General features: G+C 42.8%; 78 protein-coding genes, 8 tRNA genes and 1 rRNA gene. 47 read left to right on the forward strand and 40 right to left on the reverse strand.

Annotation, left to right across the window (positions count from 1 at the left end):
* The first annotated feature begins 91 nt into the window (after positions 1-91).
* Both rrf and L4C32_RS04070 read left to right on the forward strand, forming a co-directional pair.
* Positions 92-207, forward strand: a 5S ribosomal RNA gene (gene rrf, locus L4C32_RS04065).
* A 31-nt stretch (positions 208-238) separates the two neighbouring features.
* Positions 239-315, forward strand: a tRNA-Asp gene (locus L4C32_RS04070).
* Positions 316-865: 550 nt separating this feature from the next.
* Here the strand turns inward: L4C32_RS04070 and L4C32_RS04075 are convergent.
* The 3 genes from L4C32_RS04075 to L4C32_RS04085 form a co-directional block, all read right to left on the reverse strand.
* The gene (locus tag L4C32_RS04075) at positions 866-1,186 is read right to left on the reverse strand and encodes a phage tail protein (protein ID WP_428195584.1); all 321 of its coding nucleotides are present in this window, start codon (positions 1,184-1,186) and stop codon (positions 866-868) included.
* Positions 1,187-1,303: 117 nt separating this feature from the next.
* On the reverse strand, positions 1,304-2,656 hold the full coding sequence (pssA, locus tag L4C32_RS04080) for a CDP-diacylglycerol--serine O-phosphatidyltransferase (RefSeq protein WP_428195660.1): 1,353 nt from the start codon (positions 2,654-2,656) through the stop codon (positions 1,304-1,306).
* Positions 2,657-2,763: 107 nt separating this feature from the next.
* A complete protein-coding gene (locus L4C32_RS04085; RefSeq protein WP_428195585.1) occupies positions 2,764-3,198 on the reverse strand; it encodes a GNAT family N-acetyltransferase in 435 nt (144 codons plus the stop codon).
* A gap of 64 nt (positions 3,199-3,262) precedes the next feature.
* On the opposite strand from L4C32_RS04085, the gene murB reads away from it, so the two are divergent.
* A complete protein-coding gene (gene murB / locus L4C32_RS04090) occupies positions 3,263-4,300 on the forward strand; it encodes a UDP-N-acetylmuramate dehydrogenase (protein ID WP_428195586.1) in 1,038 nt (345 codons plus the stop codon).
* Positions 4,297-5,262 carry a bifunctional biotin--[acetyl-CoA-carboxylase] ligase/biotin operon repressor BirA gene (gene birA / locus L4C32_RS04095; RefSeq protein ID WP_428195587.1) on the forward strand — a complete coding sequence of 322 codons (966 nt, stop codon included), beginning with the start codon at positions 4,297-4,299 and terminating at the stop codon, positions 5,260-5,262. The genes murB and birA overlap by 4 nt, the downstream gene beginning before the upstream one ends.
* Here the strand turns inward: birA and coaA are convergent, their stop codons facing one another.
* Positions 5,263-6,198, reverse strand: coding sequence for a type I pantothenate kinase (gene coaA / locus L4C32_RS04100; RefSeq protein ID WP_428195588.1), 936 nt, complete (start codon positions 6,196-6,198; stop codon positions 5,263-5,265).
* A gap of 198 nt (positions 6,199-6,396) precedes the next feature.
* Between coaA and L4C32_RS04105 the strand changes: the two genes are divergently transcribed.
* From L4C32_RS04105 to rpoC, 12 genes are all read left to right on the forward strand, one after another.
* Positions 6,397-6,472 (forward strand) — tRNA-Thr (locus tag L4C32_RS04105).
* A gap of 16 nt (positions 6,473-6,488) precedes the next feature.
* Positions 6,489-6,573: transfer RNA gene (locus tag L4C32_RS04110), tRNA-Tyr, on the forward strand.
* A gap of 33 nt (positions 6,574-6,606) precedes the next feature.
* Positions 6,607-6,681 (forward strand) — tRNA-Gly (locus L4C32_RS04115).
* A 77-nt stretch (positions 6,682-6,758) separates the two neighbouring features.
* Positions 6,759-7,943, forward strand: coding sequence for an elongation factor Tu (gene tuf / locus L4C32_RS04120; protein ID WP_428195589.1), 1,185 nt, complete (start codon positions 6,759-6,761; stop codon positions 7,941-7,943).
* A gap of 224 nt (positions 7,944-8,167) precedes the next feature.
* Complete coding sequence (secE, locus tag L4C32_RS04125; protein ID WP_428195590.1) at positions 8,168-8,545, forward strand: preprotein translocase subunit SecE; 378 nt, start codon at positions 8,168-8,170, stop codon at positions 8,543-8,545.
* A gap of 10 nt (positions 8,546-8,555) precedes the next feature.
* On the forward strand, positions 8,556-9,101 hold the full coding sequence (gene nusG / locus L4C32_RS04130; RefSeq protein ID WP_428195591.1) for a transcription termination/antitermination protein NusG: 546 nt from the start codon (positions 8,556-8,558) through the stop codon (positions 9,099-9,101).
* Between the two features lie 120 nt (positions 9,102-9,221).
* A complete protein-coding gene (gene rplK / locus L4C32_RS04135; RefSeq protein ID WP_428195592.1) occupies positions 9,222-9,650 on the forward strand; it encodes a 50S ribosomal protein L11 in 429 nt (142 codons plus the stop codon).
* A gap of 4 nt (positions 9,651-9,654) precedes the next feature.
* Positions 9,655-10,359 (forward strand): 50S ribosomal protein L1, encoded by a 705-nt coding sequence (gene rplA / locus L4C32_RS04140; RefSeq protein ID WP_428195593.1) that lies wholly within the window; start codon positions 9,655-9,657, stop codon positions 10,357-10,359.
* A gap of 257 nt (positions 10,360-10,616) precedes the next feature.
* Positions 10,617-11,111 (forward strand): 50S ribosomal protein L10, encoded by a 495-nt coding sequence (gene rplJ / locus L4C32_RS04145; RefSeq protein ID WP_428195594.1) that lies wholly within the window; start codon positions 10,617-10,619, stop codon positions 11,109-11,111.
* A gap of 58 nt (positions 11,112-11,169) precedes the next feature.
* Positions 11,170-11,538 carry a 50S ribosomal protein L7/L12 gene (gene rplL, locus L4C32_RS04150; RefSeq protein ID WP_428195595.1) on the forward strand — a complete coding sequence of 123 codons (369 nt, stop codon included), beginning with the start codon at positions 11,170-11,172 and terminating at the stop codon, positions 11,536-11,538.
* 244 nt (positions 11,539-11,782) lie between these two features.
* A complete protein-coding gene (rpoB, locus tag L4C32_RS04155) occupies positions 11,783-15,808 on the forward strand; it encodes a DNA-directed RNA polymerase subunit beta (RefSeq protein ID WP_428195596.1) in 4,026 nt (1,341 codons plus the stop codon).
* A gap of 82 nt (positions 15,809-15,890) precedes the next feature.
* Entirely contained in the window at positions 15,891-20,105 is a 4,215-nt protein-coding gene (gene rpoC, locus L4C32_RS04160) for a DNA-directed RNA polymerase subunit beta' (protein WP_428195597.1), read from the forward strand.
* 122 nt (positions 20,106-20,227) lie between these two features.
* Here rpoC and rsd read toward each other — a convergent pair whose 3' ends face one another.
* Positions 20,228-20,704 carry a sigma D regulator gene (rsd, locus tag L4C32_RS04165; RefSeq protein WP_428195598.1) on the reverse strand — a complete coding sequence of 159 codons (477 nt, stop codon included), beginning with the start codon at positions 20,702-20,704 and terminating at the stop codon, positions 20,228-20,230.
* Positions 20,705-20,855: 151 nt separating this feature from the next.
* Here rsd and nudC point away from each other — a divergent pair, with 151 nt between their 5' ends.
* Together nudC and hemE are read left to right on the forward strand one after the other, a co-directional pair.
* On the forward strand, positions 20,856-21,623 hold the full coding sequence (gene nudC / locus L4C32_RS04170) for an NAD(+) diphosphatase (RefSeq protein WP_428195599.1): 768 nt from the start codon (positions 20,856-20,858) through the stop codon (positions 21,621-21,623).
* 96 nt (positions 21,624-21,719) lie between these two features.
* The gene (gene hemE / locus L4C32_RS04175) at positions 21,720-22,784 is read left to right on the forward strand and encodes a uroporphyrinogen decarboxylase (protein ID WP_428195600.1); all 1,065 of its coding nucleotides are present in this window, start codon (positions 21,720-21,722) and stop codon (positions 22,782-22,784) included.
* Positions 22,785-22,860: 76 nt separating this feature from the next.
* On the opposite strand, the gene L4C32_RS04180 is transcribed toward hemE, so the two are convergent.
* Positions 22,861-23,775 (reverse strand): D-2-hydroxyacid dehydrogenase, encoded by a 915-nt coding sequence (locus tag L4C32_RS04180; RefSeq protein WP_428195601.1) that lies wholly within the window; start codon positions 23,773-23,775, stop codon positions 22,861-22,863.
* Between the two features lie 68 nt (positions 23,776-23,843).
* Between L4C32_RS04180 and L4C32_RS04185 the strand changes: the two genes are divergently transcribed.
* The 3 genes from L4C32_RS04185 (at position 23,844) to L4C32_RS04195 (ending at position 25,732) form a co-directional block, all read left to right on the forward strand.
* On the forward strand, positions 23,844-24,461 hold the full coding sequence (locus L4C32_RS04185; protein WP_428195602.1) for a YjaG family protein: 618 nt from the start codon (positions 23,844-23,846) through the stop codon (positions 24,459-24,461).
* Between the two features lie 261 nt (positions 24,462-24,722).
* Positions 24,723-24,995, forward strand: coding sequence for a nucleoid-associated protein HU-alpha (gene hupA / locus L4C32_RS04190; RefSeq protein WP_428195603.1), 273 nt, complete (start codon positions 24,723-24,725; stop codon positions 24,993-24,995).
* 41 nt (positions 24,996-25,036) lie between these two features.
* A complete protein-coding gene (locus L4C32_RS04195; RefSeq protein WP_428195604.1) occupies positions 25,037-25,732 on the forward strand; it encodes a DUF1481 domain-containing protein in 696 nt (231 codons plus the stop codon).
* 55 nt (positions 25,733-25,787) lie between these two features.
* On the opposite strand, the gene purD is transcribed toward L4C32_RS04195, so the two are convergent.
* The gene (gene purD, locus L4C32_RS04200) at positions 25,788-27,074 is read right to left on the reverse strand and encodes a phosphoribosylamine--glycine ligase (RefSeq protein WP_428195605.1); all 1,287 of its coding nucleotides are present in this window, start codon (positions 27,072-27,074) and stop codon (positions 25,788-25,790) included.
* 15 nt (positions 27,075-27,089) lie between these two features.
* Complete coding sequence (gene purH / locus L4C32_RS04205) at positions 27,090-28,682, reverse strand: bifunctional phosphoribosylaminoimidazolecarboxamide formyltransferase/IMP cyclohydrolase (RefSeq protein ID WP_428195606.1); 1,593 nt, start codon at positions 28,680-28,682, stop codon at positions 27,090-27,092.
* 290 nt (positions 28,683-28,972) lie between these two features.
* Here purH and zntR point away from each other — a divergent pair, with 290 nt between their 5' ends.
* Positions 28,973-29,380: a Zn(2+)-responsive transcriptional regulator gene (zntR, locus tag L4C32_RS04210; RefSeq protein ID WP_428195607.1), complete on the forward strand. Its 408-nt coding sequence runs from the start codon at positions 28,973-28,975 to the stop codon at positions 29,378-29,380.
* Between the two features lie 157 nt (positions 29,381-29,537).
* On the opposite strand, the gene fis is transcribed toward zntR, so the two are convergent.
* The 9 genes from fis to L4C32_RS04255 all read right to left on the reverse strand — a co-directional run bounded on the left by fis (position 29,538) and on the right by L4C32_RS04255 (position 39,302).
* Positions 29,538-29,834 carry a DNA-binding transcriptional regulator Fis gene (gene fis, locus L4C32_RS04215; RefSeq protein ID WP_428195608.1) on the reverse strand — a complete coding sequence of 99 codons (297 nt, stop codon included), beginning with the start codon at positions 29,832-29,834 and terminating at the stop codon, positions 29,538-29,540.
* A gap of 23 nt (positions 29,835-29,857) precedes the next feature.
* Positions 29,858-30,823 carry a tRNA dihydrouridine synthase DusB gene (gene dusB, locus L4C32_RS04220; RefSeq protein WP_428195609.1) on the reverse strand — a complete coding sequence of 322 codons (966 nt, stop codon included), beginning with the start codon at positions 30,821-30,823 and terminating at the stop codon, positions 29,858-29,860.
* 162 nt (positions 30,824-30,985) lie between these two features.
* Entirely contained in the window at positions 30,986-31,870 is an 885-nt protein-coding gene (gene prmA / locus L4C32_RS04225; RefSeq protein WP_428195610.1) for a 50S ribosomal protein L11 methyltransferase, read from the reverse strand.
* Positions 31,871-31,990: 120 nt separating this feature from the next.
* Positions 31,991-33,334: an acetyl-CoA carboxylase biotin carboxylase subunit gene (accC, locus tag L4C32_RS04230; protein ID WP_428195611.1), complete on the reverse strand. Its 1,344-nt coding sequence runs from the start codon at positions 33,332-33,334 to the stop codon at positions 31,991-31,993.
* Between the two features lie 11 nt (positions 33,335-33,345).
* Entirely contained in the window at positions 33,346-33,789 is a 444-nt protein-coding gene (accB, locus tag L4C32_RS04235) for an acetyl-CoA carboxylase biotin carboxyl carrier protein (protein WP_428195612.1), read from the reverse strand.
* Positions 33,790-33,818: 29 nt separating this feature from the next.
* Positions 33,819-34,271, reverse strand: a complete 453-nt coding sequence (aroQ, locus tag L4C32_RS04240; RefSeq protein ID WP_428195613.1) for a type II 3-dehydroquinate dehydratase — start codon at positions 34,269-34,271, stop codon at positions 33,819-33,821.
* Positions 34,272-34,689: 418 nt separating this feature from the next.
* Positions 34,690-36,639, reverse strand: a complete 1,950-nt coding sequence (gene acs / locus L4C32_RS04245) for an acetate--CoA ligase (RefSeq protein WP_428195614.1) — start codon at positions 36,637-36,639, stop codon at positions 34,690-34,692.
* Positions 36,640-36,815: 176 nt separating this feature from the next.
* Positions 36,816-37,454, reverse strand: a complete 639-nt coding sequence (locus L4C32_RS04250) for a 3'-5' exonuclease (protein WP_428195615.1) — start codon at positions 37,452-37,454, stop codon at positions 36,816-36,818.
* 3 nt (positions 37,455-37,457) lie between these two features.
* The gene (locus L4C32_RS04255; RefSeq protein WP_428195616.1) at positions 37,458-39,302 is read right to left on the reverse strand and encodes a DUF294 nucleotidyltransferase-like domain-containing protein; all 1,845 of its coding nucleotides are present in this window, start codon (positions 39,300-39,302) and stop codon (positions 37,458-37,460) included.
* Positions 39,303-39,520: 218 nt separating this feature from the next.
* On the opposite strand from L4C32_RS04255, the gene L4C32_RS04260 reads away from it, so the two are divergent.
* The gene (locus tag L4C32_RS04260; RefSeq protein ID WP_428195617.1) at positions 39,521-40,660 is read left to right on the forward strand and encodes a 3-phenylpropionate MFS transporter; all 1,140 of its coding nucleotides are present in this window, start codon (positions 39,521-39,523) and stop codon (positions 40,658-40,660) included.
* A 60-nt stretch (positions 40,661-40,720) separates the two neighbouring features.
* Complete coding sequence (locus tag L4C32_RS04265; RefSeq protein ID WP_428195618.1) at positions 40,721-44,167, forward strand: PAS domain-containing hybrid sensor histidine kinase/response regulator; 3,447 nt, start codon at positions 40,721-40,723, stop codon at positions 44,165-44,167.
* A gap of 51 nt (positions 44,168-44,218) precedes the next feature.
* Here the strand turns inward: L4C32_RS04265 and L4C32_RS04270 are convergent, their stop codons facing one another.
* From L4C32_RS04270 to aspA, 12 genes are all read right to left on the reverse strand, one after another.
* Positions 44,219-45,922: a sodium:solute symporter family protein gene (locus L4C32_RS04270; protein WP_428195619.1), complete on the reverse strand. Its 1,704-nt coding sequence runs from the start codon at positions 45,920-45,922 to the stop codon at positions 44,219-44,221.
* 11 nt (positions 45,923-45,933) lie between these two features.
* On the reverse strand, positions 45,934-46,200 hold the full coding sequence (locus L4C32_RS04275) for a DUF4212 domain-containing protein (RefSeq protein WP_428195620.1): 267 nt from the start codon (positions 46,198-46,200) through the stop codon (positions 45,934-45,936).
* Between the two features lie 271 nt (positions 46,201-46,471).
* Positions 46,472-47,107 carry a response regulator transcription factor gene (locus L4C32_RS04280; protein WP_428195621.1) on the reverse strand — a complete coding sequence of 212 codons (636 nt, stop codon included), beginning with the start codon at positions 47,105-47,107 and terminating at the stop codon, positions 46,472-46,474.
* 161 nt (positions 47,108-47,268) lie between these two features.
* The gene (locus L4C32_RS04285; protein ID WP_428195622.1) at positions 47,269-48,351 is read right to left on the reverse strand and encodes an ABC transporter ATP-binding protein; all 1,083 of its coding nucleotides are present in this window, start codon (positions 48,349-48,351) and stop codon (positions 47,269-47,271) included.
* Positions 48,352-48,368: 17 nt separating this feature from the next.
* Complete coding sequence (locus L4C32_RS04290; RefSeq protein ID WP_428195623.1) at positions 48,369-50,117, reverse strand: ABC transporter permease; 1,749 nt, start codon at positions 50,115-50,117, stop codon at positions 48,369-48,371.
* A 77-nt stretch (positions 50,118-50,194) separates the two neighbouring features.
* A complete protein-coding gene (locus L4C32_RS04295) occupies positions 50,195-51,535 on the reverse strand; it encodes an ABC transporter substrate-binding protein (protein WP_428195624.1) in 1,341 nt (446 codons plus the stop codon).
* A 175-nt stretch (positions 51,536-51,710) separates the two neighbouring features.
* Positions 51,711-53,090, reverse strand: coding sequence for a sigma-54-dependent transcriptional regulator (locus L4C32_RS04300; protein WP_428195625.1), 1,380 nt, complete (start codon positions 53,088-53,090; stop codon positions 51,711-51,713).
* Positions 53,069-55,078 (reverse strand): ATP-binding protein, encoded by a 2,010-nt coding sequence (locus L4C32_RS04305; RefSeq protein ID WP_428195626.1) that lies wholly within the window; start codon positions 55,076-55,078, stop codon positions 53,069-53,071. Before L4C32_RS04305 ends, L4C32_RS04300 begins: the two co-directional genes overlap by 22 nt.
* Positions 55,062-56,303, reverse strand: coding sequence for an ABC transporter substrate-binding protein (locus L4C32_RS04310; protein WP_428195627.1), 1,242 nt, complete (start codon positions 56,301-56,303; stop codon positions 55,062-55,064). Before L4C32_RS04310 ends, L4C32_RS04305 begins: the two co-directional genes overlap by 17 nt.
* A gap of 108 nt (positions 56,304-56,411) precedes the next feature.
* Entirely contained in the window at positions 56,412-58,196 is a 1,785-nt protein-coding gene (locus L4C32_RS04315; protein ID WP_428195628.1) for a protein-disulfide reductase DsbD, read from the reverse strand.
* 176 nt (positions 58,197-58,372) lie between these two features.
* Positions 58,373-59,674: an anaerobic C4-dicarboxylate transporter gene (locus L4C32_RS04320; RefSeq protein ID WP_428195629.1), complete on the reverse strand. Its 1,302-nt coding sequence runs from the start codon at positions 59,672-59,674 to the stop codon at positions 58,373-58,375.
* 130 nt (positions 59,675-59,804) lie between these two features.
* Positions 59,805-61,259, reverse strand: coding sequence for an aspartate ammonia-lyase (gene aspA, locus L4C32_RS04325; RefSeq protein WP_428195630.1), 1,455 nt, complete (start codon positions 61,257-61,259; stop codon positions 59,805-59,807).
* Between the two features lie 383 nt (positions 61,260-61,642).
* Between aspA and L4C32_RS04330 the strand changes: the two genes are divergently transcribed.
* On the forward strand, positions 61,643-62,161 hold the full coding sequence (locus tag L4C32_RS04330; protein ID WP_428195631.1) for an FxsA family protein: 519 nt from the start codon (positions 61,643-61,645) through the stop codon (positions 62,159-62,161).
* A gap of 192 nt (positions 62,162-62,353) precedes the next feature.
* Entirely contained in the window at positions 62,354-62,734 is a 381-nt protein-coding gene (locus tag L4C32_RS04335; RefSeq protein WP_428195632.1) for a VOC family protein, read from the forward strand.
* 61 nt (positions 62,735-62,795) lie between these two features.
* On the opposite strand, the gene L4C32_RS04340 is transcribed toward L4C32_RS04335, so the two are convergent.
* The gene (locus L4C32_RS04340) at positions 62,796-64,136 is read right to left on the reverse strand and encodes an MATE family efflux transporter (RefSeq protein ID WP_428195633.1); all 1,341 of its coding nucleotides are present in this window, start codon (positions 64,134-64,136) and stop codon (positions 62,796-62,798) included.
* Between the two features lie 206 nt (positions 64,137-64,342).
* Here L4C32_RS04340 and L4C32_RS04345 point away from each other — a divergent pair, with 206 nt between their 5' ends.
* The 14 genes from L4C32_RS04345 to L4C32_RS04410 all read left to right on the forward strand — a co-directional run bounded on the left by L4C32_RS04345 (position 64,343) and on the right by L4C32_RS04410 (position 78,355).
* Entirely contained in the window at positions 64,343-64,633 is a 291-nt protein-coding gene (locus tag L4C32_RS04345; RefSeq protein ID WP_428195634.1) for a co-chaperone GroES, read from the forward strand.
* Positions 64,634-64,673: 40 nt separating this feature from the next.
* On the forward strand, positions 64,674-66,320 hold the full coding sequence (groL, locus tag L4C32_RS04350; RefSeq protein ID WP_428195635.1) for a chaperonin GroEL: 1,647 nt from the start codon (positions 64,674-64,676) through the stop codon (positions 66,318-66,320).
* A gap of 217 nt (positions 66,321-66,537) precedes the next feature.
* Positions 66,538-67,752 carry a tyrosine-type recombinase/integrase gene (locus L4C32_RS04355; RefSeq protein WP_428195636.1) on the forward strand — a complete coding sequence of 405 codons (1,215 nt, stop codon included), beginning with the start codon at positions 66,538-66,540 and terminating at the stop codon, positions 67,750-67,752.
* Complete coding sequence (locus L4C32_RS04360) at positions 67,749-68,981, forward strand: hypothetical protein (protein ID WP_428195637.1); 1,233 nt, start codon at positions 67,749-67,751, stop codon at positions 68,979-68,981. The genes L4C32_RS04355 and L4C32_RS04360 overlap by 4 nt, the downstream gene beginning before the upstream one ends.
* 112 nt (positions 68,982-69,093) lie before the next feature.
* Positions 69,094-69,309: a helix-turn-helix transcriptional regulator gene (locus L4C32_RS04365; RefSeq protein WP_428195638.1), complete on the forward strand. Its 216-nt coding sequence runs from the start codon at positions 69,094-69,096 to the stop codon at positions 69,307-69,309.
* A complete protein-coding gene (locus L4C32_RS04370; protein WP_428195639.1) occupies positions 69,299-69,787 on the forward strand; it encodes a helix-turn-helix domain-containing protein in 489 nt (162 codons plus the stop codon). Before L4C32_RS04365 ends, L4C32_RS04370 begins: the two co-directional genes overlap by 11 nt.
* Positions 69,771-70,874: a tyrosine-type recombinase/integrase gene (locus L4C32_RS04375; RefSeq protein ID WP_428195640.1), complete on the forward strand. Its 1,104-nt coding sequence runs from the start codon at positions 69,771-69,773 to the stop codon at positions 70,872-70,874. The genes L4C32_RS04370 and L4C32_RS04375 overlap by 17 nt, the downstream gene beginning before the upstream one ends.
* A 164-nt stretch (positions 70,875-71,038) precedes the next feature.
* Positions 71,039-71,611, forward strand: coding sequence for a recombinase family protein (locus L4C32_RS04380; RefSeq protein WP_428195641.1), 573 nt, complete (start codon positions 71,039-71,041; stop codon positions 71,609-71,611).
* Between the two features lie 685 nt (positions 71,612-72,296).
* Entirely contained in the window at positions 72,297-74,285 is a 1,989-nt protein-coding gene (locus L4C32_RS04385; protein WP_428195642.1) for an N-6 DNA methylase, read from the forward strand.
* 32 nt (positions 74,286-74,317) lie between these two features.
* Positions 74,318-75,751 carry a restriction endonuclease subunit S gene (locus L4C32_RS04390; protein ID WP_428195643.1) on the forward strand — a complete coding sequence of 478 codons (1,434 nt, stop codon included), beginning with the start codon at positions 74,318-74,320 and terminating at the stop codon, positions 75,749-75,751.
* Complete coding sequence (locus L4C32_RS04395; protein ID WP_428195644.1) at positions 75,751-76,803, forward strand: DUF262 domain-containing protein; 1,053 nt, start codon at positions 75,751-75,753, stop codon at positions 76,801-76,803. The genes L4C32_RS04390 and L4C32_RS04395 overlap by 1 nt, the downstream gene beginning before the upstream one ends.
* A complete protein-coding gene (locus L4C32_RS04400) occupies positions 76,790-77,446 on the forward strand; it encodes an MAE_28990/MAE_18760 family HEPN-like nuclease (RefSeq protein ID WP_428195645.1) in 657 nt (218 codons plus the stop codon). Before L4C32_RS04395 ends, L4C32_RS04400 begins: the two co-directional genes overlap by 14 nt.
* Before the next feature lie 344 nt (positions 77,447-77,790).
* Positions 77,791-78,078: a type II toxin-antitoxin system ParD family antitoxin gene (locus L4C32_RS04405; RefSeq protein ID WP_428195646.1), complete on the forward strand. Its 288-nt coding sequence runs from the start codon at positions 77,791-77,793 to the stop codon at positions 78,076-78,078.
* On the forward strand, positions 78,065-78,355 hold the full coding sequence (locus L4C32_RS04410) for a type II toxin-antitoxin system RelE/ParE family toxin (RefSeq protein WP_428195647.1): 291 nt from the start codon (positions 78,065-78,067) through the stop codon (positions 78,353-78,355). Before L4C32_RS04405 ends, L4C32_RS04410 begins: the two co-directional genes overlap by 14 nt.
* Before the next feature lie 14 nt (positions 78,356-78,369).
* Here L4C32_RS04410 and L4C32_RS04415 read toward each other — a convergent pair whose 3' ends face one another.
* A complete protein-coding gene (locus L4C32_RS04415; RefSeq protein WP_428195648.1) occupies positions 78,370-79,359 on the reverse strand; it encodes a DUF4238 domain-containing protein in 990 nt (329 codons plus the stop codon).
* 2 nt (positions 79,360-79,361) lie between these two features.
* Entirely contained in the window at positions 79,362-80,384 is a 1,023-nt protein-coding gene (epmB, locus tag L4C32_RS04420) for an EF-P beta-lysylation protein EpmB (protein ID WP_428195649.1), read from the reverse strand.
* Positions 80,385-80,416: 32 nt separating this feature from the next.
* On the opposite strand from epmB, the gene efp reads away from it, so the two are divergent.
* On the forward strand, positions 80,417-80,983 hold the full coding sequence (gene efp, locus L4C32_RS04425; protein WP_428195650.1) for an elongation factor P: 567 nt from the start codon (positions 80,417-80,419) through the stop codon (positions 80,981-80,983).
* A 126-nt stretch (positions 80,984-81,109) separates the two neighbouring features.
* Here efp and frdD read toward each other — a convergent pair whose 3' ends face one another.
* From frdD to frdA, 4 genes are read right to left on the reverse strand one after another with little or no spacing between them, the layout of a single operon-like run.
* Positions 81,110-81,475 (reverse strand): fumarate reductase subunit FrdD, encoded by a 366-nt coding sequence (gene frdD, locus L4C32_RS04430; RefSeq protein ID WP_428195651.1) that lies wholly within the window; start codon positions 81,473-81,475, stop codon positions 81,110-81,112.
* Positions 81,476-81,485: 10 nt separating this feature from the next.
* On the reverse strand, positions 81,486-81,869 hold the full coding sequence (frdC, locus tag L4C32_RS04435) for a fumarate reductase subunit FrdC (RefSeq protein WP_428195652.1): 384 nt from the start codon (positions 81,867-81,869) through the stop codon (positions 81,486-81,488).
* Positions 81,870-81,871: 2 nt separating this feature from the next.
* Positions 81,872-82,612, reverse strand: coding sequence for a succinate dehydrogenase/fumarate reductase iron-sulfur subunit (locus L4C32_RS04440; protein ID WP_428195653.1), 741 nt, complete (start codon positions 82,610-82,612; stop codon positions 81,872-81,874).
* On the reverse strand, positions 82,612-84,423 hold the full coding sequence (gene frdA, locus L4C32_RS04445; RefSeq protein WP_428195654.1) for a fumarate reductase (quinol) flavoprotein subunit: 1,812 nt from the start codon (positions 84,421-84,423) through the stop codon (positions 82,612-82,614). The genes L4C32_RS04440 and frdA overlap by 1 nt, the downstream gene beginning before the upstream one ends.
* 397 nt (positions 84,424-84,820) lie before the next feature.
* Here frdA and epmA point away from each other — a divergent pair, with 397 nt between their 5' ends.
* A complete protein-coding gene (epmA, locus tag L4C32_RS04450) occupies positions 84,821-85,795 on the forward strand; it encodes an elongation factor P--(R)-beta-lysine ligase (RefSeq protein WP_428195655.1) in 975 nt (324 codons plus the stop codon).
* 4 nt (positions 85,796-85,799) lie between these two features.
* On the opposite strand, the gene L4C32_RS04455 is transcribed toward epmA, so the two are convergent.
* The 4 genes from L4C32_RS04455 to rsgA form a co-directional block, all read right to left on the reverse strand.
* Complete coding sequence (locus tag L4C32_RS04455; RefSeq protein ID WP_428195656.1) at positions 85,800-86,684, reverse strand: DMT family transporter; 885 nt, start codon at positions 86,682-86,684, stop codon at positions 85,800-85,802.
* On the reverse strand, positions 86,684-88,099 hold the full coding sequence (locus tag L4C32_RS04460) for an SLC13 family permease (RefSeq protein ID WP_428195657.1): 1,416 nt from the start codon (positions 88,097-88,099) through the stop codon (positions 86,684-86,686). The genes L4C32_RS04455 and L4C32_RS04460 overlap by 1 nt, the downstream gene beginning before the upstream one ends.
* Positions 88,100-88,235: 136 nt before the next feature.
* Positions 88,236-89,114 (reverse strand): archaetidylserine decarboxylase, encoded by an 879-nt coding sequence (gene asd / locus L4C32_RS04465; protein WP_489672084.1) that lies wholly within the window; start codon positions 89,112-89,114, stop codon positions 88,236-88,238.
* A 73-nt stretch (positions 89,115-89,187) separates the two neighbouring features.
* Positions 89,188-90,246, reverse strand: coding sequence for a small ribosomal subunit biogenesis GTPase RsgA (gene rsgA / locus L4C32_RS04470; RefSeq protein WP_428195658.1), 1,059 nt, complete (start codon positions 90,244-90,246; stop codon positions 89,188-89,190).
* Positions 90,247-90,327: 81 nt separating this feature from the next.
* Between rsgA and orn the strand changes: the two genes are divergently transcribed.
* The 5 genes from orn to L4C32_RS04495 all read left to right on the forward strand — a co-directional run bounded on the left by orn (position 90,328) and on the right by L4C32_RS04495 (position 91,648).
* Positions 90,328-90,873, forward strand: a complete 546-nt coding sequence (orn, locus tag L4C32_RS04475) for an oligoribonuclease (protein ID WP_428195659.1) — start codon at positions 90,328-90,330, stop codon at positions 90,871-90,873.
* A 128-nt stretch (positions 90,874-91,001) separates the two neighbouring features.
* Positions 91,002-91,077: transfer RNA gene (locus L4C32_RS04480), tRNA-Gly, on the forward strand.
* A 225-nt stretch (positions 91,078-91,302) separates the two neighbouring features.
* Positions 91,303-91,379 (forward strand) — tRNA-Met (locus L4C32_RS04485).
* A gap of 20 nt (positions 91,380-91,399) precedes the next feature.
* Positions 91,400-91,475, forward strand: a tRNA-Gly gene (locus L4C32_RS04490).
* Between the two features lie 96 nt (positions 91,476-91,571).
* Positions 91,572-91,648, forward strand: a tRNA-Met gene (locus tag L4C32_RS04495).
* Positions 91,649-91,668 lie beyond the last annotated feature (20 nt).

The raw sequence follows: 91,668 nt of genomic DNA on the forward strand, positions 1-91,668 counted from the left end.
TCGGATTCAAATAAGATGAGCGCTTAAGTGTGTTTTGAGAAACTTTAAGATTTAGTCGATTGCTAAGACCTTTCCGAATTGTAAGAATTTGCTTGGCGACCTTAGCGCTGTGGACCCACCTGATCCCTTGCCGAACTCAGAAGTGAAACGCAGTAGCGCCGATGGTAGTGTGGGGTTTCCCCATGTGAGAGTAGGACATCGCCAGGCTTCMAATAGCATAATGCTGAATAGACACTGCGGAGTGGTAGTTCAGTTGGTTAGAATACCGGCCTGTCACGCCGGGGGTCGCGGGTTCGAGTCCCGTCCACTCCGCCATTWTTAAGAAAACCTGARTCTMRCGAYTCAGGTTTTTTTTCGTCTGAGCAATACCGAAATTGCAACGATAAGAGAATAGACACTGCGCAGTGGTAGTTCAGTTGGTTAGCTGTTTATTAGAGAAGCCGGCCTGTCATGCCGGGGGCGTGTCGCTCTCAAGGTGTTAGAAAGTCCCGTCCACTCCGCCATTATTAAGAAAACCTGAGTCTAGCGACTCAGGTTTTTTCGTCTGAACAATACCGAAATTGCAACGATAAGAGAATAGACACTGCGCAGTGGTAGTCCAGTTGGTTAGCTGTTTATTAGAGAAGCCGGCCTGTCATGCCGGGGGCGTGTCGCTCTCAAGGTGTTAGAAAGTCCCGTCCACTCCGCCATTATTAAGAAAACCTGAGTCTAACGACTCAGGTTTTTTTTCGCCTGAGAAATATTAAATTAGAAAGATAAGATAGACACTGCGCAGTGGTAGTTCAGTTGGTTAGCTGTTTATTAGAGAAGCCGGCCTGTCACGCCGGGGGACGTGTTGCTCTCAAGGTGTTAATGAGTCCCGTATTTAATTCCGGCTGGGATAGATACCCTTTAAAGATATGATATACCTAACGCCATTTAAGCTTTTTTCCTGTTCTTTTAAATTTGGAAGCGCGAAAGTGGTTTTTCCATCTCCTCCATAAGTTGTACCTAGTAGAGAAAAAAGCGAGCTATGTCGTGAAATAGATAAGATTTGTCCTTCGCAAAAGGCAAAATGTCTTGGAGAAAAACTGCCTGCGAACATTGAAATTTCGCCAATAAATGGTTCAGAAGAAGCGAAAACGCTCTTGAGTGGAAGCAGTGATAGGGCCAATACTAGCAGTAAAGGACATACTTTAATCTTCATATTCATTTCCTATTATTAATGTTAATAATAAATAATAGGTTGCTTTAGTTATATAACAATCTAATTGGGGAATATGACGCTAAAAAAATGCCCTAAAATTAGGGCATATAGAAGAAATTAAAGGATTTGATTGAGTATATGGTCTGCTTTGACGCGTTTGATGCGTTTTAAGAGTTTACGAACAGGTGAAGGATAATCTTCTAGTTTCTCAATTTGCTTATAGCTACCGACCAGTTGGGTGTGCGCTAGAATACAAGATATCTCTTGCTCCTTTTTCTCAGCTAAGTGTTCATTAACGTCATGAACCAAAATCGCATTTTCTAGATCCAGCCTCCAAGCGCGAGGGTTTAAGTTATTGCCAGTAATAAGCATATATTTTCTATCTGCCCAAACACCCTTTAAATGGAAACTGTTGTCTTCGTGCTTCCATAAATGGATTGAAAGTTGACGACTGGCCATAGAGTGTTCGTTAAGCTTGGCAAATGCACGAAGATTCATCTCATATAAATAAGGAAGACCTGCAATCGTCTTGAACGGTTTATCAGGCGAAATATAAAAGTCATTGGCGGTTTTATCACCGACAATAATAGTCACCTTTACACCACGACGAATCGCTTTTTTAACTTCTTTAGAAATGCTTCGGGGAAAGTTAAAGTAAGGGGTACAGATAGTAAGCTCATGTTCTGCACTAGCCACAAGGTTTTGAATATGATTATTAAGTTTGTTGCCTCTTTTACCTAAGCCAACCAAAGGTGTTAGCCCAATTTGATCTTCGGAAATAGTATCAGGCTGAAAACTGTAGTGAGCCCGCATTAGATCATGCCTAAACTTTCGAATAGCAGGTTTTAATGATTTTGTTTTTGGGCGGTCTAACTGAGATAAACAGTGGACAGCATCGCTTTCGACTAAGTTTTTTATAATGAACTCGGACATGCTATCGGCTAGTTTTTTATTTGAAATCACATGATAGCGATCGTAGCGATAACGTTCGTTTTGAGCTAAATAGACATCATTTAGACTTGCGCCGCTATAGATAACTTTATCATCGATGACAAAGCCCTTAAGGTGCAGTACACCAAATACTTCTTTATTTTTTACAGGAACGCCTAGAATTTGTATTTGATGCTCATACTTCTCTGAGAAGTCACGGTAAAGCGCTGCATTACCATCTGATTCATCCGCGCCAATTAAACCACGTTGTGCACGATGCCAATCAACGAGCACCTTAATATCGAGTTCTGGTCGCTGCTGCTTAGCTTCAAAGAGTGCGGTTAAAACATCACGGCCGGCTTGATCATCCTCTAAGTAGAGAGCAACAAGGTATATTCTTGATTGTGCTTTTAATATCTCACGATGAAGCTTCTCTCTAAATGAATTTGCATCTAGAAGCATCTCTAAGTTTTCTGGCTTGTGAGCAATTGAAGGTAATAGCTCAAATTTTCGTTTGATTGATGCAGGTGACGTCATCATCGCCTCAGAAATATTCATGAATTAATAATGTAATAATAGAAATACATAGTCACATTCTACCAGATGATAGTGGCAATACCGAACTTAACCGTTTTGACTGTTCAATTTTATTCGTTTTTTATCATAAATTGTAGGCTATGTAGTTGTTTGCCACTTTCAACATACCTTGTAAATCGATCTCGCAAAGATTCAGGTAATTGATTTTCTGATATTTCTTCGAAATGATGTTGTTGATAAAACGAGGTCAAATGAGGGAAGGAAAAACAGTAACAATTTGTAGCGGATATCTGTTGCTTACAGTGTTGTAATAATTGATGGCCGATACCCAAACCACGAAAATCTGGGTGGATTAACATGCCTGTTAGTAACTGAGCATCCCGTGTAGGTTGAAACCGCACAGCGCCAATCAGAGTATGCTCTGCCTTAACAATGATTATGGTTTCTCCCCTTTTTGGCTTTCCTGCTGGGTAATGGTCTTTATAGAGCTTTGCGACTAATGGCAACTTAATAGGCTCGAGTTGTAAAAAAGTTAAGTTATTCATAGTAAGACTGCTTCTGAGCGTTAGATAAGGTAGAATAATTCTGAATATTACTAGGTATATTAACATGAAAATATTGTCTTCCTTGTCACTTAAACCATTCAACACTTTCTCTATTGAACATCATGCTTTACATATTATTAGCGTAGATACCACTGAAGAACTTATTGATGTATATGAAAATGAAGAGTGGGCTGCCTTGCCAAAGTTGGTTATCGGCAAAGGGAGTAATACACTCTTTTGTACTGACTATCAGGGTGTTGTCATTCTTAATAAAATTGACGGAATAAAGGTTGTTGAAGGTGACCACTTTACCCATATAGCGGTAGGGGCTGGGGTAGATTGGCCTTCATTAGTCGAGTGGACACTTGATAATGGAATAGACGGTTTAGAGAACCTAGCAATGATACCTGGTTGTGCGGGGACGGCTCCGATTCAAAATATTGGAGCGTATGGCATCGAATTTAAAGATATTTGTGAATATGTTGAATACCTTGACTTAGAGACGAAGAAAGTGGAAAGGTTAATGATGAATGAGTGTCAATTTGGCTACCGTGATTCGATATTTAAACGGCAGTTAAGTGGACGGGCGATTATTACCTTGGTTGGATTACAGCTAACAAAGCAGTGGCGGCCAACACTTGCTTACGGAACCCTAGCGACTCTAGATGAGCAGAAAACGACAGCTAGAGATGTATATAACCGGGTCTGTGCTACCCGGTCTGAAAAACTCCCTAATCCAGCTAAGTTAGGTAATGCTGGAAGTTTTTTCAAAAACCCTGTGATTACGAGTGAACAATACCGAACGTTAACATCGACGTTTGCAGAACTACCTGGTTATCCATTCGGTGATGGGTATAAATTAGCTGCTGGTTGGTTAATCGATCACGCCGGGCTGAAAGGGCATACAATTGGGGGGGCACAAGTTCATAAGAATCAAGCACTGGTACTAGTAAACAGTGGCAGTGCAACATCAAAAGATATCACAGACTTAGCCTATTATGTTCAACAGGTTGTCTACAAAAAATATGGCGTAATGATTGAGCATGAAGTGAGATTTATGGGTGCAACGCGAGAAACCAATTTAGAAGAGATCGCTCGATGAAAGACTATACAAGTAAGCTGGATATAATTACTTTACTCGCTGATAACCATTTTCATTCTGGTGAACAGATAGGTCAACATTTAGGCATCAGTAGGGCTGCAGTCAATAACCATATTAAAGTCATACAAAGTTGGGGCTTAGATGTGTTCCGAGTGCAAGGGAAAGGGTACTGTTTAGCGAATCCTATTGAGCTCCTTACTTGTGAAAAGGTAGAGCAGTACGTTGAGAGTAATCCCATTGAGTTAATTCCAATAATTGACTCTACCAATCAGTACCTGATGGACAGAATTGGTCATATTGAATCTGGTACGGTCTGTTTAGCTGAGTACCAGCAGTTAGGAAGAGGGCGACGAGGTAGGCAGTGGATATCACCATTTGGATCTAATTTATATCTCTCAATGTATTGGCGTCTAGATGCAGGAATGGCAGCCGCAATGGGACTAAGCCTGGTTGTCGGTATCGCTATTGCAGAAACGTTAAAGCAGTTTGGCTGTGACTCTGTCAAAGTTAAATGGCCAAATGATATATATATTAACGATAAAAAATTGGCTGGTATTTTAGTTGAGATGACAGGGCAGACTGGTGATGCTGCACATATTGTTATCGGAATGGGACTAAATGTCGCGATGACTGATTCAGTAGGTCAAGAGATCGACCAACCTTGGACCAATATTGAAAAAGAGATTAATTCACCAGTAGAGAGGAATAAACTGGCAGGTTGTTTGATACAAGCATTGCAAGACATTCTGGTGGAATATGAACAGTTAGGGCTTGCTGGTTTTAAAGAGCGTTGGAACCAACTTGATAATTATACGGGAAGAGAGGTATGCCTTATTATTGGTAATAATCAGGTAAAAGGAGTCGCGCAAGGTATCAATGAACAAGGCGCGTTAATGGTTGAAACGGATAAGGGGCTTCAAGCTTTCATTGGTGGTGAAATATCACTAAGGAAAGGGGATTAGCTACTTTCTGATCAGAACCTGATGGATGGAGTGCTGACTGTCCTTTTTTAAAATAAGGTTGGCACGACCACGAGTTGGCAAAATATTACTTTTCAGATTACTGCCGTTTATGTTTTTCCATATAGAGCGAGCAGTAGCAATCGCCTCATCTAAGGTTAACTTGGTGTAATGATTGAAGTAAGAACCCTCATGAGTAAACGCACCTTTTCGGAATTTTAAGAACCGCTGAACATACCACTCCTCAATATGTTCAGGCTCAGCATCTACGAAGATTGAATAATCTAAAAAGTCAGAAATGAATACCCGATGCGGGTCATGTGGGTAATCCATCCCGCTTTGTAGGACATTCAGACCTTCTATAATTAGAATGTCTGGCTGTTCAACCCGCTTAACTTCATCAGTGATATCATAAGTTAGGTGAGAATACACAGGAATTTGTATGGAGTCTTTACCTGCTTTCATATCAGAAATGAATTGAACCAAGCTTTTAATATCATAGGATTCAGGAAACCCTTTCTTGTGCATGATATCGCGCTGTTTTAAAACTGCGTTTGAATAAAGAAACCCATCCGTATTTACCAGTTCCACACTTACCTTACTTGAATCACTAGAAAGTAACTCTTTTAGTAGCCTTGCCGTGGTACTTTTTCCAACAGCGACACTACCTGCAATGCCAATAATAAACGGGGTATGTAGCGTTGTATGGCCAAGGAAGCGCTCTAAAACTAGATTCTTTTGTTGTTGTGCTTCGATATGAAGATGAAGAAGACGGGTTAAAGGAAGATAAATATCCGCAGCTTCTGCCATAGTGAGGTGTTCATTTATACCTTGTAATGTTTGGACCTTTTCAGCCGTAAGACTCATTGGGACTGAATTTCGTAATTCAGACCACTCTTGACGATTAAATGAGAGGTAAGGGCTTACAAGATTGCTCATGAACGATCACTGACACGCTGTTAATAGTGAGTGGAACAATACACTATGATGAGAGGGAGTGAAAGAAACTAAATATTGTTACTAAAGTTATGACAGCAAGCTGCAATACAAATCGTATCAAAAGGATAATTTAGATGATTTTTTTACAATAAAGTATTGCAAGGAGATAAATCATTCAATAGAATGCGCAACAATTGTGCCGACTTAGCTCAGTAGGTAGAGCAACTGACTTGTAATCAGTAGGTCACCAGTTCGACTCCGGTAGTCGGCACCAAAATTTGTAACACCCTGGAGGGGTTCCCGAGTGGCCAAAGGGATCAGACTGTAAATCTGACGGCACTGCCTTCGATGGTTCGAATCCGTCCCCCTCCACCATATTTGCTTTAACAGCATATAAGAGTTAGATGTGCGTGCATCGTATAATGGCTATTACCTCAGCCTTCCAAGCTGATGATGCGGGTTCGATTCCCGCTGCACGCTCCACTCTTTATTGAGTCACATACATTATTTTTTGGTTACGTGGCGTAATGTCACCATAATCTGTACCTAAAGGGGCAATCATGTCTAAAGAAAAATTTGAACGTACGAAACCGCACGTAAACGTTGGTACTATCGGCCACGTTGACCACGGTAAAACAACTCTAACAGCTGCTATCTGTACTACGCTTGCAAAAGTGTACGGTGGTGTTGCTAAAGATTTCGCATCTATCGATAACGCTCCTGAAGAGCGCGAGCGTGGTATCACAATCGCTACTTCTCACGTTGAGTACGATACGCCAGAGCGTCACTACGCACACGTTGACTGTCCAGGACACGCCGATTATGTTAAAAACATGATCACTGGTGCTGCTCAAATGGACGGTGGTATCCTTGTAGTTGCTGCGACTGATGGCCCTATGCCACAGACTCGTGAGCACATCCTACTTGGTCGCCAGGTTGGTATCCCTTACATCATCGTATTCATGAACAAATGTGAYATGGTTGATGATGAAGAGCTTCTTGAGCTAGTTGAGATGGAAGTTCGTGAACTTCTTTCTGAGTACGACTACCCAGGTGATGATCTTCCAGTAATCCAGGGTTCAGCTCTTGGTGCACTAAACGGCGAAAAGCAGTGGGAAGACAAAGTTGTTGAGCTTGCAGAAGCACTAGACAGCTACATYCCACTTCCAGAGCGTGCWGTAGATCARCCRTTCCTACTACCWATTGAAGATGTATTCTCAATTCAAGGTCGTGGTACTGTTGTTACTGGTCGTATCGAGCGCGGTATCCTAACAGTAGGTGACGAAGTAGAAATCGTTGGTATCAAAGAKACTGTTATTACTACTTGTACTGGTGTTGAAATGTTCCGTAAACTGCTTGACGAAGGTCGTGCTGGTGAGAACGTTGGTGCACTTCTACGTGGTACTAAGCGTGAAGACGTTGAACGTGGTCAAGTATTGGCAGCGAAAGGTTCAATCAACCCACACACCACTTTTGAATCAGAAGTATACGTACTTTCAAAAGACGAAGGCGGACGTCACACTCCATTCTTCAAAGGTTACCGTCCACAGTTTTACTTCCGTACAACTGACGTAACAGGCGATATCACACTTCCAGAAGGTGTTGAAATGGTAATGCCTGGTGATAACGTACAGATGCACGTTACCCTAATCGCGCCAATCGCGATGGACGAAGGTCTACGTTTTGCTATCCGTGAAGGTGGCCGTACAGTAGGTGCTGGTGTTGTTGCTAAAGTAATCGCATAAATTATTTGACGAACAACCACTAAAAAGGGCATCATTTGATGCCTTTTTTCTACACAAAATTCGCATTTGGCTATTTTTTAAGCAAGGTGCATTCTGCGTAGCAGAAACGATTTAAAATTAATTGTTTTAAATCAAGATATTAGAGCTCAACTTGAGTTCTGATTTATTATCCCTGCCTCGGCGGGGCTATTTTCGTCTATATTTGACTTGTCACAGGTTGGTCTATGAAAACAAATACTGAGACTTCAGGTAGCTCGAAAGCAGCTGAATCATTCAAGTGGCTTATCGTCCTTGTATTACTCAGTGCAGCAGTAGTAGGTAACTATCTACTGGGTGAGTTGTCTGTTGTATTGCGCGCTTCTGGTGTCGTTGTCCTTATTGCTGCAGCTGGTGCAGTGGCTGCGTTTACTGTTAAAGGTAAAACGGCTATCTCATTTGCTCACGAATCTCGTATGGAAGTTCGTAAAGTTGTCTGGCCTACCCGTCAAGAGACATTACAAACAACATTTATTGTACTGGTTGCTTGCGTGATTATGGCATTGATACTTTGGGGTATTGACGGCGTAATGGTTCGTTTGGTTGGCTGGATCACCGGAGCTTAAGGTAAATATCATGAGTGAAGCACCAAAAAAACGCTGGTATGTAGTTCAAGCATTCTCAGGCTATGAAGGCCGAGTTTCTCAGTCACTTCGTGAACATATCAAAATGCATGATATGGAAGAGTTCTTTGGTGAGGTTTTAGTGCCTACTGAAGAAGTGGTTGAGATGCGCGCAGGACAACGCCGCAAAAGTGAGCGTAAATTCTTCCCAGGTTATGTGCTTGTACAGATGATCATGAATGATCAATCTTGGCACTTAGTGCGCAGCATTCCACGTGTAATGGGGTTCATTGGTGGAACATCTGATCGTCCAGCACCTATCTCAGATAAAGAAGCAGATGCTATCCTCAATCGTTTAGAGCAAGCTCACGATGCTCCGCGTCCGAAAACTCTGTTTGAACCAGGTGAAGTGGTTCGTGTTACAGAAGGTCCATTTGTTGACTTTAACGGCACAGTAGAAGAAGTAGATTACGATAAGAGTCGTATCAAAGTGTCTGTTTCTATCTTTGGTCGCTCTACTCCTGTTGAGCTTGAATTTAGTCAGGTTGAAAAGGCCTGAGTAAAAAGTCGCCAATAAAGATTGTGAAAGGTGTGAGATTGAATTATAATTTCGCGCCTTTTTGTTAACGGGGAGCTTATTCAAAAAATAGGCGTTTGAACCCAAATTCTAGGAAATATCATGGCTAAGAAAGTTGAAGCCTATATCAAACTGCAAGTTGCAGCTGGTATGGCGAATCCAAGTCCACCAGTTGGTCCTGCACTAGGTCAGCACGGTGTGAATATCATGGAATTCTGTAAAGCATTTAATGCAAAAACAGAATCTGTTGAAAAGGGTCTACCGATCCCTGTTGTAATTTCAGTTTACAGTGACCGTTCTTTTACGTTCATCACTAAAACTCCACCTGCAGCCGTTCTTCTTCTGAAGGCCGCTGGCTTAAAGTCTGGTTCTGGTCGTCCGAACACTGAGAAAGTTGGTACTGTTACTGACGCTCAAGTGCAAGAGATTGCTGAAACTAAAGCTGCAGATATGACTGGTGCTGATGTTGAAGCTATGAAGCGTTCAATTGCAGGTACTGCTCGTTCAATGGGCCTAGTGGTAGAGGGATAAGATAATGGCTAAATTAACTAAGCGTATGCGTAACATTCGCGAAAAAGTTGAAGTAACTAAAGATTACGACATCAACGAAGCTGTTTCTCTTCTTAAAGAACTAGCTACTGCTAAATTCAATGAAAGTGTTGATGTTGCTATCAACCTTGGTATTGATGCTCGTAAATCAGATCAAAACGTTCGTGGTGCTACGGTACTTCCGCACGGTACTGGTCGTGATATCCGTGTTGCTGTTTTCACCCAAGGTGCAAACGCAGAAGCTGCTAAAGAAGCTGGTGCTGATTTAGTGGGTATGGATGATCTAGCAGCGCTAGTGAAAAAAGGCGAAATGAATTTTGACGTTGTTGTTGCATCTCCTGATGCAATGCGCGTTGTAGGTCAGCTTGGTACCATTCTTGGACCACGTGGCCTAATGCCTAACCCTAAAGTTGGTACTGTAACTCCTAACGTTGCTGAAGCGGTTAAGAACGCTAAAGCGGGTCAGGTTCGTTACCGTAACGACAAAAATGGCATCATCCACTCTACCATCGGTAAAGCAGATTTTGATGCTAACCAACTTAAAGAGAACTTAGAAGCTCTTTTAGTTGCTCTTAAGAAAGCCAAGCCTACTTCGGCTAAAGGCGTATTCCTTAAGAAAGTAAGCATCTCAACTACTATGGGTGCTGGTGTTACTGTTGACCAAGCTACTTTGGATACAGTTGCAAGCTAATTTGCTTTAGCGCAAGATTAATGTATAATTTTGCGCCTATCAAATTAATGGTTGGGGCTGCCAGTTAGTTAATTACTAAATGGGAGTCTCCGTCCAAGACCGTAGGCGTTCTTCGGAACTTAATACCACCTACGTAGACGGTGCCCGAACTGATTGTAAGTTTACTTTCAATCTGGGAATGCACCGTAAGTACTGTCACTATATTTTTAGTGATTGGTGTAATACCGGCATTGCCGGACAACCAGGAGTAAATCCAAATGGCTTTAAATCTTCAAGACAAAAAAGCAATTGTTGCTGAAGTCAACGAAGCAGCCAGTGGTGCACTTTCTGCAGTTATTGCTGACTCTCGCGGCGTTCCTGTTGGTGCGATGACTTCTCTACGTAAACAAGCTCGTGAAGCTGGTGTTTACATGAGAGTTGTTCGTAACACATTAGCACGCCGTGCAGTTGAAGGCACAGACTACGAATGTCTACAAGACGTATTCGTAGGTCCAACTTTGATCGCATTTTCTAACGAGCACCCAGGTGCTGCTGCGCGTCTTTTTAAAGACTTCGCTAAAGAGAACAAAGAATTTGAAATCAAAGCTGCTGCATTCGAAGGCGCAGTTGCTGACGCAGATATACTAGCGACACTACCAACATACGACGAAGCTATCGCACGCCTAATGATGTGCATGAAAGAAGCTTCTGCTGGCAAGTTGGTTCGTACTATCGCTGCTGTTCGTGATCAAAAAGAAGAAGTTGCGGCTTAAGGCCTCGCTTTATTTTGATTACAAATTAAACTTATTGTTGACTTAAAAGAGAATTGTTATGTCTATTACTAACGAGCAAATCCTAGACGCAGTTGCAGAAATGTCTGTAATGCAAGTTGTTGAGCTTATCGAAGCTATGGAAGAAAAATTTGGTGTTTCTGCAGCAGCTGCTGTAGTTGCAGGTGGCGCAGCTGGCGGCGAAGCTGCTGCTGAGCAAACTGAATTTGACGTAATCCTAACAGCTGCTGGCGCACAGAAAGTACAGGTTATCAAAGCTGTACGTGCAGCAACTGGTCTTGGTCTTAAAGAAGCTAAAGGTCTTGTAGATGGCGCTCCTGCACCTCTAAAAGAAGCTGTTTCTAAAGAAGAAGCAGAAACACTGAAAGCTGCTCTAGAAGAAGCTGGTGCTTCTGTTGAAGTTAAGTAATATTTACTTAATTTCCTAGCCTTAATCGGCTATGGCTGGTGGTTAATTAACCACCGGCCTTTTTGCTCTGTAGGGTGTGTGTGATTTTCACACTGTTTTGCCTCCTCACACCTAAGCAAAAAACAGCAATTGTTGTACTGATTGTTGCACTACAGCAAACAGTGTTATTAGTCACTGTCCTACCCCTTTTATTTGAAGAAAAGGTGGACAGTTAGGGTCACTTATCAGCTAGCTGAGGAACCCCATGGTTTACTCTTATACCGAGAAAAAGCGCATCCGTAAGGACTTTGGTAAGCGTCCACAAGTGTTGGACATACCATACTTGCTATCTATCCAACTCGATTCTTTTAAAAAGTTTATCGAGCAGGATCCAGAAGGGCAACATGGTCTTGAAGCTGCCTTCCGTTCTGTTTTTCCAATTCAGAGCTATAATGGCAATTCAGAGCTGCAATACGTTAGCTATCGTCTTGGTGAGCCTGTATTCGATGTTAAAGAATGTCAAATTCGAGGCGTCACTTATTCGGCACCGCTACGCGTAAAATTACGTTTAGTTGTTTACGATCGTGATGCACCGGCAGGTACTGTAAAAGACATTAAAGAACAAGAAGTCTACATGGGCGAAATGCCGCTTATGACTGACAATGGTACCTTTGTAATTAATGGTACTGAGAGGGTTATCGTATCCCAGCTGCACAGAAGCCCAGGCGTATTCTTCGACAGCGATAAGGGTAAAACCCACTCATCGGGTAAAGTTCTTTATAACGCACGCGTTATTCCATACCGTGGTTCATGGTTGGATTTTGAATTTGATCCGAAAGATAGCTTATTTGTTCGTATTGACCGTCGTCGTAAATTACCAGCATCTATTATCTTACGTGCTCTTAATAAGACTACGGAAGAGATCCTTGATCTGTTCTTCGAAACGGTAACGTTTGAAGTTAAAGATCAAAGCTTGATGATGGAATTAATTCCAGACCGTTTACGTGGTGAAACAGCAACGTTTGATATTGCTGTAGATGGCACAGTATATGTAGAAGCTGGTCGTCGTGTTACCGCTCGTCATATTCGTCAATTGACTAAAGATAACGTTACACATATTGAAGCGCCTATTGATTACATCTTAGACAAAGTTTCAGCACGTGATTATGTTAACGAAGAAACTGGCGAACTGATTGTTTCAGCTAACGAAGAGTTAAGCTTAGAAGCATTGGCGAATCTGTCACAAGCTGGTCATAAGAAGATTGAAGTACTTTTCATCAATGATCTTGACCACGGTCCATACATTTCAAACACACTACGTGTTGATAGTACTGTAGACCGTTTATCTGCGTTAGTTGAAATCTACCGTATGATGCGTCCTGGCGAGCCACCGACAAAAGATGCAGCTGAAGGCTTATTCAATAGCTTGTTCTTCGCGGAAGAGCGCTATGATCTGTCAGCAGTTGGTCGTATGAAGTTTAACAGCTCGATCGGTCGTGATGAAATTACGGGTTCTGGCATCTTAGATGAAGATGACATTATCCAAGTAATGCGTAAATTAGTTGGCATTCGTAACGGTATTGGTGAAGTAGATGATATTGATCATCTTGGTAACCGTCGTATTCGTTCTGTTGGCGAAATGGCAGAGAACCAGTTCCGTGTAGGTCTAGTTCGTGTTGAGCGTGCTGTAAGAGAACGTCTAAGTTTAGGCGACCTTGATGCAATCATGCCCCAAGATTTGATTAATGCGAAGCCTATTTCTGCGGCAGTGAAGGAGTTCTTCGGTTCTTCTCAATTGTCACAGTTTATGGACCAGAACAACCCGTTATCAGAAGTTACTCACAAACGTCGTATCTCGGCGCTTGGTCCAGGTGGTCTGACTCGTGAACGTGCTGGTTTTGAAGTTCGAGATGTACACGCAACGCACTACGGTCGTTTATGTCCGATTGAGACCCCTGAAGGTCCAAATATCGGTCTAATTAACTCACTGTCTGCATTTGCACAATGTAACTCGTATGGCTTCCTTGAAACTCCATACCGTAAGATCATTGATGGCAAGGTTACTGATCAAGTCGATTACCTATCAGCGATTGAAGAAGGCCAGTACATCATTGCACAGGCAAACTCTTCTTTAACTGTTGAAGGTGGCTTTGAAGATGAGCTAGTTACTGCTCGTCAAAAAGGCGACTCAGGACTGCATCCACGTGATCACGTCCAGTATATGGATGTTGCAACTAACCAAGTTGTATCAGTAGCGGCGTCGTTGATTCCGTTCCTAGAACACGATGATGCTAACCGTGCATTGATGGGTGCAAACATGCAACGTCAGGCTGTCCCGACTCTACGTGCTGATAAGCCGTTAGTTGGTACTGGTATCGAACGTAATGTTGCTGTGGATTCAGGCGTGACAGAAGTTGCTAAACGCGGCGGTCACATTCAGTCTGTTGATGCATCTCGTATCGTGGTTAAAGTTAATGAATCAGAGTTGGTTCCAGGTGAAGCTGGCATCGATATCTACAACTTAACAAAATATACTCGTTCTAACCAAAACACATGTATTAATCAGCGTCCAACAGTGATGCCTGGTGAACTTGTGGCTCGTGGTGATGTTCTTGCTGATGGTCCTTCAACAGACCTTGGTGAACTTGCTCTTGGTCAGAACATGCGTATCGCATTTATGCCTTGGAATGGTTATAACTTCGAGGATTCAATCCTTGTATCTGAGCGTGTTGTTCAGGAAGACCGTTTCACAACGATTCACATTCAAGAGCTATCATGTGTTGCACGTGATACCAAACTTGGAAGCGAAGAGATTACTGCAGATATCCCGAATGTCGGTGAAGCTGCACTTTCTAAGCTTGATGAATCTGGCGTGGTTTACATCGGTGCTGAAGTTAAAGGCGGAGACATCCTAGTTGGTAAAGTGACACCAAAAGGTGAAACACAACTGACTCCTGAAGAGAAGCTACTACGTGCAATCTTCGGTGAAAAAGCGTCTGACGTTAAAGACTCTTCACTGCGTGTTCCAAACAGTGTTTCTGGTACTATCATTGATGTACAAGTATTCACTCGCGATGGCGTTGAAAAAGATAAGCGTGCTTTAGAAATTGAAGCTATGCAGCTGAAAGAAGCTAAGAAAGACATCACTGAAGAGTTCCAAATTCTTGAAGGTGGTCTTCTAGCTCGTGTGCAAACACTTCTTCTCTCTGCAGGTTACAGCGAAGACAAGCTTGCGACTATTGGTCGTAAACATTGGCTTGAGCAGACTCTGGATGATGAAGATCAGCAGAATCAACTTGAGCAACTTGCTGAGCAGTTCGACGAACTTAAGGCCGAATTCGATAAGAAATTCGATACCAAGCGTCGTAAGATTACTCAAGGTGATGATTTAGCACCGGGTGTTCTTAAGATTGTTAAGGTTTACCTTGCGGTTAAACGTCGTATTCAACCTGGTGATAAGATGGCAGGTCGTCACGGTAACAAAGGTGTAATTTCTAAGATTAACCCTGTTGAAGATATGCCGTACGATGAAACCGGACGTCCAGTCGATATAGTACTTAACCCATTGGGTGTACCGTCTCGAATGAACATCGGTCAGATCCTTGAAACACATATGGGTCTAGCTGCTCGTGGTATTGGTGATAAACTGAACAAGATGCTTAAAGAACAGCAGGAACTACATAAGTTCCGTAATTTCTTGCAGAAAGTTTATGACCTAGGCGACACACGTCAGAATATCGATATTGCTCAGTTAACTGATACCGAAGTTCGAACACTAGTTCAGAATCTTCGTGGTGGTCTTCCGATTGCTACTCCAGTATTTGATGGTGCTCCAGAAGTCTCTATCAAAGAGCTGTTGAAGCTGGCAGATCTACCTGAATCAGGTCAGTTGACACTGTTTGATGGCCGTACTGGTGATCAGTTTGAACGTCCTGTAACGGTTGGTTACATGTACATGTTGAAACTGAACCACTTGGTTGATGACAAGATGCACGCACGTTCTACTGGCTCTTACAGCTTAGTTACTCAGCAGCCGCTGGGTGGTAAAGCTCAGTTTGGTGGTCAGCGTTTCGGAGAGATGGAAGTATGGGCACTAGAAGCTTATGGTGCTGCTTATACTCTTCAAGAGATGCTAACTGTTAAGTCAGATGACGTGAATGGCCGTACTAAGATGTATAAAAACATCGTAGATGGCGATCATCGTATGGAACCTGGCATGCCAGAATCGTTCAACGTATTGTTGAAAGAGATTCGCTCGCTAGGTATCAACATCGAGCTAGAAGACGAATAATCCCAGTTACTGGGATTATTGAAAGAACTTGAAGGCGCTCAGCCTGAGCGCCTTTTTTGGTACCTCCTTACAGGAGCCGAATGTGAAAGACTTATTAAAGTTTCTGAAAGCACAGCATAAAACCGAAGAATTTGATGCAATCAAAATCGGTTTAGCATCACCAGACATGATTCGTTCATGGTCTTTTGGTGAAGTGAAGAAACCAGAAACCATTAACTACCGTACCTTTAAGCCAGAACGTGATGGATTATTTTGTGCACGTATTTTTGGCCCAGTTAAAGATTACGAGTGTCTTTGTGGCAAATATAAACGCCTAAAGCACCGTGGTGTTATCTGTGAAAAATGTGGCGTAGAAGTAACGCAAACTAAAGTACGTCGTGACCGTATGGGTCATATCGAACTTGCGTCTCCTGTTGCACACATCTGGTTCCTGAAGTCACTTCCATCCCGTATTGGTCTGTTAATGGACATGCCTCTACGTGATATCGAACGTGTACTTTACTTCGAATCATACGTGGTGACAGAACCAGGTATGACCGATCTTGAAAGTGGTCAGATACTTACTGAAGAAGAGTATCTTGATAAGCTTGAAGAGTGGGGTGATGAGTTCACCGCGAAGATGGGCGCTGAAGCGATTAAAGATCTGCTATCTACAATGAATATGCAGGCTGAAATCGAGCAAATGCGTGAAGAGCTAGAAACAACTAACTCTGAAACCAAGAAGAAAAAGGTCACTAAGCGTCTGAAACTTGTAGAAGCGTTTGTCCAATCTGGTAATAACCCAGAGTGGATGATCCTAACGGTTCTGCCTGTTCTTCCGCCAGATCTTCGTCCTCTAGTACCTCTAGATGGCGGTCGTTTTGCGACTTCTGACTTGAACGATTTATACCGTCGTGTGATCAACCGTAACAACCGTTTGAAGCGTCTTTTAGACCTAGCAGCACCAGATATCATCGTACGTAACGAAAAGCGTATGTTGCAAGAGTCTGTTGATGCGCTTCTAGATAACGGTCGTCGTGGTCGTGCGATTACAGGTTCTAACAAGCGTCCTCTTAAATCTTTGGCAGATATGATCAAAGGTAAACAAGGTCGTTTCCGTCAGAACTTACTTGGTAAGCGTGTTGACTACTCTGGTCGTTCTGTAATAACAGTTGGTCCATACCTACGTCTACACCAGTGTGGTCTTCCTAAGAAGATGGCACTTGAACTATTTAAACCATTTATTTACAGCAAGCTAGAGTCTCGTGGTCTTGCCACTACGATTAAAGCGGCTAAGAAAATGGTAGAGCGCGAAGAAGCGATTGTTTGGGATATCCTAGACGGCGTAATTCGTGAACACCCAGTACTGCTTAACCGTGCACCAACACTTCACCGTCTTGGTATTCAGGCTTTTGAACCAGTACTTATCGAAGGTAAAGCGATTCAGCTACACCCACTTGTGTGTGCAGCTTATAACGCCGACTTCGATGGTGACCAAATGGCGGTACACGTACCTCTAACACTTGAAGCACAGCTAGAAGCTCGTACTTTGATGATGTCTACTAACAACATTCTATCTCCTGCGTCCGGTGATCCAATCATCGTACCTTCACAGGATGTTGTATTGGGTCTTTACTACATGACCCGTGACAAAATCAATGCGAAAGGCGAAGGTATGTACCTTGCTGGACCTGCAGAAGCAGAGAAAGCGTACGTAACTAAGTCTGCTGAGCTACATGCTCGTGTTAAGGTTCGTATTACCCAAACTGTTCGCGATGAGAACGGTATTGAAACGACAGAAACTAAGCTTGAAGATACGACGATTGGTCGTGCAATGCTATGGACTATCGTACCTAAAGGTATGCCATTCAGCCTTGTTAACCAAAAGCTTGGTAAGAAGCAGATCTCTACTCTATTAAATGAGTGTTATCGTAGCCTTGGTCTGAAAGACACGGTTATTTTTGCTGACCAAATCATGTACACAGGTTTCGCATACGCAGCACTTTCTGGTGTGTCTGTTGGTATCGATGACATGGTTATCCCGGACGCTAAGTATACGAAAGTTGCTGATGCTGAAGAAGAAGTTGCACAGATTCAGGCTCAGTTCCAATCTGGTCTTGTAACGGCTGGTGAGCGTTATAACAAAGTTATCGATATCTGGGCAGCAACCAATGATCAGGTTGCTAATGAGATGATGCGTAACTTATCTTCTGAAACCGTAATCAACAAAGATGGCGAAGAAGAAGAGCAAGAGTCTTTCAACAGTGTTTATATGATGGCCGATTCAGGTGCTCGTGGTTCTGCAGCGCAGATTCGTCAGCTTGCTGGTATGCGTGGTCTGATGGCTAAGCCAGATGGTTCTATCATTGAAACACCGATCACTGCGAACTTCCGTGAAGGTTTGAACGTTAACCAATACTTCATCTCTACTCACGGTGCTCGTAAAGGTCTTGCCGATACCGCTCTGAAAACAGCTAACTCAGGTTATTTAACGCGTCGTTTAGTTGATGTTGCTCAAGATGTGGTTATCCACCTTGATGACTGTGAAACATACGAAGGCGTTACTATGATGCCTCTTATCGAGGGTGGTGATGTTAAAGAACCACTACACGAACGTGTTCTAGGTCGTGTTGTTGCTGTTGACGTATTAAAACCTGGTACTGATGAAATACTTCTTCCACGTAACACGCTTCTTGATGAGAAGTGGTGTCAAATCGTTGAAGAGAACTCTGTTGATGTGATCAAAGTACGCTCTGTAGTTAGCTGTGAAGCGGACTTCGGTTGTTGTGCTAAGTGTTACGGCCGTGATTTGGCTCGTGGACACATGATCAACATGGGTGAATCTGTTGGTGTAATCGCTGCTCAGTCAATCGGTGAGCCGGGTACACAGCTTACGATGCGTACGTTCCACATTGGTGGTGCGGCATCTACAGCAGCTGCAGAAAATAGCATTCAGGTTAAGAACAAAGGTACTGTGAAACTTCACAATGCTAAGTTCGTAATCAACTCAGAGAAGAAGCTGGTTATTACTTCTCGTGCATCAGAAATGACTGTTGTTGATGAATTTGGCCGTACTAAAGAGAGCTACAAGCTTCCTTACGGTTCGATCTTAAGCAAAGCAGACAATGATTCAGTAAATGTTGGTGATGTTATCGCTAACTGGGATCCGCATACAATGCCGATCATCACTGAAGTATCTGGTCAGGTTCAGTTCATTGACATGATTGATGGTGTGACTATCACCACTCAAACAGATGAACTAACTGGTCTATCATCGATTGTTGTTCTCGATGCAGCTGAACGTGCTACGGCAGGTAAAGACATGCGTCCAACCGTTAAACTGGTTGATGATAAAGGCAACGACATCATGATTCCTGGTACGTCGATGCCAGCACAATACTTCCTACCTGGTAAGGCGATTGTTAACCTTACTGATGGTAACGGAGTTGGTATCGGTGAAACACTGGCTCGTATTCCTCAGGCATCTAAGGGTACGAAAGATATTACCGGTGGTTTACCACGAGTTGCTGACTTATTCGAAGCTCGTAAGCCTAAAGAGCCTGCAATCTTAGCTGAGGTTTCTGGTGCGATTTCATTTGGTAAAGAGACCAAAGGTAAACGTCGCCTAGTGATCACTCCTACAGATGGCGAACCGTACGAAGAGATGATCCACAAGTGGCGTCAACTTAACGTATTTGAAGGTGAGAAGATCGAACGTGGTGATGTAATCGCTGATGGTCCTGAAACTCCGCATGATATTTTACGTCTACGTGGTGTACACGCAGTAACGAACTATATCGTAAACGAAGTTCAGGAAGTTTACCGCTTACAGGGTGTTAAGATTAACGATAAGCACATTGAAACTATCGTTCGTCAAATGCTTCGTAAGTGTACGATTACTAAAGCTGGCGACTCTGACTTCCTTGAAGGTGAGCAGCTAGAGTTTGCTAATGTCACAATTGCTAACCGTAAGCTAGAAGCTGAAGGCAAAACGCCAGCACGTTTCGAGCGTGACCTACTAGGTATCACGAAAGCTTCATTGGCAACTGAGTCGTTCATCTCTGCAGCGTCGTTCCAAGAAACAACTCGCGTATTAACAGAAGCTGCGGTTTCTGGTAAGCGTGATGAGCTTCGTGGTCTGAAAGAGAACGTTATCGTAGGTCGTCTAATTCCTGCAGGTACTGGTTTTGCGTATCATCAAGATCGTCAAAAGCAACGTGCTGCTGAGTTAGAGCCTGAATCAGCTCCAGTAGATGTAGAACAAGCTTCGCAAGACTTGTCTGCACTATTGAATGCAGGTTTCTCTTCTGAAAGTTAAGATACTTAGCTTTAAGCAATAAAAAAAGGCACTCATATGAGTGCCTTTTTATTTGCCTAGAAAAAGAGAGTATCTCTATTGCTGCCAATCTAGGGTGTAATAGAGATAACTCCTATCCGCAGTTAAGCGCCAGGAGGGTGAGCTAAGCTACTACTGATCAGTTGAATGAGACTATCTTCAAACTCAAAACGAATTTCAATCAATTCACCTAGAGAAGAGAGATCTGCATCAAATGAATCCGTCATTTTCTCTTCTGTGCAGTCGGTATATTTTTCCGTGAAATTAAGTAATGAGTCTGTTGTTAAACTGATCTTACTGTAGATCTGGGAGATCTCTTCCGTCGGCGAATAACCCGTGGCATTCCACTGTTCAATTACTTGATCGTAAATTTTGAAATGACCTTCAGAAATATAATCGATGAGTTGTTGATTAAATGATTGTAGGTTCTGTACAGTGGGTAATTCTTTGGACTCAAAGGGTGGTAGTCCAGCCAGCTTACAGTAATTAACAATAAGTTCTTGGCGAGTATCTAGCCAGTGATCAATCACTGAACTTGAACCTTTCCACTGCTCTTGAAATAGATTTAACTTAGTTAGCATGATGGTATCCTCAACTTCTTAAATCTGTATCCATGGCGGCTACTTACTGAATTCATTACCTCAATAGGAGATGATTGAGCAAATAACCCGCTGTCATTAAGATTAGATTGCCAGTATTTGAATAGCTCTGCAAGGGATAGAAGGGATATAGATGTTAAAAGCTAATGAAAAAGCATATTGGTGTATCGTTAATGGATCAGAATTGTGGCTAGACGAAGGGATGTTTCCTTTAGGCACAGCAGGCGCTCTGTCATTGCCTGTTGAGAAAGCGATACAGATAGGGCAATTAGATGATTATCCCGTGATGTGGATGAATGATGAGCACGTCGATTATGCAATTGATTTTAGTTGTTTACGCACACTGATTAATGTCCAGTCTGATATTTTTGAGTTAGCAAGTCGTGCGGTTCAGTATGGTCATATGGTTAGTACTCAGCGTTTTTGTTCTTTGTGTGGTGGCCGTAATGCTTTTAATCACAATCAGTTAGCTATGCAATGTGGAGAGTGTAGGACACTGCATTATCCGCGTATTTTTCCTTGTATCATTGTAGCGGTGCGCAAAGATAGCGAGATACTGTTAGCTCAACATACACGACATAAGGGAGGGCTATATACCGTACTGGCAGGATTTGTTGAAGTGGGTGAGACACTGGAGCAGTGCGTATGCAGAGAGGTCAAAGAGGAGACTGGCATCGAGGTCGGTAATATTCGATACGTTGGCAGTCAACCGTGGGCTTTTCCCTCCAGTTTAATGATGGCTTTTCAGGCGGATTATGTCAGTGGCGAGATCAAAATAGATAAAACTGAGTTATGCACTGCAGGTTGGTATACAAAAACCAATTTACCAGAAGTGGCACCTGAAGGAACCATAGCCAAAGCGTTGATCAATAAAACTCTAAAAGAGATTGAAAAAAGTTAATAAATAGATGAGTAATTTGATCTAAATTGTAAAGCTATTCTGTTGTTACGATTGATGAGTGGTACAATACACCGCAAAATAATAAGGGTTATTAACATGTCTGATTTGAAAAATGATTGCTACCTCCGCGCTCTTCTGAAAGAGCCTGTTGATTACACGCCGGTATGGATGATGCGTCAAGCAGGCCGATATCTTCCTGAATATCGCCAAACGCGTGGTGTTGCTGGTGATTTTATGTCTCTATGTAAAAACGCTGAACTTGCCTCTGAAGTAACCCTACAACCTCTTAAGCGTTTTCCTTTAGATGCGGCAATTCTGTTTTCAGATATTTTAACCATTCCAGATGCAATGGGACTTGGACTCTATTTTGAAGCAGGAGAGGGGCCGAAGTTTGAACGTCCAATTACCTGTAAAGCGGATGTCGATAAAATAGGACTTCCTGATCCCGAAGGTGAGCTGCAATATGTTATGAATGCAGTGCGTCAAATTAAGAAAGATCTTAATGGTGATGTGCCATTAATTGGCTTCTCTGGCAGCCCATGGACTTTAGCCACCTATATGGTTGAAGGCGGAAGCTCTAAAGCCTTTACCAAAATTAAAAAGATGATGTATGCCGACCCATCAATTTTACATGCACTGTTAGATAAACTTGCAGACAGTGTTGTTGAATACCTAAATGCTCAGATTAAAGCGGGTGCACAATCTGTCATGGTATTTGATACATGGGGCGGAGTGCTAACACCACGTGATTACAATGAGTTTTCGCTGCAATACATGCACAAAATTGTCGATGGATTAATTCGTGAGAATGATGGTCGCCGTGTACCGGTTACTCTATTTACTAAAAATGGTGGTATGTGGCTGGAAAAAATTGCAGCGACGGGTTGTGATGCAGTTGGACTAGACTGGACCATTAATATTGCAGATGCGAAAAAACGTGTTGGTGATAAGGTTGCACTTCAGGGAAATATGGATCCATCAATGCTATATGCATCCCCTGAACGCATACGCGAAGAGGTCGGTACCATTCTGGAAGGGTTTGGTGAAGGAACAGGACACGTATTTAACTTGGGACACGGTATCCATTTAGATGTGCCGCCTGAAAATGCGGGCGTGTTTGTCGATGCAGTGCATGAATTATCGAAGCCATACCATAAGTAAGTGTAGCGATATTCAGATAACGTCGTAATAAAAAAGAGCTTACCGGATAATGGTAAGCTCTTTTTTTGTGCGTATTTTAATAGCCTTTCTCAAAATCGATTTGATTAATAAGTGAAAACCCTTGTTGCCAGCGTTGATAGTTTTCAGCAAAGATTTCAAACGCTTGCTCCGGAAAACTAACCGCAGCCACATGCGGTGTTACTGTGATGTTGGGGTGCTCCCAAAAAGGACTCTGTTGCGAGATCGGCTCTGTAATAAAGACATCGAGAAAAGCATGTTCAACACTACCATTGCGTATCGCATGCAACAGCCCTTCTACGTCTAGCGCTTCACCGCGTCCAACATTAAACAGCAATGCTTGCTCACAGTGAGACAGCGTCTCTTTATTGAGTAGACCTAGCGTATCTTTGGTATTGGGCAGGGTACTCACGACAATATCGGCCATTTCCAAGGCGCGAGGCAGTTCGGCATTATGAAACGTGACATCGAATGGTGAATCCATCGGCGGGATACCTGTTCTATTGACGCCAATCGTTTCAATTCCAAGTGCGCGAACAGCATTCGCTAAGTAGGAGCCAATAGACCCTGTCCCTAAGATAACCATTCGCTTTCCAAGTAACGTTGGATAGGGGAGTTGTTCCCAATGCTTATTATTCTGCTGGTGGCGATACTGTTCAAAATTACGATAGTATCCAATAGTGTACCCCAATACATACTCAGCAATAAGTTGTCCGAAAATGCCTTTGATGTTGGTGAGTTGATAATCACGTCGCAGCTTGTCATCGGTTAACGCATCGATACCTGCAAAGGTAGACTGCACCCAATCAAGGTTAGAAAAGGAGTCTAGATGCTCAACGAGTCTCGGAGGATCAGCAAGAACGAGGTTGGCTTGCCCTGGATCGTCTGTGATTTCAAGATCTTGAAGCTTAGCTTGAGCAATCAGTTCAAGGTAAGTCTGTTCTTGATTGGATAAAATCAATAATTTGTTCATTCGCTTCCTTTAGTCATGAGCGGTTATCAAGTAAACTTCCACCGTCTTCCTTTATCGTGCAGAGAACTATGCTAATACAAAATCAGGAGCTACAAAATCCGCTACAAGTTCGTTTAGAAAAGTTTGAGCCATGGCAGCAAATTACCTTTATGGCTTGCCTCTGTGAACGAATGTACCCTAATTATGCTCTATTTTGTGAAGAGACAGAATTTTCAGAGCACCAAACCTATCGCGTTATTCTAGATAGTATTTGGGAAATTCTCATTGTTAAAGGTGCAAAAATTAACTTTGAACGTCAACTAGAAAAGTTAGAAGCCTTGATCCCTACCGCTGATGACGAGTCAATCTACTTAACTTACCCAGCCATTGATGCTTGTTTTTCTCTGTCGACCATGTTGCATGGTTTATTGGACAGAGATGAATTACAAAGTGCTATGTTTGAGATAAGCCAAAAATCGGTTTCTACCGTTGTGCAGTTGATTGAAGCGCAAAGCGGTGAAGTGATCAATAACGATAACCAAAAAGAGAGCGAACCAGTTTGTGAAGAGTGGGACGTCCAATGGGCAATATTTCGTGCATTAAAAGAGTGTGAAGCACGAAATGTTGAACTGATAAAATCGTTACGAACAGAGATTAGAGACGACCTAGTCAGCAATATTGGTGTCGAGTTAAATTACTCCCGTTAATGTCAATTATGCATGTTAAATAGAGATGATTAGTTGACGGGATTTATATGATTATTTCTTTGCGAAGTCAGTGACATCAGTAGGTTTGGGCTATTTTCTATACGCGAATACCAAAGAAAACGAGGCGGTTTTGTGAACTACAGCCCAGATTGTGGTTAAAGAACCCTCGTTTGAGCCTAAGAACAGACACAAACCTTTGCCAGATGGGCTTATTATGGATTAGAGTGAGTCGACTTAAAAAAAACTAATAAGGGAAACCTAATGAACAAAACTCAGCTAATTGATGTTATCGCAGAAAAAGCAGACCTATCTAAAGCACAAGCTAAAGCAGCACTAGAAGCGACTATTGGAAGTGTTACTGATGCTCTTAAAGAGGGTGATCAGGTTCAGCTTATCGGTTTCGGTACGTTTAAAGTAAATCACCGTGCTGCTCGTCTAGGTCGTAACCCTAAGACTGGCGCTGAGATTCAAATTTCTGCAGCAAACGTTCCAGCATTTACCTCGGGTAAAGCACTGAAAGATGCAGTAAATTAATCTATAATCCGCCAAGTACTTTTATTTGGCGGATTTTTTTCATGAAACGACTTCTCACATTACTTCTTTGCTCATCCGTTCTCATCGGTTGCTCTTCAAATCCCCAACCAAACAATGTCATACGCTCTATCCATTATACTGGCGGTCAAGTTGAAAGTGACGTGACGAGCTTATATTGGTACAGCGAAAAACTGAATCAACCACTCACGGCTGCTGATTACGTTACGTTAGAAGACCACAGTTGGTATAAAACCAATTATCGTTGGAGTGATAGCGTGCTCAGAGAGATCGCTCGAGAGGGGCAGGCAAATAATCGCAAAGGGGTATTAGAGCCTTTCTCCGTACATATCCGTTATAACAGTGAAGGTGCGCCTGTCTATCAGCAATATCGCCAGAATGGAAAGGTGTTACCACTTACTTCCGATGTGCTTCTGCAATACTTAAAAGAGTCTCAACATATTATTCGAACCGTGAAAATCCAAGAGGAGAAGGAGATCGTTCTCTTTCAAGGTGTTTGGGATGGTGATCGGTTTTTAAGTTGTGATGGGAAAGAGTATGAAGAGCTTGAGTTCAATAAAGTGTTACCCAGTTTTGTTATCTCGCGCCTCTCTTCAGTCGAGAGCTTTATTGCTTTTCTTGGGCACAGCAAAGATAACGTATTGAGTATCTCGAACCTGCTGTTATTAGCGGATGAAAGTCATGGATGCATAGAACAACCTATTATGATCGAGCAATAAAAAAGGCACGGAAACCGCGCCTTTTATGATTATTTATAACTAGAAGGTAAGTTACCTACTTAGCTTCACGCTCAATGGCTCTGTATCCAATGTCATTGCGATGAAACATACCATTCCACTCAATGTTCGATGCTAGCTTATAAGCGCGCTGTTGAGCTTCTGAGACGCTATTTCCTAAGGCCGTTGCACAAAGTACTCGTCCACCATTGGTCACTACATCGCCCGCTTTCTCAGCCGTACCCGCATGGAACACTTTTTCACCTTCAACGTCTTCCGTTGATAGGCCTGAAATCACGTCACCTTTTTCGTAATCACCAGGGTAACCGCCAGCAGCAAGTACGATACCGACCGCAGCACGAGGATCCCAATGAGATTCCGCTTCATCAAGCTTTTCGTCAACAGCAGCAAGGCAGAGTTCGACTAAGTCTGACTGCATGCGCATCATGATAGGTTGGGTCTCTGGATCACCAAAGCGACAGTTATACTCGATCACCTTTGGTGTACCGTCGGCCATTACCATTAGACCAGCATATAAGAAGCCAGTGTAAGGGTAGCCCTCGGCATCCATACCGCGAACCGTTGGGTAGATAACCTCTTCCAACACACGCTGGTGGATTTCAGGTGTTACCACAGGGGCAGGGGAGTAAGCGCCCATACCGCCAGTGTTAGGTCCAGTATCTCTATCGCCGACACGTTTATGATCTTGGCTGGTTGCCATTGGAAGTACGCTACTGCCGTCAACCATCACGATGAAGCTCGCCTCTTCACCATCAAGAAACTCTTCAACGACGACACGACTGCCTGCATCACCAAAGGCATTGCCAGCCAGCATATCTTTAACCGCGTCTTCCGCTTCTTGTAGTGTCATCGCTACAATCACGCCTTTACCAGCAGCAAGCCCATCCGCTTTGATGACAATTGGTGCGCCTTTTTCACGAACATAAGCCAGAGCAGGCTCAATCTCTGTGAAGTTGGCGTAATCCGCCGTCGGGATCTCATGACGAGCTAAAAAGTCTTTTGTAAAGGCTTTTGAGCCCTCTAGTTGAGCAGCCTCTTTGGTTGGACCAAAGATCGGCAATCCCGCTTTACGAAACGCATCCACCACACCGATAACCAGTGGAGCTTCAGGACCAACTATGGTTAGCTCAATACTTTTTTCTTTTGCAAAAGCAACCAAAGCAGCTACATCTTCAACATCGATAGCGACGTTTTCTAATTTTGCTTCAAGTGCAGAGCCAGCATTGCCTGGTGCAACATAAACAGTCTCTACGTCAGGGTTCTGTGCCGCTTTCCATCCGAGAGCGTGTTCACGGCCACCACCACCAATGATTAATACATTCATTTTAATATCCTTATCTTAGTGACGGAAGTGACGCATGCCTGTGAAGATCATTGCCATGCCATGTTCATCAGCGGCAGCAATCACTTCGTCATCACGCATTGAACCGCCAGGCTGAATAACACACTTGATGCCTGCTTCAGCTGCCGCATCAATGCCATCACGGAATGGGAAGAATGCATCTGATGCCATAACACTACCTGGAACTTCTAGGTTCTCATCTGCAGCTTTAATGCCCGCAATTTTAGCAGAGTAGACACGGCTCATTTGGCCAGCGCCGACACCAATCGTCATGTCACCTTTGGCGTAAACAATGGCATTTGATTTCACGTATTTGGCGACTTTCCAGCAGAATAGAGCATCTTTCATCTCTTCACTGCTTGGTTGGCGTTTTGACACTACTTTAAGGTCAGACTCCGTCACCATGCCTTGGTCGCGGTCTTGAACTAACAAACCACCATTGACACGCTTAATATCAAACTCAGTGGTTTTTGATGACCACTGGCCACACTCAAGTAGACGAAGGTTCTTTTTCGCAGCCACAATTTCAGCCGCTTCTTTTGAAACCGATGGAGCAATGATCACTTCAACAAACTGACGCTCAGTAATTGCCGTTGCTGTTGCTGCATCTAATTCACGGTTAAACGCGATGATGCCACCAAACGCAGAGGTTGGGTCAGTTTGGTATGCGCGGTTATACGCTTCAAGAATGTCATCACCTAAAGCCACACCACATGGGTTAGCGTGTTTTACGATAACGCAAGCGGGTGCTTCAAACTCTTTCACACACTCAAGCGCTGAATCTGTGTCGGCGATGTTGTTGTAAGAGAGCGCTTTACCTTGACGTTGAGTCGCGGTAGCAACTGAGGCTTCTGCTGGGTTCTTCTCAACATAGAATGCCGCGTCTTGATGGCTGTTTTCGCCGTAACGCATATCCTGCTTTTTCTCAAACTGCTGATTGAAGGTGCGAGGGAATTTAGACGCTTCGTCACCCTCTTTGTTGTCACCGTAAGAAGGAACCATGGTGCCGAAGTAGTTGGCAATCATGCCGTCGTATGCCGCAGTGTGCTCAAACGCTGAGATAGCAAGATCAAAGCGTGTCTCTAAGGTTAGAGAGAGTTCGTTAGCATCGATTTCAGTAATGACACGACTGTAATCGTGCGCGTTAACCACAATCGCAACATCTTTATGGTTTTTAGCTGCTGAGCGAACCATGGTAGGGCCGCCGATATCAATATTCTCAACCGCATCAGCGAGCAAGCAGCCCTCTTTAGCTACGGTTTCTGCAAACGGGTAAAGGTTAACTACCACCATATCAATCGGTTTGATACCGTGCTCTTGCATAATGGCATCATCTTGTCCGCGACGTCCTAAGACACCACCATGAACTTTTGGGTGAAGGGTTTTTACGCGGCCATCCATCATTTCAGGGAAGCCAGTGTAGTCTGATACTTCAGTAACTTGAATGCCTTTTTCAGCTAACAAGCGAGCTGTACCACCAGTAGATAAGATATCGATGCCACGTTGCGTTAGCGCTTGGGCGAATTCGACAATACCAGTTTTATCAGAGACGCTAATCAGCGCGCGACGGATTGGACGAGGGTTATTCATTGCTACCATTTTCCTTTCATTCACGAGGTATATCTACCGGTCAATCATCGACTGCCGTAGACAATAGGATATTTACCAAAACAGAAATCAACTGCACGGCTTTGGTAAAGATCCTAAGATAACCACTCATAGTATCTAGATTGCTGTATGAATGTTAAGTCCTAGGTGTTAACGCGCAACATTCTAACCAAATAATGCTCAAAAAGCTCGCGCAATCGATTGCAATTTCAAAATTATTACGACATTTCGGCGGGAATAGGATTTAATTAGATGAGTTTAAAGGAGTCTTTATGTATTTAATTGGTGAGTTAGCAAAACGATGCGCGGTCAGCGCCGATACCCTGCGTTTTTATGAAAAAAATGGCTTATTGGTACCGGCTAGCCGAAGTGAAAGCGGGTATCGTCTATACAGTGAAAATAACCTGCAGCAGATCAACTTCATTATTCGCTCTAAGAACTTAGGGTTAAGCTTGGATGAGATTCGTGAGCTGCTTGAAATCCGGTTAGAAGCGAGTCAGCATAGTTGCGCCGAAGTGAAAACCATTACTCAAACCAAGCTGCAGTTGATTGATGAAAAGATCAGAGAGCTGACCGACATCAGAAATGCGCTCAAAAAGATTAATGACGCCTGCTGTGGTCATACCGATGATAGGGCGACGCACTGTTCAATATTAGAAGCGCTGCAGGCGAAAAAGTAGGTCAGCCCCCAAGTTGAGCAGTTATTAGTAATACTCGATGGCGATATGCTAAGAGAAGATATTCAAGTTAGATTGGGACTAAAAGATCGTAAGCCATTAAAAAAGCCGTGACTGAACATTCAGTCACGGCTTTAGAATTCATTGGTTAAAAAATGGCTTAGTTCATGCCATATTTTTTAAGTTTCTTGCGAAGAGTACCACGGTTAATACCCATCATAGTCGAGGCACGAGTTTGATTGCCGCGAGTGTACTGCATGATCATGTCTAGTAGTGGTTGTTCTACTTCTGCTAATACCAGCTCATATAAATCGTTAACATCTTGGCCGTTTAACTGGGCAAGGTAGCTTTTTACTGATGTTTTAACAGAGTCACGTAGTGGCTTCTGAGTAATTTGGTCTTGTGATGTAACCGTTGTTACTGTTAGTGCTTCTGAAGTCAAATTTTGTTCGAACATATTCTATCTAGCTCTTTATTCAATTATGCAACGTTGTCGAAATAGCTTTGTAATGCATCGAGTTGCTCTAGAGCGTTCTCAATGGCATTGAAGCTGCGGCGGAAGTTACCCGCTTGTTCGTGCTCTTTTAAGTACCAGCCTACGTGTTTACGCGCAATGCGGGGACCGAGAAATTCACCATAAAAAAGATGAAGTTCATGAACATGACCAAGTAAAATTGCTTTTACCTCTTCGCGAGGAAGAGCTGGCATCTTTTCACCCGTTTCTAAATAATGTTGGATCTCGTTAAAAATCCACGGCCTTCCTTGTGCCGGACGGCCAATCATCAAAGCGTCAGCACCTGTATAATCAAGTACCTTACGCGCCTTTTCCGGTGAGTCGATATCACCGTTAGCGATCACCGGAATGGAGATGGCTTGTTTTACTGCTCTGATGCTGTCGTATTCAGCTTCCCCTTTGTACATACAGGTTCTAGTGCGTCCATGGAGCGCTAGAGCTTGTATGCCACATTGTTCAGCCATTTTTGCTATCTGAACGCAATTCTTGTTGTCTGTATCCCAACCTGTGCGAGTTTTGAGTGTCACAGGGACATCCACTGCGTCTACCACTGCTTTTAGAATCTCTTCAACCAAATCTGGTCGCTGCAGTAGCGCTGAACCCGCTAGCTTTTTGTTTACTTTTTTTGCCGGACAACCCATGTTGATGTCGATGATTTGCGCACCGCCTTCAACACTAAATTGTGCCGCCTCAGCCATTAGCTTAGGATCTGCACCAGCGATTTGTACCGAGCGAATACCAGATTCACCTTTATGTACCATTCGATGTTGCGACTTTGATGTTTTCCAAAGTTTCGGATTTGAAGACATCATCTCGCTTACCGCCATGCCTGCGCCGTAACGAAGGCAAAGTTCGCGAAAAGGTCGATCAGTTACTCCAGCCATTGGAGCGACGATCAAATTGTTCTTTAATTGATAATTTCCGATTTGCAAAACATCTACACGATTGTTTCAGTAAGGGCGCGCATTTTACGCATTTTTTAAGCAACTGAAAAGACCAAAAATTGAGCATTTACAATTTGTTTTTGAAAATTGCCTAATTTTCAATCGATTGGCCGTTTTTTACGCGAAAATATTATTTGTTTTTTTGAACTGCTAGCACTTTTGGCCTGAAATTCGGCACCACTCTTGCTGCTCTGCGATTGGATCGAGCTGGAACTGATCGCTGTAGAAGCTGGCGACACTTTCAGCTTGAGTATCCAGTATTCCTGACATTGCTAATAAGCCAGAAGGTTTGACATGACCTTTGATGATGTCAGACAGTTCACGAAGTGGCGCCGCTAGGATATTGGCCACCACCACATCAGCGACTAATCCGTTGGGTTGGTCTTGTGGTAGGTAGAGCTCAATCTGATCAGCGACACCATTTCGTTCCGCATTATCTTTCGATGCCAATAGCGCTTGAGGATCAATATCAATACCAACGACTTTGGCCGCACCAAGCTTAAGGGCGGCAATGGCTAGAATGCCAGAACCACAACCAAAATCGATCACGGTTTTTCCTTTAAGGTCTAACGTCGCCAGCCACTCTAAACAGAGCGCAGTGGTCGCATGAGTTCCGGTACCAAATGCAAGGCCAGGATCGAGCATGACGTTAACGGCATCTGGATCAGGGATCGCTTTCCAACTTGGGCAGATCCACAACCTTTCACCGAACTGCATTGGGTGAAAGTTATCCATCCACTCACGTTCCCAATCCTTATCTTCAAGCTGCTCGATTTTATAGGCAAAATCGTCCTGTAGCAGTCCACTCCCTTTAATGATGGTAATCGCGAGGTCCATGTCCATCTCAGCATCATAGAGCGCCACAATATCGGTTTCGCCCCATAAGCGTGTCTCTCCCGGTAAAGGCTCAAAGATTGGTGCATCTTTTGCGTCTAAGAAGGTGACAGACAGGGCGCCGGACTCTTCCATGAGCATGTCGCTGATCGCTTCAGCATTGTCGGAAGTTGCATTGAGTTTTACTTGGATCCAAGGCATGGGAGGTTATCTCTATTGGTCAAAGGGATGTTGCAAGTGGGAGAAGTTTAGCAGAAATGCAAACGAATAAAAAAGGGCCACTTCAACAGCGACCCTTTTATTGAACGTTTGAGTTAGTGCTTACTGAATACCAAGCTTCTTCTCAAGGTAGTGGATATTTGCACCACCATGTTGGAAGTTTTCATCGTTCATGATCGCTTGTTGAAGAGGAACATTCACGTGAATACCATCAACAATCATTTCTGCAAGAGCATTTTTCATGCGGGCAATGGCCACATCACGGTTTTCACCGTACGTGATCAGTTTACCAATCATTGAGTCATAATGAGGTGGTACTGTGTAACCCGTATAAATGTGAGATTCCCAACGAACACCTAAACCACCTGGTGCATGGAAGCGTTCAATTTTACCCGGAGAAGGTAAGAATTTAACAGGATCTTCAGCATTAATACGGCACTCAATGGCGTGACCGCTCAATTTGATCTCATCTTGAGTAAATGAAAGAGGCTGACCCGCTGCGATGCGAAGCTGCTCTTTAATTAGATCGATGCCCGTTACCATTTCAGTAATCGTATGCTCAACCTGAATACGTGTATTCATCTCAATGAAGTAGAACTCACCGTTTTCGTATAGGAACTCAAAAGTACCTGCACCGCGGTAGTTAATTTCAACACACGCACGACAACAACGCTCACCGATGTATTTACGCATTTCAGCAGTAATACCTGGTGCTGGAGCCTCTTCCACTACTTTTTGGTGACGACGCTGCATAGAGCAGTCACGTTCACCAAGGTGGATAGCGTTGCCTTGACCGTCAGCTAAAATTTGCACTTCAATGTGGCGAGGGTTCTCAAGGAATTTCTCCATGTAAACCATTTCGTTATTGAAACATGCTTTCGCTTCAGCACGTGTCATGGCAATAGCTTCAACCAAGTCACCTTCTGAGCGAACCACACGCATACCACGACCACCGCCGCCACCAGAGGCTTTGATGATAACGGGGTAACCGATGCGCTTAGCAAAAGATTTATTTTTCTCTTCATCGTTATCCAGTGGACCATCAGAGCCAGGTACACATGGAACGCCTGCTTTTTTCATTGACTGAATAGCAGACACTTTGTCTCCCATAATGCGAATAGTTTCCGCTTTCGGGCCAACAAAGATGAAACCTGAACGCTCAACCTGCTCTGCAAAGTCAGCATTTTCAGAAAGGAAACCGTAACCTGGGTGAATAGCAACAGCACCGGTAATCTCAGCAGCACTGATGATACGCGGGATGTTTAAGTAGCTGTCGATACCTTTAGCAGGACCGATACAAATAGTCTCATCAGCCAGCTTGACGTGTTTTAAATCACGGTCAGCGGTTGAGTGAACAGCGACAGTTTTAATACCAAGCTCTTTACATGCACGCAGAATACGAAGTGCAATTTCACCTCGGTTTGCGATGACTAATTTATCTAACATAGAAGCCTCTATTACTCGATAATTACAAGAGCTTGATCAAATTCGATTGGTTGGCCATCTTCAGCAAGAATAGCAGTAACAACACCCGCTTTATCTGCTTCAATTTGGTTCATCATTTTCATCGCTTCTACGATACATAGTGTATCGCCAACATTGACAGATTGGCCAACTTTTACAAATGGTTTTGCTTCTGGGCTTGGTGCGCCGTAGAAAGTACCAACCATTGGAGAAAGCACTTGGTGACCAGTGGCTGCTGGAGCCGCTTCTTCAGCAACAGGCGCTGCAACGGCAGCAGGTGCAGCGATAGGGGCAACTTGAGCAACTTGAGCGATTGGTGCTGCGATTGCAGACGCACGACTGATTCGTACTGACTCTTCACCTTCAGAGATTTCAAGTTCAGTAATGCCAGACTCTTCAACTAGCTCGATCAGTTTTTTGATTTTACGAATATCCATGATTCATTCTCTATAATTAGTTTGTTCAGTTAGCTATCTGAACGCAAACGGCGTACCGCAGCATTCAGGGCGAATTCGTATCCGTCTGGACCTAATCCACAGATCACACCTTGTGCTTTATCAGAAAGGTAAGAGTGATGGCGGAAAGGTTCTCTTGCGTGCACATTCGATAGGTGCACTTCAATAAACGGAATATTGACACCAAGCAGTGCATCGCGAAGCGCGACGCTGGTGTGGGTAAAAGCTGCAGGATTGATAATAATGTAATCAACGTTACCGTGAGCGGAATGAATCGCTTCAATCAGTTCATACTCACGATTAGACTGGAGGTGCTCAAGAGTGACGTCCAGATCTCCGGCTTGCTTGGTCAGGTTAGAGACTAATTGCTCCAACGTTTGACTGCCGTAATGACCAGGTTCTCTTAACCCTAAAAGATTAAGGTTTGGTCCATTGAGTAGTAAAATTGTTAACTTAGTCGACATCTTGACGCTATCTACCTAYTGTCTAGTTTTAAACCCAAATTTGAGTTCGTTATCAATTCTGGATGCTAATGTATCAGATAATATTGCCAAAAATCAACTTTTAGCAGAATTTGAATGCAAATAGCGACAAAGTACTGGTCTAATCAGCGAACTTGTTGAGGCGAAATTTAAAGAAATCGAGTTTTTACTGAACAAGAGAACAGTGTTCGGCTCATATTTATTCGGTTTGTTTGCTTTTTAAGCACTAATAGTAGATCAAAATAGATAAACGTGGAGAAACAATTACTCTGCTCATGGATTCTGAAAGTGGAAGAGGGTGAAAGTTCAGATAAAATCGCGGAAAAGGGGCATTTGTCAGAAAATAAAATGAAAAAACGCCGCTCAACAGTGAGCAGCGCTTATTTAGACGTTTGGGCAACTATTTCACTGTTCGTTGCTCAGCAATCAGTTTATCAACCACACTCGGATCCGCTAGGGTGGAAGTATCACCTAGATTGGTGGTGTCACCAGTGGCAATTTTACGCAAAATACGGCGCATAATTTTACCTGAACGTGTTTTCGGTAGTGAGTCTGTCCAATGTAAGAAGTCTGGGGTTGCTATTGGACCGATCTCTTTACGTACCCACTCTTTTACCTCTTTATGCAATTCAGCACTCGGAATTTCACCTGAGTTTAAGGTGATATAGGCATAAATGGCTTGTCCTTTAATATCATGAGGAACGCCAACAATGGCAGCTTCAGCAATTTTACTAAAAGCAACTAATGCCGACTCAACTTCTGCGGTCCCTAAACGGTGACCAGACACATTAAGCACATCATCGACACGACCTGTGATCCAGTAGTAACCGTCGTCGTCACGACGCGCACCATCACTGGTAAAATACATGCCTTGGAACGTTGAGAAGTAGGTCTGTTCAAAGCGTTCATGATCACCATAAATAGTACGCATCTGGCCTGGCCATGAGTCGGTAATGACGAGGTTACCATCAGCAGCCCCTTCAATAATATTGCCCATGTTATCAACCAGAGCAGGTTGCACACCAAAAAATGGACGTGTCGCAGAACCTGGTTTTAAATCGGTAGCGCCAGGAAGTGGGGAGATCAATATCCCACCCGTTTCGGTCTGCCACCAAGTATCAACAATAGGGCAGCGCTCATCACCAATGGTTTTGTGGTACCACTCCCACGCCTCTGGGTTAATAGGCTCACCCACTGATCCCATGATTCTTAAACTGCTGCGTGAAGTGCCATCAACAGCTTCGGTTCCTTTAGCCATCAATGCACGAATCGCTGTTGGCGCAGTATATAGAATATTGACATTGTGCTTATCGACAACTTCACTCATGCGACTGGTGGCTGGGTAGTTTGGAACGCCTTCAAACATAATGGTTTTGGCGCCATTAGAGAGAGGACCATAAATCAAGTATGTATGGCCAGTGATCCAGCCTACATCGGCGGTACACCAGAAAACTTCATCTTGCTGGTAATCGAACACGTATTTAAACGTCATGGTGGCGTAAACCAAGTAACCACCGGTCGTGTGCAGCACGCCTTTCGGTTTGCCTGTTGAACCAGAAGTATAAAGAATGAAAAGAGGATCTTCCGCGTTCATCTCTTCAGGTTCACAGTTAGCTGAAGCGACAGCAGTAGCTTCATGCCACCAAACATCACGTTCGCTAAACCACTCTACATCGCCGCCAGTGCGTTTGTAGACCAGCACTTTTTCAATGGTTTTGACGTTAGGATTAGCCAGTGCTTCGTCCACGTTCTTTTTAAGAGGAACAGATCGACCACCACGAACCCCTTCGTCAGCAGTAATCACGACTTTTGCATCAGAATCAATAATACGACCAGAAAGGGCTTCTGGAGAGAAGCCGCCAAAGACCACAGTATGTACCGCGCCAATTCGAGTACAGGCTAGCATCGCCACTGCCGCTTCAGCGACCATTGGCATGTAGATACAAACGACATCACCTTTACGTACACCTTGGCTTTTCAGTGCATTTGAGAATTTACACACCTGCTCGTGCAGTTGATTAAAGGTCAGTGTGGCATCATCGTTCGGGTCATCACCTTCCCAAATGATGGCCACTTCATCACCGCGAGTGGCTAAATGACGGTCAATACAGTTCGCAGACACATTCAGAGTGCCATCTTCAAACCATTTAATATCGACATGTCCGGTATCGAATGAGGTGTTTTTTACTTTGGTAAACGGTTTGATCCAATCAACAATCTGTCCATGTTCGCGCCAAAAACCTTCAGGATTAATGACCGACTGTTGGTACATTTCTCGATACTTAGCATCATCGGCATGGGCATTTTGAGCTATCTGCTGCTTTACCGGGTAAACGTGAACTTCACTCATTCTGTTGCTCCTTGTGAATTGGTCGTTGGCCAATATGGATTGGCTCTAGTTTAATAACACCACTCTCTGTTAGTGGGGGATATTCGACAATTAGACTTTAGGATGAGATGTGCGTTTTTTCGCCTAAAGGAGCCGAGTTACTATGGATTTTGCGATCTTTATCATTAATCAGATTACTATTTTTTATTGATGTGGTTAACGTTAGGGAAACTGCCGTGAGTTAAGCGTACGTAGATAAGAGCGGCAGCAATGGCATCTTCTAGCGCATCGTGACGTTGAGGAAGAGGGAGATCGAGATGACGACTGATGGCCTCTATGCTCAAATCAAAGTAGCCATTAGGAAGCAATCGCTCTAGCTTTTGATGATAGATTTGGCTGACTTCAATCAGTGCATTAGGCAGAGGGAATCCTAAGTGTTTTTGGCAGCATCTATCTAGAATCTCTTTGTCATAGCGGATGTGGTAACCCACCAGTGGCCGGTTACCAATAAACTCAAGCAACTGCTCAATGGCCTCTTTTTCAGAGCAGCCAGAGATAAGATCTTGGTGCCTTATTCTGTGTATAGTGACCGATTGAGAGTCTAAACTTTGTGGTGCTCGCAGTGAGATATGAAAAGATTGGCTAGTAATAATGCGATTATGCTGGATCTTTGTCGCAGCAATCGTCACTAACTCGGCGCGTTTAGGATCTAAGCTGGTGGTTTCACAATCGAGTGACACCAGTTCATCGCTAGTGGGTTTATCAAAAAGGTGCGCATAAGCGAGGTTGGTTTGTTGACACTTCCACCGCCACCAATGCCGTCTGATGAAATTCATACGTTAGTCTCTAATTTGGTAGTGGTAACCGAGCCACTCTTTGAATTTTTTTACCACATGCAGGCTATGACGAAGCAGATCTCGCTCTGTGCGTTCAAGTCGTTCAACATTGATTAGATCATCGCTAGGCGTTTCTGAATGCTCTGACTGTACCGATATCTGTTGTGCGAGGCGCAATTTGATGAAGAGCTTTAGGGCTTCCGATAAATTTTCAGCGGTGGAGTGCTCGAGCACTTTCTGTTGGGTTAACTGATCTAAGCGGGCGAAGGTATTGGTCTCAGGGATATTATATTCTAAAGAGAGTGCTCGTATTCCGTGAACAATGGGGAAGATGCCTCCCTGTTTAATGTTTAGACCCTCTTTATTTTTCTTGAGGGATCCAAACAGAGTCAGTGGCACATTAAATTGCAGAGCGGGGCGAGTAAAGTGGCTAAGAAGCAGCTCTTGATCACTGAGCTGTTCGTGAATATGTTGCTTCAAAGGAGCCAGAAGTTCCTTATTCCCCGCTACGGCATGAGCATCGGTCAATATGGCCAGTTTGAGCATATTCTCTGGAGTATTAAAGGCGCATAAGTTTGAGATCTCTTGCTGCCACTGAGATTGAGTGTGTACCCATCGCGGGTTGTTGACCATTACTTTACCTGGACAGAGTGGATAGCCGAGCTGTTGCAGAGTATTGGTGAATGCATTCATTGCCTCGGTGAACATCTCGGGCTGCAGCTCATCATTAATGATCAACGCGTTGTCTTGGTCCGTTTTTAATATTTGCTCACCGCGTCCTTCTGAACCCAGCACAAAGAGACAGCAAAGTTGTTGTAGAGAGTCAGGCACCACTAACTGAAAGGCTTTCTCTATAATCTGTTCGTTCACTGAGGCAATTAACTGCATCATAAACCGAGTTTTGATGCCGTTGTTGATGAGGGTTTCAACCAGATGAGTTTGACTGTTTGCTGCCATGGCGAGCTCTTCCACACTGCTGGCTCTGGCAATTCGTAGAGTGAGTACGTGAGAGTGGGTTGAGAATAGGCTCAAAATTTGAGTCATGTCTATCATGCCGACGTCACTGTTCTCTCCGCAAACCAGAACTCTTTTAATTTTATGTCGAGTCATGAGGATCATCGCGTTAAACAGAAAGTCCCCTTTATACACATGATGCACCGGGTAGCGAGTAATGGGGCCAACGGGGCTGCTTTGGTGTTGGGAGTCTAACATCACAGCATGAAGGAGGTCGGTTCGGGTCACAATACCAAAGAGCTGTTCGGACGGAGTGTGTTTTAGTCGAGAGTCATACTGATTGAGTTTGACCAGAACCGCATCGACAGCCTGCTCTTTCATCTTGGCGGTGACGTTGGCTAAAGAGGTATCCCCTTGAACAATAACAGCCGGTAACACATTGTCATTACTGACTTTGGTCAACATAAACTCGGCTAAGTTTTGCTGTTGATGGGCCTGCTTAATCAGCTGCTGACGTCGCGCTAAGTTGTTATCAAAGTAATCTGAAAACGGTTTGTTTTGCTGATAGAAGGATTGAAAAATGTCAGTTGGTAACAGGTAACATAAAGTATCTTCTAGCGCCTGATAGCTGTGTTTACTCTTCTTTTCAAACTGAGAGCGAATATCAAAAATATCATCGTTGGCGTAATGAGCATAAATTTCACTCTTGTCTTCAGCTGCTTCTTCAACCCCCCCTTTTATAATGATGTAGAGGTACTTACAGGGCGTGTTGGGGGTGAGAATAAACTCATGTTGTCTATAGTAACCCACATCCAGTGAGGCTTTGAGTTTGTCTTGTTGCTGAGGCGTTAATCGATTAAAAGGGGCAACGGATAGATCAAATTTATCTGGCATGAGTGGGCCTCATCAACAAGCGAGTTAACTCTGCACAGTGTGAGGTAAATACTGCAAGAGATGAAGACGACTTTAGTCTAGGGTTATGATTTTTCATTAAGGGGTTTGACGAAATAAGAGGATGAAAAGTTTCATCTTTGTTTCCCTTTTTATCTGTCACTCATGCGGGCATAATGTGCCCAATTCCACTCCTATTTTTCCGTATATTGGAGATTCTGATGTTTCGCTGCTCCCCTTTTGGTTGGATCTCTCAATACTTTATTGGCTTTTTCTTTGCCTATGGTGTCTATCTTCCGTTTTGGGCCCTATGGTTTGAAGATCAAGGCGTCAGTGCATCCGATATCGGTATTCTTCTTGGGTTAGGGTTCGCCACTCGCTGCATTTCAAACTTGCTGTTTACGCCAAGAGTGCACAAGGCTGAACAGTTATTGCCGGCACTTCGTTGGCTGACACTTTCATCATTAATTGCTTGTGGTCTCTATCTATTTACGGGTGGTAACTTCTGGCTAATGGCGGGGGCGACGGTTCTATTTAATCTCTCGTGTGGGCCAGCGGTTCCGCTCTCTGATGCTCTCGCTAACTATTACGCCAAATTGAAACTGCTCGATTATGGAAAAACTCGGTTATGGGGGTCGATAAGTTTTATCGCTGGCTCAACGATTGTTGGGTATTTGGTCGCGGGATATGGCACCAGTATGATTGTCTATACGGCGATAGCTGGTATTGCTATGTCGATGATATTTGTAATGAGAAATCCAACCATCATGCCGGTGACTCAACAGAGTGAGCATCATGAGAGACCTAAGTTAATTGAACTGCTCAAAAACAGTTCAGTGATTCGTTTTTTGGTATTGGTTGGGTTGATTCAGGGAAGCCACGCTGCGTTTTACAGTTTTAGCTCTATCTACTGGAAAGAGGCGGGTTATCAAGAGAGCACCATTGGGTATTTATGGAGTTTGGGTGTGGTCGCAGAAGTGGCCATATTCGCGTTTAGTCAGCGACTATTTGGCAGCATTAATACCGCCACTCTCTTTAAGATTGCAGCATTAGGCGTTGTGATTCGTTGGGGATTAACCGCCTCTACCACTGAGCTTCTTGGGTTGGTTGTGGTTCAGTTGCTGCACAGTATTACCTTTGCAACCGCACACATTGCCGCGATCAAATACATTCAAAAATCACCGGACAATAAGATGGTGGCCATGCAAGCGTTATATAACGCACTCCCATTAGGGGCATTTATCGCCTTAATGACCGCATTGAGTGGTTGGGCGTATGAAGCATGGGGTGGGCAAGTGTTCTGGTTAATGGCATTAATGGGGATTCCTGCACTCTTTATTAAGCTGGAGAAGGTTAAATAATTGTTATGCGTTGAGTGAGAAATAGGTACAATCAATTGACTGCGTATAAGGGATTGATTTATGACACAAGGTTGGATTGTTGTACCGGTTTCATTGGCTTATCTTGGGCTGCTTTTCTTAATCGCGTGGTATGGAGATAGGCAGACACAGTGGATGGCTCGTTGGCGTCCCTGGATTTACAGTCTCTCTATTGCGGTCTACTGCACCTCTTGGACCTTTTATGGCACGGTCGGTCAAGCCAGTAATAACCCTTGGTCCTTTCTCCCTATCTATCTTGCTCCTATTCTTGTTTTTGTCTTCGGTTGGCGTTTTCTCGCTCGTTTAATCTTAATTGCGAAACGCGAGCATATCACCTCTATTGCCGATTTTATCGCGGCTCGATATGGAAAATCTCAAGGGTTAGCGGTCGCGATCACCTTTATCGCTGTGGTCGGTATTCTACCTTACATTGCGCTTCAGCTACGTGGTATCACGATGGGACTGGATCTTATCGCCCCTAATTTATCGTCAGACTTTGGTTACGGTGACGGACAGATTTCTTGGTTTGTGACCGCAGGGCTAGCAATATTTACCATTCTGTTTGGTACGCGTAATATCGACAATACTGAGCACCATCGTGGTGTGATGATGGCGGTGGCTTTTGAATCTCTGGTTAAATTGGCCGCTTTTTTGCTGGTGGGCTGTTTTATTCTCTACTGGGCAATGAATGATAACTCAATTGATCTGTTGGAAGTGGCTGTTCAAACCTATAAGTCACCGAACATTCCGACCTTGGTCATCCATACTGTACTGACTATTGCGGCAATCATCTGTCTCCCAAGGCAGTTTCATACTATCGTGGTTGAAAATGAAAAGCCGAGAGATCTGCATACTGCGCGTTGGGTCTTTCCTGGTTATTTGATCTTAATGGGACTGTTTGTTCTGCCTATTGCATGGGCTGGACAGGCGCTATTTACTGGAACCCCGGCCGATGCCTATGTGATTAGTGCGCCTCTGTCGGTTGGTGCAGACAATATTGCGCTTATCGCTTTCTTAGGCGGTACGTCAGCCGCAAGTGGCATGGTGATTGTGGCCACCATAGCACTGGCGATTATGGTCTCTAATGATCTGGTATTACCGCTGTTACTGCGCCGAGTGAAAATCTCTAGTGGCAACTATTCACAGTTTTCAGGCCTACTGCTTAATATTCGCCGAGGCTTGATTCTGTTGCTCCTTGCTGCTGCATGGGGCGTGTACCAAGGGCTAGATGAAATTAGTTCCCTGTCGGTGATCGGTCTGCTCTCTTTTGCCGCGATAGCTCAATTCTCTCCGTCGCTCGTTGGGGGACTTTATTGGCGACATGGTAATAAAAAAGGGGTATACAGTGGCCTGCTAGTCGGCTTCATTATGTGGTTGATCACTTTGATGAGTCAAACCGGCATCTTAGCTGGGGATGCTGACAGTAACCTTCTACTATGGATTGTTACCCCCCCAGATTGGTTAGCAGCGATGCATTTAGAGATGTCTGATTGGGGCATGATGCTTAGCTTGACCCTAAATGCACTCTGTTATGTCACGGTATCAATGTTATCACGCTCCACTCTGAGTGAACGACTGCAAGCCGCCTCTTTTATTGGCACTCCACTGCCTGAAAGTGAAGATGTGAGTCTTTATCAAAGCCGTGTGACCGTGGTTGAGTTAGAGATGTTGGCATCGCGATTTGTGGGAAGAAAGCGAGTTCGCCAAGCGTTTATTCAGTTCTCCCATCAACATAATTTACGTCTGGATCCTCAGCAACAAGCCAACGCAGCGTTGATCCGCCATACCGAGAGGGTATTAGCGGGAGTCTTTGGGGCGTCATCATCTCGGTTGGTGCTGACCTCAGCGTTGCAAGGGCGAAACATGCAGCTAGAAGAGGTTGCAACGATTGTTGATGAGGCCTCGGAGCTGTTTGACTTTAGTCGTGGGTTACTGCAAGGCGCGATTGAGCATATTAGCCATGGTATTGCGGTAGTGGATAAACAACTGCGCCTAGTGGCATGGAATCAACGTTATCTTGAACTGTTTAGTTTTCCTGCTGGATTAATACAGGTGGGTCGTCCGATAGCGGATGTGATCAGACATAACGCCGTGAATGGCCTATGTGGACCAGGTGATCCTGAGATGCACGTTAAACGAAGGGTAGATCACTTAGAGCGTGGAACGGCCCATATATCATCCAGAACACGTGCGGATGGCCGAGTGATTGAGGTACAAGGCAATCCGATGCCTGCTGGTGGTTTTGTCATGAGTTTTACCGATATCACCGTATTTAGAGAGGCGGAAAAAGCCCTTAAAGAGGCCAATGAAAACTTAGAAGGGCGAGTGCTAGAGCGAACCCAAGAGTTGGAATCGCTTAATCAAAGACTAGTGAGTGCGACCTACAGTGCAGAGCATGCCTCTCAATCTAAAACGCGTTTCCTCGCCGCGGTGAGTCATGACTTGATGCAACCGCTTAATGCGGCTCGACTGTTTGCGTCGTCACTGTCTGAAGTCTCTAAAGATGAAGAGACCACCAAAATGTCTGGTCACATAGAGTTAGCGCTTGAAGCTGCAGAGGATTTGATTGGTGATCTGCTGGATATCTCGCGATTAGAGTCAGGAAAAATTGAGTTTGCGGCGCATGATTTCTCTCTCAATGAGGTGCTGGATACACTCTCGGCTGAATTTGGTGTGTTAGCGCAAAGCCAAGGCATCGATTTTAAAGTGGTGCATACGGATTTGGTGATCCACTCGGATGCAAAACTGTTACGACGTGCACTGCAAAACTTTTTAACCAATGCGTTTCGTTATAACCCTAAAGGTAAAGTGCTGCTTGGCGCTCGTCGTGTTGGAGAGCAGGTTAGAATAGAGGTGTGGGATAACGGTGTCGGCATCGCCCCTGATAAACAAGAGTTTATATTTGAAGAGTTCACACGTGCAGAGCAGAGCCACGCTGATCAAGGATTAGGACTTGGCTTAGCGATCGCCCGTGGTATTGCCAGAACATTAGGTCATCACATTGGTTTGCGCTCTTGGGTCGGAGAGGGCACCGTATTCTCTATTTCAGTGGCTAAAGGGGTATTGCCTAAAGAGATGGCGAGCATGTTAACCACCTCTCAGCAGCCAGTATTACCAATGCAAGGTGTTAACGTGTTATGTGTGGATAATGAACCGGAAATATTACTGGGAATGGAGACCCTCCTAAAACGTTGGGGCTGTGAAGTGAAAACCGCCGAAGATCTGCTGCAAAGCATGAGGGCGTTAGAGGATAACTGGCACCCTGATGTGATTTTCAGTGATTATCACCTGGCTAATGGACAGACAGGATTGCAAGTATTGCAACAGTGTCGCTTACGACTTGGTGATAACTTTAAAGGGGTGGTGATCAGTGCAGATAGAACCGATGAAGTGCTTAGCGGTATTAAAGGGAATGGATTTGGATATATTTCAAAACCAGTTAAACCGCTTAAGTTAAGAGCAGTATTAAATCAATTGGTGGATGCATAAACGAAAAAAGGTCAGCATAGGCTGACCTTTGATTACGTATTTATTGTGTGTTTAATGGCTTTGCGCGTCACCAGAACCTTTAGGGAATCGAATCGATTCAACTAGGTCTTGAACGTCTTGTGGTACTTCTGCAGTGACTTTACTTATTGCAATCGATACAACAAAGTTCAGACACATACCCAAGGTACCAATACCTTCTGGACTGATACCAAACATCCAGTTATCAGGCGTATTTGCTGCTGGGTTTACAAACTTGAAGTAGATGATGTAAGCCGCAGTGAATACGATACCTGAAAGCATACCTGCAATCGCGCCTTCTTTGTTCATCTTCTTGTAGAAGATACCCAAGATGATGGCAGGGAAGAATGAGGATGCTGCTAAACCAAAGGCAAAGGCAACAACCTGAGCCACAAATCCAGGTGGATTAATCCCCAGATAACCCGCACCGACAATCGCAAGTGCCGCACCGATTCGAGCTGCGAGTAACTCCTGTTTATCCGTCATGTCCGGTTTAAAGCCTTTCTTCAACAAGTCATGAGAGATGGAGGTGGAGATAACCAAGAGTAGACCCGCTGCAGTTGATAGTGCAGCCGCTAAGCCACCTGCCGCAAGCAGTGCAACCACCCAGTTAGGCAGACCCGCTAGCTCTGGACTTGCTAATACAATGATGTCACGGTTAATTTTAACTTCGTTACGTTCATCACCCGAGTAGAACATCTTGCCATCGCCATTTTTATCTTCATAGCTAACAAGACCGGTGCTTTCCCAGTTCTTATACCAGCTAGGTGCTTCAGCAATGGTCACACCTTGCATGTCAGGGCCGTTGATTGTTTCAATCAAGTTGATTCGAGCAAAGGCCGCAATCGCAGGGGCTGTGGTATACAGAAGTGAAATAAACACTAAAGCATAACCCGCTGAGATACGTGCATCAGATACTTTTGGAACGGTGAAGAAACGAATGATTACATGTGGAAGACCGGCAGTACCAACCATTAGAGCGGCACAGATAAAGAATACGTCAACCATACTCTTTGAGCCATCAATGTAGGAGGTAAATCCGAGTTCAGCCGTTAGACCTTCAAGGCGCTCTAACACGTAGGTTTCAGAGCCTGTCACTGTCGAACCAAAACCAAGTTGAGGCAGAACATGGCCTGTCATTTGGATTGAGGTAAAGATTGCAGGAACCATGAAAGCAAAGATAAGCACACAGTACTGAGCAACCTGAGTATAAGTGATGCCTTTCATTCCACCTAAAACGGCGTAGAAGAAAACAATACCCATACCAATGATGATACCCATATTGATATCAACTTCTAGGAAGCGAGCAAATACCACACCCACTCCACGCATTTGACCTGCTACGTAAGTAAACGAAACGAAGATGGCACAAAAGACAGCTACCATACGTGCAGTTCTAGAGTAATAACGATCACCGATGAAATCTGGCACAGTGAACTTACCAAATTTACGAAGGTACGGCGCTAAACATAAAGCAAGAAGAACGTAACCGCCCGTCCAACCCATTAAGTACACACTTCCGTCGTAACCGATGAAAGAGATAATACCTGCCATTGAAATAAATGATGCAGCCGACATCCAGTCAGCAGCGGTAGCCATACCGTTAGCAAGTGGATGAACACCACCACCTGCAACATAGAACTCACTGGTTGTTCCTGCGCGAGCCCAGATTGCAATGCCGATGTATAAGGCAAATGTGATACCGACTAATATAAACGTCCAAGTTTGGATATCCATGAAATTCCCTCTTAATCTTCTTGTACGTTGAATTTTTTGTCGAGGGCATTCATGCGTGCCACGTAAACAAAAATAAGAACTACAAAGGTGTATATCGACCCTTGCTGCGCAAACCAGAACCCAAGCTTAAAGCCGCCAATTTGCACGGTATTAAGTACATCAACAAATAGAATGCCAGCGCCATATGAAACGACAAACCAGATAGCGAGCAAAGTGCCCATTATGCTGAGGTTCTCTTTCCAATAGGCTTGAGCATGGTCTTTTGATTCAAATGACATCACTGCCTCCTTTCACGTTAATAAGATGTTACAGAAACAACATTAGCAGTGAAGTCTTTATATAACAGTGCAACTTTAGTCGTGTGATTAACGAACCAATCTAGCGGGATAGCAATGAATATGTGAGATGGGTAATAAAATCGATATGTTAATTAATTGTTAACATAGCCAAAGGTCTAATACAAATAGTCGGTAGCAAACGGAGGATGTGAAAAAGTTAGCGGTTACGCTAACTTTTTATGTGGATTTTTGGGAATTGTGGGGTAACGCGTTACTCAATAGGGTCAAGTTGTTGCAGAAGGATGACCGCTTGCGTGCGGTTTTTCACCCCGAGTTTTCTAAATATTGCCGTCATGTGGGCTTTGATGGTGGCTTCAGATACATCCAAATCATAAGCGATCTGTTTATTGAGTAGGCCATCGGTGAGCATGCCGAGCACTTTGTATTGTTGAGGAGTCAAGCTGGCAATTTTATGAGCGATGTCATTGCCTTCTACATGCTCATTGATCAAGCCTGCAGGGAAGAACGGTTCGCCTGATAACACTTGGTTGAGTGCAGAGACAAGTGAGCGCATGTCGCTGGACTTGGGAATAAAACCAAAGGCGCCGTGATGTTTCACTTGGGTAACAATACTGGCTTCTTCACTGGCTGAGATGACAACAATCGGGAGATCGGGATATTGAGAGCGCAGATGAATTAAGCCTGACATGCCATTTGCTCCGGGCATTTTTAGATCAAGCAGCAACAGATCGATGTCTGACTCTTTGGCCATCAGGTCGATAAGGGTGGTGAGTGAGTCAGCCTCAAGTAAGTTTGCGCCGCTGATCGCCATATGGATCGACTGAAACAGTGCGTTGCGAAATAGAGGGTGATCATCAGCAATGATAATAGTGTAATTCGCGTCCATGAGATCTTACTTTTATAAGAGTAGTGACTTTACCGTAGCACTTGAGGGGAAAGTGAGCAATTTAATAGGGTGAAACTCTGCGCTCTATCGCTTAAAAATGAGAAAGATACATCGTGCTTTGAGCACGATGTATCCTAGCATTGTGAACTTGGTTGCTCAGTTTACGAGAGCGCCACCAGTTCGTTGGTATCAACGCCAATTAACACGCTGTCACCATTAGATAAGTGCTGAGTACCTCTGCGATGTGGATCATCCACTAGCAACTGCTGCCCACCCACATCAATCGCGTACCTGACTAGGTGGCCAAGGAACTCTTGATGAAGAATCTTACCTTCAAGCACCAGTGAAGAGGTAAGTGCTGAGGTAGGGTCACGACTAATTTCAACACTTTGTGGGCGAAATAGCAGGGACATATCCCCCCGTTTCTCTGTTTGGTACGGGAAGGTAATGCCTGATTCGGTCGAGAAGATGGTCGACCCTTGATCGTCATTCACTTTACCATTAAGTAAGTTAGCCGTGCCTAAGAAGTCAGCTACGAATCGGTTGGCAGGGTTATCATAAAGCGAGATAGGTCTTCCTGTCTGCTGAATGATGCCTTGATCAAGCACTGCAATACGATCAGAGATGGTGTTTGCTTCTTCTTGGTCATGGGTAACAAAGATGGTAGTGAGTCCCAATTTCCTCTGTAGATCAAGCAGATCTCGACGCATCTGTTCACGCAGGTTAGCATCGAGGTTAGAGAGTGGTTCATCCAACAATAACACCTGAGGTTCAACCACCACAGTACGCGCAATGGCAACACGCTGCTGCTGACCACCAGAGAGCTGAGAGGGGCGTCGATCAGCTAAGTGCATTAAACCAACCAGTTCCAGTGCATTATCAACCCGCTCTTTGATCTCTGGTTTTGGGACTTTACGCTCTTCTAGACCATAAGCGACATTCTGGCGTACTGTCATATGTGGCCAAAGCGCATAACTCTGAAATACCATACCGACGTTACGTTTCCAGGGTGGTAAATCGACAATGTCTTGGCCTCCAATGAGTATCTGACCTTCAGGCGTTGGGCCAAACCCCGCGATTGCTCGAAGCAGAGTCGACTTCCCTGAACCTGATGGCCCAAGAAAAGCGAAGAACTCACCAGGTTTAATGTCTAAATTTACCCCTTTAAGCACTTCTGTCTCACCAAAAGAGAGGGAGAGGTTATTAATGGTGATACCCACCTGTTTATCATTATTCAATTTCATTTTTATTTCTCCTACTCTTAATGACTTTTCATGCCGTTCGCTTCACGGGTACGTTCAACGATGTAATGGGATAAGTACGTGGCTAGGCCAACAATAACAACGGCAATGATGCCTAGGGCTGCGCCGGGGCCACGTCCTGCAGCACTTTGCATAAACACGTATAAACCATAAGCAAGCGGTGCATCTGATTCATTTGAAACCAACATTATGGTGGCAGATAGTTCAACTGCGGCGGTAGCAAAAGCGGTAACAAATCCAGCAAGAATACCAGCGGCCATGAGTGGTACAACGATACGCCTCACGGTGGTAGCACGTGTTGCCCCTAAGTTTTCAGATGCCTCTTCTAAGGCTGGACTTACTTGCTGCAATGACGCCACACATGAGCGCAATGCATAAGGGAGACGACGAACAGAGAGCGCAATGACAATGATTCCCCACCACGTAGCCATTGGAGCACCAGTAAATGGCATCTCGACATCGTAGAAACTTCTCAAGTAACCAATACCAAGTACCACACCAGGAACGGCAAGTGCAGCCATGGCACCAAAGTCTAACCATTTACGGCCAAGAATTTTGGTCCGCCAAACTAAGTAGGCAATTGCAGTACCTAGAATGACATCGGCTAAACCAGCCATGCCCGCATACATTAAGGTGTTTGCAATAAATCCAGACGCTTGATCAAAAGCCGTAGCATAGTGCGCCAGGGTATAAGCATCAGGGAGTGGGCTATAACTCCAGATGGTGCCGAAAGAGAGCAGTAATAGTGCGATATGAGGCGATAATACCAATAAGAGTAAGAAGATGATGACGCCATAACACATCACAAGTTCTTTGGGTTTTAGCTCGCGTTTAGAAAGACCACCGCCCCCTTTTTGAGTGGTTGAGTAATCTTTTCCTTTAAGAGCAAGAAAGGCGATCCACAGGGCGAATACCGAAAAGGCCACCAAGATAACCGAGATAACGTAACCCATAGGATCACTGATACCGACTGAGGTAATTCGTAAATACGCTTGTGGAGCCAGCATATTATTTACGTTAAGCAACAGAGGTGTGCCTAAATCATCAAAAACTTTGACAAACACCAGTGAAGCACCCGCCACATAACCTGGTAGGGCTAGTGGGAATACAATTTTTCGGAACAGTTTCAACCCTGAAGAACCCAGAGATTGTGCAGACTCTTCCATTGAGCTATCAATGTTCTGTAGGGCTGCTGATAGATTAATGAGAATGAATGGGAAGTAGTGAACACTCTGAACAAAAATCACACCGTTTAACCCTTCCATCACTGGAACGGTAAAGCCTAGATACTCATCCAATAACAGATTCATGGTACCGTTTTCACCAAACAATAGCTGCATGGCAACCGCACCAATGAAGGGGGGCATGATCAATGGCACAATGCCCAATGTTTGGATAAGCACGGTACCACGAAATTTAAATCGACTGGTAAAGTAGGCCAGTGGTAGCGCGAATATTGACGCTAAGATCACCGACATAAAGGCGACATAGAAAGAGTTAAAAAATGACTCTCTAAACAGGCTACTGCTAAAGAAATCGACAAAGTTAACCAGTGACAATGCACCGGATTGGTCTTGAAAAGCGACATAGATAACTTTCAAAACAGGAACAAATAGGAATACCAAAATAAAAGCGGCAATAGTCAGAGCGGCTAAATAGAGGCCCCAATCTTCTCTGATTTTTTTTAGCAAACTCTTGTGTTGGGCTGATTTAGAGCTGCTTTTCTGTGGTAACGACACCGTACTCATGGCTGTCTCCATTACAGATGGGTAAAAGGCTGCGAGGGAACTATCCCTCACAGCTAGAGGGTTTAAGGGTTATTGGGTTACAGTAGGTCTAAAGCTTGCTCAGCAAGTTCTTCAGCCTTCTCGTAATTCATAACCACTTGTTTATCCCACGACTGTTCAATCTCAGCTTGTCGAGCACCAACCTTATCGGTCGCTTTCTTACGCTTCTTGGTGAAAACCGCAGCGAACTCAGGATCAGAGGCTTGTTTAGCGGTAATTGGCAGTTGATTGATCAGCTCTTTTGCTTGAGCAACTAGCGCCAGTGCTGCTTGGTTATTTGCCGCTTTGGCTTTGGTTTCAGCCTCTTGAATTTCTTGAGTGGCTTCACGAAGCTCATCGAGGCGGTAGGTGATCATTACATCAAACAGACTGTTTACGACGTTATAACGTGATTTTGAGAGGTTTAAATCAAAATCGACTGAACCGATATCTTGGCCTGTGAATGGGTTTGGAAAACTGTCAGGCGCTTTAGAGTAAACGGCAGGGTTAACAGGTAAACGCTGAATTTTCTCATTGAGTAGCAGTTCCTGTCCCTCTTCAGAGAGAAGGAAATCAATAAAGGCATTCGCATTTTCTGGGTGTGGGGCGTTATTAATCTTACCGACATTCGCAGGAACCAGAGAGGTGACGCTTGGGTAGTGGAAGTCGACAGGGAAACCGCTGGCTTTGGATGAGAAGCCGAAGAAATCGATAACGATACCAACGCCAAATGCACCACTGTTTACGCCATCAGGTACCCCAAAGCTTCGTTCTGTAACCGTTTTAAAGTTGCCTGACATTGCTTTAAGTGCAGCCCAGCCATCTTGCCAGCCTTTACCTTGAATGATTGCTTCAACGGTTAAGTGAGTGGTTCCTGAACGAGAAGGTGCTGACATCCCTACATGCTTGTAGTAGACAGGGTCAGCAAGATCGACCCACTCTTTAGGGATAGGCAGTTTTTTCGCTTTCATGTAACGTTCGTTCCACATGATGCCGTAACCTGATAATGCAAAACCTTTGTAGTATCCGGCGGGATCATTAATTGGGAAAGAACCTACTTTTTCTGGAATGCCCTCAACAGAGGAGTCATATTTGGCGAGCAAGTTATTGTCTTTTAAAACCTCAAAGGCATCTGGTGCCGATGCCCAGAAAATATCAGACGCATTTTTAGAGGATGTCTCTTGTACGTACTTGATGCCCGACGTGGTTTTTTTCTTCAATATTTCTACTTTTACGTTCGGGTATTTTTTTTCAAATGCACTTTTATAGACATCCGTAACATCATTAGAAAACGACGTAACGATAACCAGCTTGTCTTCCATTGCATTTGCTATTGAACTGAAGCCTAAAGCTGAAGTAATTGCACAGCTAAGAGTCAGTAGTTTCCATCCATTTTTCATAGTTTCGCTCCGTAAGCGTAGGTACATTAATGAAGTACTGCTTAATTCGAAACGACTATTACAACTCTTGTGCCAACAATTGAACAATTTTATCTATTTGAATTATAAGAAATATAATATGATCGCTCTATATTGATGAGTCATATTCGTGAATGAATTGTTAATAATATGTTACCTATGACTCATCAAATGCGATATCAGTGTGATCTCTATCGTGTTCATTGAGGTAATCTTCACGCTTTAGGTCAAACTTCTTCATTCTTAAGTAGAGGTTTTTACGTGGAATATCCAGATGTTCAGCCGTTTTTCCTATCTGCCCCTCAAACAGTCGTAAGGTGCTATCGATGATGGTGTACTCACACTGGTTAAGCTGGGCGCCTAGGCTCTGAGGTTGTGAACTGGTGTCTGGCTGTATGATGTCGGAAATGCCTAATACGATTCGATCTGCTTCATTCATTAATTCACGAACATTGCCTGGCCATTCATGGTTGATTAACTGGTTAAAATGACTTGGGAGAAGCACTGGCGATCGACGTTGGTGGCGTTTTTCAGCTTGGTTGATAAAGTGGCTGAGCAGCAGTGGAATGTCCTCTTTTCTCTGGCGCAGTGTGGGAATGTCTAATGAGGCAACATTTAATCGATAATAGAGGTCTTCGCGGAAAATGCCCGATGTTGAGCAGAGTCGTAGATCGGATTTGGAGGCCGATATTACTTTAAGATCGACCTCTATGATCTGATTACTACCCACCCTTTCAAGCTCCCCCTCCTGAATCACGCGCAACAATCTTATTTGCGCAGTCAGTGGCATGCTCTCAATTTCATCAAGAAATAGAGTTCCTCCGGAAGCGTGCTCTATTTTGCCAATGCGTTTTTTACTGGCTCCAGTAAAACTCCCAACCTCATGGCCAAACAGTTCGGATTCGATCAAGTTTTCTGGAAGGGCTCCACAGTTAATGGCAACGAAATGGTGTTGGCTGCGATCTGAAAACGTATGTAAAGCACGGGCAATTTTCTCTTTTCCAGTGCCAGTCTCACCGTTTAAGACAATGTTCACATCAGCATTGGCCAAGGTGAGTAGTCGATGTTTCAGTTTTACCATGGCATCAGATTGACCAATCAATAGCTCATCCAGGCTGATGTGCCTTGGCGATTCTGATTTTAGTCGGCGGTTTTCTAAGGTTAAGGTACGGTGCTTTATCGCCTTATCCACAATACCAAGCAGGTGCTCTGGATGCAGCGGCTTTTCAAGAAAATCAAACGCGCCCTCTTTAACACAGTTCAGAGCCATCTCAATATCAGCATGACCGGAAATGAGAATAAAGGGTAACTCAGGATCAATGGTATGCACCTGTTTCATGAAGGTGATGCCATCCATGCTTGGCATACGAATATCGGAAACCACAATATAATTTGAATCGTAGTGCAGTTTCGGGATCGCATTATCCGGTGTTGAGAAGGCCGAAACAGTGAAGTTTTTTAACTGCAGTATTTCACTGAGACTCTCTCGTAGCTCTTGATTATCTTCAACTAAAATTACGTGTGCTTGATGAGGCATAAGCGGATCTCCGTTCCTTGGTTGATCTGCGAAGATAGGGTGATATTACCACCGAAATCTTTAATGATATTATGAGAAATTGACATGCCTAACCCAAGCCCTTCACCAACCTCTTTGGTGGTGTAGAAGGGTTCAAATATATTTTGAGGCCGGTCACTGTCTATGCCACAACCGTTGTCGGTAATGGTCAGTACAATCTGTTCGTTGTTAATAGCTGAACTGTGGATCTGTATGAGAGGCGTTAAGGTTTGATGTTGTTGTCGTACCTTAATCGCATCAATCGCGTTACTGATTAAATTTACTATGACCTGTTCTAATCGAATAGGATCAGCCAGTACTGAGTGGCTATCATCAATGGTGAGTGCAAACCATTGGTCAGTAATTTGTGTATCGGTAAATAGCGAGATACTGTCCTCAACCACCCTGTTTAATGAGGTTGAGCTGAGTTTTCCGCTGCTCTTTCTTGAGAAAGATTTAAGATGCTGACATAACTTAGTCGCGCGATCGGTGATGTTATTGATTTTCTCTAACTTCAATGCCAACGAGTCAAACTGTTGCTGCTCTAAGTACTGGTTAGCCAAATAGGTGTTGGATTTAATGGCCGCCAGCGGTTGACTAAATTCGTGTACGATCCCCGCGGTTAATTGACCTAGCATTGCGAGTTTGCTGGCTTGGGTTAACTCATTTTGGGTATTACGTAGGTCGTTTTCCGTCTGTACTCGATGCGCAATCTCCTCTTTTAGCTTGTCGTTCGTCTGTTCAAGTTGTTGAGTATATTGCTGGATACGCAGTGCATTGGTATTAAATACCTGAGTGGCTTGAGAGAGCTTCGCTAACTCATCATTTCCACGTACTTGTGTTGGGGTTAAGGTCTCTCCCATTGCGAGATGTCGCATACTTCTTAAAATTGTAGAGAGTCGATTAAGCAGTTGAGACTTCAAGTACCAACCAACCACGAGCGATAAAACGGCGACACAAATGATGGTAATAGTTAGGTTTTTTTGACTCTTCACCATGGCATCAGAGAGTGCTTGAATGGAGGACTCAGTATCATGTTGAGCTTGAATAACGGCTTGAGTCACGATCAGCTTTACTCTCTGAATGAGGTATTGGTTCTCAAGCAACAGTTCTTTATTCGCTTCTTGTAGTTGCAGGGCTTTTAAACTGACTTGAATGACATTGTTGCTGTCATTGATACGTAGGTTTAGCTGTTCAGCAATCTGTCTGATGGTAACAGTACTGGGAATTGTCACCAGTAGGTGAAGTTGTTGTTTGATGGCAAAGAATGTTTCATCAATCACACTTTGAGTAGAGAGAATTTCTGAACGAGTAGACAGTAGGGTTGAGCGCTGCAATAGGTCAAAGACGAGATTAATGTTTGTTTCAAGCGTCAGCAGCTGATGGCGAATATCACTCTGCGTACCAAGGGTTTTAATCTCTTGGTGAGTTAACGTTCTGTTTTGACTTAGGCGTTTAATGAGTAAATTGAGGTTATAGATACTGTCATTAATAAGAGGAGTGATCTCATCAATAAACTCGATCTGCATCCAGTGAAGAAGTTGCCTCTTCTCCTCTTTTTGACTCTGTATTGTCAGTCGTAATCGAGCATTGATATTCAGTGAGGAGATGTTCTCAGTGATTGCTTCTTTTAAAAATATCAGTTCATGATGACTTTCTGGAACGATACCTTGTTGGCTAAATTGAGAGAGCTTTGGCAGGCTGGTGGTCAAGCGTTGATAAGCGGATGTTAAGCTCACTTTATCTTTCGCCAGCATTAAGTTCGTCGCATCGGTGGCGATCTGTCCTCCGATTTCAGCAAACAATGATGCAGCAGCAATCGTTGGTATCTGTTCGGTGGAAACTCGTTCTACCGAATTGGTTAGCTTTTGAAAAGAGAAGGTGGTTGATACCATGAACGAGATAGCGATACAGCCTAACAATAGGTAGAGGGCGAGAATACGGGTAGCAATGCTATTTCTCTTTTGCATTTAACACCTCTGGCTCTTTTCCGTCGACTAATAGCTGGGTTGCTTTCTCTAGTTGGAGGTTGGAAATTTGGCGCCACTGCTGGCTAATTCGCTGATAAAACTCATGGTGTTTATTGATTGGGCTTAAGCGTCTGTTGAGCTCCGGGTCACTGGCGACGGACTCTGCAATGGGCGTTTGAGTCGCTCGTTGTTTACTTTGACGTTTCAATGCGGGATAGAGAACGCTATCGATGGAGTACCATTCACGCCAAAAAACACCGAGTTCGTTGATTCGATGACTGATCATTTGATCAAAGAGCGTGTTGACTACATGGTAACGACTGGCAGATAAGGCGAGATCGAAATGAAAAGGCGTCGCACTTTCAACCCGTTGCTTGTTTTCTAAAGAGATACGGTTGACACTCGGTAGGCTGAGTAGTGATTGCCCCTGTTCAGAGAGTAAAAACGAGACAAAAACTCGGCTAATCATCTCCTGCTCAGTGGAAGCGGTGATCGCCACTGTTGCTGGTAACAGTGGAGTATTAGGCAGAGGTGCAAAACCAACATTGTGGCCACTGTCTAGTGCACTGCGGTAAAAAAAGTCCACAACAGGAGCAATGCCAAAACGCTGTTTTAAAATCCCTTCACGAACACCAAAACTCCGGGCTGTAATGGTCGCTAAATTCCCTCCTAACTGTTGTAACAGTGCCCAACCTTCATTCCAGCCATATTGCTGCAGTATCAGTTCGATCATCAAATGATTGGTGCCGGATCGCGAAGGAGCACTTAGGGCGATGGTGTGCTGATAGTGTGGCTTAAGAAGATCGTTCCAGTTAGAAGGGGGAGGAAGTTGATTATCAGATAAGAAATCATTGTGCCAAAAAAGGCCAAATTGAGACCAAGCAAATGTTTCAAAATGGTGCGGGCTACTTAAATTGATTTTTTGCAGCAACTGTTGCTGCTGTAACATCATCATGGCATCCGAAGAGCTTAACCACACAATATCGGGTTTTGGTTCTCTATTCTGTTGAATATGAGTAATGACCGCTGGGGTGTTTTTATTAAATACTTTTACTAATAGTTGGGGGTTTTTCTGTTCAAATTCTTTGACGATTGGGAGATAAAAACTTTCAGGGAAAGAGGTTAATATCACCACTTTGTTTGGATTGGCTTTCACATAGAAAGAGAACGCACTGCCAATTATGATGGCGAAGAATAGGGTGTTAATCCAAGTGCGAACTGTCATAGCAACCTCTATTAGTTAATTTAGCTAATAGAGAGTCTTTCAAAAAAACATAAATTTAACAAAACTGAAACAGTAAACTGTGAACAGAGAGACGAATATAAATCACGTTTAAGGGATCAATTGGTTGCTCTGTAAATGCTTAATAAAGGGAGCTGATTTCATAAATCCTGTTAATCGAGCATTCGATAACTGGTTACCCTGCTTATCCCAGAAATCGATGGTTGGTAGACCTAAAACATTCATGCTTTTCAGCAGTTGTATGTCATCCATGCTGTTTTTGGTAACGTCAATTTGTAACAGAACAAAACCGGTAAGAAGGGGTTCAACATCTTGGTGATGGAAGGTGTATTTTTCAAATTCTTTACAGGCCACGCACCAGTCAGCATAAAAATCGAGCATCACTGGTTTACCGGCCATTTTGGCTGTCGCCAGTTCTCGGTTTAACTCTTCCATGTTACTGATACGTTGAAAGCTCACCGCTGTATTTTTCGTGGAGATCTCTCCACTGCTAGTGAAATAATCTATCGCAGGAATCGAAGAGGCAACAATACCAAGAATGGCAATAATACCAATAAGACTGCTTCTCCAGCCTGGTTTCATGGCAGTTTTGATGTGATACAACCAACCAAATGCCGCTAATCCTAGGAGCATCCAAAGATAAGGGGTGAGTGAATGTGGCAAGATACGCTCTAGTAAAAAGACTGGGACGGCGAGCAGAATAAAGCCAAATAGGGTTTTGACATGAGTCATCCAGTTGCCGGCTTTTGGTAGCAGTTTATTACCAAACATAGCCGCTAAAATAAGTGGGATCCCCATACCAATAGCCAGTGCGTATAGCGCGACGGCTCCAGTTAGCAGATCGCCACTTTGCGCTACATAAATCAGAGCGCCAGAGAGCGGTGCAGTGGTACAAGGGGAGCAAACTAATCCTGAAATCGCCCCCATCGTAAAGACACCAGCTAGGCTACCCCCTTGTTGCTTATTGCTTAAGTTACTTAACCAAGTTTGCATAGAACTTGGCAACGATAGGGTGAATAGCCCAAACATCGAGAGAGCTAAAGCGACAAACATAACGCTCAAAGCAATTAATACATAGGGGTGTTGCAAGGCTGCTTGAAACTGCATACCTGCAGAGGCGACGACTAAACCCAATAAGGTGTAGGTGAGCGCCATGCCTTGTACATACACAAAGGAGAGCTTAAACGCTTTACCGTGGCTGAGTTTTCCTCCTCCCAATACAATGCCGGTTAAAATGGGATACATAGGCAGTACACAAGGAGTAAAGGCTAAACCGATGCCTAAGCCGAAAAAGAGCAGCGGTGTCCACCAGTTATCGCTTAGGTTCTCAGCAAGATCTTGCTGCTCAGTAAGCGGCGCATTTTGAATGGTCGAACTATTTGGACTGTTACTCTGAGTGCTATTACTGGCACTGTCGATCATCGACAGTGGGATCTTTCTCACCTCGGGTGGGTAACAAAATCCTGCTTTTGCACAGCCTTGATAACGAACCGTTAGTTCCCCCCCTTTTTGTACTGAATTTAACGGTACTTTGATTTGCAAAGGGGTGGTGTAAATATTGACATCACCGAAGAATTCATCGTTATGTGGCGTGCCTTCATCCATGATCAAATCACCAATCTCAGCATGATTGGCGGTCACTGAAATTCTCTGCTGATAGAGGTAGTAGTCGGGTTTCACTTGCCAATCTAAAACGACGTGATCACGGTTTTGAATAAAGTTAAAAGGGAATGCTTGATCAACCGTAACAAATGTTGAAGCGCTGTTATCACTTAGACTAGAGAGGTTTAGCTCAGCATTAGCCGTGTTGAACATACCTAGCATAAACAAGATAACAGTGGAAAAGAGAGTTTTCATGAAAAAAGAGTGAGTCATTATATCTTCTTAAATAGCAATCGAGTCACTATAGACCTTAATAGAGGGCGGTTAGTTTCAATCTTATTGTGTGAGAAGTATATCATGCATCAAAAATGTGACTAGAGTGGTGTGATGAAAGAGAGAGTAAAATGGCAGTCTACTCCACTGCCATTTATTATTGTGCAGATTGACGATTACAAAATTATGCCACCCAATACAAAACCGAGAGTGACTGAGGTCGAAATGGTTACTACACCGGGAATGAAAAATGGATGGTTAAATACTAAACTACCAATTCGAGTCGATCCTGTGTCATCCATTTCCACAGCAGCCAACAGTGTCGGGTAAGTAGGAAGAACAAACAGAGCGCTTACCGCGGCAAATGACGCTACCGCCGTAAGCGGGGCAACACCGATAGCAAGAGCGGCTGGCATGAGCGCAGTTGTTGTCGCCCCTTGTGAGTAAAGCAACATCGAGGCAAAGAATAATACGACGGCTAACATCCATGGGTATTGCTCAAGAATATTGGCAGAGAACTCTTTAATATCACTAATATGCGCAGAGACAAAGGTATCTCCTAACCACGCAACACCCAGTACACAAACACAGGCACTCATGCCTGATTTAAACGTGGCTGCATTGGCAATTTTTGCCGCATCAATATGGGTAAAGGTGACAATTGCAGCAGCGGCGGTGAGCATGAGGGCCATGATAGCCTCATTGCGTCCAATAGTCGGGTGTTCAATCAAACCAACGCTGCTGCTGATCATCGTCGCGTAGGTCACAACTGCAATAATGGCGAGTCCAAAAATATAAACAGAGGTTTTTGCTGCTGATGAGATGTCACGTTTGGCAGCCCCTTTCATTTTGATCAGCCCTTTTTCAAGGCGTTCTTGATAGACAGGATCATTGGTCAATTCGCAACCTAAGAAGTTGGCAACAAACGCACCTACCATACAAGCGATGAAGGTCGAAGGAATGCATACCGCCAATAGGGTTAAGTAATCAACACCAAGTGGTTCTAAAATCCCGGAAAAGAAAACAACGGCTGCAGAAATTGGAGAGGCAGTAATAGCAATCTGAGAGGCAACAACAGCAATTGAAAGTGGACGGGAAGGGCGAATACCTTGTTCTTTTGCGACTTCGGCAATAACAGGCAGTGTGGAGAAAGCAGTGTGACCGGTTCCTGCGAGTAACGTCATCACATAGGTAACAATAGGAGCATAAAAGGTAATATGTTTCGGATTTTTCCGTAAGAAACGCTCTGCTAGGTCGACCAACCAGTCCATACCACCCGCTACTTGCATTGCCGCAATGGCGGTAATAACAGACATAATGATCAAGATAACATCAATAGGAATAGAGCCAGCATCAAGCCCTAACACCATGGTTAGAACGAGAACACCTGCCCCGCCAGCGAAACCGATACCGATTCCGCCTATTCGTGCGCCCAAATAAATGAACAGCAGTACAATAAGAAGCTGTACAGCAATCATATGTGATTCTCCAATGTAGTTAAGGGATTATAGTTAAGGGGATGTGTTGTATGTGGTTGTAATAAGAAGTGACGGCACGTAAAAACACAATGGGCTCTAGAGCAAGAGCCCATTGATACGATATCTCTTATTAGATTGTGGTGATTTTGTATTCTGGGTGCATGAGGTTTTCGACTGAGAAGATCTCATCAAGCTGCTCTTCAGACAACAAGCCGCGCTCAAGCACAACATCACGTACGCTCTTACCTGTTTCGGCACAAATCTTACCAACAATGTCACCTTCATGGTGGCCAATGAATGGGTTTAGATAGGTCACAATACCAATAGAGTTTAATACGTGCGCTTCACACACTTCTTTATTTACCGTAATGCCATCAATGCACTTATCACGCAAGTTAACGCAGGCATTTTTTAAAATATCGATAGACTCAAACAGAGCTTGGCCAATAACAGGTTCCATCACATTTAACTGTAACTGTCCCGCTTCTGACGCAAAAGTAATGGTGGTGTCGTTACCAATCACTTTAAAGCAGACCTGGTTTACCACTTCAGGGATTACCGGGTTTACTTTTGCCGGCATGATGGATGAACCCGCTTGCAGTTCAGGAAGGTTTAACTCATTTAAACCAGCACGTGGGCCAGAAGAGAGTAGACGTAAATCATTACAGATTTTCGACATCTTAACTGCTGTACGCTTTAGTGAACCATGGATCATCACATAAGCACCACAATCAGAGGTTGCTTCGATGAGATTCTCCGCGGCAACTACATCAACACCAGTGATCTCTTTAAGGTACTTCACAGCCAGTGCTTGGTAACCTTTTGCTGCATTTAAGCCTGTACCGATAGCCGTAGCACCTATATTTACTTCAAGAATCAATTTTGCCGTGTAGTTTAAGTTTTTGACCTCTTCATTAAGCAGTTCACCCCACGCTTGGAACTCTTGGCCAACCGTCATGGGTACTGCGTCTTGTAGCTGGGTACGGCCCATTTTTAATACATCATCAAACTCTTGGGCTTTAAGGTCGAATGCCCCTTTTAGGTACTCAATAGCCTCAATCAGTTTTTGAATGCTGTTATAAACGGCAATACGGAATCCTGTTGGGTAGGCACAGTTAGTTGACTGGCTCTTATTGACATGATCATTTGGGTTGATGACCGCATAGTCACCTTTCTCTTTACCCATTAACTCTAGAGCAACGTTCGCTACGACTTCGTTAGCATTCATGTTGACTGAGGTACCAGCACCACCTTGAAAAACATCCGATGGGAACTGATCCATACACTTACCTGTTTCTAGGATCAATTCACACGCTTTGATGATGTATTCACCAACCTCTTTAGGGATTGCCCCTAACTCGGTGTTCGCCATTGCAGCTGCTTTTTTAGTCATGATCATGCCACGAACAAATTCAGGCACATCTGAGATAGTTACGTTAGAAATATTGAAGTTTTCGATAGCACGAAGAGTGTGGATACCATAATAAGCGTCAGCGGGTACATGGCGTAGACCTAATAGGTCCTCTTCAATACGAGTAGACAGATTATGGATTTGTTCGAAGTTAGTATCAATTGTTTGAGACATAAATAAGCCTTAAGTTACTCTATTAATTCAAAAAATAAGTGCCATTCTGGATATAGACTCCATTCTTCAGAATCAACTTTTAGATCGTACCTGACCCAATTGATGTGGGCATCATACTATCCTTTTCGGTTAAAAATGATAGCTGGATCACCATTCCATGCGATAGTGTATCAATTGCACCACGAAGTGATCTAGATCACATTTCATTCTGAGGGAATGTTTCTAAATATATGTAATCCATAAAGATAGTATATGTTTTCAGAACTGAGTATTTTTATTTCATTCCGTGTAAATTGTGCGGTAGTGTAAAGAATTGTGATGCGTCTATACGTCATGCTGACATAACTGCTAAACTGGACACTTAACGAAAAAGTGAGGTGAATGTGTTTCCTGTTTTATTACTTCTGTTCATTATTGTTCCTATGATCGAAATTGGCCTATTTGTGCAAGTTGGCGGGTTTTTAGGGATGTGGCCAACCATATTTTTAGTATTGGTAACAGCCATTGCTGGTGCTTCATTAGTGCGAAGTCAAGGGTTACAAACATTGATGTCAGTACAATCTAAGATGCAACGAGGTGAATTGCCTGCACAACAAATTGTAGAAGGCATTATGTTGGCTGTGGCAGGGGTATTATTGCTCACTCCCGGTTTTATGACGGATGCATTGGGCATGCTGGTATTGCTCCCTATGCCAAGAGCTGCATTGGCAAAGCTGTTGATGAGTCGGGTAAAATTGAATGCAGTGGGAGGAAACTCCTTCAGCGCTGGATTTGGTCATCAAAGTGATTTCACGCCAGGTGCAAACCCATTTGAGCATGATAAGCATGAACATAGAGGCAATACATTTGAAGGGGAATATGACTCAGATCCGGATAATGATGATCAGAAAAAGCTGAAATAATGAACTCGAGTCATGAATACAGTGATAGATACATGACGAATAGACAGACTGAGGTCTGTCTTTTTTTTGCTTGTTATTTGAGAAAATAAAAATCAGACACTCTCCTTGCATTTTGACTAATGAGGCAGCTTAAGCGTCATCTTTGAACTACGCTCAATGCGGTAATTAAATGAAAAGGGTGAGGGTAAAATTATGCAAGGAAATCCGATTGGTTGGTTTGAAATTTATGTGGACGATATAGAGCGGGCGAAAACATTTTATCAAGCACTACTGGCTGTCACTTTAGAGAAGTTAGAGAGCCCAGCAAAAGTGCAAATAGAGATGTGGGCTTTTCCTGGCAATATGGAGAGCTATGGCGCGACAGGTGCGTTAGTTAAAATGGACAATGTAAAAGCGGGTGGCAATAGTACGCTTGTCTATTTTTCGTGCGATGATTGTGCCGTTGAAGAGTCCAGGTCAGCAAAAAATGGTGGAACCGTACAAGTCCCCAAAATGCCGATCGGAGAACATGGTTTTATTAGCGTAGTGGAAGATACGGAAGGCAATATGATCGGTTTACACTCCATGAAGTGATCACACCATAGATTTTGCGTTTTCAGCAGGTGTCAATGAACTGACACCTGTTTTTACTTTTTTAGTCACGTAATAAATTAGGGTTTCTAAAACGTAAAAGGTAGACAAAAGCAGCCACGCCACACAGTGTATTTCCAACGGCTATGCCCGCAAAGAGCCCTTCTGATGCATAAAAATATCGACCTAGCCATGCGCACGGTAGTAAGAAAACAAAGAGCCTCATGAAACTCCATTGAAACGCTTTTATCGGCATGTGTAGCGCATTCAAACTGCTGATTAAGATCATAACGATCGCTTGGAAGCAGTAACTCAGAGGCACAATCAGAAGATAGTTCCAAAGGGCATCTCTAACGGAGGGCTCTTGGCTAAAAAGGTGTGAAATAGGAATACTCAAAGGAACCATCATGATGAACAACATGAATTGTAAAAAGAGTGAGAACTTCACGGTGACAGAGATCGCCTCTATCACTCGCCCACGATGTTCAGCGCCCATATTTTGTGCAATGATCGGTGATAATGCAGAAGTGATGGCCATCACCACAATCAACATCAGAGATTCCACTCGTTGTGCTGCACCATAGGCAGCAACGGCTGCTGTCCCTTGGCTAGCTAACATGATCATTAAGATTGCCCCAGACAGAGGATTTAAGGCGTTAGCAAAAGCGGCAGGGGTACCAATGCGTAATATCTGCCACCAATCCGTAAATAACGAAGAAAGGCGAGGTAATGAGAGCATTTTTTCACGTTTGATGAGTACCCAAAGTGATCCCACTAAAGCACCACCCCAACTGATGCCACTAGCAATCGCAGCGCCTTGAACACCCAGTTCAGGAAAAGGGCCGTAACCGAAAATAAGCAGAGGATCAAGAACACCATTAATAAACCCAGCGAGCATCATAATCTTAGCGGGAGATTTGGTATCACCGGTAGCACGTATCGCACTATTTCCTGACATTGGAATAACCAGCAGCGGTACGGTTAGATACCAGATCGACATATATTGATCGATGAGTGGGATCAGATCGCTGGTGGCACCAAGTGCTAAAAATAGAGGCTCAATACTAAAAAAACCTATGGTGGAGGCGAGTACGACCAAGAGTACGGCTAACAGTAATCCGTGAGTGGTAAATTGAGCCGCAGATTTTGCGTAACCTTGGCCAAGCAGCCGAGCAATGCAGGTGGATAACCCAACGCCAATCCCCATGGTGATGCAGTTGACAGCAAAGGTCACCGGAAACGTAAAACTGACTGCAGCAAGTGCCTCGGTTCCGAGTAGCGAAATAAAGAAGGTATCGATGAGGTTAAACATCAAAATCGCGACGATACCGAAGATCATAGGAACGGTTAGTTGCTTTAATAATCCCGGAATGGGAGCGGTAAGAATACCGTGTTTATCCTGCATATTGTTGCTTCATACACCTGAAAAGAATAGCGATAGCTTGAAGAGGTCTCTATTTTAGAAAAAAAATGGAAAAAAATCAGAAATAATGAGCTAAAAGACTTGGGATCACATAAATTAACCCCACATCTAATAACACAGTCCAAGCCTATCCTATTTATTACGCTTGGTATCCAAATATTTGAAAGAAAATCAGGAGAGTCGACCCAATGAATATTCGTCCACTACACGATCGCGTCATCGTTGAGCGTACAGAAGTTGAATCAAAATCTGCTGGCGGTATTGTACTTACAGGTTCAGCTGCTGAAAAATCTACTCGCGGTGTTGTTTTAGCTGTGGGTAAAGGCCGTATTCTAGAGAATGGTTCAGTTCAAGAACTTGATGTGAAAGTTGGCGATACTGTTATCTTTGCCGAAGGTTATGGCACTAAATCTGAAAAGATTGATGGCAAAGAAGTCCTTATCATGTCTGAAAATGACATTATGGCGATCGTTGAATAATCCATTCACCTCAAAATTAGAATTAAGAAAGGAATAACCCATGGCTGCTAAAGACGTAAAATTTGGTAATGACGCTCGAATCAAAATGCTAGAAGGCGTAAATGTTCTAGCTGACGCAGTAAAAGTTACCTTAGGACCAAAAGGTCGTAACGTAGTATTAGACAAATCATTTGGTGCTCCAACGATCACCAAAGATGGTGTTTCTGTTGCTCGTGAAATTGAACTTGAAGATAAGTTTCAAAACATGGGTGCACAAATGGTTAAAGAAGTGGCCTCTCAAGCGAATGACGCTGCGGGTGACGGAACAACGACCGCTACGGTACTTGCACAATCTATCATCAGTGAAGGCCTAAAAGCGGTTGCTGCTGGTATGAACCCAATGGATCTTAAGCGTGGCATCGACAAAGCGGTTGTTGCAGCAGTTGAAGCACTTAAAGAGCTTTCTGTTCCTTGTGAAGATACTAAAGCGATTGCCCAAGTTGGTACTATCTCAGCAAACGCTGACGCTACCGTTGGTAATCTAATCGCAGAAGCGATGGAAAAAGTAGGTCGTGATGGCGTTATTACCGTTGAAGAAGGTCAAGCTCTACAAGATGAACTAGACGTTGTTGAAGGTATGCAGTTTGACCGCGGTTACCTATCTCCATACTTCATCAATAACCAAGAAGCGGGTTCTGTTGATCTAGAGAGTCCATTCATCCTATTGGTTGATAAGAAAGTATCTAACATCCGTGAACTACTTCCAACGCTAGAAGCAGTAGCAAAAGCCTCTCGTCCACTGCTTATCGTTGCAGAAGACGTTGAAGGTGAAGCCCTAGCGACTCTTGTTGTGAACAACATGCGCGGCATCGTGAAAGTAGCAGCGGTTAAAGCACCTGGTTTCGGTGACCGTCGTAAAGCAATGCTTCAAGATATCGCAGTACTAACAAGTGGTACGGTTATCTCTGAAGAGATTGGTCTAGAACTTGAGAAAGTTCAACTAGAAGATCTTGGTCAAGCTAAGCGCATCACTATCACCAAAGAGACAACAACTATCATCGATGGTAATGGCGAAGAGACAATGATCTCTGGCCGTGTTGCTCAAATTCGTCAGCAGATTGAAGATGCAACGTCTGACTATGATAAAGAGAAACTTCAAGAGCGTGTTGCAAAACTTGCTGGCGGTGTTGCTGTCATCAAAGTAGGCGCAGCCACTGAAGTTGAAATGAAAGAGAAAAAAGATCGCGTTGAAGATGCACTTCACGCCACACGCGCTGCTGTTGAAGAGGGTGTAGTTGCTGGCGGTGGTGTTGCACTTATCCGCGCTGCATCAAAAGTGGTTGACCTTGAAGGTGACAACGAAGAGCAGAACGTAGGTATCCGTGTAGCACTTCGCGCCATGGAAGCTCCTCTACGTCAAATCGTAATGAACGCAGGTGACGAAGAGTCTGTTGTTGCGAACAATGTTCGCGCTGGCGATGCTAACTACGGTTACAACGCAGCAACGGGCGAATATGGCGACATGATCGCAATGGGTATCCTAGATCCTACAAAAGTAACGCGTTCTGCACTGCAGTTCGCAGCCTCTGTTGCGGGTCTTATGATCACAACTGAAGCGATGATTACGGATATGCCAGCTAAAGATGCTCCTGCAATGCCTGATATGGGCGGCATGGGTGGAATGGGTGGTATGGGCGGCATGATGTAAACGTATTGCCCTAATACTAGCACGTCCTAAAAAAGCCCGTAAGCCTAGTGTTTACGGGCTTTTTTATTGACTTTACTTCCTAAGTGGTATCATAATATTTCACTACTTCCCAGAATTACAAGGTATCCATGAGGGGTACCTTAGTTTTCAGTGATCTTATATTTAGGTGTTTTATATATGTGTACCCCTCATTACGTACCCCTGATAGGAACTTTGAATGGCATTAACAATACAAGAAGTTAAGAATATATCTTGCCCTGATGGTAAATCTCAGATCAAGCGTTCTGATGGTAATAACTTGTTTTTACTTGTTAAAAACAATGGCTCTAAGCTCTGGAGGTTGAGGTTTAGGCATGCAGGTAAGTATCAAGAAATGGCTTTAGGAAAGTACCCCTCCATTTCTCTCAGTGAAGCGCGTAAATCAGCTGAAGAAGCAAGGGCTTCTTTAATTCACGGTATTAATCCGATGGATGAACGAAGAGAAAGAAAGCGCTCAAAGACAATACCTAAAGATAAGCTATTTGAAACAATTGCTATGAAATGGTGGGAGCAACAAAAAGACTCTTGGTCAGACGATCACGCAGCTAGAATTAAACGCTGGTTGCTGGTGGACTCTAAATCTATAGCCAGCCTTCATATTGAAGAGATTGATGCGGGGCATATTACGGAATTAATGTTAGCTATTGAAGCTGCGGGTACACCTAAAAAGGCACCTGTTATGTTGGCGGTAATAAGTCGAGTGTTTGGTTATGCGCTGGCACATAGATTAACGCGTAATAACCCAGCGCAAGGATTACCATTGCGCGATATATTAAAGCCATTGCCAAAAGTTAAGCATATGGCGGCAATCGTGAAGCCTAATGAGCTTGCTCAACTCATTAAAGATATTGATACAACAGAATCAGGTAACTATTGCACTGCTGAAGCACTTAAATTAATACCTAGAGTATTTTTGAGGCCAACAGAAATAAGACACTTAAAGTGGGAGCATATCGATTTTGACGATCTTTTGATTCGAATACCATCCGAAAACATGAAGAAGGATCGAGAGCACTTGGTGCCAATGTCTAAGCAAGTTGCTTTGCATTTGAAAGATATTCAAGCCGTGACTGGTTACTCAGAACTTGTGTTTCCAAACCAAAGAGATAGCAGTAAACCGATGAGCAAAAACGTATTAACTAATCGTTTACGCAGCTTGGGTTATCCTGCTGATGTTATGTCTGCTCATGGTTTTAGAAGTACTGCATCAACTATTTTGCATGAAAAAGGCTGGAACCATGAAGTGATCGAAGTGCAGCTTGCTCATTTGACTGGAACCGCCACATCAAGAGCTTATAACCGTTCGATTTATTTAGCTGAAAGAACAAAACTGATGCAGGAATGGGCTAATTATTTAGATGAATTGAACAACATATACGGTCAGATTTTATGAATAAACTATTAAACCTGAAAGAATGGTTAACCCTTGATGAAGCTGCTAGTTATCTTTCTTCTGTATTTGATAAGCCTATTTTAATAACTGACTTATATCGTCTAGCACTAGATAACAATTTAACTTTATCTGCTCGATTTCTTGAACCAGTTCCAGCTCTAACTGGAAAGCTAGTTGACGACGACGAGTTTTTTACCCCAATCTCAGATGAAAATACCGATGAAAGTCATTGTGACTCTGATGGTTTATTCACCCTCATTGATACACTCGATTCTTCTGAAGAAGTAGATGATGACACATGGTTTATCTATGAAGATATTGCTCATAATATCAATGGTATCTGGGACTTAACCATGATTGGATTGGAGTCTGTAGATATTGAAAAACGATATCTAGATGAACTAGGGGAGTGTGGCTATAATCCTCAAAGGTATAATGAACAGGGAGTTTTTGTTCGAAATGATACGGAAGTGTGCAAACTCCTACATAAATTAGTCCCGTCTCCTGTATATGAAGATAAGGCTTTTGTTGGGGATATTATAAAAAATTTCCTAGTGAGTAATGAGATTTGCTTTGATGAATGTGTTGATCATGATTTTGATACATTAGCTTCACTGTTAACTCCTTCAGAACGTGATCATGTAACAGCAATGATAGACCTTATGAGTGTATCGTTTCCCACGGATAAAGTTTATAAAAACTGTTTAACTATTGAAAACTACAATTACCAAATGGTAATAAAAAAGCATGAGATGGATCGGTTTATCCAATCATTGGAAGAGATGCTGCAAGAACCTATCCCACAAGAAGCTATTCTCGTGCCTGATGAAGATCGCACTACATTGTTGATCTTAATCGAAGTGTTATGTAATAAAGTTAATGTAGACCCGAAGCAAAGAGGTATTACTTCGTCTTTGATTGCTATGATTGGATTAATTGGCGCATCTTTAAATGATGATACAATTCGTGAAATATTAAACCAAATAGAACCCGTAGTTTGTTCTAAATATAAGGAGAAATTAAAAAAAATTGTAATGGCTAAGGAAAGAAACTCATTCCTAGTTTTAATAGCGGCACTATGCAAAGAAGCTAACCTAGATTATAAGCAAAGAGGTTCTGTTGCGGTGCTGGTAGAGATGACCAAGTTGAATGGCACTCCTCTACTCAATGACAAAATTGGTGAGATATTAAGCCAAATTGAAACCGCAATTTGCTCTAAAAGTAAATAAAAACCAAACATCTTAAAACCGAATTCGGAATCCTAAATCCGAATTCGGTTTTTACCCATCACAAATTTAATAACCTCTCAATCGTTCCCACTAACGATTAAAAGGTTTCAACATGTCCAACAAAATAATTCGCTTACCTGAAGTAAAGCTAAAAACTGGCTTATCTCGTAGCACCATTTATTTACGTATGAGTAATGGCGAGTTTCCGCAGAGTGTTTCATTGGGTAGATCTAGCCGTAGCCGCGCTATTGGCTGGCTTGAAAGTGATATCGATGAATGGCTCGAAGATTGTATCGCAGCATCTAAGGCGGCTAGCCATGAGTCGTAATAATCCTAATCGTATCAAAATCCATCGCAGTTATACCGTTATTGAAGTTAGCGAAACATTGGGCGTTCACCCCAAAACTGTGCGTAATTGGATCCGTGCTGGTTTACCTGTTGTAAATGAAAAACGTCCACTTTTAATTATTGGTGTTGACTTAAAAATTTATCTAAAACAGAAACGCAAAAATTACATGCACCAATGTGAAGTACATGAAATGTATTGTTTCAAATGCAGGCAACCCAAAAACCCAAGCATTGAATCACTTCAGTTTATAGCAAAGCCTGCTGGCATGGCGCAGATGATGGGGCATTGTGGCGAGTGTGGATGTAAAGCAAATAAGTACGTTTCTTGGCGCGATGTAAACCAAATATGGCTCGAACTCGGGGGTAAATTACCGATAGCTGAAAAACACTTAAACCTGAGAGAAAACGCTCTCTTAAATTATCCTTTAACCATGGTATTTGATGATGAAAAAAAGTAGCGCGAATAATGTTCGGATTCTGCATGAATACATCAAGTATTTGAGAGATGCTAAACGCCAAGATCATTCAACAATTGATGGTGCAATGAAGTCAATTAATCGCTTTGAAGAATATACGAATTATCTTGATTTCAAGAAGTTTAAGGCAAAGCACGCTATTGGGTTTAAGAACTATCTTCTTGCTCAAAAATCACTTGTGACTGGGGAAAAGTTAAGTAAGGCAACGGTGCTTACCGCAACTCGCCACTTAAAAATGTTCTTCCAATATCTCGTAACACAAAAAGGCTATCGAGCAAAAATCAACTACAGCGATATTGAATATTTCAATTTGTCTGAAAAGGATACTCGCATTGCCAATGCCAAGCGTAAAAGAAATGTGGCGACAATTGAGCAGATCATGCAAACCTTGGAAGCTATGCCTTGTTCAACTGCGATTGAAATGCGTGATAGAGCTTTAGTTGCCTTTACTATCCTAACAGGCGCAAGAGACAGTGCTGTTGCTTCAGCTAAAATTAAACACATAGATATTGCTGATCAAAGCTTTTATCAGGATGCAAGGGAAGTAAATACAAAGAACAGTAAAACCTTCACCACTTACTTTTTTCCTGTGGATGAGTTGCCATTCAAGATTTTGACTGAATGGATTGAGTATTTGATTAAAGAGCTTGGGTATAAGCAAAGTGATCCGTTGTTTCCAAAAACTAAGTTGGCACACAACAAAAATCAGCAATTTGAAGCTGTTGGTTTACTTAAAGAGCATTGGAGTACTGCAAATCCAATCCGCAAGGTCTTTAAACACGCCTTTGAAGCTGGTGGTTTGCCTTACTTTAATCCCCACAGCTTCCGTAATACTTTAGTAAGGTTAGGTGAAAACCTCTGCAGAACGCCAGAAGAGTTTAAAGCATGGAGTCAAAACTTAGGGCATGAAAGCGTATTGACCAGCTTTTATAGCTATGGTGATGTGCCAGATTACAAACAAGCTGCACTATTGCGTAAATTAGCCGAGCCAGCTGACAATACCTCTTCAGACATGGAAGAGCAATTTAAGCAATTTATGAAGTTTCAAGAAATGACGGGGAAAAAATAAAACCTATCCAACTGACCTGATTATCTGGTATCAATAAACAGTCGTATATTGATACCAGCCTTTCATATTAAAAGCTGGTATCAACAAACTAGGGCTTGAACTTAATGACACCTTAATTATATGATACCCCCATACTTGATACCTTTTATAAAAGTGAGTAACCAATGCGTATCTTCTCCTATTGTCGTGTTTCTACAACAGAGCAAACAACCGAGAATCAAATTATTGCTATCCGTCAAAAAGGGTATGAGGTGAATGAGTCTCGTGTTATCAGCGAAACAGTTTCAGGTTCTGTTGAAGCAATGAAGCGAGATAAATTTAAGATGCTAATCAATCACCAGATAGAAAGTGGAGATATGCTGGTGGTCTTAAAGCTAGACCGTTTAGGTCGAGATAACATAGACGTACAAAATACTATCAGTCTGCTTACTGATAAAAGCATTAAGGTTGTTTGTCTTGATCTCCCCGTAGCAGATCTTGCAAGTGCTGAGGGTAAGTTGATGTTGCAAATGTTCTCGGCCTTTGCTGAATTTGAGCGCAACCGAATTAGAGAGCGAACAAAAGAAGGACTTGAACGAGCTAAAGCTCAAGGCAAAAAGCTAGGTAGACCAGAAGCGCATAAGACGACTGCTTCTGTACAAGCAAAAAAATCTGAGGGGGTATCTCAATCTAAAACAGCTGAGGCTTTAGGCTTGGGGATTGCTACAGTGAAAAGGCATTGGAATAAAGCGCATTAGTCTAAATGTAATCTATCAGTTGCGCTTACAATGTAGCCTATCTTACAAAGAAAACTTTGCAGTTTCTTTATTTACCTGTTCGAAGAAACCTACTTACGCTTCTACCAAGCGAGCGTAATTAACTAAGTCGCTTTCGCCCTCATAGCTACTTAGAAATAATTATTAATTGAAAAGGCAAAAAGCAAGATCTGACCCTCTGTCTCGGCATTTGTACAATCGAAATTGGCTCAGAATATTTGTTTTTTGTGTATGGTGATATTTATTCAAACTTAGTGAGGAGTATAATTATCTTTTAATTCAAATGCTTAAGAGAGTGAGAGGTGTGGGTGCCCAGCCTTTTTCGGTGAAGCCTCTTAATACTTCAGTAATTAAAATGAATGTTAAAATATACACCTCCTAAATAATCATAGTTGACGACAAAATTAATTTTTTTACATTAAATCAAAGTAAAAGAGAGGAATGAAAAAAGTATAGTTGTTTCGGGGATATAGGTTTGGACACCCTCTTCCATAAAAAGATGTTGCTATGTAGTGGTCACCTATTAATTGATGAGGTGATAATACCACCTCTAACTAAGTGACCAAAATCAGCGTACCACTACACTATTGCTCCTTAAGCGATACTTCTTTATTATGACCATATAGAATATCTTCCGATACACATCTTAAATTCACCTAGGTATCAAATGTCTAATATTGATTTAATCCTTAAAGATTCAGATATGATTCTTACCGAATTATTTACACAAAAGCAGATTAATGCTCTCGAAAGTTCTCTCTACGAAAAAGAGACGAAAAGTGGTGTGGCATTCTATGCATCTTGTCTTGTGCGAAATAAGGATATAAAAATCACTCCAGAGGAAGTCGTTCGTCAGCTCTATTTAATGAAATTAAATGAGCAGTATGATTATCCCTTTAGTCGAATTCAAATAGAATACATTGTTCACTTTGGACGCGAAAAAAAGCGTGCCGATATCGTGATCATGGATAATATACAGCCGACAGTACCTTATATTGTTATCGAGCTAAAAAAGCCAAAACTTAAAGACGGTAAAGAACAGCTTAAAAGCTATTGTAATGCCACAGGTGCTTCGATGGCAGTTTGGACGAATGGTCGTGAAATTATTCACTATCACCGTAAAGACCCAAATTACTTTGAACCCATACCTAATATTCCTAATGCTAAACAAGGGTTACGTGAACTTCTTCAAGAGGAGTTTACAATTGATGATTTGGTAGCCAAAGACAAGCTTCTTACTGATAAGAGAGATCTGAAAGATATTATTCTCGATATGGAAGATGAAGTATTAGCCAACTCAGGCGTTGATGTGTTTGAAGAGGTGTTTAAGCTTATTTTTACTAAGTTATTTGATGAGCTTACTGGAACACGTGATCGTAAACGACAGCTTGAATTTAGAAACTCAGGTGAAAGTGATAATGAATTAAAAGAAAAAGTACAAAATCTTTTTGAAAAGGCAATGAAAAAATGGCACGGGATTTTTGATGAAAATGCTAAATTAAACTTATCGTCATCGCATCTCGCTATTTGTATCGCTTCTTTACAAGATATAAAACTGTTTAATTCTAATCTTGATGTTGTTGATGATGCCTTTGAGTATCTTGTTAATAAATCAAGCAAAGGTGAAAAGGGACAATACTTTACTCCACGATATGTTATTGATATGGCTGTAAAAATGTTAGATCCTTGTGAGGATGAATCCATTATTGATACCGCTGCTGGAAGTTGTGGTTTTCCGATTCATTCTGCATTCCATGTTTGGGATAAGCTCGATAAAGAGATGGGTATCGAAGACAGTCATCATCTTACCGCAGAAGAAAAATCCTCACGTCATATCGACTATGTTCGAGAGAAAGTATTTGGAATTGATTTTGATGAACGCAGTGTGCGTGTATCGCGAATGCTTAATCTTATTGCTGGGGATGGTGAAACTAATGTACTTCATCTTAATACCCTTGATTATGAGCGCTGGGATGAATTTACCCAAGATGAGCAGTGGCAGGATAAATATTTTAACGGATTTCGTAATTTAAAAAAATTCCGAGCAGATAAAAAATCTGATAAAGAATTCAAATTTGATGTTCTACTTGCCAATCCTCCTTTCGCTGGCGATATAAAAGAATCTCGTATTTTAAGTCGTTATGAGATTGCTGATAAAAACGGAAAAATTCAGAAAAAAGTAGGACGAGATATTCTGTTTATTGAGCGAAATCTCGATTTTCTGCGTCCAGGCGGTCGAATGGCAGTCGTTTTACCACAAGGTCGATTTAACAACTCCACCGACAAATACATCCGTGATTTTATCCGCGAACGGTGCCGTATTCTTGGTGTTGTTGGACTTCACGGAAATGTATTTAAACCACATACAGGCACTAAAACCAGTGTGCTTTTAGTGCAAAAATGGGATGAGAAAGACTGCCCTCGTCAAGATGATTACAATGTTTTTTTTGCCACCATGCGCGAATCAAGCAAAGAGAATAATGGCACAAAAATATACGCCGTTGAAGATGGTAAGTTTTTGCTAGATAACCACAATCACCGTTTTATTAAACACGATCTCTACAATCATGATGGAATGACGCAAGACGGTATTGCAGAAGCGTTTAACCTCTTTGCACAGAAAGAAGGATTAAGCTTCGCCTCAAAAAAGCGCTAAGCCTTGAGGATGAGTCTCGTTATCGAGACTTATTGGATGGGCTAGAAGCGGTGGAGTTGCCTTTAAGTAAGGTTTTTCAGGATAATTTGAGTTTTAGGCTTGATTCCGAATACTATGGTAAAGAATTTATCAAAACATTTGAGCTAATGCATAAAATAGATTCCTATAGACTTGATGACATTACAACTCGTATTAGCGTAGGTTTTGTTGGTGCGATGGTTGATGAATATAGAGAAGAAGGTATTCAGCTACTTCAAACAAAGAACATTGATCAGATCTTTATTGATAGTAGTGCGCAGACCTTTATTAACTATTCATTCCATTCATCCTTAAAAAAATCTCAAGTTAATACAGGTGATATTCTTATCGCAAGAAGTGGGTCATTTGGGAAAGCGTCTATTTATTTAGGTCATGAGACGATAAATTCGTCAGATATAATAATTATTAAAGTTGATGAAAAAACAGGATATAACCCTTTTTATGTGACAGCTTTTCTAAATACATTACACGGTAAAGCTCAAATGTTTCGCTTTGCAAGTGGTGGGCTTCAGGGGCACGTAAATCTTACAATTCTTGAAAATCTAAAAGTGCCCAACTTATCAACAGTTTTTCAAACTGATATTGAAGAGTTGATAGTTAGTGCTTGTCAACAGTTAGAACAATCAAAAGCCCTCTACAAAGAAGCAGAACAGATTATTCTCTCTGCACTTGGGCTTATCGACTACACCCCAACCGAAGGGAATATTTCTGTTAAATCTATCAGCGAAAGTTTCGGTGAAAGTGGTCGCTTAGATAGTGAGTTTTATCAGCCAAAGTTTGATGAGATTGAGAAAAAGCTTTCAGTATTTACAAATATCAAGTTAAGAGATTTGGTTAATTATCCTGTTTCCAGTGGCACAACTCCCAAAGCTGGTGGAGATGCTTATACTGATAAGAGTAATGGTATTCCATTTATTCGAGCGGTTAATATCAGTGATGCAAAAGTAAACTTTGAAAATCCAAATTATATCAAACCAGAAGTTCATAATGGCAAACTTAAAAAGACGCAGATGAAACAGAATGATGTTCTTTTTTCAATTGCAGGAACTGTTGGACGATGTGGGATATCAGAGTATGAAGGTGATGCAAACATAAACCAAGCCTGTGCAATTCTTCGTTTTGATGAAAAATTAGTTAACCGTCTTTATTTGATAATGTACTTCAACTCATTTGTTGGTAAACAGTATATTGATCGCTATTCACGCCAAGGATTACAAACCAATCTCAATCTTGATGAAGTTGGCTCATTGTCAATTCCAGTAATTGATAAAGATTTGCAAGAAGAGGTTGCAAGTCTTATTACTGCATCATTTGAATTAAAGAATGAATCCAAACACCGTCTTGACCTAGCAAAAAACTCGGTCGAGTTGGCAATTGAAAAAGGTGAAGAAACAGCAATGGCATTGATAAAACGGAGCATTAACTAATGGCAAAAATAACGATAGATGAAATGGAATCTGTAATTAACAAAGCGCGTAAAAATGTAAATTATGACACCAAAGAATTTACGCTTGAGTTACTTCATTCAAAATTTAATCGTTATATAGAAGAGAATAAAGAAACAGAAATATTTATTCCTTTTTATCAGAGAAAATTTGTTTGGGATGAAAAAAGACAATCAAAATTTATTGAATCAATGCTGTTAGGCTTGCCTATTCCTCCTATGTATTTTGCAGAAGTGGAAGWCGGGATTCTTGAGGTTATTGATGGTTCTCAACGAATTAGAACTATCAATAATTTCTTAAGTGGGAAATTAAAGCTCAAAGGGCTATTAAGCTTGTCAGAGCTTAATCAATTAACCTTTAATGATTTCAGTAGTTCAAGAAAAAGAAAAGTGAATAATATATCGATGCGTGCCATTGTGGTTTTTGATATAGAAAAAGATCAAATGGGTATACGCCATGAAATATTTGAACGTTTAAATACAGGTGGTGAAATTCTCAAAAAAATGGAAATAAAAAAAGGTGCAAAAGAAGGTGCTTTTATTAGTTTCATTTATAAAGACTGTGCTGAATATTCTACTTTTAAAGAGATTTGTGAATTTACCAAACGTGATGAATTACGTGCATACAAAGAAGAGTTTTTAGTTAAGTTTTTTGCTTTCTCTGAAAGTATGGAGTTTGAAAACAATATAAATGCCTATCTTGATACCTATATTGAAACTAAAAATAGCGACTTTGAAGAAGAAGAATATTATGACAATCATGTAGTTTGGTTTAAAGATGTTATTCAATTTATAAAGAAACATGAGTTGATTCGAGATATTTCGGTAAACCGTAAAAATAGACTTTTAGCCATTTTGATAGGCTCTGCAATGGCTATAGAAGAAAATAAAGATCTACGTACTTATAAAAATATTGATATTAACATTTACTCTCAAGACTTTATCCATAATGCTACAAGCAGCTCATTTTCTGCTTTAAAAGAAAATGTACTATTGGTTTCTCAAATGCTTGTTGAGGCTAATGATGGCGAGTGATAGCGATCTTTTTCTGTTTTTTGAAGAACGGAAAAATGAGGTTGAAGAGTATTTTTTATTTTTGGATAAACTAAACATTGATAATGAATCGAGCTTTGTACTTACATTGAATGGTTCAGGAGATTTTCAGCTTTCAGATTCACAGATAAAAATATTTAAAGGCAACTGTTTTATGATGCTCTATAACTTGATTGAGGGTGTTGTAAGTAAAAGCCTACAATATATTTTTGATACAATTAATGACAAAGGCATTGAATATAGATTGTTAATTACGGAACTTATTCGTGTTTGGTTAAAGTATCCAGATAGACATAAAAGTACTGATGAGTTGTTTAATTTAGACTTAGAAAAGTTTTCAAAGGAAAATCAAGGATATTTTTATTCTGGTAACATTGATGCAAAACTAATTAGGGAAACACTCACAAAAAAAATCGGTTTTGACTTTGATAAGCAAGAGGCAAAATTACGAGATATTAAAGAGTATAGAAATGCTATTGCACATGGTGAAAAATCTTTTTCAGAGATAGCTCAAGATAAAACACTTAGCAAATTAACGGAATATAAACACTCAACGTTTGAGTATTTACAAGAGTTTATTTCTTGTGTAGAAGAATACATTTCTGATGAAAAGTATTTAACTTAAGGCCGTTGAGATTAAATAAATTGCTAGAGTCGGGTATAAGTTGGGGTATTTAATTTGATTTGTATTTAATGTTCTTTTAATTCAACGTGTTACTTTAGGCTGGGCGGCATGATGTAAGCCGAGCCATTGAGTTATAGGTATTTAAAATCAATGATTTAAAAATACCTGTAGACACCAATGTAGACAGTAAGGGATGCCTAGTTGAAGACAACGGCATCCCTTTTTTGTGCCTGTTACTATCACTTTTATTTTCATATATCCCTTTCATTACTCTTCATCTTTAAGTTTGCGTTATGCGCATATCATGCTCATAATATAATCAAGAGACGATTGGAGTATTAACGATGAATATCACTTTAGGAAAAGAGTTCGAGAGAAGAATCGCTGAAAAAGTAGCTGATGGATTATATACCTCAGCAAGTGAAGTTATTCGTGATGGACTAAGGCTATTATTCGAAAAAGATGTTGACACAAGTATGCAGCTTGAAGTGTTAAGAGAAGAGGTTGCTAAAGGGTTTGAGCAGTTAGCAGCTGGCGAATCATCTGATCATAGTGTGATGGATATATTTGAACAAGTCTCTCTCTCTGTAGATAGAAAGTCGACAAGCAAAGATACTAGTGTCGAACTATAGGCTATCTCCTCTAGCCGAAGAGGATCTATTCAAAATAATCTCATCAACTATTGAGTCTTGGGGGAGTGCACAGGCTATGGTATATGCTCAAACCCTCGATGCTGCATTATTGAAACTCGCTCAATACCCTGACTTTGGTAGAGAGAGAAATGATGTTTATAGAGGGGCTAAAAGCTTTCCGGTAGAAAAGCACATCGTGTTCTATCAAGTCAGCGAGAAAGGAATTGATGTAGCACGCATTCTTCATCAGCGTATGGACCCCTCAAAACATTTCTAACTATGCTTTGTCCGTTAATCTTCTATAAATGTAGATAACACGTTATGACATTTTCCTTTAAATTTTTTGTATTTTTGTATTTGAGCTTTCTGATCGGAGAAAAAGTGAGTATGCGAACGTTTTGCCATTAGAGTATTTAGGGTATCTACCTGTTCATCGGTCACTTCAACTCTGCCTGTTCCAAATGTAGCAGACTCCGCAATCACTAAAGCAAATTTGGGTGATAAAGGGTAATAGATGTCAGCTCCAACTGCAGAAATGAATAAGTCCTCGTTTTGAGATGGATGAATATTGATAACGGGCTGGTCACCAGTTATGAAAGTAGAAGCGGTATTGTTAACTAAAAAGGCCACATTACGTTCATGTAAAGTACTGTATAAATCAAAACTAACATTCATTCCAAGCAAGTAGCTAACAAACCACCAACAGTCATCGATAAGTTTATTGTCAAAGTTAATGTTTTTCATATTTGTCAGTAAAATCATTGAGTCTTTGAGGTTTTTGGTTCTCATGTATTGCTGAGCGATGAATATGCAGGTTATCAGTAGATTTCTGTTATCTCTTGATTCTAGAACATCAAATTTCCCTTCAACTAAAGCATCTAATATTGGTCTGAAATCATTTTCAACTCTGGTGTGCATATCTTCCATGGTGTTTGTAGCAAAGTGCTCGAATTCCTTTTCAACCTTTTCTGGTTTATTTTCACCTAATACCTTGCATAACTCTTGCATTTCGATAAATGGCTCTAGCCTATCTAAGTGAATTTGGTGCAACTCAGGAATGCTCTGTTTCGACAAATCCATGATGAAGTCAAGCTGGTCAAGTGTTAACGATTTTGCTTTATAAAAATGGCATTGTGAATTTTTAGAAGCAAAGGGGACAGAAGAAACCTTGCCATGTTCTGAAGAGAAAAATACGTTTTTACTATCGTAACACCACTTGCTCAGGTAGTGTTTCCAGATATAGTGATTATTACGCTTGAGCTCAGAGGTTTTTATAGTCATTTCTACTCCAACCGCAAATCCAGTGGGGTTTTGCTGCTGCGGCCGCCAACTTCACGGGCTAGGGTGGGGACGAGGTAGCCGGAGACATTGGCGATTAGCTCAGCCATTAATTCTCTAGCCTCATCATCAGAGACATAGAAGTGTGCTGCGCCTTGCACCTTATCAAGCACATGCAGGTAGTAGGGTAGAATGCCTGAATTAAAGAGAGCTTCACTAAGATCAATCAAAGCGTTGGCGTTATCATTTACTCCTTTGAGTAGTACGCTTTGGTTTAATAACGTGACGTTGGCTTGTTTGAGCTGTTGCATCGCCTCGCTGAACTCAGCATTGATCTCATTGGCGTGATTGACATGAGTGACCATCACAAACTGCAAAGGTGAGACTGCAATACGCTCACACAATTCAGTGGTAATTCGGTTAGGGATCACCACAGGTAAACGACTGTGGATGCGAATGCGTTTAATGTGAGGGATCTGTTCAATCTCGGTAAACAACCAATCCAGCTCACGATCTTTTGCCATCAAAGGATCACCACCAGAGAGAATGATCTCAGTGATCTCGGAGTGATTAGCAATGTATTCTAATGCTTTGGACCACGTCGCTTTATTGCCGTTATTATCTTGGTAAGGGAAGTGGCGTCGAAAACAGTAGCGACAGTTGATGGCGCAGCCCCCTTTTAGAATCAACAATACTCGGTTTTTATATTTGTGCAGTAGCCCAGGAATCTCGTTGCCTTGCTCTTCTAATGGATCAGTCGAGTAGCCATCAGCAACAGTGAACTCTTGCTCAAGTGGCAGTACTTGGCGCAGTAAAGGATCATTCGGGTTGCCGATTTCCATTCTCTGCACAAAACTCTCAGGGACACGTAGTGCAAATAACGTTCGAGCAGCGAAGCCTTTTTGGTAAGGAGTAGAATCTATCTGCAGTTGTTCGAGTAACCGATTAGGGTCTGAGATCGCATTCGATAGCTCTTTGAGCCAGTTTTTCTCAACAGCAAGGTCTTTTCGGGTTATCATGTGCAACATTAATTCTAACTCTAAGATTGTAAGAGGAAATCATGGCGACAGTAAGTACCAATGAATTCAAAGGCGGTTTGAAATTTATGTTGGATAATGAACCATGTTCAATTATCGACAATGAATATGTTAAGCCAGGTAAAGGTCAGGCTTTTAACCGCGTAAAACTTCGCAAGTTACTTTCTGGTAAAACGCTAGAGAAGACGTTTAAATCCGGTGAAAGTTTCGAACTTGCCGATGTTATCGATATCGATTTAGATTACCTATACAGCGACGGCGAATTTTACCACTTTATGAACAGTGTTACATTCGAACAAATCGCAGCAGATGCAAAATCTGTGGGTGACACAGCGAAGTGGTTAGTTGAAAACGACACTTGCATGATCACATTGTGGAATGATAATCCAATCGTAGTCACACCACCAAACTTTGTTGAGTTGGAAGTGACTGAAACGGATCCTGGCTTAAAAGGTGATACACAAGGCACAGGTGGTAAGCCTGCAACACTCACAACAGGCGCTGTTGTACGTGTTCCTTTGTTTATCTGTATCGGTGAAGTGATTAAGGTTGATACACGCTCTGGCGAATATGTAGGGCGTGTAAAGTAATCATCTCGTTATCTTGATGATTATGCAGACCGTAGTAGAAATTACTGCGGTTTTTTTATGCCAGATAAATAAAAGCACCACACGATATTAACGTGTGGTGCTTTAGTTTAGGACCGTACTATTTGCTTAAAACAGCATGAAGACAAAAATCACTGAGATTGCTGAAATTAGGCCAGCAACACTGTAGCAGGCGATCTTACCGATCACACCTGTGTGGAATTTAAGATCGTGCATACCGTGATGCAGACGGTGCATGGCGTGCCACATAGGCAGTGCAAGTGTCCCTACGATAAACAGAGCACCAATGACGCTAGTTGCAAAATCGACAACCCGATCATAGCTCATTGCATCCGCATCAATAATGCCCATCGGCACTAAGATCCCTAATACCAATACCGTGATTGGGGTGATCATTGCAAACCAAGAGCCGCCAGCGCCAAATAGGCCCCACCAGATAGGTTCATCGGAACGTTTAGGATTATGATTTACCACGTTAGTCTCCTTAAACCACAATTAAAACAATCAGTGAAATGGCGGCAACCGCTGCCCACTGAGCTAAAACAACCACTTTCTTATCTAATGCCTTGCCCTTAATACGAACCGGCATTACCTGAGGCATCATGCTAAAGAAAGTATGTGCGTGGAATAGGCTACCAAGCAGTGCCACGATGTTAATGGCGACGACGACTGGGTTTGCCATAAACTCTAACCATGTGGCCCAAGATTCCGGACCTTTTACTAAGCTACCCAGACCAATTGTCAGGAACAGAGTAAAAAAGATCAGGGGTAAAACCGTTGCTTCACGAACCATATAGAAGCGGTAGAAAGGATCATCTTTCCACCAAGTACGGGTCATTTCGCGAACGTAAGGTTTACGGTTACTCATCTTTATGCCTCCTGAGGTTTAATCATTGCAATGAGGAAGTCTTGTGAAGATGCAATCTTACCTTGGTTAACGGCAGCTGCAGGATCAACACTTTTTGGACAGACTTCTGAACAGTAACCAACGAAAGTACAACCCCAAGCGCCATTGTCACCATTGATCAGTTTCATTCGTTCTGCTTTGCCGCTATCACGACTATCAAGGTTGTAACGGTGTGCCATGGTCAATGCGGCTGGACCAATAAACTCAGGGTTTAGACCAAACTGAGGACAGGCTGCGTAACAAAGACCACAGTTAATGCAGGCTGCAAATTGCTGGTATTTAGCCATCTGCTCAGGTGTTTGATTGTTAGGACCTTGGTCTGGAGTACGATCATTGCCAATGATGTATGGCTTGATCGCTTCAAGACGTTCAATAAATGGCGTCATATCAACAATCAGATCTTTCTCGATAGCAAAGTTCGCTAATGGCTCTATTTTTAGGCCATCGGCGTAATCACGTAAGAAAGTCTTACAAGCCAGTTTTGGTACATTGTTGACCATGATTCCACATGAGCCACAAATCGCCATACGACATGACCAACGGTAGGTTAGGTCTTTGTCTAAGTGGTCTTTTATGTAACCAAGAGCATCAAGCACTGACATGGTTTCATCAAAAGGAACTTCGAACGTTTGTAAGTATGGCTTTTCGTCTTTTTCTGGGTCGTAACGCAGAATATCAACTTTTTGAATACGGTTAACTGACATTATGGCTGCTCCTGTGCTTGTTTTTCGGCGGCAGCTTCTTCAGCAGCGGCTTGTTCGGCAGCTTCACCATATAGACGAGCTTTCGGTGCCGATTTAGTAATAGTGACATCACTGTATTTGATCGTTGGTGCGGCATCTTTGTTGTAGTAAGCCAGAGAGTGCTTCAAGTAGTTTTCATCATCACGTAGCGTACAACCTTCATCTAAACGCTGATGTGCCCCGCGAGATTCTCTGCGTAACATGGCTGAGTGTGCCATCGCTTCAGCAACTTCTAAGCCATATCCCACTTCAATGGCATAAAGAAGGTCAGTATTGAACACTTTGCCTTTATCTTTCACACTGATCTTTTTATAACGCGCTTTGAGTTCAGTTATCTTATCGATGGTTGCCTGCATGGAGATCTCTTCACGGTAGATACCGCAGCCGGCTTCCATAGAGTGACCCATCTCAGTGCGGATTTCCGCCCAGTTCTCATCACCTTCTTGATTCATTAATTCGTCAATGCGAGCTTTGACCTCTTCAATTTGGCGCTCAATGGACGCTTCATTCCAACCGCCAAATTCTGCCACACGTTTTGCCGCATTTTCACCAGCAAGACGGCCAAAAACAACCAGCTCTGCCAGAGAGTTTGAACCCAAACGGTTTGCACCGTGCAGGCCGACAGATGAGCACTCTCCCACTGCGAATAAGCCTTTAATTGAGGTCTCATTCTCTTTATTGGTTTCGATGCCACCCATGGTGTAGTGTGCCGTTGGACGAATTGGGATTGGCTCTACGGCGGGATCAACATTGACGTAGGCTTTAGCGAGTTCACAAATGAACGGCAGACGTTCATTGATATAATCGGCACCTAAATGACGAAGATCGAGGTAAACCACATCACCGAGAGCATGTTTAATGGTGTTCCCTTTTTGTTGTTCATGCCAAAAGGCTTGAGACACTTTATCGCGAGGGCCAAGTTCCATGTATTTGTTCTTCGGCTCGCCAACTGGGGTTTCTGGGCCCATGCCATAATCTTGCAGATAGCGATAGCCATCTTTATTGATCATAATACCGCCCTCTCCACGACAACCTTCTGTCATCAAGATCCCGGTACCAGGTAGACCTGTTGGGTGGTATTGAACAAACTCCATATCGCGAAGAGGAATACCGTGGCGATACGCCATTGCCATTCCATCGCCAGTCACAATACCACCATTAGTATTACAGTGATAAACACGACCTGCCCCACCCGTTGCGAGTACAACCGATTTTGCTTTAATACAGATAAGTTCGCCTTCGGCCATATGTATGGCGATTAGGCCTTGAACTTCACCATTTTCAACCAGAAGGTCGACAACAAAATACTCATCAAATCGGTTGATTTGTGGGTACTTCATTGAGGTTTGAAATAGGGTATGCAGCATGTGAAAGCCGGTTTTATCCGCAGCAAACCAAGTTCGCTCTACTTTCATGCCACCAAAACGACGCACATTCACGTCACCGTTCTCTTTACGGCTCCATGGACAACCCCACTGTTCGAGCTGGGTCATCTCACGATGTGCATTTTCAACGAAGTATTGAACAACATCCTGTTCACATAGCCAATCACCACCGCCAACCGTGTCGTTGAAGTGATTGTCCAGTGTATCTTCTTCCTTGGTGACGGCAGCAGAACCACCCTCCGCTGCAACCGTGTGAGATCGCATTGGATAAACTTTAGAGATAAGAGCAATTTCTAGCTCAGGATTTGCTTCAGCAGCTGCTATTGCAGTGCGAAGTCCAGCGCCGCCAGCGCCAATTACTGCGATATCTGTGGTAATTGTTTTCACAGGTATCCTCCGGATAAAAGATAATTTAAAGAAAGAACAAATCAAAGCCAGCATAAAAGAGCTGTGCTTCACCTTGAAATCCTAACTACATATTTTAGAAGAGACGCTAGAGAAATAAATTGATTCTGTTACCCATTTCTCGCTTTCATACCTCTAATTAGGCATAAACTTCCAAGTAGTGTGACGATGATCACCTTGAAACTTTCAGGAAAAATATTAGGAAATTTATCACGTTTAGTTAATGTTAATCGATTGTAGTATAGAAGTTGTTTGCGAGCTAGTAACACACTGTTTTAAAAATGATTAATAGATTGAAATAAGAGTGATATTCATTACCTCTCTTTGCTTGTCGTTGTAAATCTGAGATACAATAAGCAAAAATAGTGGAGAGAAAACGATGAATAAAGCGATGTGGACGCCTAGTGCATCAATCGAGCAGTTGAAACGTCGAGCTGAAGTGTTAGCAACGCTTCGTCAGTTTTTTTTAAAGCGTAATGTGCTTGAGGTTGATACCCCTGCAATGAGTCACGCTACGGTCACCGATGTTCATCTTCATACCTTCAATACTCAATTTGTTGGGCCGGGTTACGCAGAGGGAAAAACCCTCTATCTGATGACCAGTCCTGAATTTCATATGAAGCGTCTACTAGCTGCGGGCAGCGGGGCTATTTACCAGATATGTAAATCATTTAGAAATGAAGAAGCAGGGCGTTATCATAACCCTGAATTCACCATGTTGGAGTGGTATCGTCCCGGTTTTGACCACCATGACTTAATGGATGAAATGGAGGAGTTATTAACCCTTATTTTATCCACTTCTGCGGCAACTCGAATGAGTTATCAGCAAGCATTTTTAACCGTATTGGGGGTCTGCCCTTTAGAGGCGACAATGAGTGAACTGAAAAAGGTGGCAGCGACGCTTGGTTTATCCGATATTGCTGATAATGAAAAAGATAAGGATACGCTGTTGCAACTGCTCTTCAGTATGGGAGTGGAGGGGAAGATTGGCCAAGATGCCCCTGCTTTTGTTTATGACTTTCCTGCGTCTCAAGCCGCTTTAGCCAAGATCAACCAACAGGACTCAAGAGTTGCTGACCGTTTTGAGGTCTATTTTAAAGGGATCGAGCTTGCCAACGGCTTTCATGAGTTAGATAACGCCAAAGAGCAACTCGCCAGATTTGAAGAGGATAATCAAAAACGTCTTGAAATGGGGTTACCTGCACAACCTATCGACCATAATTTAATCGCCGCCATTGCAGCGGGTTTCCCTGATTGTGCTGGTGTTGCATTAGGGGTTGATCGTTTGATTATGCTCGCGCTGGATCAGGATCATATCGATAGGGTGACCACGTTTCCGTTTGACCGTGCTTAAAGGCTCAACTGACAATCAGGGCGGTACCGATTACGGCTAACAGCGCCCCTATCCAAGAGGCGCGACTTGGCCTTTTTTTGGTATATAACCAGAGTAATGGCAAAATCATTATAGGTGTGGTTGATGAAAGTAGAGCAACCATGCCGACATTTCCCTCTCTTAACGCGTATAAAATCAACGTCATCCCCACTGCCATAGCAAGAAAGCCGTTCATAGCAACCGCGCCTAAAATGGGTAGGTTCAGTGGTTTGTGAGGCAGAGTGATTGGCATGTTAGTCGCTCTTAACACGCAGTGAGCAGCAAAAGCGGTACACATACGAATGGCAGAGGCGGCAATGGGGTCAATATTGGTTTGCATTACCGGTTTGGCAATAATTCCACCCAGAGCCTGACAAAGTGCAGCGGTTAACCCCAACGCGATGGCGACCCAAAGGTTTCCCTTAACAGCCTCCCAATCATGCTCCCCTCTTTTTTTATTAAAGAAGATAGCAATTACGATGCCTGAAAAGACCAACAGAGCGCCGAGCAGCTCGAGCAGTTGCATGGTTTCGTTAAATAACCAGTAACCAAGAACGGCAGAAAAGAGAGCGTGACAAGAGAACAGCAAACCTGCTTGCCTTGGACCGATTCGGTTGAAACAGGCAAATAGGGCTGTATCACCAATAAAAATACCAATTAAACCGGAGAGTGCCATTGGCCAAAAGAAAGCACTTTCGACACTCTGCCAGCCACCAGTAAACCAAGCCATGCTTGATAGCATGACCGCGACACAACCCATTCTCCAACGACTGTAGGCAAAGGGACCAAGGTGTCGAGCTGGAGTCACAGAAACCAAACTGGAAAAGGCCCATAAAAAAGCCGCGGCCAATGCAAGCCATTCAAAACTCATTAGGTTAAAAATAGCATGGCAATATACACCGTAATTAAGCCGACTATACCGATAATCACACCGGTTTTAGCCATGTCTTTACTCTCAATCAACCCCGTCGAGTAAGCGAGCGAGTTAGGCGGGGTTGATACGGGTAAGATCATACCGAGAGAAGCGGAGAACGCGACCACAACTAATACACCTTGAATGCCACCAACAGAAGCGAGACTTTCCATTGATGCTGCAATTGCTGCAGCGATAGGCATTAATAAGTTTGCAGTTGCGGTATTAGACATGAAGTTCGCCATTAACCAACAGATGATAGATAGCGTAAGCACTACTGCTACGGGTGATAAGCTAGCATAATCGATAGAGTGTGCCATGGCTGAGGCTAACCCAGTTTTATCTAAACCTATCCCGATAGCGATACCACCGGCAACTAGCCATAGCACATCCCAGTTAATCTTTTTTATCTCCTCTTTACCCATAATGCCAGTCAAGGTGAATACTGCTAAAGGAATGATAGAGACAACGTAGGTGTTCATGCCATGCAGCTTAGTCGTGATCCACAACAAAATGGTAGAAGCAAAGGTGATGTAAACCACGATAGCACGCCAGTTTTTTTGAAAACTGCCTTCCAGCTTTAAGACCATTTTATCTTCTGAAGAGGGGAATAATTTTTGTAATAACCACCAAGCGAACGACAGCTGAATAATGACAAAAGGGATACCCATCATCATCCAGGTTAAGAAATCAATGCTGTTCTCCCCAGTTAAGTATTGCAATGCAATTGCGTTAGGTGGGGTTCCGATTGGGGTGGCGATACCACCAGTATTTGCCGCGATAGGAATACAGAGCACCAGTGCTTTAATTCCAAGATCTCCTTTAGGTGCTGAAGCAACAATAGGCCCCAAAAGCGCTAACATCATAACCGTTGTGGCGGTATTGGACATAAACATTGAGAATACGGCAGTGATGAGCATTAAGCCCAGCATAATAAATTTGGGTTGGGTGCCAAAGGGCTTGAGAAGCACACGAGCTAAATTGTTATCCAGTTCATATTTTGAGGCTGCGATAGCTAAGGCAAACCCACCCATGAAGAGAATAATAATAGGGGAAGAGAAGGCGCCCAAAATGTCGGTATAATTCATTAAGGTACCAAATGAGTGGCCATCTGGAACCGTTCTAAAGAGGTGTAGCCCTTTATTGGAGATCATCACCAGTTCGAGGGTAATGATTAAAATTGAGGTGGCGAAGACTGGAACGGGTTCTAATACCCACAACAGAGCAGCTAAAGCAAAAATCGCTAATAATCGCTGCTGAATGACCGTTAACTCGGGAATAGGAATCCAATCAATAGGCATCATTAAGATAATCAAAGGAATAAGAGAAGAGATAAGAAGTTTACTAAGGAGTGCTGGACTTATTTTTGTCATATCTGATTCAATTCCCTCGACTTAATTATACTTGTAGCATAAAGAAATAGACTTAAAATACCAAGATCAACATAGAATTTTACATAAAAAAAAGGAGCGAAACCGCTCCTTTTAGAAAAAACGGAGTGGACCTTGCCTAAACGGCTTGTTCGTGGCTTATTTTTTGTGCGTAAGGTGTTCCGAGACGAGTGGTTTCACCCAGTGCCATACTGTGATCAAATGAGATTGAATCAGCAGCAAAGAGGTTAATAACGGTTGAACCAAGCTTGAATCGTCCCATCTCCTCTCCCTTTTCCAAAGCAATCGCATTAATCCCTTCTGCAGGGTACTCCCAACGCTGAATATCCGGACCTGTAGGTGGAGTGACTGTTCCAGCCCAAACGGTTTCAATGCTGCCTACAATCGTGGCACCGACTAAAATGTGTGCCATTGGACCAAATGCAGTATCAAAAATACAGACCACACGTTCATTACGGGCAAATAGATTTGGCACATTTTCTGCCGTTAGCGGGTTCACTGAAAAAAGATCACCAGGTACATAGATCATTTGGCGTAATACCCCATCACATGGCATGTGCACACGATGATAGTCACTTGGAGATAAGTAAAGTGTAGCAAACTCACCACCAGTAAACTCTTGCGTTAATTCAGCATCGCCGCCTAGCAGTTCTTGAGCAGAGTAGTCGTGGCCTTTAGCTTGTATCAGACGCCCATTTTCAATAGGACCAAACTGACTAACACAAGCATCGGCCGGGTGAACAAGGGTGTTGCTTTCTTGAACGATAGGACGCATGCCTTCTGCAAGTTCACGAACAAAGAAGCTGTTAAAAGAGCGGTAAGAAGCAGGATCTGGATTAAGGGCTTCTTGCATGTCTACTTTGTATTGTTTGATAAACCAGCGAATCACTGCGGTGGTTAATGTGCCAGCTTCAGCAGAGGCCAACTTTCCCATCAAACGAGTTAATGCGTGTTTGGGAGTACAGTATTGTAAACTTATTTTAATATTATCTAGCACAGGTTCGCCTAAATGTATGACCAGTTGTTTTGATAAATGTTATCGAAAATGATGAAGAAAGTCAGGTGTAAGATTAAAGATCTGCTTTCTTATTCCGAGAGAACTGTCTGTTTGCTTTATTTTCAGACATGCTTTCAACGATTTTATGGTAGCTATTAAACCTCTCTAAAGAGATCTGATTATTGGCAATCGCTTCGCGGAAAATGCAACCGGGATCATTACCATGCTTACAGTCTCTGAAGCGGCAACCGCCAATAAAGGGACGAAATTCAACAAACGCACCGGTGACTTGCTCTTTATCTAAGTGCCACAGACCAAACTCTCGAACACCAGGAGAGTCAATTAAGTCGCCACCATCCATAAAGTGGTACAAGCGAGCAGCTGTGGTAGTGTGCTGCCCTAACCCCGAGTTCTCTGAAACCGCACCCTCTTCTATATCAAGTTCAGGTAACAGTGCGTTGACCAAGCTTGATTTTCCAACACCAGACTGACCAACAAAGATATTTATTTTATCTTTGAGTGCATGCTTTAACTCTGGAAGACCAGCGCCGCTTTCTCGGCTAACCAATAGTACTTTATAGCCAATTTTTTCATACAGACTGAGAGTCTCTTTTACTGCAATAATTTCTTGCTCATCAAGCAGGTCAATTTTATTGAGCACGATAAAAGGTTTGATCTCCAATGTTTCTGAGGCAATCAAGTAACGGTCAATAATGTTGAGAGAGAGCTCAGGCAGAATGGAGGAGACGATAACGATTTGGTTGACGTTAGCTGCTACCGGTTTTATACCATCATAATAATCTGGGCGAGTAAGGACTGATTCTCTCGGTTGTACGGCTTCAACGACACCTGAAATACCAGCAAGAACCTCTGTACCTGGTCGCCAAATAACTCTATCACCAGAGACGAGAGTCTCAATGGCACGGCGCAAATTACAGCGATGAATGGTGCCAGTCTCAAGATCTTCTATATCAGCATGCTGCCCAAAGCGAGTAATCACTAAGCCCTCTTTAGCTGCCTCAAGTAGAGATTCATCCCACTGTAGCGACTTATCCGGTTTATCTAACCGCTTTCTTTGATTAGTTCGGACTTGGCGTACTTGGCCTTTGGTTAGTTTTTTCTTCTTCGTCACGTAAAATAATTCGCTTTAAGTTGGCTTTCAGTGTCAGGTGAGTATCATACATGGTTTAGTCATTAAATAGGCAATATCTATATGTCATTCAGCGATCAAAATTTAATTTGGATTGATTTAGAGATGACAGGTTTGGATCCTGAAACTCATAAAATCATCGAAATTGCGACTATTGTTACGGATGCTCAGCTTAACATATTAGCGGAAGGGCCAGTCTTAGCGATTCATCAACCAGCGTCTGAATTAGAGAAAATGGATGACTGGTGTACGACTACGCATACAAACAGTGGCCTTGTTGAGCGTATAAAGGCCAGCACAATTACTGAAGATGAAGCAGCCAAGCAGACTATTGCATTTTTAGAGAAGTGGATACCTAAGGGCGTTTCCCCAATTTGTGGAAATAGTGTGGGACAAGATCGCCGCTTCTTATATAAAGGAATGCCTTCATTAGAGGAGTACTTCCATTACCGTTACCTTGATGTAAGTACAATTAAAGAGCTGACGCGCAGGTGGCAGCCAGAAATTTTAGATGGGGTGGTGAAAAAAGGGAGTCACTTAGCATTGGATGATATTCGTGATTCGATTGCTGAACTTCAGTATTATCGTCAAAAAGTATTCTCAATTTGATTGATTTTTATGCGAATGAATTGGTTTTTTGAAAAAATGCGATTTTTTTGAAAAATCTGCTTGCATCGTTTGATTATGCTCGTATAATTCGCAGCCCGTAGAGGAGAAGAGTTCTCCATACTGGAAATGCGATACTAGCTCAGTTGGTAGAGCGCAACCTTGCCAAGGTTGAGGTCACGAGTTCGAGCCTCGTGTATCGCTCCAATTTAAATCTTAACGTTGCATTAGTAACGGTAAGTGAGAGAAACACAGGTATGTTTAGCAGAGCGCAACCTTACCAAGGTTGAGGTCACGCTTAAACCTCGAAGATCGGGAGCCTCGTGTATCGCTCCAAATTCTAGTTTTGTGTGCAGTGAGCATGTAAAGCGGATAGTTGTCATCGAACTTATGCGGTGGAAGTCATCACTAACTTTATTATAGTGAATCGGACGCGGGGTGGAGCAGTTTGGTAGCTCGTCGGGCTCATAACCCGAAGGCCGTCGGTTCAAATCCGGCCCCCGCAACCAATCTCTTTTTAAAAGAGAATGCGATACTAGCTCAGTTGGTAGAGCGCAACCTTGCCAAGGTTGAGGTCACGAGTTCGAGCCTCGTGTATCGCTCCAAATTCTAGCTTTGTGTGCAGTGAGCATGTAAAGCGGATAGTTGTCATCGAACTTATGCGGTGGAAGTCATCACTAACTTTATTATAGTGAATCGGACGCGGGGTGGAGCAGTTTGGTAGCTCGTCGGGCTCATAACCCGAAGGCCGTCGGTTCAAATCCGGCCCCCGCAACCAATCTCTTTTTAAAAGAGAAT

The sequence above is a fragment of the Aliivibrio kagoshimensis genome (genome assembly GCF_050337105.1).
GTDB classification, from domain to species: Bacteria; Pseudomonadota; Gammaproteobacteria; order Enterobacterales; family Vibrionaceae; genus Aliivibrio_A; species Aliivibrio_A kagoshimensis.

What these genes read in the sequence shown, in the direction of transcription:
- L4C32_RS04400 (WP_428195645.1), top strand. Translation starts at nt 76,790, where the DNA reads ATGATGGCGAGTGATAGCGATCTTTTTCTGTTTTTTGAAGAACGGAAA.
- L4C32_RS04300 (WP_428195625.1), bottom strand. Translation starts at nt 53,090, where the DNA reads ATGCCTCATCAAGCACACGTAATTTTAGTTGAAGATAATCAAGAGCTA.
- L4C32_RS04280 (WP_428195621.1), bottom strand. Translation starts at nt 47,107, where the DNA reads ATGGACGCGAATTACACTATTATCATTGCTGATGATCACCCTCTATTT.
- zntR (WP_428195607.1), top strand. Translation starts at nt 28,973, where the DNA reads ATGTATTTAATTGGTGAGTTAGCAAAACGATGCGCGGTCAGCGCCGAT.
- hupA (WP_428195603.1), top strand. Translation starts at nt 24,723, where the DNA reads ATGAACAAAACTCAGCTAATTGATGTTATCGCAGAAAAAGCAGACCTA.
- L4C32_RS04305 (WP_428195626.1), bottom strand. Translation starts at nt 55,078, where the DNA reads ATGCAAAAGAGAAATAGCATTGCTACCCGTATTCTCGCCCTCTACCTA.
- epmA (WP_428195655.1), top strand. Translation starts at nt 84,821, where the DNA reads ATGAATAAAGCGATGTGGACGCCTAGTGCATCAATCGAGCAGTTGAAA.
- L4C32_RS04355 (WP_428195636.1), top strand. Translation starts at nt 66,538, where the DNA reads ATGGCATTAACAATACAAGAAGTTAAGAATATATCTTGCCCTGATGGT.
- fis (WP_428195608.1), bottom strand. Translation starts at nt 29,834, where the DNA reads ATGTTCGAACAAAATTTGACTTCAGAAGCACTAACAGTAACAACGGTT.
- L4C32_RS04255 (WP_428195616.1), bottom strand. Translation starts at nt 39,302, where the DNA reads ATGCCAGATAAATTTGATCTATCCGTTGCCCCTTTTAATCGATTAACG.
- L4C32_RS04455 (WP_428195656.1), bottom strand. Translation starts at nt 86,684, where the DNA reads ATGAGTTTTGAATGGCTTGCATTGGCCGCGGCTTTTTTATGGGCCTTT.
- hemE (WP_428195600.1), top strand. Translation starts at nt 21,720, where the DNA reads ATGTCTGATTTGAAAAATGATTGCTACCTCCGCGCTCTTCTGAAAGAG.
- nudC (WP_428195599.1), top strand. Translation starts at nt 20,856, where the DNA reads ATGTTAAAAGCTAATGAAAAAGCATATTGGTGTATCGTTAATGGATCA.
- L4C32_RS04085 (WP_428195585.1), bottom strand. Translation starts at nt 3,198, where the DNA reads ATGAATAACTTAACTTTTTTACAACTCGAGCCTATTAAGTTGCCATTA.
- L4C32_RS04185 (WP_428195602.1), top strand. Translation starts at nt 23,844, where the DNA reads ATGCTAATACAAAATCAGGAGCTACAAAATCCGCTACAAGTTCGTTTA.
- rplL (WP_428195595.1), top strand. Translation starts at nt 11,170, where the DNA reads ATGTCTATTACTAACGAGCAAATCCTAGACGCAGTTGCAGAAATGTCT.
- rsd (WP_428195598.1), bottom strand. Translation starts at nt 20,704, where the DNA reads ATGCTAACTAAGTTAAATCTATTTCAAGAGCAGTGGAAAGGTTCAAGT.
- nusG (WP_428195591.1), top strand. Translation starts at nt 8,556, where the DNA reads ATGAGTGAAGCACCAAAAAAACGCTGGTATGTAGTTCAAGCATTCTCA.
- L4C32_RS04415 (WP_428195648.1), bottom strand. Translation starts at nt 79,359, where the DNA reads ATGACTATAAAAACCTCTGAGCTCAAGCGTAATAATCACTATATCTGG.
- L4C32_RS04250 (WP_428195615.1), bottom strand. Translation starts at nt 37,454, where the DNA reads ATGAATTTCATCAGACGGCATTGGTGGCGGTGGAAGTGTCAACAAACC.
- aroQ (WP_428195613.1), bottom strand. Translation starts at nt 34,271, where the DNA reads ATGTCGACTAAGTTAACAATTTTACTACTCAATGGACCAAACCTTAAT.
- L4C32_RS04275 (WP_428195620.1), bottom strand. Translation starts at nt 46,200, where the DNA reads ATGTCATTTGAATCAAAAGACCATGCTCAAGCCTATTGGAAAGAGAAC.
- coaA (WP_428195588.1), bottom strand. Translation starts at nt 6,198, where the DNA reads ATGAGCAATCTTGTAAGCCCTTACCTCTCATTTAATCGTCAAGAGTGG.
- L4C32_RS04180 (WP_428195601.1), bottom strand. Translation starts at nt 23,775, where the DNA reads ATGAACAAATTATTGATTTTATCCAATCAAGAACAGACTTACCTTGAA.
- rplK (WP_428195592.1), top strand. Translation starts at nt 9,222, where the DNA reads ATGGCTAAGAAAGTTGAAGCCTATATCAAACTGCAAGTTGCAGCTGGT.
- L4C32_RS04340 (WP_428195633.1), bottom strand. Translation starts at nt 64,136, where the DNA reads ATGCAGGATAAACACGGTATTCTTACCGCTCCCATTCCGGGATTATTA.
- purD (WP_428195605.1), bottom strand. Translation starts at nt 27,074, where the DNA reads ATGAATGTATTAATCATTGGTGGTGGTGGCCGTGAACACGCTCTCGGA.
- L4C32_RS04295 (WP_428195624.1), bottom strand. Translation starts at nt 51,535, where the DNA reads ATGAAAAATGGATGGAAACTACTGACTCTTAGCTGTGCAATTACTTCA.
- rplJ (WP_428195594.1), top strand. Translation starts at nt 10,617, where the DNA reads ATGGCTTTAAATCTTCAAGACAAAAAAGCAATTGTTGCTGAAGTCAAC.
- L4C32_RS04460 (WP_428195657.1), bottom strand. Translation starts at nt 88,099, where the DNA reads ATGACAAAAATAAGTCCAGCACTCCTTAGTAAACTTCTTATCTCTTCT.
- L4C32_RS04345 (WP_428195634.1), top strand. Translation starts at nt 64,343, where the DNA reads ATGAATATTCGTCCACTACACGATCGCGTCATCGTTGAGCGTACAGAA.
- L4C32_RS04385 (WP_428195642.1), top strand. Translation starts at nt 72,297, where the DNA reads ATGTCTAATATTGATTTAATCCTTAAAGATTCAGATATGATTCTTACC.
- L4C32_RS04380 (WP_428195641.1), top strand. Translation starts at nt 71,039, where the DNA reads ATGCGTATCTTCTCCTATTGTCGTGTTTCTACAACAGAGCAAACAACC.
- L4C32_RS04310 (WP_428195627.1), bottom strand. Translation starts at nt 56,303, where the DNA reads ATGACAGTTCGCACTTGGATTAACACCCTATTCTTCGCCATCATAATT.
- murB (WP_428195586.1), top strand. Translation starts at nt 3,263, where the DNA reads ATGAAAATATTGTCTTCCTTGTCACTTAAACCATTCAACACTTTCTCT.
- L4C32_RS04440 (WP_428195653.1), bottom strand. Translation starts at nt 82,612, where the DNA reads ATGTCAGTTAACCGTATTCAAAAAGTTGATATTCTGCGTTACGACCCA.
- L4C32_RS04195 (WP_428195604.1), top strand. Translation starts at nt 25,037, where the DNA reads ATGAAACGACTTCTCACATTACTTCTTTGCTCATCCGTTCTCATCGGT.
- L4C32_RS04265 (WP_428195618.1), top strand. Translation starts at nt 40,721, where the DNA reads ATGACACAAGGTTGGATTGTTGTACCGGTTTCATTGGCTTATCTTGGG.
- L4C32_RS04260 (WP_428195617.1), top strand. Translation starts at nt 39,521, where the DNA reads ATGTTTCGCTGCTCCCCTTTTGGTTGGATCTCTCAATACTTTATTGGC.
- L4C32_RS04285 (WP_428195622.1), bottom strand. Translation starts at nt 48,351, where the DNA reads ATGAAATTGAATAATGATAAACAGGTGGGTATCACCATTAATAACCTC.
- L4C32_RS04270 (WP_428195619.1), bottom strand. Translation starts at nt 45,922, where the DNA reads ATGGATATCCAAACTTGGACGTTTATATTAGTCGGTATCACATTTGCC.
- rpoB (WP_428195596.1), top strand. Translation starts at nt 11,783, where the DNA reads ATGGTTTACTCTTATACCGAGAAAAAGCGCATCCGTAAGGACTTTGGT.
- prmA (WP_428195610.1), bottom strand. Translation starts at nt 31,870, where the DNA reads ATGCCTTGGATCCAAGTAAAACTCAATGCAACTTCCGACAATGCTGAA.
- L4C32_RS04405 (WP_428195646.1), top strand. Translation starts at nt 77,791, where the DNA reads ATGAATATCACTTTAGGAAAAGAGTTCGAGAGAAGAATCGCTGAAAAA.
- frdC (WP_428195652.1), bottom strand. Translation starts at nt 81,869, where the DNA reads ATGAGTAACCGTAAACCTTACGTTCGCGAAATGACCCGTACTTGGTGG.
- acs (WP_428195614.1), bottom strand. Translation starts at nt 36,639, where the DNA reads ATGAGTGAAGTTCACGTTTACCCGGTAAAGCAGCAGATAGCTCAAAAT.
- accC (WP_428195611.1), bottom strand. Translation starts at nt 33,334, where the DNA reads ATGTTAGATAAATTAGTCATCGCAAACCGAGGTGAAATTGCACTTCGT.
- L4C32_RS04075 (WP_428195584.1), bottom strand. Translation starts at nt 1,186, where the DNA reads ATGAAGATTAAAGTATGTCCTTTACTGCTAGTATTGGCCCTATCACTG.
- purH (WP_428195606.1), bottom strand. Translation starts at nt 28,682, where the DNA reads ATGAATAACCCTCGTCCAATCCGTCGCGCGCTGATTAGCGTCTCTGAT.
- L4C32_RS04320 (WP_428195629.1), bottom strand. Translation starts at nt 59,674, where the DNA reads ATGATTGCTGTACAGCTTCTTATTGTACTGCTGTTCATTTATTTGGGC.
- efp (WP_428195650.1), top strand. Translation starts at nt 80,417, where the DNA reads ATGGCGACAGTAAGTACCAATGAATTCAAAGGCGGTTTGAAATTTATG.
- L4C32_RS04360 (WP_428195637.1), top strand. Translation starts at nt 67,749, where the DNA reads ATGAATAAACTATTAAACCTGAAAGAATGGTTAACCCTTGATGAAGCT.
- birA (WP_428195587.1), top strand. Translation starts at nt 4,297, where the DNA reads ATGAAAGACTATACAAGTAAGCTGGATATAATTACTTTACTCGCTGAT.
- orn (WP_428195659.1), top strand. Translation starts at nt 90,328, where the DNA reads ATGTCATTCAGCGATCAAAATTTAATTTGGATTGATTTAGAGATGACA.
- rplA (WP_428195593.1), top strand. Translation starts at nt 9,655, where the DNA reads ATGGCTAAATTAACTAAGCGTATGCGTAACATTCGCGAAAAAGTTGAA.
- accB (WP_428195612.1), bottom strand. Translation starts at nt 33,789, where the DNA reads ATGGATATTCGTAAAATCAAAAAACTGATCGAGCTAGTTGAAGAGTCT.
- aspA (WP_428195630.1), bottom strand. Translation starts at nt 61,259, where the DNA reads ATGTCTCAAACAATTGATACTAACTTCGAACAAATCCATAATCTGTCT.
- L4C32_RS04315 (WP_428195628.1), bottom strand. Translation starts at nt 58,196, where the DNA reads ATGACTCACTCTTTTTTCATGAAAACTCTCTTTTCCACTGTTATCTTG.
- pssA (WP_428195660.1), bottom strand. Translation starts at nt 2,656, where the DNA reads ATGATGACGTCACCTGCATCAATCAAACGAAAATTTGAGCTATTACCT.
- secE (WP_428195590.1), top strand. Translation starts at nt 8,168, where the DNA reads ATGAAAACAAATACTGAGACTTCAGGTAGCTCGAAAGCAGCTGAATCA.
- L4C32_RS04375 (WP_428195640.1), top strand. Translation starts at nt 69,771, where the DNA reads ATGATGAAAAAAAGTAGCGCGAATAATGTTCGGATTCTGCATGAATAC.
- L4C32_RS04365 (WP_428195638.1), top strand. Translation starts at nt 69,094, where the DNA reads ATGTCCAACAAAATAATTCGCTTACCTGAAGTAAAGCTAAAAACTGGC.
- L4C32_RS04370 (WP_428195639.1), top strand. Translation starts at nt 69,299, where the DNA reads ATGAGTCGTAATAATCCTAATCGTATCAAAATCCATCGCAGTTATACC.
- L4C32_RS04335 (WP_428195632.1), top strand. Translation starts at nt 62,354, where the DNA reads ATGCAAGGAAATCCGATTGGTTGGTTTGAAATTTATGTGGACGATATA.
- groL (WP_428195635.1), top strand. Translation starts at nt 64,674, where the DNA reads ATGGCTGCTAAAGACGTAAAATTTGGTAATGACGCTCGAATCAAAATG.
- L4C32_RS04290 (WP_428195623.1), bottom strand. Translation starts at nt 50,117, where the DNA reads ATGAGTACGGTGTCGTTACCACAGAAAAGCAGCTCTAAATCAGCCCAA.
- epmB (WP_428195649.1), bottom strand. Translation starts at nt 80,384, where the DNA reads ATGTTGCACATGATAACCCGAAAAGACCTTGCTGTTGAGAAAAACTGG.